General features: G+C 69.8%; 59 protein-coding genes and 3 pseudogenes (2 of these 62 running past the window's edge). 33 read left to right on the top strand and 29 right to left on the bottom strand.

The features are described from left to right. Nucleotides 1-1,486: the 5' portion of a M6 family metalloprotease domain-containing protein gene (locus tag VKK44_RS09045; RefSeq protein WP_343446400.1), read on the bottom strand. It extends 560 nt beyond the left edge of the window; 1,486 of the gene's 2,046 nt are visible here — the first part of the coding sequence; it begins with the start codon at nt 1,484-1,486; the stop codon falls past the left edge of the window. A gap of 279 nt (nt 1,487-1,765) precedes the next feature. After that, on the bottom strand, nt 1,766-2,683 hold the full coding sequence (locus VKK44_RS09040) for a dihydrodipicolinate synthase family protein (RefSeq protein ID WP_343446399.1): 918 nt from the start codon (nt 2,681-2,683) through the stop codon (nt 1,766-1,768). Nucleotides 2,684-2,902: 219 nt separating this feature from the next. On the opposite strand from VKK44_RS09040, the gene VKK44_RS09035 reads away from it, so the two are divergent. From VKK44_RS09035 to VKK44_RS09025, 3 genes are all read left to right on the top strand, one after another. Next, the gene (locus tag VKK44_RS09035; protein ID WP_343446398.1) at nt 2,903-4,135 is read left to right on the top strand and encodes a PucR family transcriptional regulator; all 1,233 of its coding nucleotides are present in this window, start codon (nt 2,903-2,905) and stop codon (nt 4,133-4,135) included. 380 nt (nt 4,136-4,515) lie between these two features. Next, the gene (locus tag VKK44_RS09030; protein WP_343446397.1) at nt 4,516-6,951 is read left to right on the top strand and encodes a M14 family metallopeptidase; all 2,436 of its coding nucleotides are present in this window, start codon (nt 4,516-4,518) and stop codon (nt 6,949-6,951) included. 293 nt (nt 6,952-7,244) lie between these two features. Next, nucleotides 7,245-8,216: an NADP-dependent oxidoreductase gene (locus VKK44_RS09025; RefSeq protein ID WP_343446396.1), complete on the top strand. Its 972-nt coding sequence runs from the start codon at nt 7,245-7,247 to the stop codon at nt 8,214-8,216. A gap of 117 nt (nt 8,217-8,333) precedes the next feature. Here VKK44_RS09025 and VKK44_RS09020 read toward each other — a convergent pair whose 3' ends face one another. The 3 genes from VKK44_RS09020 to VKK44_RS09010 all read right to left on the bottom strand — a co-directional run bounded on the left by VKK44_RS09020 (nt 8,334) and on the right by VKK44_RS09010 (nt 15,807). Then, on the bottom strand, nt 8,334-8,858 hold the full coding sequence (locus VKK44_RS09020; protein ID WP_343446395.1) for a hypothetical protein: 525 nt from the start codon (nt 8,856-8,858) through the stop codon (nt 8,334-8,336). A gap of 71 nt (nt 8,859-8,929) precedes the next feature. Beyond that, complete coding sequence (locus VKK44_RS09015; protein ID WP_343446393.1) at nt 8,930-14,749, bottom strand: ThuA domain-containing protein; 5,820 nt, start codon at nt 14,747-14,749, stop codon at nt 8,930-8,932. 551 nt (nt 14,750-15,300) lie between these two features. Beyond that, nucleotides 15,301-15,807, bottom strand: coding sequence for a PLL family lectin (locus VKK44_RS09010; protein WP_343446392.1), 507 nt, complete (start codon nt 15,805-15,807; stop codon nt 15,301-15,303). A 237-nt stretch (nt 15,808-16,044) separates the two neighbouring features. Here VKK44_RS09010 and VKK44_RS09005 point away from each other — a divergent pair, with 237 nt between their 5' ends. After that, entirely contained in the window at nt 16,045-18,885 is a 2,841-nt protein-coding gene (locus VKK44_RS09005; RefSeq protein ID WP_343446391.1) for an AfsR/SARP family transcriptional regulator, read from the top strand. 24 nt (nt 18,886-18,909) lie between these two features. Here the strand turns inward: VKK44_RS09005 and VKK44_RS09000 are convergent, their stop codons facing one another. Further along, nucleotides 18,910-19,206 carry a hypothetical protein gene (locus VKK44_RS09000; protein WP_343446390.1) on the bottom strand — a complete coding sequence of 99 codons (297 nt, stop codon included), beginning with the start codon at nt 19,204-19,206 and terminating at the stop codon, nt 18,910-18,912. A gap of 155 nt (nt 19,207-19,361) precedes the next feature. Here VKK44_RS09000 and VKK44_RS08995 point away from each other — a divergent pair, with 155 nt between their 5' ends. Beyond that, the gene (locus tag VKK44_RS08995; RefSeq protein ID WP_343446389.1) at nt 19,362-19,865 is read left to right on the top strand and encodes a hypothetical protein; all 504 of its coding nucleotides are present in this window, start codon (nt 19,362-19,364) and stop codon (nt 19,863-19,865) included. Nucleotides 19,866-19,945: 80 nt separating this feature from the next. Here the strand turns inward: VKK44_RS08995 and VKK44_RS08990 are convergent, their stop codons facing one another. The 11 genes from VKK44_RS08990 to VKK44_RS08940 all read right to left on the bottom strand — a co-directional run bounded on the left by VKK44_RS08990 (nt 19,946) and on the right by VKK44_RS08940 (nt 31,661). After that, nucleotides 19,946-20,362, bottom strand: a complete 417-nt coding sequence (locus VKK44_RS08990) for a DUF305 domain-containing protein (RefSeq protein ID WP_343446388.1) — start codon at nt 20,360-20,362, stop codon at nt 19,946-19,948. A 194-nt stretch (nt 20,363-20,556) separates the two neighbouring features. Next, a complete protein-coding gene (locus VKK44_RS08985; RefSeq protein WP_343446387.1) occupies nt 20,557-21,822 on the bottom strand; it encodes a DUF1996 domain-containing protein in 1,266 nt (421 codons plus the stop codon). A 284-nt stretch (nt 21,823-22,106) separates the two neighbouring features. Next, nucleotides 22,107-22,916 carry a DUF1996 domain-containing protein gene (locus VKK44_RS08980; RefSeq protein ID WP_343446386.1) on the bottom strand — a complete coding sequence of 270 codons (810 nt, stop codon included), beginning with the start codon at nt 22,914-22,916 and terminating at the stop codon, nt 22,107-22,109. 259 nt (nt 22,917-23,175) lie between these two features. Then, nucleotides 23,176-25,416: a discoidin domain-containing protein gene (locus VKK44_RS08975; RefSeq protein WP_343446385.1), complete on the bottom strand. Its 2,241-nt coding sequence runs from the start codon at nt 25,414-25,416 to the stop codon at nt 23,176-23,178. A 229-nt stretch (nt 25,417-25,645) separates the two neighbouring features. Then, nucleotides 25,646-26,500 carry a sugar phosphate isomerase/epimerase family protein gene (locus tag VKK44_RS08970; protein WP_343446384.1) on the bottom strand — a complete coding sequence of 285 codons (855 nt, stop codon included), beginning with the start codon at nt 26,498-26,500 and terminating at the stop codon, nt 25,646-25,648. An 8-nt stretch (nt 26,501-26,508) separates the two neighbouring features. After that, nucleotides 26,509-27,687 (bottom strand): Gfo/Idh/MocA family protein, encoded by a 1,179-nt coding sequence (locus tag VKK44_RS08965; RefSeq protein ID WP_343446383.1) that lies wholly within the window; start codon nt 27,685-27,687, stop codon nt 26,509-26,511. Next, a complete protein-coding gene (locus VKK44_RS08960) occupies nt 27,684-28,517 on the bottom strand; it encodes a sugar phosphate isomerase/epimerase family protein (protein ID WP_343446382.1) in 834 nt (277 codons plus the stop codon). Before VKK44_RS08960 ends, VKK44_RS08965 begins: the two co-directional genes overlap by 4 nt. Continuing rightward, nucleotides 28,514-28,933, bottom strand: a complete 420-nt coding sequence (locus VKK44_RS08955) for a carbohydrate ABC transporter permease (RefSeq protein ID WP_343446381.1) — start codon at nt 28,931-28,933, stop codon at nt 28,514-28,516. Before VKK44_RS08955 ends, VKK44_RS08960 begins: the two co-directional genes overlap by 4 nt. Further along, entirely contained in the window at nt 28,876-29,364 is a 489-nt protein-coding gene (locus VKK44_RS08950) for an ABC transporter permease family protein (RefSeq protein ID WP_343446380.1), read from the bottom strand. Before VKK44_RS08950 ends, VKK44_RS08955 begins: the two co-directional genes overlap by 58 nt. Beyond that, nucleotides 29,361-30,338 (bottom strand): carbohydrate ABC transporter permease, encoded by a 978-nt coding sequence (locus VKK44_RS08945; RefSeq protein ID WP_343446379.1) that lies wholly within the window; start codon nt 30,336-30,338, stop codon nt 29,361-29,363. The genes VKK44_RS08950 and VKK44_RS08945 overlap by 4 nt, the downstream gene beginning before the upstream one ends. Beyond that, on the bottom strand, nt 30,339-31,661 hold the full coding sequence (locus VKK44_RS08940; RefSeq protein ID WP_343446378.1) for an ABC transporter substrate-binding protein: 1,323 nt from the start codon (nt 31,659-31,661) through the stop codon (nt 30,339-30,341). A 222-nt stretch (nt 31,662-31,883) separates the two neighbouring features. On the opposite strand from VKK44_RS08940, the gene VKK44_RS08935 reads away from it, so the two are divergent. After that, nucleotides 31,884-32,870 carry a LacI family DNA-binding transcriptional regulator gene (locus VKK44_RS08935; protein ID WP_343446377.1) on the top strand — a complete coding sequence of 329 codons (987 nt, stop codon included), beginning with the start codon at nt 31,884-31,886 and terminating at the stop codon, nt 32,868-32,870. 94 nt (nt 32,871-32,964) lie between these two features. On the opposite strand, the gene VKK44_RS08930 is transcribed toward VKK44_RS08935, so the two are convergent. Then, nucleotides 32,965-33,201 carry a chymotrypsin family serine protease gene (locus VKK44_RS08930; protein ID WP_343446376.1) on the bottom strand — a complete coding sequence of 79 codons (237 nt, stop codon included), beginning with the start codon at nt 33,199-33,201 and terminating at the stop codon, nt 32,965-32,967. Between the two features lie 312 nt (nt 33,202-33,513). On the opposite strand from VKK44_RS08930, the gene VKK44_RS08925 reads away from it, so the two are divergent. Both VKK44_RS08925 and VKK44_RS08920 read left to right on the top strand, forming a co-directional pair. After that, nucleotides 33,514-34,491: an N-acetylmuramoyl-L-alanine amidase gene (locus VKK44_RS08925; RefSeq protein WP_343446375.1), complete on the top strand. Its 978-nt coding sequence runs from the start codon at nt 33,514-33,516 to the stop codon at nt 34,489-34,491. 204 nt (nt 34,492-34,695) lie between these two features. Beyond that, nucleotides 34,696-35,709, top strand: a complete 1,014-nt coding sequence (locus tag VKK44_RS08920; RefSeq protein ID WP_343446374.1) for an ArsR/SmtB family transcription factor — start codon at nt 34,696-34,698, stop codon at nt 35,707-35,709. A 235-nt stretch (nt 35,710-35,944) separates the two neighbouring features. On the opposite strand, the gene VKK44_RS08915 is transcribed toward VKK44_RS08920, so the two are convergent. Beyond that, a complete protein-coding gene (locus VKK44_RS08915; RefSeq protein WP_343446373.1) occupies nt 35,945-36,418 on the bottom strand; it encodes a DUF2690 domain-containing protein in 474 nt (157 codons plus the stop codon). 226 nt (nt 36,419-36,644) lie between these two features. Here VKK44_RS08915 and VKK44_RS08910 point away from each other — a divergent pair, with 226 nt between their 5' ends. After that, on the top strand, nt 36,645-41,570 hold the full coding sequence (locus VKK44_RS08910) for a golvesin C-terminal-like domain-containing protein (RefSeq protein WP_343446372.1): 4,926 nt from the start codon (nt 36,645-36,647) through the stop codon (nt 41,568-41,570). Between the two features lie 321 nt (nt 41,571-41,891). On the opposite strand, the gene VKK44_RS08905 is transcribed toward VKK44_RS08910, so the two are convergent. Further along, entirely contained in the window at nt 41,892-43,769 is a 1,878-nt protein-coding gene (locus VKK44_RS08905) for a copper resistance CopC family protein (protein WP_343446371.1), read from the bottom strand. Between the two features lie 380 nt (nt 43,770-44,149). Between VKK44_RS08905 and VKK44_RS08900 the strand changes: the two genes are divergently transcribed. Further along, complete coding sequence (locus VKK44_RS08900) at nt 44,150-44,833, top strand: HAD family hydrolase (protein ID WP_343446370.1); 684 nt, start codon at nt 44,150-44,152, stop codon at nt 44,831-44,833. A gap of 77 nt (nt 44,834-44,910) precedes the next feature. On the opposite strand, the gene VKK44_RS08895 is transcribed toward VKK44_RS08900, so the two are convergent. Further along, nucleotides 44,911-45,063 (bottom strand): Trm112 family protein, encoded by a 153-nt coding sequence (locus VKK44_RS08895; protein WP_343446369.1) that lies wholly within the window; start codon nt 45,061-45,063, stop codon nt 44,911-44,913. A 374-nt stretch (nt 45,064-45,437) separates the two neighbouring features. Here VKK44_RS08895 and VKK44_RS08890 point away from each other — a divergent pair, with 374 nt between their 5' ends. The 13 genes from VKK44_RS08890 to VKK44_RS08830 all read left to right on the top strand — a co-directional run bounded on the left by VKK44_RS08890 (nt 45,438) and on the right by VKK44_RS08830 (nt 54,913). Continuing rightward, the gene (locus VKK44_RS08890) at nt 45,438-46,331 is read left to right on the top strand and encodes an LLM class flavin-dependent oxidoreductase (RefSeq protein ID WP_343446367.1); all 894 of its coding nucleotides are present in this window, start codon (nt 45,438-45,440) and stop codon (nt 46,329-46,331) included. 69 nt (nt 46,332-46,400) lie between these two features. After that, nucleotides 46,401-46,706: a cupin domain-containing protein gene (locus VKK44_RS08885; protein WP_343446366.1), complete on the top strand. Its 306-nt coding sequence runs from the start codon at nt 46,401-46,403 to the stop codon at nt 46,704-46,706. Nucleotides 46,707-46,710: 4 nt separating this feature from the next. Further along, entirely contained in the window at nt 46,711-47,217 is a 507-nt protein-coding gene (locus VKK44_RS08880) for a thiamine pyrophosphate-binding protein (protein WP_343446365.1), read from the top strand. Then, nucleotides 47,217-47,801: a thiamine pyrophosphate-dependent enzyme gene (locus tag VKK44_RS08875; protein ID WP_343446364.1), complete on the top strand. Its 585-nt coding sequence runs from the start codon at nt 47,217-47,219 to the stop codon at nt 47,799-47,801. Before VKK44_RS08880 ends, VKK44_RS08875 begins: the two co-directional genes overlap by 1 nt. Further along, nucleotides 47,798-48,847, top strand: coding sequence for a type I phosphoribosyltransferase (locus VKK44_RS08870; RefSeq protein ID WP_343446363.1), 1,050 nt, complete (start codon nt 47,798-47,800; stop codon nt 48,845-48,847). Before VKK44_RS08875 ends, VKK44_RS08870 begins: the two co-directional genes overlap by 4 nt. Beyond that, nucleotides 48,831-49,229, top strand: coding sequence for an NUDIX hydrolase (locus tag VKK44_RS08865; protein ID WP_343446362.1), 399 nt, complete (start codon nt 48,831-48,833; stop codon nt 49,227-49,229). The genes VKK44_RS08870 and VKK44_RS08865 overlap by 17 nt, the downstream gene beginning before the upstream one ends. A gap of 54 nt (nt 49,230-49,283) precedes the next feature. Beyond that, nucleotides 49,284-49,835, top strand: a complete 552-nt coding sequence (gene folE / locus VKK44_RS08860) for a GTP cyclohydrolase I (RefSeq protein WP_343446361.1) — start codon at nt 49,284-49,286, stop codon at nt 49,833-49,835. Nucleotides 49,836-49,928: 93 nt separating this feature from the next. Continuing rightward, complete coding sequence (locus VKK44_RS08855; protein ID WP_343446360.1) at nt 49,929-51,779, top strand: adenosylcobalamin-dependent ribonucleoside-diphosphate reductase; 1,851 nt, start codon at nt 49,929-49,931, stop codon at nt 51,777-51,779. Then, on the top strand, nt 51,776-52,531 hold the full coding sequence (locus tag VKK44_RS08850) for a class I SAM-dependent methyltransferase (protein WP_343446359.1): 756 nt from the start codon (nt 51,776-51,778) through the stop codon (nt 52,529-52,531). The genes VKK44_RS08855 and VKK44_RS08850 overlap by 4 nt, the downstream gene beginning before the upstream one ends. Next, nucleotides 52,528-53,115 carry a Maf family protein gene (locus VKK44_RS08845; RefSeq protein WP_343446357.1) on the top strand — a complete coding sequence of 196 codons (588 nt, stop codon included), beginning with the start codon at nt 52,528-52,530 and terminating at the stop codon, nt 53,113-53,115. The genes VKK44_RS08850 and VKK44_RS08845 overlap by 4 nt, the downstream gene beginning before the upstream one ends. A gap of 95 nt (nt 53,116-53,210) precedes the next feature. Continuing rightward, nucleotides 53,211-54,125: a carbohydrate kinase family protein gene (locus tag VKK44_RS08840; RefSeq protein ID WP_343446356.1), complete on the top strand. Its 915-nt coding sequence runs from the start codon at nt 53,211-53,213 to the stop codon at nt 54,123-54,125. 21 nt (nt 54,126-54,146) lie between these two features. Further along, nucleotides 54,147-54,695: an AMP-binding protein gene (locus tag VKK44_RS30970; RefSeq protein ID WP_458351627.1), complete on the top strand. Its 549-nt coding sequence runs from the start codon at nt 54,147-54,149 to the stop codon at nt 54,693-54,695. Continuing rightward, on the top strand, nt 54,692-54,913 hold the full coding sequence (locus VKK44_RS08830) for a hypothetical protein (protein ID WP_343446354.1): 222 nt from the start codon (nt 54,692-54,694) through the stop codon (nt 54,911-54,913). The genes VKK44_RS30970 and VKK44_RS08830 overlap by 4 nt, the downstream gene beginning before the upstream one ends. 28 nt (nt 54,914-54,941) lie before the next feature. Here VKK44_RS08830 and VKK44_RS08825 read toward each other — a convergent pair. The 8 genes and pseudogenes from VKK44_RS08825 to VKK44_RS08790 all read right to left on the bottom strand — a co-directional run. Beyond that, a pseudogene (locus VKK44_RS08825) lies at nt 54,942-72,384 on the bottom strand (phosphopantetheine-binding protein); the annotation flags it as partial. Between the two features lie 133 nt (nt 72,385-72,517). Beyond that, the gene (locus VKK44_RS30965) at nt 72,518-72,736 is read right to left on the bottom strand and encodes a polyketide synthase docking domain-containing protein (protein ID WP_458351626.1); all 219 of its coding nucleotides are present in this window, start codon (nt 72,734-72,736) and stop codon (nt 72,518-72,520) included. Next, the gene (locus VKK44_RS08815; RefSeq protein ID WP_343446351.1) at nt 72,733-97,695 is read right to left on the bottom strand and encodes a type I polyketide synthase; all 24,963 of its coding nucleotides are present in this window, start codon (nt 97,693-97,695) and stop codon (nt 72,733-72,735) included. Before VKK44_RS08815 ends, VKK44_RS30965 begins: the two co-directional genes overlap by 4 nt. 834 nt (nt 97,696-98,529) lie before the next feature. Continuing rightward, nucleotides 98,530-99,687, bottom strand: a pseudogene (locus tag VKK44_RS08810) (IS3 family transposase). A 205-nt stretch (nt 99,688-99,892) separates the two neighbouring features. Then, a complete protein-coding gene (locus tag VKK44_RS08805) occupies nt 99,893-100,888 on the bottom strand; it encodes a hypothetical protein (protein WP_343446350.1) in 996 nt (331 codons plus the stop codon). A 299-nt stretch (nt 100,889-101,187) separates the two neighbouring features. Further along, nucleotides 101,188-101,433 carry a helix-turn-helix domain-containing protein gene (locus VKK44_RS08800; protein ID WP_343447722.1) on the bottom strand — a complete coding sequence of 82 codons (246 nt, stop codon included), beginning with the start codon at nt 101,431-101,433 and terminating at the stop codon, nt 101,188-101,190. 605 nt (nt 101,434-102,038) lie between these two features. Then, nucleotides 102,039-103,226, bottom strand: coding sequence for a GNAT family N-acetyltransferase (locus VKK44_RS08795; RefSeq protein ID WP_343446349.1), 1,188 nt, complete (start codon nt 103,224-103,226; stop codon nt 102,039-102,041). 99 nt (nt 103,227-103,325) lie between these two features. After that, on the bottom strand, nt 103,326-104,552 hold the full coding sequence (locus tag VKK44_RS08790) for an MFS transporter (RefSeq protein ID WP_343446348.1): 1,227 nt from the start codon (nt 104,550-104,552) through the stop codon (nt 103,326-103,328). Nucleotides 104,553-105,007: 455 nt separating this feature from the next. Here VKK44_RS08790 and VKK44_RS08785 point away from each other — a divergent pair, with 455 nt between their 5' ends. From VKK44_RS08785 to VKK44_RS08745, 10 genes and pseudogenes are all read left to right on the top strand, one after another. Continuing rightward, nucleotides 105,008-106,396, top strand: coding sequence for a SidA/IucD/PvdA family monooxygenase (locus tag VKK44_RS08785; RefSeq protein WP_343446347.1), 1,389 nt, complete (start codon nt 105,008-105,010; stop codon nt 106,394-106,396). Then, nucleotides 106,393-106,764, top strand: a complete 372-nt coding sequence (locus tag VKK44_RS08780) for a cupin domain-containing protein (RefSeq protein ID WP_343446346.1) — start codon at nt 106,393-106,395, stop codon at nt 106,762-106,764. The genes VKK44_RS08785 and VKK44_RS08780 overlap by 4 nt, the downstream gene beginning before the upstream one ends. Then, entirely contained in the window at nt 106,761-108,314 is a 1,554-nt protein-coding gene (locus VKK44_RS08775) for a class I tRNA ligase family protein (protein ID WP_343446345.1), read from the top strand. Before VKK44_RS08780 ends, VKK44_RS08775 begins: the two co-directional genes overlap by 4 nt. Continuing rightward, complete coding sequence (locus tag VKK44_RS08770) at nt 108,311-109,453, top strand: FAD-dependent oxidoreductase (RefSeq protein ID WP_343446344.1); 1,143 nt, start codon at nt 108,311-108,313, stop codon at nt 109,451-109,453. The genes VKK44_RS08775 and VKK44_RS08770 overlap by 4 nt, the downstream gene beginning before the upstream one ends. After that, nucleotides 109,450-110,751, top strand: coding sequence for an ATP-grasp domain-containing protein (locus VKK44_RS08765; RefSeq protein WP_343446343.1), 1,302 nt, complete (start codon nt 109,450-109,452; stop codon nt 110,749-110,751). The genes VKK44_RS08770 and VKK44_RS08765 overlap by 4 nt, the downstream gene beginning before the upstream one ends. After that, the gene (locus VKK44_RS08760) at nt 110,748-111,083 is read left to right on the top strand and encodes a hypothetical protein (RefSeq protein WP_343446342.1); all 336 of its coding nucleotides are present in this window, start codon (nt 110,748-110,750) and stop codon (nt 111,081-111,083) included. Before VKK44_RS08765 ends, VKK44_RS08760 begins: the two co-directional genes overlap by 4 nt. Next, the gene (locus tag VKK44_RS08755; RefSeq protein ID WP_343446341.1) at nt 111,080-112,435 is read left to right on the top strand and encodes an FAD-binding oxidoreductase; all 1,356 of its coding nucleotides are present in this window, start codon (nt 111,080-111,082) and stop codon (nt 112,433-112,435) included. The genes VKK44_RS08760 and VKK44_RS08755 overlap by 4 nt, the downstream gene beginning before the upstream one ends. A 608-nt stretch (nt 112,436-113,043) precedes the next feature. Continuing rightward, nucleotides 113,044-114,438 (top strand): NB-ARC domain-containing protein, encoded by a 1,395-nt coding sequence (locus VKK44_RS08750; protein ID WP_343446340.1) that lies wholly within the window; start codon nt 113,044-113,046, stop codon nt 114,436-114,438. A 23-nt stretch (nt 114,439-114,461) separates the two neighbouring features. After that, nucleotides 114,462-114,575 (top strand): annotated as a pseudogene (locus VKK44_RS30960) (IS5/IS1182 family transposase); the annotation flags it as partial. Between the two features lie 672 nt (nt 114,576-115,247). Beyond that, nucleotides 115,248-115,343: the beginning of an AfsR/SARP family transcriptional regulator gene (locus VKK44_RS08745; RefSeq protein ID WP_343446339.1), read on the top strand. The gene runs 1,704 nt beyond the window's last position; 96 of the gene's 1,800 nt are visible here — the first part of the coding sequence; its start codon is at nt 115,248-115,250; its stop codon lies off the right edge, out of view.

Below are 115,343 nucleotides of genomic sequence, written 5' to 3'. Positions count from 1 at the left end.
TGATTTTCTGCGGGGTGCCGTCCGGCCGGTAGAAGTCGATCATGTCGATGTCCTGCGGGTTGGCGTCCACCACCCACTGGAACGGCGCGCTGTCGGCGTTCTTGGTCTTGCTCAGCAGCACGCCCCGGTCCGGGGTGAACGAGTCCGCCCCCATCCGGTCGACGACCTCGACCGTGTAGTTGTTGAAGTTCCCGCCGTCGCACAACGGGTTCGTGGCGACCGTGCAGGCCGGCGAGAGGTCCTTGTTCAGGGCGATGTTCACGCCGGTCAGCCCCTTCGGGCCGGCGTCGACCACACGGGCGGTCACCTGGACGACGGCCAGGCCCGAGGAGGCCAGCGCCTCCCGGGACAGCCGCAGCACGTGCTCCTCACCGAGCAGGCCGATCTTGAGCTTGTCCCGCACCGTGTGCAGCGACCCCATCGAACCGCCGTTGGTCGGTGGGATCTGCCAGCGGGTGTGCGGGCCACCGGGTCCGTTGAACGAACCGCGCGACATCATGCTCCAGATGCCGGTGTACGCCCTTCGTAACGGCTCGCCGTACGGGTTGTTGTAGTTGTCGCCGATACCGAGCAGGTGGGTCAGCTCGTGGGCGTACACCCCCATGCCGGAGCTCTCCCCCTGGGTGGAGGAGCCGCCACCGGCGTTGGGCCACAACGTCGCCGCCGCCTTCCAGGAGGTCCACTCCACGTAGCGGGTCTTGGCCCAGTTCGGCAGGTTCGGGTCCGGCGGGCCCCAGGCGTCCGGCACGTCCTCCTTGTTCTGGAAGATCATCTGCCCGAACTCCTGCCAGGTGGACGACTCGTCCTGCCCGGCGCTGAGGATGAAGACCAGCTCGTACTGGTTGGCGACCTCGTCACCGACCGCTGCCCGCCAGGCGCCCAGCCCGTCGGTGCGGATGTTCTTGCTGCAGGTCTCCCCGCTCGGGCAGGCGCCGGGGTTGAAGCCGTTGTCCAGCCCGTACTGGTAGGACTTCGCCGGGAGCTGGTAGGGCCCGAACCCGGCCAGGTCCACGCCGTAGCGCCCGTTGGAGTCCTGCATCCAGTACTCGTGCAGGGTGTGCCCCTTGTTCAGGGTGTTCGGGGTGTTGAGGAAGTCCTGGTAGAACTTCGGCACGTCGGTGCGGGGGATGTTGGTCGCGACCGACTGGGGGTTGCCGAAGACCGTGGAGCGGGCCCGCTGGGAGACCGCGAACGTCTCATCGGGATAGTCGAGCGCGACCAGGGCGATCTTGAAGTTGCGGATCGAGCCCCGCACACTCGGATCGGCCCAGTTCTTGCCGGGAACCGCCTGGTAGTCGTCCCAGGTCATGGTGTCGGGGTTCTGCCAGGCCTGCGGATCGAGGACCTGGAACGGCGCGGTGCCGCCGGCCGGATTGGCCGGGGCCGCGGCGGCCTGCGTCGCGGCGGTCGCCACGAGCGTGCCGGCCAGGACCGCGGCCAGCACGCGACGCCGCAGTCGGGGGATGGTGCGGGAAGCACGGTGCACGGGTTCGCCTCTCGTCGGGAGGGACGCGGCCGCCGGTGACCGGTGTCCCGAGGGGTGGCTGCCGGGACAGCCGTGCACCGGGCCGCGCAGCGAATCTAGGAGGACAGGCCGGGGCTGGTCACCGTGCAGATGTCGGCAGGCGGACCGGCGGCTTCCGACACCTGAAGGACCGGCATCCGGTCGCGACCGGCCGGGGCCCCGGCCCGGACCGACCGGCCCGGCCCGAACGGCCCGGCCCACCGGTGCGCCCCGGGCACCGCCCGGAGCGGGCCGGACGGTTCAGCGGAGACGGCCCTCGGCAACCGGATCGGCGGTGACCGACAGGGCCCGGACCAGGTCCCGGCACAGCCGGGCGGCGACCGGCGGCGGCAGCGGGCCGCGCGGCGGGCGGCACCGTCCACCGAACCGCCCGGCAGAGTCCATCGCCAGTTTGATCGCCTGCACCGCCTCCGGCCGGGAGCCCCAGCCGAACGCCGGGTGCAACTCGGCATAGAGCGGCAACGCGCGGGCCAGGTCACCGGCGGCACAGAGGTCGTACAGGCGCAGGGCCTGCCGGGGCAGCGCGTTGGCCAGGCCGGCTACCCAGCCCCGGGCCCCGCACAACACGAGTTCCAGCAGCATGTCGTCCGCGCCGGCCAGCACGTCCACGTGCGGGCAGAGGTCCCTGATCTGGTGCATCCGTCGGACGTCACCGGAGAACTCCTCGACCGCGACGATCCCGTCGGTCTCGGCGACCCGGGCGAGCAGCTCCGGCGTGAGGTCCACCCGGGTGTCGTACGGGTCGTTGTGTGCCACCACCGGCAGGCCGACGGCGGTCACCTCCCGGTAGTGGGCGACCACGTCGGCGTCGCCGGCAGGGTAGCCGTCCGGGGGTGGGGCGAGCACCCCGTGGGCCCCGGCGGCGGCGGCCTGCTCCGCCCAACGGCGGGACTGCCGGCTGCCGTACCCGCCGACGCCGGGAAGCACCGCGCAGCCGGGCGGCGCGGCCTGCACCGTCGCCCGCACCACGTCGGCCCGCTCGTCGTCGGACAGGGCCCGGTACTCCCCCACCGACGCGCACGGGGTCACCCCGTGGCACCCCGCCTCGGCCAGCCAGCGCACGTGCTCCTGGAGCCGGTCGAAGTCGACACCGAGGTCGTCGCGGAACGGCGTGGTGATGGCGACCAGCACCCCCCGCCAGGGCCTACCAGCTGTCACTCGGGCGTTCCCTCCTGCGCGCCGGCGGCCCGCTGCCCACCGCACCGGAACCTTACGATCGTCGATCACGGCGGTGCTTCGGACAATTGCCGGAACAGTCGCCATGGGGGCCATCCGTTTGTCGGTAGATCTTCGGTGGACCTTGCGCACAGGGCCACCGGCCGCAGAGGGTAGGGCACCGGCTGTCGCCCCTGTCGCGCGGCCAACCAGGGGAGATCCATGCACGGTGAGCTTCAGCGCATAGTCGATGCCGTCGCCGCCCGGGTGGGGCGTCCCGCCCTCATCGAGGACCGGCGGCAGCGGGTGGTCGTCTACAGCGAACACGACGGGCCGATGGACGAGGTGCGCCGGATGTCGATCCTGCGCCGACAGACCACCCCTGAGGTGATCGCCTGGTTCCGCCGGATGGGTGTGCTCACCGCCCGTGAGCCGGTGCGTACCCCGGCCGACGTCGACCTCGACCTGCTCCCCCGGGTCTGCGTGCCGATCTGGCACGACGACCTGCTGCTCGGGTTCGTCTGGTTCATCGACGACGACGGGTCGATGACCGACGCCGACATCGCCACCGCGACCAGCGCCTTCACCCACCTGTCGCTGGCCCTCTACCGGGAGAACCTGCTCGGCGAGCTGGCCTCGCAGCGGGAGTCGGAGGCCACCCGGACACTGCTGGTGGAGAGCCCGCAGGCCCGCGCGCACGCCGTCCGGGCGCTGCTGGAGGAGGGCGTCGTCGCCGGTGACGGCCCCACCACCGCCGTGGTGGCCCAGCTCGCCCCCGCCGCCGGGCGGCACCCCGACGAGGTGGCCCGGATCGCGCTGGAGCAGGCGCTGGTGGCGACCCGGCGGTGGCTCGGCGTGCGGGAGTCGCTGCACATGGTCTGGCCCGACCACGGGGTGCTGCTGATCTGCGGCGGCCGGATCGCCGGCCGGCCCACCCCGGAGGCCGCCGCCGAGCATCTCGACGAGGCGTTGGGCCAGGCGACCCGGGGGCTGTCCTCGGTGGAACGGACGGTGACCGGGATCGGCCAGTCCCGCCCGGGGCTGGCCGAGGCGGTGCAGTCCTACCGGGAGGCGGTGCAGGCGGCCCGGGTCGGGGTGCAGCTGCCGGCGCTCGGCCGGGTGGTCTCCTGGGCCGGCCTGGGCATCTACCGGGTGCTGTCCCAGCTCGACGACCGGCACCTCGACGTCGCCGGGGTGCACCCCGGGTTGGATCGGCTACTGCGCGACGACGCCCACCAGGTGCTGCTGGAGACCCTGGAGGCGTACCTCGACCTGGCCGGCAACGCCCACGCGACCGCCGAGAAGCTGCGACTGCACCGGACCACCCTCTACTACCGGCTGCAACGGGTCGAGCAGCTCGCCGACACCGACCTCAAGGACGGCAACGAACGGTTGTGCCTGCACCTGGCGATGAAGCTGGGTCGGCTCACCGGCCACTACCGGTCGGCGTCCTGACGGTCGCCGCCGGACCGACCATCGGGAGAGGACACCCGCACCGCCCACTGTGACAGCCCGTGTCCGGCCGGACAGATCATTGACAGATCCGAGCGGGTACGGCCAGGATGGGCGCACCGCTCGGCAATGCCTCCACGACCTACCGTAACCGGGTACGCCCCCGCCCGTTACACAGACCGGATCGGCACCGGTCCGTCGCCTCCGCGCGTCCGAGGAGACGCCCCCCGGGTCCCCCGTCGTCGGCGGGCGGACGTCGTGTTCGGTCGCCACCGTCGCCCGACTGCCGGCGTCCGACCTCCCCGTTTTCGCACACCCGCCCGACGGCGGGCGCTGCCGCGCGCCGTCGGCCCGTCTCGCACCCCCAGGAAAGGCGGCCCGAAATGTCCCGTTCCGCGTTCCCCCGCCGCTGGCGGCGGCTACCCGCCGCCACGGCCGCAGGCGTGGCGTTGCTGCTGCTCGCCGGTCCGGCGACCGCCGGCGCCGCCGCCCCGCCCGATCGGACGGCCGACGCCCCGGTCGTGCTCGAACGTTCCGCCGACGAGCAGGCCGACGTGGTGGAGGTGACGGTCGACGGCACCGCCCAGTTGGACGCGCTGGTCGCCACCGGCGTCGACCTCGACCACCACGTCACCCCCACCGAGGCGGGCATCGTGGTGCACGCCGTGGTCACCCCGACCGAGGTCGCCGCGCTGAAGCGGATGGGCTACCGGGTCGGTGCCGTGCTGCACGACGCCGCCGACTCCGCGCAGCGGATCAGCGAGCGCGAGGCGACGATCGCCGCTCACCAGGCCGAGAACCGGACCTGGACGGCGACCCTGGAGCGCAGTGCCGCGACCTCCGACGTCAAGATCATCCGGGCCGACTACTACACCTCCGGCACCGACCAGGTGCTCTCGGTCGAGGCGAAGTGGGCCCAGGGGCAGACCTCCACCAGCGCGCTGACCGTGGCCCGGGACAGCGGCCCCGGCACCGAGATCGGCTCCGGCGGCACCCAGAACATCTCCCGGTTCTTCGATGCCGGGGTCTACCTCTACCACCGGGGCGCCGCCGCCGTCACCGCCCGGCCGCAGCGTATCCAGATCACCAGCCCCTCCGGGGACGTGGCGGTCGCCGAGGTCAAGGAGTGGCTGCCGATCCCGGCCGACAGCCCGGAGGGCCCCGGCTACCAGAAGGACTTCGTCACCAGCTACCTCACCCCGACCGAGTTGTACGACCGGATCAAGCGGCTGGCCGACGCCTACCCGCAACTCGCCGAGGTGGTGAAGCTGCCGTACCAGACCAACGGCTACCGGCGTAAGGCGCAGGTCGTGCTCGGTGGGACCAACGCCACCCGGGTCGCCGTGGACTCGCTCGCCTGGGGTCACGAGGGCGGCAACGACATCACCGTCGAGCTGGCCGACCCGGGCGCGGCCGACCGGCCGCTCTCGGTCACGGTGACCGGCAGGGCCATCCGGGTCAGCCTGGCCACCGACGCCGCCGGGGCGGTGACCAGTACCGCCGCCCAGGTCGCCGCGGCGCTGACCGCCGAGGCGGGCGCGCTGGTCAAGGCGTACACCTATCGGGGGGACGCCGGCGCCGGGGTGGTCGCGCCGGTCGCGCCGACGCCGCTGTCGGACAACCTGAAGGCGCCGGCCGGGGTCTCCCGCGACCCGCACCCGGTGTACGCCATCCGGATCGGCAAGTACCGCGACGGCTCCCGCACCGGGGTGCTCGCGTACGCGCAGGAACACGCGCGGGAGTGGGTGCCGCCGCTGGTGACCATCGAGACCGCGGAGCGGCTGCTGCGCAACCACGCCACCGACGAGAACACCAAGCAGTTGCTGCGCACCCTGGACATCTGGATCGTCCCGTCGATCAACCCGGACGGCGGGCACTACTCGTTCTACGACTACGCCTCACAGCGCCGCAACATGACCAACCACTGTGCGCCGGGCGGTGCCACCGACGCGCTGGCCCGTAACTCGTGGGGCGTGGACAACAACCGCAACTACACCGAGTACAGCCTCTTCGACGGCTACTCGGGGGCGTCGGCGAGCTGCACCAGCGACACCTACGCCGGGCCGAGCGAGCTGTCCGAGCCGGAGAACCGCAACGTCGACTGGCTGGCCCAGCGGCCGAACATGAAGTTCTCGATGAACCTGCACTCCTCCGGCAACTACTTCATGTGGTCGCCGGGCGCGTACGCCACCCCGGGGCGGATCTCCGCACCCCGGCCGACGCTGGCCGAGGAGTCGTTCTTCTGGGGCGCGTCGTCGCGCATCCTCACCGCGATCAAGCGGCACCGCAACATGGCGGTCACCCCGGCCCGGACCGGCCCGATCTCCGACGTGCTGTACTCGGCGGCCGGCAACTCCGGCGACATGCTCTGGTACAAGTACGGCGTCTACGCCTGGAACTTCGAGGTCGGCACCAGCTTCCAGCCCACCTGGGAGGAGGCGCACCAGGAGACCATGGAGTTCAGCAACGGCCTGGTCGAGCTGCTGCGGGTGGCCCGGGACTTCGACAAGGACAAGAAGCGCCCGACCAGCACCCTGTCGGTCACGCCGAGCGGCACCGAGGGCACGGTCAGCGTCCGGTTCGACGTCAGCGAGCCGGCGGCGGTGTTCTACACCCTCGACGGCAGCCGACCGACGTTCGGGTCCACCCTGTACGCCTCGGCGGGTCTCCGGGAGGGGGCCGAGACGCTGACCGTCCCGACCGGCACCAGGATCCACTGGTTCTCGGTGGACGCGGCCGGCAACATCGAACGCAACTACCGACCGGACGAGGACAGCAAGACCTTCAACCGGGGCTGGGCGACGCTGCCCACCGGCTGAGGCTCCGAGCGCGCCAGCGGGGGGCCGCGCCGCCGGGCCCCCGCTGGTCGACCCCGCCCAGTCCGTGGCCGCCAGCGGTGCGCCGGCTGGTCGCCGGTGACATCGCCGCGCCGCCGGAGCTGTCGCCCGGCGAGAGTTGGCGCGTCACCGTGCCCGTCGACGGCGTGGCGCCGACCGTCGCGCTCGCAGAGTGGACGGTCGCCCTTGTGGGTGAACGGCACCCGGCCCCGGGCCACGCTTGTCGCCCAGCCGGCATGCTGCGACGGTGACGCCGGCACGGAGAGGGAATCCACATGGTTGACGGGAATCTGCCAGAGCGGATGCAGGCCGCGGCCTTCGACGAGTTCGGCGGGCCGGAGGTGATCACCCTGCGGAAGCTGCCGATCCCGGAGGTCGCCGACGACGAGCTGCTGATCAAGGTGTGGAGCGCCGGCGTCGGCGTGTGGGACGCGTACGAGCGGCAGGGTGTGCTGGTCCCGGAGGGCTCGTCCCTGCCGATCGTGCCCGGCTCCGACGGTGCCGGAACGGTCGTGGTGGCCGGCCGCGCGGTTACCGACCTCGCGGCGGGTGACCCGGTCTACGTCGCCGCCACCACCCGTCCGAAGGGCGGCCTCTACGCCGAGTACGCGGTGGTCAAGGCGGAGTACGCGGCGAGGGTGCCCGAAGGAGTGCCCACCGAGCACGCCGGCGCGATGCCCACCGACGCGCTGACCGCGCTGGCCGGGCTCGACGCGCTCAGCCTGGCCGCCGGGGCCTGGTTGCTGATCTTCGGGGCCAGCGGCGGTCAGGGCCACCTGGCCGTCCAACTGGCCAAACGGCAGGGGCTGCACGTCGTCGCCGTGGCCTCCGGAGCGGAGGGCGTCACGCTGGTGACCCGCCTCGGCGCCGACGTGTCTCTCGACGGGCACGGCGACCTCACCGACGTGCTCGGCCGGATCCGCGAGGCGGCACCGAACGGGGTGGACGCCATCCTGGCGATGGCCGGCGGCGAGACCCTGGACCGGCTCACCGAGGCGCTCGTCGACGGCGGCGTTGTCGCGTACGCCCACGGGGTCCGGCCGGAGCCGCGCGAGCGTCCCGGCGTCGTGGTCCGCGCGTACGACGGCGAGTCCAACCCCCGACAACTGCGACGGCTCAACGACCTCATCGAGGCGGGGCCGTTCGTGGTGCACGTCGCGGAGACGTTCCCGTTGGGCAAGGTGCGTGAGGCGCACCAGCGCCTGGAGACGTCCTACGCCGGCAAACTCCTGCTCACGGTGGCCTGAGGACCGCAGCCGGCGCGCGGTTGCGGCACGCGTACCGATGCCGTGCCGGCCGCGGTCGCGGCCGGGCGGGCCGGGCCGCTTCGTCGCGGCCCGGCCCGGTCGTGCGCCGCTGGTTGGTCAGCCGGTGCGGCGGCGGCCGGACAGCAGGGCCACGCCCATCGCCGTGGCGGCGAGCACGAGGCCGGCCGCCGCGAACGGCCACCAGCCGGCGCCCGCCGCGCGGTCTCCGTCCGGCCTGGTCACCGCGACCGGCGCGGGCGCCGGTGGTGACTGGGCCGCCCGGGCCTGGACCGTGGCGGTGGCCTCGCTCCGCAGCGGGGCGGGGGCGTTCACCGTCACCTTCCAGGTGCCGGCGGACAGCACCGGACCGCTGCTGTAGAAACCCTGCCCCTCGGGCTGCGGCTCCAGTTGCAGCGGACCGACCCGCTGCCCGTCCGGGCCGGTGGCGGTGAGGACCAACCGCACCACCTGCTCCAGCCGGCGGCCGTCGGCGTGGATGGCCTGGATGGTGACCCCCTCGGCCCCGTCGCCGGCCACGGTGAGCTTGAGTTCGTCGGCCTTCGCGGCCGCCGGGGCGGCGGCGAACAGGGTCAGGACCAGTCCGGCGAACACGGCCGCCAACACCTTGTGGATACCCGTCACGGACATCTCCTCGCTACCGATGAGGGAGGCCCCTCCCCGACCCCGGAGCGTCGGGAAGGGGCCTCGTCGGATCAGAGCTGGCGACCGGGTGCCAGCCGGGTGGCGTCGCCACCGAGCCGTCCGGTGCCCTTGACCGTTTCACCGTCGTTCGCCTTGACGCCGGCCTTGCTGGCCGCGCCGCCCAGCCGAACGATCATGGCGTCGGCGTCCCGGATCAGGACGTCCCGGATCTCCGCCTCGCCCACCAGGGCGGTGTCGGAGGCGAGCGTCCGGAACGCGGTCAACTGCCGCACCGCCACCTTGTCGTCGCCGGCCGCCTCGGACGCACGGACAGCGTCGAGCTTGTTCGACAGCTGCCTGTGCGCCTTGGCCGAGAGCCGCCCCGTCGCCTTGAACCGGTCCAGCAGACCCTGCATGTCCCGGAACGAGGTGGTGACGAAGAACCGGACCGTCGAGGTGGTCTTGTTGCCCGCCTTGTCGGTCGCGGTCACGGTCAGCTCGTGCAGGCCGAGCGACAGCTCGTACATGGCCTGCAGGGTGCCGCCGGCGTACGCCTGACCGTCCAACTGGCCGACCACGGACGCGATGCCCGAGGTCGGGTCGACGGCCTGCCAGGACACCCGGACGTCCTGGCTGTCGCCGTAGAGCTGGCCGTCGGCGATCCCGGAGACCAGCAGCGTCGGCTTGGTGCCGTCGATGCGCAGCACCGCAGACTTGAGCGTCTCGGCGTTGCCCGCCTTGTCCGTCGAGCGGAACAGCAGCTCGTGCTGCCCGTCACCGGTCACCTCGACCGGCTCCGTGTAGGGCGTCCACGAGCCGCCGTCCAACGACCACTCCACCGTCTTCACGCCGGAACCGGCGTCGGTCGAGGTCAGCACGACCGGGATGGTCCCGTTGTGCCAGCCGGCGTCGTTCGCCGGAGCGAACGTCGCCGAGGTCACCGGCGCGGTTGCGTCGATCTTGACCGAGACGGTCTTCGTCGCCTCCGCGTTCCCGGCCTTGTCCGTCGAGCGGAACCGCAGCTCGTGCTCGCCGTCCCCGCTGACGGCCACCGGGTCGGTGTAGGCCGTCCAGGTGGTGGCAGCGTCCAGCTGGTACTCCGTGCTGCCGAGCCCGCTACCGCCGGCCTCGTCGGCACCGGTGAGCGTGATCGTCACCGGCCCGGTGTACCACCCCTCGGTCGGGGTGCCGGAAACCGTCGCCTTGGTCACCGGTGCGGTCTCGTCGGCCACCTCCGTGCTGAGCCGGAAGTAGTCGAACGCGGCGGTCTTCGACGCCGTCTGGCTGGCGCCGAGGGTGAACAACCCGACCTTCGGGGTGGCACCCACCGCGCTGTTGGTCAGCGCCGTCAACGCGGTCCAGGTCGTCCCGTCGGCCGAGTAGGACGCGGTGAACGTGTTGCCGGTGCGGGCCAGCCGCAGGTGCCACACGGCAGCGGTCAGGTTGCCGGCCTCCGGCTGCGGGTTCTGGACCACCCCGGCGATCTCACTGCGGAACTCGATCCGCCGCGTCACCGCCTGGCCGGCCTGGTTGTCCGCGATGAAGTCGAACTTCAGGTAGTTGTCGTCGTCGGCCTGCACGAGCAGACCGGCCTGCTGGTACTGCTCGTTCAGCAGACTGCCGTCGACCTTCGTCTCCAGGGTCCAGTCGCCCGACGGCGCGGTCTGGAGGATGAAGTTCTTCGGCCCGGTGTTGTCGGTGCCGTAGATGTCACCGTTGGGCACGTCGATGCGCAACGCGCCACCGGTGACCCGGTAACCGCTCGGGTCCTCCCGCGTGATGGCGTTCCACCGGCACTTGTCCAACGTGGTGCCGGTGAACTCGTCCGACGGGTCGACCGGCCCGGCCGGGGCGTCCGGCGTCACCTGGAACGAGTCGAAGGCCGCGTCGACGACCGGCGCCTCGGTGCCGCCGTTGAGCGCGAACACCCCGATCCGCGGGTTGGTGATGCCGGCCAGCGCGGCCGAACGGCCGACCGGGGTGAACGTCTGACCGTCGCCCGAGGCGGACGCGGTCAGGTTCGTGCCGTCGCTGGTGATCCGCAGGTACACGGTGTCACCCGCCGGTGCGGCGGCGCTGTCGGCGGCCTCGTTGCGAGGCGTGGCCGCCGTCTCCCGGATGAACTCCACCCGCCGGCTGCCGTTGTACAGCAGGTCCACCTTGGCGTAGTTGTCGTCGTCGCCGTACAGCAGCAGACCCGCCTGCTGGTAGTTGGCCGTCACCGGCAGAGTGACCTTGGTGGTTATCTCCCAGGCGCCGGTCGGGGCCGGCTGGAGCACCAGGTTGGTGGCGTCGTTGCGGGCGCCGTAGAGGTCACCCACCGAGGTGGGCAGCCGCAGCGATCCGCCGCTGACCGAGTAGAGCTGGTTCTCCCGGATGACGCTGGTCCAGCGCTCCTTGTCGAGGCTGTTGCCGTTGAAGCCGTCCGAACGCGCCCCGAAGCAGGACGTGTCCGGCGCGTCGACCTTCACCGGCACCGTGGCGTACGACTTGGCGCCCTTGCTGTCGGTCACCGTGAGGGTGGCCGTGAAGGTGCCCGGGTTGGCGTAGGTGTGGCTGGCGTCCAGGGTGGTCGCCGTGCCTCCGTCCCCGAAGTCCCAGGCGTACGTCAGCGGGGTGTCGCCCTCGGCGTCGGTGGCCGTGCCGTCGAACACGACGGCGACCGGTGCGGTGCCGGTGGCCGGGGTGGCCGTGGCGCTGACCACCGGCGGCGCGTTCTCGGTGACACCGCGGCCGACGAAGTCCATCCAGTTGACGTTGAACAGCGAACCCGTTCCGCCGTTCGGGTCGCGGGCCAGGAAGTACAGCGAGCCGCTCGCGGCACCGGTGACCGGTGCGCTCACGTCCGTGTACGTCTGCCACGCGCCGGTCGCCGGGACGGTGGCCGTGGCGACCACCGGTCCGTCGACGGCACCCGCGCGGACCTCGATCCGACCGCCGGCGGCGGCCGAGGCCGCCCGGAACCGGATCTCGGCGATGTTGGTCAGGTCCGCCGGGGCCACCGACCACCAGTCGCCGTCCTCGATGAACCCGATGTTCTGGCCCCCGCCGGCGGTGTCGGCGCTGGTCTCCCGCTGCACGCCGGCGTCGCCGCCGCCGGTGCTCACCGGTGCGCGCCCAGTGGCGGTGAAGAACTCGGCCTGCTTCTGCTTCGGCTGGAGGACCTCGATCTGCCGGCCGGTCAGGGCACCGGAGCCGCCGGCGCCACCCTTGTCGGTGTAGGTCGCCTCGAAGACCGCGAAGACGTTCGCCTCGGCGCCGTGCCCGGAGGCGAGCGACGTCTGGACGGTGCCGGTGCAGCCGGTGTGCTGCTCCAGCGGGTGGGCGTGCTCGTCGTGACCGAGCAGCACCTGCAACTGCACCTTGTCACAGTCGATCTGCCCGTCCTCCGGGTCGGTCACCTTGATCGAGTAGCGGACCTGGTCGCCCCAGTTGAAGAAGCCGCCGTCCGGTGGGAACTCGATGCTCACCGTCGGCGCGGTGTTGCCCACGGTGACCGGCACATTGGCCACCGCGGTCCGGCCCTTGGGGTTGGTCACGGTGAGCTGGGCGGTGTAGTTGCCCGCCGTCGCGTAGGTGTGGGTCGGGTTGGCCTCGGTGGAGGTCTGCCCGTCGCCGAACGTCCAGGCGTAGGTGAGCGCGCCACCGTCCGGGTCCCGGGAACCGGCGCTGGAGAACGCGACTGTCAACGGCGCCGGACCCGAGGTCGGGTCGGCGGACGCCGCCGCGATCGGGGCGCGGTCACCGGCGGTGTAGTCGATCCGGTAGACGCCGGAGTTGTCGTTGTTGCCGCCGAAGCCGCTGCCCCACTCGATCAGGTACAGCGCGCCGTCCGGGCCGAACTCGAAGTCCATCGGCCGGATCATGCTCATACCGGTGAGCAGCTGGTTGATGTCCACGAGCGACTTGCCGTCGGCGGTCACCTGCATGGTGTACATCTTGTTCTGGTTCCACTCACCGAGCAGAGCCTTGCCGTCGTAGTACGCCGGCCACTTGCGGTTCGAGTTGAGATCCGCGTCGTACCGGTAGACCGGGCCGCCCATCGGGGCACCGCCGCCGCCGATCTCCGGGTAGCGCGCGTCACCGGCGTACCCGTAGTCGACGGTCGCCGGAACCACCGGCGGGAGATTGGTCAGACCGGTGTTGTTGGGCGAGTTGTTCACCGGCGCGGCGCAGTCGAACTTCGGGCCACTCGGGCCGGACGGGAACGTGTAGTCGTTGTACGCCTCGTTCGTGCCCGTGCAGTACGGCCAGCCGTAGTTGCCCGGCGTGACGATGTTCCACTCGACCAGACCGCGGGGGCCCCGGTTCGGGTTGTCCGCGTTGGCGTCCGGTCCGTAGTCCGCGACGTACAGCGTGTCGGTCTTCGGGTCGGTGCCGATCCGGAACGGGTTGCGGAAGCCCATCGCGTAGACCTCGGGACGGGTCTTCTCGGTGCCCGGCGCGAAGAGGTTCCCCGCCGGGACCGTGTACGTCCCGTCGTCCTCCGGGTGGATCCGGATCACCTTGCCGCGCAGGTCGTTCGTGTTGGCGGAGGTGCGCTGCGCGTCGTAGTCCTGGCGGCCCGCCCGCTCGTCGAGCGGCGAGTACGAGTTCGACTCGAACGGGTTGGTGTTGTCACCGGTGGCCAGGTAGAGGTTGCCGGCGCTGTCGAAGGCCATGCTGCCGCCGGCGTGGCAGCAGGTGTTGCGCTGGGTGTCGACGCGCAGCACCTGCTTCTCGCTGGCCGGGTTGATCGTGTCGCCGGTCACCGTGAACCGGGACAGCAGGTTGCGGGTGACCCCGTCGTTCGGGGCGTAGTAGAGGTACACCCACTTGTTGCTGGCGAAGTCCGGGTCGAGCCGGATGCCGATCAGGCCGTCCTCGTTGCCGGTGAAGACGTCCAGGTCGACGGCGGTGACGGTGTTGCCGGTGTCCGGCTTCACGATCTGCACGCGACCGTCGCGCTCGATGTAGAAGACCCGCCCGTCGGGGGCGATGTCCAACTCCATCGGGTTGCTGGTGTTGCTGTCCAGCGTGACCTTCTCGAAGTTGGCGGTCTTCGAGGCGCCACAGTCGGCGTTCTCGACACCTGCCGCGGTGCGGATGCCGCCGAGCAGGTGGGACAGGAACGTCGGCTCGGCGTACGACTCACGGGTATGCCCGCCGCCGGTGTACCAGGAGCGGCCACCGTCGAAGTCCTGGCACCAGGCGATCGGGTGGTCGGCACCCATCGCGCCCGCGCCCGCGGTGTAGCTCTTCTCGTCCAGGCTGGCCAGCACGTGCACGTCCGGCCGGGGGTTGGTCCGGTAGTTGTACCACTCGTCGAACCGGGACCAGCGGTCCGGCAGCCCGGCCGTGGACGGGTGCGCGTGGTCCTCCACCTTGACCGTTGCCTGCTGGTTCTGTGGGTGGTTGGCGAAGTACGTGCCGACCAGGTCGCCGTACCAGGCCCAGCTGTACTCGGTGTCCGAGGCGGCGTGGATGCCGACGTAGCCGCCACCGGCCTTGACGTAGCGCTCGAACGCCGCCTGCTGCTCGGCGTCGAGCACGTCACCGGTGGTGGAGAGCCAGATCACGGCCTTGTACTTCGCCAGGTTGGCGTCGTTGAATGCCGCGCCGTCCTCGGTGCTGTCAGCGGTGAATCCGTTGGCCGCACCGAGTTGCTGGATGGCGGCGATGCCGGTGGGGATGGAGTCGTGCCGGAAGCCGGCGGTCTTGGAGAAGATCAGGACGGAGTAGGGATCGTCGGCGGCCTTCGCCGCCTTCGGCGCGACCTGGGCTACCGGCGCTGCCGTCGGCGCCGCCTGCGCGGCTGCCTGGGCGGGTGCGCCGAACAGGGTGGTCGAGGCCATGGCCAGAGAGATCAGTGCTGCGGTGATGGGTACGCGGGCACGACGAGAACGGGACACGCCGCCTCCTGTGTCGCAGTGACAGGGCTCGCGGGAGTCGGCTCCCCGAAGGCCGCCCCTGGTGGAGTCGGTGGTCAGACCGCGCCAAGGCGGTCCCACCGACATTTTGTCGAATCGCTGAACAAATTAATTCGGCTGACTCGATGTCGGGCAAGATGCGAGCGGGTAACGGTTCTGCAACGGCAGGCGACATTCCGAACAGGACCGCACGAAGTGCCCATAGATCTTGGTCGTATCGACCCGCAGCCGGCCGCCGGGGCCGTCGCCGACCGCGCCGCGGCAGGCCGGCGGAGCGGTCGCAGTCGCACGCGCTCTGCCTCGGTGACCCGCAACTCCGGCACGGCGCCAGGTCGTGCTCGCCGCGTCACGGGCGGAGGCGGGTCGCATCGGCCCTGCCCCGACCGGGCTCCCGTGCGCGCAGATCAGCCGAGGAATGCCGTCAGCTGCTGGACGAATGCCGCCGCCGGTTCGGGCGAGGCTGAGTAGCCGGATGGGGCGGGCACCGCACGGCGCCCGCCCCACCCGACCTTCCGGCCCGCCACCGGGCAGGCCTACTGCCAGTAGTCCCGCCAGCAGCAGTTCGGCTTGTCCTGCCACTTGTAGTGCAGGAGGTTGTCGACGCCGGTCACCTTCACCCGCAGCGTGCCGCCGTTGGTGGAGAAGTAGTCCGCGTACACCCCCGTGTACGCCTTCAGTTGGCCGCCCAGCGACGCCCAGCCACTCCAGTCGCCGCCCGGCGTGAGCTGCCACTTGTGGTTCAGGTCGCCACCGGCCGCCCGGCCGAAGATCTCCAGGCGGCCGTCCTGGTTGTGGCTGACCCCGACACCACTGGAGAGCACACCGCCGAGGCTCCAGTCCCCGCTGTTGTACCCCGAGCCGGGGCTCGACTCCCAGCGGTGCCAGACAGCACCGTCGCCGCCGACCCAGAACTGTTCCTTCCGATTGTCCTTGTTCGTTTCCGTCACCACCGCTCCCCAGTCACCCGCGTAGGCGGGGTGCGGTGCCACGACGAGCCCGGCCACCATCATCGCGACCGCCATCAGGGCCGCGCCCGCCATGCTCCGCAGATTGACGACCCTCCCCTGTCGGTCCGGACCGGACCCGGCCCGTTCCCCTCGCACCATCTGCATCCGTCCCCGTCCTCTCGATCGACCCAGGCCACGACGTCCGCGGTCCTGGGATGGATCCTGGGCGGGACCGGCTGTCGAATTGCTGCCGAAACCTTGCCGTGCCGCGGCCGACACCCGTATCCCTGAACAGATCGAAGAATCGCCATTCGAGACGTCGGGGCAGACATGGTCACCTTTCGCCTGCTGGGGCCGGTGGCGGCCTGGGATCACGACCAACAAATCGATCTTGGTCGGCCGAAACAGCGCACGGTGCTCGCCGCCCTGCTCGTCAGCGCCGGCGTCGCCGTCAGCACCGAGACCCTGGTGGACCGGGTCTGGGACGACAGCCCACCGGCGCAGTCCCGAAAAGCGCTTCACGCCCACGTCTCCCGCCTGCGCGGCCTGCTCGGCAGGGTCGGCGGCCCGGACGGGAACCGGCCCCGGCTGGTCCGGCGATCCGGTGGCTACGCGATCGACGTGGACCCGGCCAGCGTCGACCTGCATCACGCCGCGCGGCTGGTCCAACAGGCCCGTGACCCCCGTACCGACGACCGGCACCGGGTGTCGTTGCTGCGGACGGCGGTCGACCTGTGGCGAGACGAGCCACTGGCCGGCATCTCCGGCCGGTGGGTCGAGCAGACCCGGCACGTCCTGCGCCAACAGCACATCGACACGGTCGTGGCATGGGCGCAGACCGAGCTGCGGCTGGGCAACGGTACGGCCCTCGTCACGCCACTCACCCACCTCACCGGCGAGTACCCGCTGACCGAACCGCTCGTCGCGGCTCTGATGCGAGCGCTGCACACGGCCGGCCGAAGCGCCCAGGCCATCGACGTCTACACCGCTGCCCGACTCCGGCTCGCCGAGGAGTTGGGGGCCGACCCGGGCCGGGAGCTCCAGGACCTGCACCTGGCGATCCTCCGCGGCGACCCGGCGGCGACCCCCGACGCCGAGCCAGCGGGCGTACCGGTCGACCCGCACCTGGTCGTTCCGGCCCAACTGCCCGCGGACGTGCCGGGCTTCACCGGACGAGACGACGCACTGGCCGCGCTGGACGACACCGGCGCCCGGGTTGTCACCATCACCGGAGCTCCCGGCATCGGCAAGACCGCACTCGCTGTCCACTGGGCACACCGGGTGGCGGGCCGGTTCCGGGACGGCGTCCTCTTCCTGAACCTGCGCGGCTTCGACCCGACCGGCAACGCCGTCGACCCGATCGAGGCACTCGGCACCCTGCTGGCGGGGCTCGGGGTGCCGGCCAGACGGATGCCCGACGGGCTCGCCGCCCGGTCGGCGCTGTACCGCTCCACGACCAGCGACAGACACCTGCTCGTCGTGCTGGACAACGCGCGCAACGCGGAGCAGGTCCGCCCGCTGCTGCCGGCCGCACCGGGCTGCCGAACGGTGGTGAACAGCCGCGACGATCTCGCCGGACTGGTCGTCGCGGACGGCGCCCATCCGGTCACGCTGGCACCGCTCGATGCGTCCGCCGCCGAGAGCCTGCTGGCCGGCAAGGTCGGCCGGGACCGGCTCGAACGCGAAAGCGACGCGGCCAGCCGCATTCTCGATCACTGCGCCGGCCTGCCGCTGGCGCTGGCCATCGCCGCCGCTCGGACCGCCATCACGCCGACCTGGAGCCTGACCGACCTGGCGGGCCAGTTGGTCGCTGGTGACGCCGGACTTGACGGGTTCGCCGGCCGCGACCCCCGCACCGACCTGCGATCCGTGTTCTCCTGGTCCTACCTGGCGTTGGAGCCTTTCACCCGGACGATGTTCCGGTTGTCCGCCGTGCACCACGGGCCGGACCTCACCGTGCCGGTCGCGGCCAGCCTCACCGGAGCCGCGCCCGACGCCGCCCGCCGGGCCCTCGGCGAACTGTGCGCGGCCCGGCTCGCCGACGAACACCGGCCCGGTCGGTACCACACTCACGACCTGCTCCGCGCCTACGCCGCCGAACTCCTCCGCGTGCACGACTCAGTCGAGGCGCATTCCGCGGCGGTCGGCCGGTTGCTCAACCACTACCTCAGCACCGCGCACACCGCCACGGGCATCCTCGACCCGCTCCCTGCCCTGCTGCCGACGCCGCCCCCGGCACCGGACGTGGCACGGGTCGCCATCGGCGACCGAAAACAGGCCCTCTCCTGGTTCCGCGACGAACACGCGGCGTTGGCCGCCACCGCCCGGCAAGCCGCCGCACTCGACCTGCCCGTCGAGGCATGGCAGCTCAGCTGGCATGTCGCCGGCTACTACGAAGCCCAGGGGTGGCGGGGCCAGTGGCTCGACCTCCAGCATGACGCGCTGCGGCTCACCGAACGCATCGGCGATCCCACCGTCACCGCACACACCCACCAGAACCTCGCCGCCGCCTACGCGGCCCAACGCCGAATCGCCGAAGCCGACCGGCACTTCGCCCGCGCCCTCGACCTGTTCACCCGAACCGGTGACCGGCACGGCCAGGCCCGCGTCCACAGCGGCCTGGGGGTACTGGCCAGCCACCGCGGCCTGCTTGAGCGAGCCGTCGAGCACACCGACCAGGCCCACCGGCTCTACACCGACGTCGGTGACCGGGTCGGCCTCGCCCGTACCCACAACAACCTCGCTGCCCTGCACATCGAGCTGCGGCAGTACCACACCGCGCTGCGGCACTGCCGCCTCGCGCTCCGACTGCACCAGGGGCTCGGTGATCGCGCCGGCCAGGCGTACCTGTTCGACAGCCTCGGCACCCTGTTTCACCGGCTCGGCCGGTACCGCGCCGCCGTCACCTGCCTCGAAGCCGCTGTCGAGGCCAGTGAGGAGAACGGCGTCCTGCTGTCCCTGGCGTACGCCCTCGACCATCTCGGTGACGTGCACCGGGCCCTCGCCGACCACCCTCGCGCTCGCCTGCACTGGCAGAAGGCCCGCGACCTCTTCGAGACGTTCGCCGGGCATGACACCGGTGCCATTAGGGACAAGCTCGATCGGCTGGACAACTGGGCGGTCGAACCGAGCGGTGTCTGGCGATCCGGCGCGAGCACCGACACGGCATAACTGGACGTTCGACCTCTATTCGTGTCAATAGCCAAACATGAGGATCACCCGGCTGGAACGGGACACGCTCACACCGGTGCTGCTCAGGCTCGCCTCACCGGCCTTCGCGCCACAGGTCGCCAAAGGTTCTCGCACCGCAACCGTGGCTGACCGTGGACCGCAGATGACATCGCCGCCGCCGGACACGAGCACGACGTCCGGCTGGTAGACCACGGACCTGCCCGGCTTCGGGGCGTAGCCGTAGCGGTTGCCGGCCGCGCCAGGGCCCGCGGAGCCGCCGGAGCCGACCAGGCCGCAGCCGGCGGTCAGTACGACGCACATCAGGGCCGCGACGCCGCCGAGTCCTCCCTATGCCGGCGCTGTGACCCGGGAAGAAGCGCAGCTTTCTAGTCAAGAGCATCAATGCGTGGTAAAAATTGCCAGGGCCGGCCCTCCGCCTCGCAAATATCTACCTCCGCTGCGATCCAGGAGACGCCATGTCAACGACCCGTCGTACCGTGCGCCGCCGCATGCTCACCTTGCTTCTCGCGGGCATCGCGGCGATCATCACCACCTTCGGCTTCAGCAGCCCCGCCTTCGCTGTCAGCCACAGCAGCGCCAGCTCTCAACTGCGCGCCGCCGGCATCGGCTGGGTTTCCAGCGGCAACTGCAGCGACCGCAACACCCCGACATGCACCTCGTTCGAGGGCATCCGGCAGTCCACGATCGACGGCATCATCACCTTCAAACGTGCCAGCGGCTGCGGCATCACCATCACCGCCGGCACCGAGACCGGGCACGCCGGTGGCACATATTCCCACTGGAACGGCTACAAGTTGGACATCGGCAAGTCGACCTGCATCAACAACTACATCTCCCAGGCCTACACCTACATGGGTTACATTTCGGGCTGGGGCTACCAGTGGCGGGCCCCATCGGGCAACCTCTACACCGACGAGGGCAACCACTGGGACATTCTCTACTACACCTGTGGCTGCTGACGGCTGAACCACCCGCGGTCGCCGCCGGCTCCCCGGCGGCGACCGCTCGGTCCCACCGGCGTCCGACGTGGCGGACAGGGTCACGGCGTGGCGGTCGTCCGCCTGAGCCAGCCGCGTTCGGTGGCCCGGGTCTGCCGCATCCGCTCCGCGAGCCGCCGGGTCTCCGGATCGCCCCCGTTGGTCTGTTCGGCGTCCGCGAGCCGCGCGCCCTGCTCCACGTGCTCACGCAGGGTCTCCCGCACGGCGCGGTCGAACGCCGCGTCGCGCAGTGAGCGCAGCACGACGAGGTCGGCCGGGACCACCATGCCGGGCAGGTCATGCCCCTCGTGCTGGTTGACCGCCGAGAGCCCCGCGCTGCCCCGCAGCCGCCTCAGGTCGTCGAGTTCCGCGCGTCGGCCCGCCGCGATCCGCCCGGCCAGGTCCCGGATCCGCTCGTCGGTGGTCTGCCCGGGTACGAGGTCGAGCGCCTTGAGCACCTGTTCATTCATCGGGATCATCAACTGGATCCAGGCCGCGTCGGTGCCGCCGAGCCTCGCCGTGGCCGGGGTTGACACGACGGGGGCCGGCGCGGTCCTTTCCGTGGCCGACCCGGTGGCGCAGCCGGCCGCCGGCACGAGGGCGAGCAGCAGCCCGGCAAGCAGAGCGGACAGCCTCGCCGGCCCGGTGCCGGGCCGGCGAGGAGGTACGACCGTCACGGCGTCCCGCTGACGCCGCACTTGATGATCGGGCGGATGCAGTCCCGTACCCGGCGCTCCATCTCCGCCACCGGCCAGGCGTTGAAGAAGTCGCCGTGCATCGTGTAGCCGGCACCGGAGGCGAGCCGGAAGCGGGCGGGGTCCCCGTTGACCGGGTACCGGATCACCTGGCGCAGCTTGGGCACGGGCACAGGGTGGCTGGCCGGGCAGTCGTTGTTCACCGGGTACGCCATGTGGCTCTGGTGGTTGGCCGAGTCCAGGTTCACCCCGTCCCAGCACTGCGGGAAGTCCAGGTACGACTCGATCATGCTGCCGGCCGGACAACTGACGAAGTTCTTCGACGGGGGTACCTCGCCATGGTGCAGGCAGGACCACCGGGCGATGCTCTGCTCCGGCGCGGTCGCCTTGGCGTTCCCGGCGACGATGCGCAGACCCAGCGGCAGCGGCTGGATCCGCGCTGTCACGTCCGGGCGGACGCCCTCGCCGAGATAGTAGAACGTGGCGATCGACGGCTCGACCGGCTGGTTGTCGACATAGAAGGTCGGGATCCAGTAGGACGAGGTGTCCACCGAGGGATTGCAGTTGCTGTTGGCGTTGAGCAGGTCGTTCACGGTGGTGTAGGCGTTCGTCACCCTGCTGCCGAAGAAGCTGTGCATGTGCGAGGCGCCGGGCAGGCCCGGAAAGACGATCGGGTCGTCCGGCAGCCGGTGGCTGAACGGACAGTCGGCGAGGAACTCGGCGACCCGGACGACGTCGCCGGGCGGCCTGGTCGACGGCGGAGCGCCACCCGTGCCGTAGACCTGAAACTCCCACAGCGACACGCCGTACTGGGTGGCCCGCTGGGTCGCGTTGACCCGGACGTACCGGCCGCTGCCGGAGACGGCGAGATCCTGTACGCCGCCGGGGCCGGTCGTGGTGCTGTAGACGGTCGTCCAGGCGGTGCCGTCGGCCGAGGTCTGCACCGTGAAGGCCCGCGCGAAGGCGGCCTCCCAGCGCAGCACCACCCGGCTGACGGTCGCGGTGGCGCCGAGGTCGACCCGCAGCCACTGCGGATCGCTGAACGCGCTGCCCCAGCGGGTGCCGTTGTCGCCGTCGACGGCGTTGGCGGCCGGCGTGCCGCCGTTCTCGGTGGTGGACGCCGTCGCCGGTCTGCCCTGGGACAGCAGGGGGTCGGCGGCGTCGGCCCGGATGCCGGTGGCGACCAGGTAGCCGCCGAGCATGGCGACGAGCGCCACGGCGAGCACGGTGGTACGCAGCCGCACGCGAGCCGGTGTCGGAGATGTTGGCAGGGACATGAGGAATCCTTCCGGGCCGGGCTACTGGTAGACGCGGACGGGACCAACTCGCGAGAGAGCGCTCTCCGACGTAACTCATTCTCAACTCGCCAACCACGGATGTCAATGGCTTCCATTGATCAGCATGAATGTCTGACGGGCGGCGGATGGTCGGGGCGCCAGGGCGGGCCCCGCTACCGGACGCGGCCGATCGTGGCCGGGCGACTCCCGCTCGACACCGAGCAACGGCCACGATCGACGCCACCTGACCGCTACGGCTTATTAGGGTCCTCACCGTAACCGTTGCACTGCCGACCCCCATTGATGCAGTAGGCCACGACATAGGCCTGGCGGGCCGCATTCCACCCGTTCATGAAGTCGTAGTGGAATGAGTAGCTGGCCCCCGAGGAATATGCCAGGCCGGCGGTGCTGGTGCCCGCCAGCTTGTACGGGAGCTTGATCTCCAGCATCGGCAGCGGGACGGGGTGGTCGGCCGGGCAGACCCCGCTCACCGGCCAGGCCATGTGCGACCTGTGGTCGGGCACGTCCAGGTGCACGCCGTCCCAGCAACTCGGTGCCTTGAGGCGCACGACCAGGGACGACCCGGAGGGGCAGGAGGCCGGCCAGTCGTTGCCCTTGTAGCCGGTGCACGACCAACTGCCCCCGAAGTGCGCCGCGTCCGGCGTCTTCACGTCCCCCACGAGCAGCTTGAACCCGGCCGGGAACGGCTTGACCGTGCGGTAGTCCTTCACCCCGGCCTTGTAGTACACGGTGACGATGCTGTTCGGCACCGGCGTGCCGTTCTGCGACAGCGTCGGGAACCAGTAACCGGACGCGTCGAGGGTGTCCTGACAGGATGTGGCACCACCGACCAGCGACTGCGGGGTGGAGTTGGCGCTGGTGGTGGGGTTGCCGATGAACGTGTGGTTGTGCGACGCGCCGGGCAGACCGGGGAAGACGATCGGGTCGTCGCTGAGCCGGTGGTTGACGTCGCAGTTGGCGTGCGCCTCCTGATACTGCGCGAAGGGCGGTTCGTCCGCCGCGAACGCCGTGCCGTTTCCACCGACCGCGGCGCTTACCACGACACTCAGGAAAACCGCGGCGAGTGGCCTGGTGACAACTCTCCGACGCCCTCCCGAAACGGCTCTGGACAAGAGCGACCTGATGCTCATCGGATCTCCTTTGGACGTAGGAACGAGCACCTATTTCCAAAAAGCTAACAATGGCCAGAGATTGAAACAATTGGTTGCCACCAGTTTGCCAAAGGGCTGGCCGACGGTGCCGCGCAACAACCCGCACAGGGGTGTCCGGCCGACCCGGGTCGGCCGGACACCCGATGATTCACGGGTAGCTGATCACGTTGTGCGGGGTCACGGAGGACGGCAGGGCCGCGTCACCGGTGTCGTTGATGACGTGGGTGATCGAACCCTTGCCCAGGGACACCGTCAGCACGTCGTGGAACCTGACGTTGGGATTGACCGGAACCTCGAAGGAGTGGTATGCGGCGATGGACGGGTCGGCGGTGAACACGCAGTAACTACCGAGCCCCCAGGCCTCGTGACTGGTCACCGAGTTTGCCACCTGGTAGGCGGCGTAGCCGGTGATGCCGTCGTGCGACCAGGCTGCCGCGCTCGGAGGGTCGTAGGGCAGCTCGTTCTGGAAGAAGATGGTCCGGCCGCCATTGCCGTTCCAGACCACGTTGTACTTCTGGAAGTGCTCGACGAACAGGCCGAGCGCGGTGACGTCGGTGCCGTTGACGACCAGGCCGGTGTCCGACGGGTTCGTGGTCCACCCGGCCCCGGCGCCGTGGTCGGCACGCCAGGCCCAGATGTGGTCGATGATCGTGTTGTTGCTGTTCACCACCAGGGCGTTGGTGACGGCGGCCGGGCCGGCGCCGCCGACGCGCAGGAACACGTCCTGGAGCGAGATCGGATTGGCGGCGTGGTCCGCGTTCGCGCCGCTCTGGCCGACCTGGAGCAGCGACGGCGACCGGGTGGTGCCGGCGTCGAAGAGCAGCCCGGCCACCTTGACCCCGTTGACGTCGGCCACGTTCATCGCGGTGACCCCGTTGTCGGCGATGAGGGTGGCGAAGCCCAGGCCGAGGACGACGGTGTCCGGCCGGGTCACGTTGATCGTCTGGCCGACGTGGTAGACCCCCGGGGTGAAGAGCAGGTTCAGGCCCTGCGCGAGCGCGCTGTTGATGGTGGCCGCCGAATCGCCCGGGTGCGCGACGTAGAACTGGGTCAGCGGCAGCGACGAGCCGGCGGTGTTGCCGGCTGCCCAGGTGACGCCGGAGCTGTTGGTACGCAGGGACGGGACGAACACCCGGTAGGCGCCCGACGAGTCCGTGTACAGGTAGGGCTTCTCGCGGCTGACCGGGGTCTTCGGCAGGACGGTGTAGGGCGGCGTCGGGAACGTGTTGGCGGGCGCCCCGGCCACACCGGAGAAGACCACGTTCCAGACGCCGCCGTTCCAGGCGCCGACCTGACTGTCCCGGGTGTACCACTGCTGCTGCGAGCACGGGCTGACCGTGCCGCTGATCCGACTGTCGGCGATGTACCCGCCGCTGGCCCACCCGCAGTTGGGCGAGGCGAGGGTCATTCCGCCGTGCACGTCCATCCGCCGGAACGGCGCCGCCTGGGCCACCGCCCACCGGTCACGGCCCGACACCGGAGTGATCGACATGTTCTCCGCCGAGCGCCAGAAGTTCTGCGTCGCGTTGCCGGCCATCCAGCCCGCGTCGACGGTGACGTCACCGTTGATCTGCACGTCGGCCGGGTTCTGCCCGAGGCCGGCGATCGAGGTGTAGAAGCCCAACTGGGCGTTGAGGCCGGTGTACGAGCCGGGCTTGAACAGCAGCGCGTACCGCTGCGTGCCGAACTGATTCGTCTCCTGCGTGGCGAACACCTGGTCCAGCTTCGACTGGATGCTGGACGACGACATCGACGGGTCGAACACGATGACGTTGGAGCCGAGGTCGCCCCCACCGGGAATGGGCGGGCCGGTCGTGGGCGGCGCGGTGGTGGGCGTCGACCCGCTGTGCACCACCAGCTCGAAGATCGAGTATCCGTAGCCGGTAGCCCGGGTGGTGCCGAACACCCGCAGGAAGCGGCCGGTACCGCTGACCGGGATGGTCTGCGTGCCGCCGCTGCCGGTGGCGGTGGAGTAGAGCGACGACCAGTTGCCGACCCCGTCGGGCGAGACCTGGATCTGGAACGCCTTCGCGTACGACGTCTGCCAGGTGAGGACGACCTCGCAGACATCGGTGCTGGCGCCGAAATCCACCTGGAGCCACTGCGGGTCGCTGAACGCGCTGGACCAGCGGGTCGTGGCACTGCCGTCCACGGCGTTGGCCGCCGACAGCCGGCTGTTCTCCACCGACGACGCGGTGGCCGGCCGGTTCAGGGCGACATTGGCGGTGCCGCAGCCGGCTGCGGCGGCGGTGGCGGTGGCGGTGGCGGTGGCGGACGGGGTGGTCACGGCGAGGGCGTAGGTGACGAACACGGCCAGCCCAGACACGGCCGCGGCGAGCGCGGACCGGCGTCTGCCGGTCCGGCTCGCCCTGCTGACGGAGCGTTGCATGACATCTCCCTGATGGGGTCAGGATGGAAGCCACCGCCGACGGCCAGGCGGCGGTGGCTCCGTGGGGACGGGTACCGAGGGGCCTTGGACGATGGCCCACGGATCGCGCACCAGTGGCGGTTGTCTGGACACTATGGGCGCCACCAGGGCCCGACAATCGGTTGCCAACATTTGCCACACTCGATCGATACCGGAACCGCAGACCCTGAATTCCCGTCTATTCAGGGAATCAGCGTCCCGCTTTCTCCGCGCGTACCCGAAGGTCCAACTCCCGAAGGTAGGCCAGGTTGTCCCGGGTCCGCTGAGCCAGCGGCACGGCGGTGGAGAAGTCCTCGACCGTCACCCACCCGTCGTAGCCGACCCGGCGCAGCGCGCCGAGATAGGCCGCCAGGTCGGCCTGCCCCTCCCGCAACGGCGCCCACTCGGCCGACCAGCGCGGTCCCCCGTCGTCCCGGGTGCCGGTCACCCGCCACGCGACGTTCTTCACGTGCACGTGCGCCAGGTACGGGCCGAGCAGCTGGAAACCGGCCAGCGGATCCTCGAACCCCTCGATGGTCAGGTTGCCGATGTCATGGATGACCCCGGCATGCTCCGGCGGCAGGCCGTCGAGCAGCCGCATCGCCGCCGACGCCGAGGCGACGATGGTGCCGTGGTGCAGCTCGACCAGCGCGGTCACCCCGTGCTCCGCCGCCCGCCCGGCGATCCACGCCAGGTCCCGGCGGGTACCGGCCATCAGCTCCCGATAGTCGCCGCTGCCCAGTAGCGGCATGGTCACCCGGACCCGTTCCGCGCCCAGCGCGGCGGCCGCGGCCAACACCCGCTCGACGTTGCCGTGGTCGGCCGCCGGCACGTACGCCCCGAGCCCGGACAGCGCCAGCCCGGCCTCGCGGGTGATCGTGGCGATCCGGGTCAACTCACCCTCCAGCCCGGTCAACGGGACGGTCGCCAGGTTGCCGGCCCAGAACCCGGGCGGCCGGGCCGGATCCTGGTCGGTGACCCGCCACTCGACACCGTCCCAGCCCTGCGCGGCCAACTGCCCGACCGTCTCCTCCGGCGTCCAGTCCGGCGTGGACGCTGTGAACACCGACCACCTCATCGCGCCACCCCCGCCCGCAGGACGGACGACACCGTGGCCGCGGAGCCCTCGACGGCGGCGAGCACGTCGTCGAAGTCGCCGGCCAGCACGGCCGGCACCGACACCGGCCGACGCAGGTGCGCCGAGAGGTAGACCGCCTTGACCACGGCGACGTCGAGCAGCGCATCGACCGCCGTGACCCCCGGTCGCCGGCCGCCGAGGATCGCCTCGACCGTGTCGTGGTACTGCCGCAGGTGCCCGGTCACGAAGGCGTCGTCGGGCTTGGTCGCCCCCCGCAGCTGCGACGGTGGCACGGCGTCGCCGGACCGGTCGGGCCCGTCGGCGTACGCGGACGGGTCCGGGCCGTCAGCGGTGTGCAGGTATTCCAGCTGGTCGTCGTGGATCACCGCGGACCCCTGCGAGCCGTGCACCTGCAATCGCACGCCCAGGCCCGGGTACGCCGCCGTGGTGGCGTGCAGCACGGCGAGCGCTCCGTCGGCGAACCGGATCGCCGCCACGGCGACGTCCTCCACCTCGATCCGCTCGTGGGCGAGGACGCCGGTGTAGGCGAACACCTCCTCGGGCCGGCCGAACAGCCACAGCAGCAGGTCCACGGTGTGCACGCCCTGGTTCATGGCGGCGCCGCCGCCGTCCTGTTCCCGGGTGCCGCGCCAGCCCGCCGAGTCGTAGTACCGCTGGCCCCGCCACCACGGCACGCTGGCCACCGCCGAGGTGAGCCGCCCCAGGTCGCCGGCGCGCACCCGGGCGGCGACCGCGACGCTCGCCGGGTCGAACCGGTGCTGGCAGACCACCGCGCAGACCTGACCGGCCGCCTCGGCGTCCGTGGCGACCCGGGCGATGCGGCGGGCCGCCGGCAGGGAGGCATCGAGGGGCTTCTCGACGAGCACGTGCACGCCGGCCGCGAGGGCCTCCTCGGCGAGGTCGGCGTGCGTACCGCTGGGCGTGCAGACCACCACCAGGTCCGCCGCGCCGGCCGCGAGGGCCTCGCCCAGCGAGGCGTACCGGGCGGGCGGCGGGCCGCCCTGCTCGCCGATCCACCCGGCGAGCCGGTCGTTGGCCTGCGGGTCCGGGTCGGCGAGCGCGGTGAGGCGCAGTCCGGGGTGCCGCAGGATCGCCCCGGCGTGGGTGCGGGCGATGACCCCGCTGCCCGTGATCACGACGTTGAGGACGGTCATCGAAGATGCACTCCTATCGAGGCGGTGAGGTTCACGAACGCGCGCGCCGCCCGGCCGAACTCGGCGGGGCCGGAGAATCCGCCGAGTTCGTGCTGGCTGGCGAGGTGCGGTTCGAGGGAGGCGAAGCCGGCATAGCCGTCGTCGCGCAGCGCGGTCAGCGTCCGCAGCAGCTGGCCGTCGCCGTGGCCGGCGGGCACGACCTCGGCGGTGGCCGCGATCGCGTCCTTGACCTGCAGATACTCCAGGTGCGGGCGCAGCAGCGCGTATCCGTCGTCGTAGGGACGCACCCCGACCTGCACGAAGTTCGCGTTGTCCCAGGCGACGCGCAGCGCGGGCGAGTCGACCGACTCGACGAGGTCGGCGACCCGCCGCGGCACATCGCCGTAGATGCCCTTCTCGTTCTCGTGCAGCAGCACGACGCCGGAGTCCTCGGCGAGGGCCGCGAAGGCCCGCATCCGCGCCAGCACCGCCGCGCGGATCTCGGCGGGGGCGACCCCGGCCGGGCGGTAGAACGAGAAGATCCGCACGTACCGGCTGCCCAGCCGGTGCGCGGCCGCCACGGCGGCGCGCAGCCGGTCGAGCTCACCGCCGTCCTCGGTGGTCACGTCGACCTTCCCGACGGGCGACGCGACCGCCGAAACCGCCATGTCACGCGCGTCGACCGCTTCCGCCAGGGCGTCCAGTTGGGCGTCGCCAAGCTCCACCACGTTGGTGCCCCACGCGCTGCGCACCTCGATGTGCCGGGCACCGAGGGCACTGAGCACCGCGAGCTGCACCGCCGGGTCGGAATCGATCTCGTCGCCGAAGCCGGACAGCGTCCACGCCGTCACTTCACACCTCCCGCGGTCAGCCCACCGACGATGTACCGCTGGAAGGCGAGGTAGAGGGCGACCACCGGGGCCGCACAGACGAGGGCGGCGGCCATCATCTGCCCGTACGGCGGGATCGCCCCGCCCTCCTGCGCCGCGCCGAAGACCTGCAGCACGACCGCCGCGGTGCGGGTGTCCACGTCGGTCATGACCGAGGCGAACAGCACGTCGTTCCAGCCGAGCAGGAAGGCGAAGATCGCCGCGACGACCAGGCCCGGCCAGCTCAGCGGGATGACGACACGCAGCAGGATCTGCCAGCTCCCGGCACCGTCCACGCGGGCGGCCTCGATCAGCTCGCCGGGCAGCTCACGCAGGTAGGTCACCATGATCCAGGTGGAGAACGGCAGCCCGAACGTGAGGTAGGTGACGACCACCACCGGGTGCCGATCGTCGGCACGCCGAGGCTGCTGCCGATCGTCGCGAAGAGCACGAAGACCGGCAGGAGGAGCAGCGTGCCGGGGATCGACTGCATGCCCAGCAGCGCGCGCAGCACGGTGCGCCGGCCTCGGAACCGGTGCCGGACCAGGACGTACGCCGAGAAGACCGCGACCGCCGCGCAGGTCACCGCCACCGTGCCGGCGACGAGCAGGCTGTTCGCGAGCCCCCGGCCGAGTGGAACGGTCGACCAGATCCGGACGTAGTTGCCGACGCTGACCCGCTCCGGCCAGAACTCACCCGCGGCCACGGCCAGGTCGGTGTTGACCGAGGCGAGGAAGACGTAGCCGACCGGCGCGCCGACGATGGTCAGCAGGAACACCGTCAGGCCGATCTGCAGTGGTCGCGGCAGCAGGCGAAGCACGGAGTTCATGCGCCGGCCTCCGGCGCGTCGAGTCTGACGGTGCGCAGATAGACCAGCAGCGGGACCAGGATCAGCGCCAGCGAGATCACGGCCATTGCCGCGCTCAGCCCGAACCGCAGGTTCTGGAAGCTCTCCACGTACGTCAGCACCGGCAGCACCTCCACGTCGTGCGGGCTCGGGACGCCGAACAGCACGAACGGCAGGGTGAAGCTGTTCACCATGTGCAGCAGCGAGATGATCGCGGCGAGCGCGACCGGGGGGCGCAGCAGCGGGAGGATGACGTGGCGCAGCTTCTCCCCCCACTGCGCGCCGTCGAGCGCGGCGGCCTCGTGCAGGCTGTCGTCGATGCCCTGCAGGCCGGCCAGGACGAGCAGGTAGACCAGCGGCCAGCCCGACCAGGCCTGCACGACGATCAGCGCAAGGTAGCTCTTCGGCCCGTTCAGCCACAGGCCGCCGGCGATGCCCAGGGTCGCGAGGCCCTGGTTGGCGACCCCGTCGGGTTGCAGGATGATCCGCCAGATGGTGCCGACGACGAAGGCGGGCAGCACGTACGGGATGAGGTAGAGGGATCGGATCAGCGACCGCCCGCGGAACGGTAGGTGGGTGGTCAGCGCGGCGGCGACCCCCAGCGGCAACGCGAGCAGCGTCGCGACCACCGCCGCGGACCCGCTGACCCAGATGGCGTGCGGCAGGCTGGTGCGGCCCACCGCCTCGACGTAGTTGCCGGCGCCGACGAACGGCGCCGACAGCCACTGCCGGAAGGTGTACTGGTCGAGGTCGAGCAGCGACATCACCAGCGCGACGACGAACGGCACGACGATGACGGTCAGGGTGAGCAGGCCGCCGGGCGCGAGCAGCCACACCGCGGCACCGCCGGCGGTCGCGGCGCGACGGCGGCGCGGCGGGGACGGGCGGGCCATCCCGGCCCGGCGCGCGTCGCCGGTGCCCGGAGCGTCTGCCGTAGCTGGGTCGGTGACCGTCATCTACTTCGCCTTGTCCAGCGCGGCCTGCGCCTCGGACTGGGCCTGGGTGAGCAGGGCGTTGACGGACGTGTCGTCGACCTTGCCGGCGGCGAGGTTCGGCACCGACTGGACGACCACGTTGACCAGCGCGAGCTGCACCTTGCTCCACCCACCGTGGAACGGGGTGCCGTGCGCCTTCGACGCGGAGTCCACGATGGCCGCGAGCGCCGGGTCGGCGACCAGCCGGTTTGCCAGCTCCGCGTTCGTCGGCAACTCGCCGAAGGTCCGGTAGTAGGCCTCCTGCGACTCGGCGGTGGTCAGCATGTTCACCAGGCGCAGCGCCAGGTTCTGGTTCTTGCTGTACTTGGCGATCACCAGGTTGTCACCGGAGAGGATGCTGGTGGCGCCGACGCCGCCCGACGGCAGGCTGGTGGCGCCCGGCGGAACGGTCGGCATGACGGCGTAGCCGTACTTCCCGGCGACCGCGGACTTGTCCAGCGTGACCTTCGAGGTCGCCGAGACCATCGGCAGGAAGGCGGCCTTGCCGGCACCGAACGCGGCGATGGCCTGGGCGTTCTTCCAGCCGGTCGCCGCCGGGTCGACGACCTTGTCGGTGGCGAGCCAGCCGAGGTACGTCTGGTAGGCCTTGACCGTGACCGGATCGGTCAGCCGCGCCTTGCCGTCGGAGACCAGCGGGTTGCCGGCCTGGATGCTCATCGCCCAGATGAACTTCCACGGGTCGAAGCCGTCGCCGTAGGCCACAGCCAGGCCGTACCTGCCGGCCCCGGTCAGCTGTCTGGCCTGTTGCCGCAGGCCGTCCCAGGTGGTGGCCGGCTTGTCGATGCCCGCCGCGGCCAGCAGTTCCTTGTTGTACGCCATGACGAACGGGCGGCTGGTGAAGGGAATGCCGACCTCGTGCGTGGCGTCCGGGCCGGAGATTCCGAGGGTGGCCGGCAGGAACCGGTCCCGGCCGCCGATCTTCGTCCACTGGTCGGCGGTGAGGTCGACGAAGGCGCCGGTGGAGTATGCCGTCGGGGTGAAGGTGGTGCCGAGGGCATAGATGTCCGGCCCCTGCCCGGAGAGCATCGATGTCTGGATCTTGGTGAGTTCGTCGGTGGGGCTGGCGAAGGTCTCGAACGTGACCTTCGCCCCGACCTGCTGCTGGAACTTCGCCGAGACGTCGGCGAACCACTGCTTCTGCTCCGTGGGATAGATCGAGTTCGCTCCGATGAGCACGTTGAGCGTCCTGCCGTTCTCGGCGGAGCTACTGGAGTCGCAGGCGGTGACGGGTATGGCGACCGTGACGGCCAGGGCCGCCGCGAGAAGTGCACGGGTGGCGTTCATCTCTGCTCCTTGGGTGGTGGCTGTCCGGAGAGGAGTGGTGTGGAAGACACATAGCCAGACGCCCGGGAATTCCCCCGGTTCGATAAACCGTGCGAGGGACCGTAACAACCATGGAAACCGAGTGGCAATCGGTTGCCATTAATTGCCATCGATGCTCTGCTGATGTGCATGAACCCCGAAGACGGGTCCTCTCCCCGTGCGGCGGTACGCCGGGAGGGCCGCGTGACCATCAACGACATCGCTGCCCTCACCGGCGTCGCCGCCTCCACCGTGTCCCGGGCGCTGAGCCGGCCCGACCGGGTCAACCGGGTCACCCGGGAACGCATCCAGGCCGCCGCCCGCGAGCTGAACTACGTACCCAACACCCAGGCGCGGGCGCTGTCGTCGGGGCGTACCGAAACGGTCGCCCTGCTCGTCTCGGACGCGACGAATCCGTTCTACTTCGGACTGATCCGCGGCGCGCAGCAACAACTGCGCGCCGCCGGCCACGCCCTGCTGCTGATCGACACCGAGGACTCGGCCGAGCTGGAGAACCATCTGCTGCACAAGGTGCGCCGGTCGGTCGACGGGGTGATCCTCGCCGCCTCCCGGCTGCCCGAGCAGACCCTCTCCGTCATCGCCGCCGAGCTGCCGGTCGTCACCGTCAACCGCAACGTCCCCCGGGTGCGCAGCGTCGTCATCGACAGCCCGGACGGGGTGATGCAGGCCGTCGAGCACCTGGTCTCGCTGGGCCACCTGGCGATCGCGTACGTCGCCGGACCGCCGTCCTCCTGGGCCAACGAGGCCCGGTGGCGGGCGATGCGGACCGCGATGGCCCGACACGGCCTCACGGCGGCCCGCGTCGGACCGTTCGGCGTGTCCCGCAGCTCCGGGTCGGTCGCCGCGGACGCGCTGCTGAACACCGGCGCCACCGCCGGCGTCACCTTCAACGACCTGCTGGCGATCGGCATCCTGCGGCGGCTGGCCGAACGCGGCGTCGACGTGCCCGGCGAGATCAGCGTGGTGGGCTGCGACGACATCTTCGGCGCCGACTTCTGCAGCCCTCCGCTGACCACCCTCACCGCGCCGATCGAACAGGCCGGCCGGGTGGCGGTGTCGATGCTGCTGGACCACCTTGAGCACCTGGGGGAAACGGCGTCCCGTCAGACCGTGCTGCTGCCCACGCACCTGACCATCCGGCAGTCCAGCGGGCCGGCCCCGCGCCGGTGACCACTCGCCGGGCCGCCTCTCCCGGACGACCGGCCCTCGTGCTGGACGGCCCCGCCGCCGTCGGCGCAGAGCGGGCCCGCCCACCGGAGCTACGTCAGGTCGAGTGGTCAGGACGTGATGAGTGCGAGGCCGTACGCGGCCAACGCCCTGTTACCGGTTGGAGATACGTCGACCCGCCGATGGTGCAGTTGTTGGAGCTGACCACGGCGATGCCCTGGGTCTGGTCGCCGGCGAGGACCGGCGCGCCGATCTCGCCGGGATTCGAGCAGGCGGAGGTCTTGGTGAGGCCGTAGAGGATGTAGGTGAGCAGCCCGACGACGCCGTCCGCCACGCAGCCTGCGCGTACCCCAGGCACCAATTCGGGCGGCGCTGGCCCGATCCTTGAAGGCTGCGCTGAAAAGAATTGCCGCGGCGCGTCGACGGAATTCACGATGCCTGTCGTACGCACGTGCACTGCGGGCGAAGGGAAGGAATCGTGCATACCGATCGTCCTGACGTCGAGACGCCAGCAGTCGGTGGCCTCGACCGGCGAACCCTCCTCGGCGCGCTCGGCGCCGGTGTCGGGGCGGCAACCGTCCTGGCCACGCCACGATCCGCACGGGCTGGCACCCCGACGCCCGACCGCCCCCCGGCTCCACGGACGTTGGCGACAGGGCCGCTGCGCAGCGGGACCGTACGGCCCGGATTCGACGCCCAGGTCGTCGCCCTGCGGTCGCCGGCCGGCGCGGCCCCGGCACGGTGGCGCTCCGCCGACCGGTCGGGGGCGTGGAGCCGGTGGGCCCTGGCACCCGGCGGCTGCCCGGCCGGCGCGGGCGACGCCGCGCCCGCGACCGGGCAACTGGCGTTCGTCACCGTACCCAACGCTCCGGCCGTCGACCTCGACCTGCCGACCGGCAGCCGGGCGGTCGTCCTCAACGGCACCGACGGTCCGGCACTGCGGTCCGCGTCCGCCGAGGTGTCCGAGCGCACCCGGCTGGCGGGGCTGCCCTTCCTGAGCCGTGCCGCCTGGGGCGCCGACGAGTCCCTGCGGTTCGACGCCGCCGGCGTGGAGAAGTACCCACCCACGTTCTGGCCGGTGCAGACGTTCACCGTTCACCACACCGCCACCGGCAACGACGATCCCGATCCGGCCGCCCGGATGCGCGCCATCTACCGCTACCAGGCGGTCGACCTCGGCTACGGCGACTTCGGCTACCACTTCCTCATCGACGAGGCAGGCCGGGTCTACGAGGGCCGGCGTTCCGGCGGGGACGTGCTGCCCGGTTTCGACCCGGCCGGTTGGATGGTGAACGGCTCGCACGTGGGCGGTTACAACGCGGGGAACGTGGGTGTCGTCCTGCTCGGGACCTTCGTGGCGCGCGAACCGACGGCGGCGGCGCGGCGCAGCCTCACCCTGCTGCTCGCCGCCCTGACCGGTTGGTGCCACGTCGACCCGCTGGCCAGCGTGACCTACGTCAATCCGATAAGCGGCCTCCGCCGCGGCGTGCCCGCGATCGCGGGGCATCAGGACTGGGGGCCGACGGAGTGCCCGGGTGGGGTGCTCAGCGGGATACTGGGCGACCTGCGCCAGGAGATCGCGGCCGTGCTGGCCGACCCGCGTCGCTCCGCGTTCGTCGGCTGACGCCGGTGGCGGTGACCGCCGTGCGGCAACGCCGACGAACCGGAGACGCGCCCGAGGTAACGTTTCGTGGCACGGGACCGACACAATCGCCTCGAAGGTAACGAAGCTCGTGTCGCACCCTGCGCACGAGGGTGGTGCGCTCCGATATGCCAAGGCTAGACTGCCGCGAGCTCACGGCATTCACATGCGTCATCGGGAGCCTCGTTGCGCATCTACTTCACGGCGGAGGATCTCGGGCGGGTCCGCGTGGCCGCGGCACCCGATCCGATGTGGGAGACGGTCTTCAGCGTGTTCCGCCTCGACCGCCCGGGGCCGGCGGCGGTCTTCGGGCGCTGGCGCCGGCGGGCCGTGCCCGCCATGCGACCCGCCGATCTGGAAATGCTCCGGCCCCTGGTGAACGGTGCCTACTATCCGGATTTCCTCACCCCGGCCGAGGGCGGGCTCGGTCTGCCGCACGCGATCGAGGCCCTGCTGCGCACCCCGACGGCCCGGCTCCGCGCCGAAATGGAGCAGCTCGCCCGCCTCGGTGGGCCACTGCCGTCCTGGATGCGGGGCCTCGCCGACGGCGACGGCGAGGTGCTCGGCCGCCTGGCCGGGGCGATGCGGTCACAGTTCGCGGTCGCGGTCGCCCCGTTCTGGGCGGAGGCACGGGCGCACGTGGACGCCGACCGGGCGCGGCGGGCGCGGGTGCTGCTGGAGCACGGTGGTGAGGGGTTGCTGAAGAGCTTCCGGCCGATGATGCGCTGGGAGCCGCCGGCGCTCGTGGTCGATGTGCCGTCCACCCAGTCGATCCACCTCGACGGCCGCGGGCTGCTGCTGGTGCCGTCCTACCTGTCCTGGAAGACTCCCGACACGCTGCGGGACCCGAACCTCACGCCGGTGCTGGTGTATCCGGTCGAACACGACCTGACCCGGCACCTGGACGCGGCGCGGCCCTCCGGGCCGAGCGCCCTCGCCGCCCTCATCGGGCCGACCCGCGCGGACGTGCTGGAGGCCATCGGCGATGGTCAGACCACCTCGGAGCTGGCCGGACGCGTCGGAGTGAGCGCGGCGTCGATCAGCCAGCACACCGCCGTGCTGCGCGACGCCCGGCTGATCAAAACCACCCGCATCGGTAAGGCGGTGCTGCACACGATCACCCCACTCGGCGCGGCGATGCTCGACGACACCCCGCGTCGACGCGCGCCGATCGACGTCGCCGCGGGTCCCGCGGCGTAGGCTCCGCCCCCGCCGGTCACCGGGGCGCGACCTCCGTCGCCGGGCGGTGCCGGTCCGCGCATGCTGCCCCCCGCAACTGTGCGGCCGGGATGGCTGGCGGCTACGCCACCTGGCACGGCCGGCGGACGCTCGCCATGTTCGTCGGTCTGACCGGGGTCGCCCACGCCACCGTGGCAACCGACGCGGCCCGCACCCGGTGGTCGGTGTGCGGGCCGCCGCTGTTGTCCGGTGGATCTCAGTACCGGCTGGTGCAGTACTCCTCGTACTCGTTGTTGTCGCCCCAGGCGGTGCAGGCTCTGGCCAGCAGGCCGGCGTCGTCGAGCATCACGGTCCAGTGCACGGCGGTGGAGGGCGCACCGGGATTGCGGCCCGCGTCGGCGTGTGTGCGGTACTGCCCGTTGGCGTAGAAGCCGTCGACCCGGACGTCGTAGTTCGCTTTGCCGCGGGCCCACGCCGTGCGGCAGCGCGGGCTGTAGCGCAACTCCGCGATCAGTGGCCCGCCGCCCGGCAGGTACGCCTCCCGGGCCGTCAGTGCGTCGTCGGTGCACCGGTACCTGATCCCGTTGTTGCCGGTGAAGTACTCCTCGGGCGAGTGCCCCTCGTAGAACGTGATGGCCTGGGCCGGTGCGGTGGTGGTCGCCACCAGCCCGGTGGTCGCGGTGATGGCAGCGGCCACGAGGCCGATCCAGCGGCGGGTCGTGTCGTGCATGAACTGACTCCCTTTCGTAGTACGTGGAATGCCATTCGCAGGTGCGCAAACGTTCCAGGTGGGGAAAAGAAAAGTGCCTTCACCGGTCGGCACGTGGCGATCCTCGGTACTGGCATATGGCAGCGGCAAGAGGTTTCAGCCAAGGCTTAAACGAGCGGTGAGGGCAGCCGGGGTCATTGCGTCCCGACTAGCTGCGAGTTACGGCAGTGGATTTTCCACGCCACAAGTGACGCACCCGAGACTCGCCGGGCACACCTTTCGCGCTCGGGTTAAAGGTGTGGTCCGCCGTCGGCGTGCGGCCAGAACATGGCCCTCCATTGTTTTCACTGCGCACTGCGCTCGTAATGGAGGGAGACCCGTGAAGACAGGAACGTTATTGACGGCCGGCAAGGCGGTGGTGGCCGCCGTGGCCGCCGTTGCGCTGCTTTCCGGCCCGGCACTGTCGGCAGTGGCCCGGGCCGAACCGGCGGCGGCCCCGCCATCCGCGCCGGCGGCAGCGGCGGCCCCGGCGGCGGCCGGGCAGGCCGATCGCGTCGCGCCCGGCGACCGGGACCGGGTTCTGCCGAAGGGGTGGCGCGGCTCCGCGGACCGGATCTGGACGACCTCCGGCGACGCCAACGGCTTCCACATTCTCACCGCCACGGCGGCCACCGGCTACACCTGGGAGACCGCGGCCAGCCTCGCCGAGCCGGGCTTCGACGTCGACCTGTGGATCGGCAACGCCTGCGTGACCGGCTCGGGTCGCCGGCTGGTCGTGGTGTACGCACCCCGCACCTTCACCAACAAGGCGGAGCTGTTCGACCGCGGCGGGTTCACCGCGGTCGTCGACCTGAAGACGCGCCAGGTCACCAAGCTGCCGGTGCAGTCGTCGCTCGCCTACTTCAACCCCGGTTGTGGCGCGGGCGAGCAGGCGGTGCTCTCCCAGCTCGGCGGCGAGAACCGCGAGGACCCGAAGTCCACCGCGCCGCGGAGCCGGCTGTTCACCGTGGACGCGGCGGCGCGCACGCTGTCCAAGCCGATCCTGCTGAACACCGAGTTGAGCTCCCCCGTCCCGGTCAAGGACGGCATCGTCGCGGCGGCTGCCGGCGGGCTGGTCTCGGTGGCGAGGACCGGCAGGGTGACCCGGTCCGTCGCGGCGACCGGGGTGCCGTTCCGGCTGGCGCCCGACGCCGCCGGCGGCGTCATCTTCATGGACTCCGACGGCCAGCAGACCCGGGTGAAGCGGGCCGTCGGCCGGTCCGTGCGGGAGCTCGCGCGCGGCCGCGCGGCCGATGTCGGCCTGGCCCGCGGCGACGGCGGCCGGACCTTCATCACCGGCCGGCCGGCGCACGTGTCCGCGCTGCCCGCCGCCGTGCGCCGGATCGCCGTCCCCCGCGACAGTGAGCTGTCCACCCGCGGCGACCTGGCGCTCACCCAGGTCAAGGCGGCCGGCGCGGGCGACCCGCGAACCCAGGGCGGCGACCCGAGCGTGGCCCGCAACGTCGCCGTCACAGCGACGGTGACCAGGACCGGCACGTCGCTCACCTTCGAGGTGAGCCCCGAGGTGGTCGGACCCGAGGCGATCGCCGGCCGAGCCACCCATCCGACGCTCGGCGCCGCGGCCACGGCCACCGCGCCCCGCTCCCGGATCGCGGCCGACGCCTCGACCGAACCGGTCGAGGCGGACCGCTACTGCTCGGTGCCGCGCAACGACCTGGCGAACCAGACCGTGCAGCCGAAGCCGCGCAATGTGGAGTGGGCGGTCGACCAGGCGGTCTTCGGCCGGCTCAATGACGCGGCCTCACGCCCGGCAAACTGGAAGGGCTACGGCATGCCGGCGTACGAGCCGCAGACGCTGTTCCCGGCGCCACCGCTGGCGAACGGTGGCCGGGTGCCGGCGCAGATCATGCTGGGCATCATCACGCAGGAATCCAACATGTGGCAGGCGTCGAAGTTCGCGCTGCCCGGTGTGCCGGCGAACCCGTTGATGGGCAACTACTACGGGCGCGACATCTACAACGCCACCTCGCTGGACGACTGGGACATCGACTGGACGAAGGCCGACTGCGGCTACGGGCTCACCCAGGCGACCGACGGCATGCGCCTGGCGGGCCACGAGAAGACCGACGCCAACGGCAACAAGGTCGAGGTCTCGCTGCCGTTCCAGACCCAGCGGGCGGTCGCGCTCGACTTCGCTGCGAACATCGCGTACGGGTTGAAGATCTTGCAGGAGAAGTGGAACCAGACGTACGCGGCGGGGCTGCGGGTGCACAACGCCGATCCGTCCGCGCTCGAGAACTGGTTCTACGCGGTGTGGGCGTACAACTCGGGCTTCTACCCGAAGAAGAACGAAACCGACCCGTGGGGCGTCGGGTGGCTCAACAATCCGATCAACCCCAGGTACGACCCGCTCCGGCACCCGTTCATGACCACGTACGACGACGCTCGCACGCCGCAGAACTGGCCGTACCCGGAGAAGGTGCTCGGCTGGGCCGGCAATCCGATCTCCGCGACCGAGTCGCCGGGCGTCGAGCGGCCCGGCTTCAACTACGCCTGGTGGAACCTGAGCGAGGACAAGCCCAAGGTCAAGCCCCCGCTGAAGACCTTCTGCGACACCACCAACCAATGCGATCCGTACGCCTCCGTGCAGCCGAACGATCCGGACGTCAGCAGCGAGAAGCCCGGTCCGTGTCTGCACAAGAACACCGCTGGCCTGTACGACCTAAGGTGCTGGGCCCACTCCGCGGTCGGGTGGAAGGCGCCGCCGGGAGTCGTCTGCGACACCTGCGGCCACGAGCAGATCCGGTTCGACCCGGGCTACCCGTGGTGCACGACGGCCGGCCAGACGGCCTGCGAGAGCGACGGCATCAGCTACCCGCCGCACTGCCAGGACAGCGGCGGCGACCTCGCCGCCGGCGCCAAGGTGGTCGACAACGTTCCGCTCGGCTCGCCCTCGCCGCGGTCGTGCGGCAGACAGCTGCAGAACCAGGGTACGTTCCAGCTCTCCTTCACGGGGGTGGCCAACGGCACCTACCCGTCGAAGATCGATTTCCACCAGGTCGGCGGCGGTTACGGCGGCCACTACTGGCGGGCCAGCACCCGGACCCAGGCGGCCCAGGGCGGAAACCTCAAGGTCACCGGCACCTGGCGGCTGAACGAGACCGGCACCGGCTGGCGGCGGGTCCAGGTGTTCGTGCCCGAGTTCGGCGCCTGGACGCAACAGGCGAAGTACACAATCGATCTGGGCAACGGCGAAACCCGGTACCGGGTGATCAACCAGACCTGGCAGCAGAACAAGTGGGTCGACCTGGGCACCTTCAACTTCCGGGGCCAGCCCTCGGTCTCGCTGACCACGGTGGCCAAGGACGGCACCGGCGACGACAGCATCATCTTCGACGCGGTGGCGTTCAGCTGGCCCAGCCCGTCGCCGCCCGGCGTGCCCGAGGAGGTCGGCGGCATGCCCCGGTACGTCGCGCTGGGCGACTCCTACTCGTCGGGCGAGGGCGTGGCGCCGTACGACCGCAACAGCGACCTCAAGCGGACCAACGGCACGAAGGGCTCCAGCGTCGACGCCTGCCACCGGTCGACGGCCGGCGCGTACCCCCGTCTGGTGCATGATCCCGGCCGCGACTCCGTCCGGGACTTCCCGAACGACCACTACACAATCGAACAGATGTCGACGAAGTACAGCTGGGGCAGCTTCGGCTTCCTCGCCTGTTCGGGCGCGACCACCACGGCCGTCACCCGCGACGCGGTCAACGTTCCGCCGGCCGCCTCCGACACGGCGGGACACACCGACTGGGGACAGGCGGTCGACCGCTGGGGCGAGCTGACCCAGGTGGAGCAGGGCTGGCTGGACCCGGAGACCACGCACGTGTCGATCTCGATCGGCGGCAACGACGCCCGGTTCTCCGACGTGCTCACCGGGTGCATCGCCACGCTGAACGACTGCTCGGGGCCGAACTACCGGCTGACCCGGTCGAACGGCGTCGTCGACCCCGAACCCCTGCGCGACTACCAAACGAAGGTCATTCGGGACTGGCTGCCGGCAAAGCTGAAGGCCACCTACCGGGCGATCCACACCGCCGCCCCGAACGCCCAGATCTTCGTCGTGGGCTACCCACAGATGTTCGCCAACGAGGAAGGCAACAACGCCTGCTACAACATCGGCTCGCAGGCCCGGCTGTTCCTCAACGCGATGGCCGGTCGCATCTCCATCGCCATCGCGCGGGTCGTCGGCGACCTGCGCGCCGAGGGGGTGGACATCCGCTACGTCCACACCACGGCGGCGATCAGCGTCGGCAACAGCGGGCAGAAGAAGTGGGCGTGCGGTGGCGACGACGGCTACCGGTGGCTGAACGCGGTCACCTCGACGTCCACCGACGGCAGCGGGGAGAAGACGCCGGGCACCGGCACCTTCCACCCGACCGCCCGCGGCCAGCAGGGCTTCGCCGACCTGCTCACCGCGGCGTTCGCGGACGCCCGGCGCCCGCGGGCGGAGGACGTGGCGGCGATCAAGAAACGCATCCTCGACTATTCGGCGAAGCGCGCGCCGACCGACACCAAGGGCAGGTGGATCGTCACCGACCACCAGGCGGAACTCGCCGCCGAACGCTGCCTCGACCTGACCCGGCGCGGCGGGATCGTCGGCAACCCCTGCCTGTCCAAACCGATCTTGTTTCCCACCGCCTTCGACGCCCGCGGAGCCGCCCGCAACGACGACGCCGCGATCGACGCCAACCCGCCCTGGGTGCAGCTACGCTACGTCAACGGCACGACGGAGAAGTTCAAGGTGCTCTCCCGTAGCTGGTTCATGAACGCACCGTACGGCCAGACCTCCTGCCCGACGACGCGGCCCGAAGACCAGTGCGACGAATATCCGTTCTACACCTCCGAGGAGGGCGGCGCCTGGGACTTCTTCACCGGTGGGGAGAATTCTCCGCTGAGCACCCGGCTGCTGATGATCCCCGCGACCGAGAACAGGGCGGAGGGCAGCATGGTCGGCGCGATGTACGCCCACCAGGACTGCCGGATGCAGACCGGCACCTACGAAAACATCATCGGCAGCCCCGGCTATCAGAACCAGTTGCTGACCAGCGGCACGGAGTATCTGACCGTACCGCTGACCGACGAAGCGGCGTCCGTGGGCCAGAAGACCATGTACGTCTGTTGAACCGGGGCCCCGGCCGCCGTCAGGTGGCCGGGGCCCCCCGACCGGCTTGTCCGCCGCGGGCCTGCGCGACCGGGTGCTGCTCCTTGATCAGGAGTTGCACCGTCCGTCCTACAGTCCCGCGCCGGGCAATTATCCCGGTGACGTCGCCACACAGCGCACCAGGCTGGATCGGCAATGCCGGGATTCGACAAGCGCGTCGAGCCTGGTCCCACCGGTGTGCGCGACCATCGCTGTCGAACCGGGTCGTCGAGGATCGCCGCGATCTGGGGCCAGCTCGACGGTCTTGCTGTCGTTGACCGCCGGCGCGCCGGACATGAGGCTTCAGTCCACGTCGATCGTGTACCCGGCGGTGTGGACCGTGCCGTCGACCTGGAAGTCGAGGAACGCGGCGTAGCGGCCCGCGCCGGGCGCGGTGAGCCAGAACGAGATCGCGCCGTTGACCAGTTCCGGTTCGGGATGGACGTGCACGTAGCCGAGGTCGCCCTCCCGGATGACGACCAGGTGCCCGTACGCGCCGAGGTAGCGCTGCACCGCCACCGGACCGGTACTGGCGGCGCGGCCGACGACGAACGCCATCGGCACGGTGGTGCCGACCTTTGGGGTGCCGGCCAAGGTCACCGTGAACGGGCCGGCCGTCGCCTGCGGTCGCGGTGGCGGCGGGGTGGCCGGGGCGTACGTGCCCGGGACGTGGTGGTCGACGCCGAGCACCAGCGGTGTCGCGGCGCCGCCCGGGCCGAGGAGGGAGAAGTCCGCGTAGACGCGGTAGGTGCCGGCGCGGGGAAGCGTCAGCGGCACGCTCCAGGTGCCGTCGGGCGCCATGCTGGGATGCAGGTGCTGGTAGCCGGTGAGGTCGCGGCCCACCACCACGAGGTGCAGGGGCTTGTCGTGGACGACGGCGAAGCGTGTCACCGGCCGCCCGTCGGTGCCCACGACGCGGAAGCGGTAGTCCTCGGTCCGGCCGGCGGACTGGGAGCGCCGCTCGGGCCGCAGGGTGTACCCGCCCGCGCTGACCGTGGTGCCGGTCGCCTGCGTGCGGTCCGTGCCGCCGTCGCCCGGGTGGGTGTGCGCTCCCGCGCCGGCCGCGTGTCGATGCCCGTCCCCGGCCGCCTCGGCCGTGCCGGTCACGGCGGGTGCGGTGACGGCGGCCGGCCGTGCGGTGCCGGCGGTCTCCACGCCGGTGTCGATGCGTCCCAGCCCGAACCCGGCCAGCAGGCTCACCACCAGCGCGCCGACGAGCAGCGCGAACCGCGTGCTGCTCGCCCCGAGGTCGGGCAGCACAGCAGCGGGGTGCTGCGGTGAGCCGTCCACGGGCACCGCGACGGGCGGCAGGTTCCGGCCCTTCGGCGAGGACCGGACCCGCCGGTCGGTGCGACCGCGAGCGGGCGTACGCGCACCGCCGGCGGGGCTGCCGCCGGGCCGCCGTTGCCTTGTCCCTACCCGCTGACGCGCAGGCGTTCCACCCGGCCGGTTCAGCAGGCGTCGCCACAGCACCAGACCGACGATGACCGCGACCACCGCCACCCCGGCGCCCAGCCAGCCGATCGGGACGGCAGCACCCTCGTCGGTCGAAGTGGCGGTAGCGGCGGGCGACGGCGGGGCGGCGACCGGGGCGGGTGCCGAGGAGGTCGCCGCCCCCGATCCGTGCCCGGAGCTCTCGTGCTGCGCCACCGCCGCCAGCAGTGCCGGGTCGGGTTGGTCGGTCGGCGGACGCCAGCCGCTGGGGGCCGCCGTCACCGGGCCCGTGTACCGGAAGGTCAGCGTGCCGCGCACCGGTTCGCCGTCGGAGGCGACCGACAGGTACGTGGCGGTGTACTCCCCCACCGCCGGCAGGTGCGCGACCGTCACCACGGCCGGGAACCCGGTGGCGTACTCGCGTGGCTGGAACAACCCGTTGACGAGCACGTACTCGGTGACCGGTTTGGGCAGCGGTTGGGGCTCGCCGTGACTCCAGCCGCCATCGACCCGTCCACCGCCGGGAACGGTGATGGTGAAGTGGGCGTTGGAGGCGACCTTCTCGGTGAAGTAGAGCCGCACCTCTGTCAACGGCTTCGACGCCGTGGCGCCCGCCGCAGGGACGGACATCGCCAGCGTCCCGTGCGCCGCCGCCGGCCGCGCCGGCACGAGGAGCAGGACCGCCACGAACAGCAGAGCCAAGAGGCCGGCGAGCAGCCGGACAAGTGAAGCGATGAGACGACGCATCCGACCATCGTCGCGACGACCAGCACTTCCGTCGATACATCGTTACCTTTTTGTTCTCATGGCAAAAGTTCCGGCCGGTCCGGGCGAATCACGTGATCTTCAATCCCGGATCGACGCATGCCTCCGGACCGCCCTGGAGGGCCGCGCTCGGATCAGGGCGAAGGAGGGCGGGTCGGCCACGAGGTGAGATGCGCCGCACCAGGTCATCGAGAGACTCGCCGGTCTGGCACGTACCTCATCGACGTGACGCTCCTCCGGCACAGCGGCATCGCGTCTGCGGGTAGCTGCCGCCGGAGCCCCCGTCCTGACGCGGCAGACGGACCGTGAAACTCCGCTTCTCGATCAGTGTGGGCAACCGCCGGGGCCGTTAGGCTGGGCTCGTGATTCGCGCTGTGATTGTGGACGTCGACGACACCCTGTGCCTCACTCAGGCCGCCTCGTTCGCATTGGAGAATGAAGTCCTGGCGGAGATGGGCCGGCCCCCCATGCAACGGGAGGTGCATCTGTCCACCTGGGGCGAGCCGCTCCTGGACGCCATGCCCCGACGCTCACCCGGTTTGGACCTGGCCCAGTTCTCGGCGCTCTATCAGAGCGCGCTGGAGGGGTACCTCGCCGACGGTCGTCTGGATCTGATTCCCCCGGAGAACCTGCGTGCGTTGGACGAATTCGTGATGGCCGGCCGGTCGGTCTTCCTGTTGACGTCGCGGACCGAGGACGAGGTTCGGCACATGCTGGAGCCGGATCATGTCCTGGCCGAGCGGGTCAGTGGCATCTACCACGCCGGCAACACGCGTTTTCGCAAGCCGGATCCGCGCGCCTTCGACGAACTGCTGGCAGCGACCGTCATTCCACCGGACCAGTGCGTTTACGTCGGGGATTCACCGGGTGACGCACTAGCCGCCGGCGGCGCCGGCATGCACTTCGTCGGCTGCCTGCAGAGCGGGGTACGGAGACCGGCGGACTTCGATTCCCGCTACGTCGATGCCTTCATTGACGCTTTTCCCGACATCGTCGACGCGGTCAAGCAGCTCGACCAGCATCCACTGCCGACGTCTGCTGGCTAGCGCGCCGTCGCGCGCCCGGCCCTCCGCCAACGGGCGGTCAGGCGACCGATGTCGCCCGGATCGCCAGCGGGGTCGGATCACTCCAGGAGCAGCGCCGGGATGCCATCACGGACCGGGAAGCCCAGCCCACAGCGGTCGCAGCGCAGTTCCTCGCTCTCCGCTGAGTAGCTGAGGTCACCGCGGTCCGCCGGACAGCACAGGATTTCGAGAAGCTCCTGATCGACGTTCACGATTCCTCCCAGGGTCGCGTACACGTCGCGATGGCATGCCGGACGGGACGACACGCTTCCGGACAGGGGCCCGCCATTGCTCGGCAGTCGTCAGCCCCGTCGGGGGCCAAGGGTAGCGCGAGCTGAATGAATTGCCTAGTCGTCGCGCTCCCCCGGAACTGCCGATCTCCAATGGCCGGACGAAGCGATTTCCGCCTTTGCGATAAACCAAAGTTTCAAGTGTGGGAATCCCATCTTGCGCCCTCGGTATTGGCATTGGCGTTGACCGGCATCGATACCGGAGCTAGGGTTGGCCGCATTGCGACTTCCACAACGGGTTCGCCTCAAGGCGCACGCTTCGCATCCAGGATGCACGACGATGATCGGGGAACCGTATGCCGGAAAGCCGATTGAACCGTCCGCTGAAGTACGCGGTTTCTGTTCCTCCGCACGGTGACTACGGTGATCCGCGATTCCTGGCAACACTCGCCAAAGAAGCCGAGGACGCCGGCTGGGACGGCTTTTTCCTGTGGGACCATCTCGCTTTCATGCGCGGTTTCGACGGCCCTATCGTGGATCCCTGGATCAGCCTCGCCGCGATTGCCGCGTCGACCACCCGCATACGGCTCGGGCCCATGGTGACACCTCTGGCGCGACGACGGCCGTGGAAGGTCGCCCGGGAGACCGTCACCCTCGACCACCTGTCGCAGGGACGACTCATCCTCGGTGTCGGGCTCGGTTATCCGGCCGATTCGGAGTTCGAGGACTTTGGCGAGGACGGGGACGAACGCGTTCGCGCCGAGAAACTCGACGAGGCTTTGGACGTCATCGAGGGGTTGTGGTCGGGGAAACCGTTCAGCTACGCGGGTCGCCACTTCCAGGTCCGGGACTGCACCTTCCTGCCCCGGCCCGTGCAGGAGCCCCGCATCCCCATCTGGGTGGGCGGCTACTGGCCGAACCGCCCGCCGTTCCGTCGGGCCGCCCGGTGGGACGGCGTGCTGCCCGGCCGGCTCTCTCTCGAACGCCGGCGCGCCTGGACCCCCACCATGATCCCCGTCGACCAGTACCGAGAAATGGCCTCCTTCGTCTCCGATCGGCGAACGAGCGACGCGCATTTCGACTTCGCCATCGGCGGGTACAGCGACGGCGACGGTGGGCCCGCCGACCGCGACCGGGTGAAGACGTACGCAGACGCCGGCCTGACCTGGTGGGTCGAGAACCTGCACGGTTTCCGTGGCGACCTGTCGCAGATGCGCGGCCGGATCGCCCTTGGGCCTCCCCGGCTCTGACCGGGTCCGGAGCTCAGGCCGCTTCTCGTTGATCTCCACCAGCCGTCGACGCTTCCACGGAGGACACGCATGCAGTCGGACATCGTTCAGGTGGGCACCAAACTGGTGTACCAGGACGACCGGGTCCGGATCTGGACGCTGGATCTCGCCCCCGGGCAGGAAACCGACATCCATCAGCACCCCTGCGACTACGTGTACGTCGTGCTGAGCCCCGGCCAGACGGAGACGGTGTGCACCGACGGCACGGTCCTGCCGGGCGACGACAAGGTCGGCGACGCCGTCTACCACGAGGCCGGGCTACCTCACCTGCTCCGCAACGTGGGTGCCACACCGTATGCGAACGTCATCGTCGAGCTCGTCTCCACCGGGCGGTGATGGCATGGCTGCGTCGAGCGTTTACCAGACGTTGGTCGACAGTGGGGTCGACCTGATCACTGCCGTCCCCGACTCGTTGCTGGCTCCCCTGCACCGGTACGCCGCCGAGCGCGACGACATCACGTACATCCAGGTTTGCGACGAGGCGACCGCGGTGGGCATCGCCGCCGGCGCCCGCCTCGCCGGCAGTCGAAGTCTGGTGCTGATGGAGAACTCCGGGTTGCGGCGGGCCTGCGAGACCCTGGCCCGATTCGCTCTCAGCCACCGTCTGCACACGGTGCTGCTGCTGGCCCGACGCGGCGCTTTCGGGGAGGCCAACTGGTGGGGCCTCCCGCACGAGGAGACCATGCACCCACATCTGCGGATGCTATCAGCAGCAACAGCGGAGGTCGGCTCGGTTCACGCGTTGCCCGATCTGCTCAGGCAGGCATACGACACACTCGACACCGGCCAACGCACCGTCGCGCTGATCGCCAACCCGTCGTTCGTCGAAGAACTGCGGAGCCGGTAGTGCGGACGTCCGAATTCATCGCCGCCCTGCTCGACCGGCTGCCGCCGGACAGCCTGCTCGTCTCCGCACTCGGCCGCACCAGCGAGGAGTTGTACCGGCTCGCGGCACATCGCACGCTGGTCACGGACACCATGGGCGATGTCGCCGCGCTCTCGACCGGTCTGGCGATCGGCGCTCGGCCGCTGCCCGTTGCGGGAGTCGACACCGACGGCAGCTTCCTGATGAACCTCTCGGTGCTGACCGCGCTGGGTGCGCGACTACCCGGCCTCGACAACCACACGCTGGTGATTGTCGACAACGCGCGCTACGAGTCGGCCGGTGGTATGCCGAGCCGCCTCGTCCAGCTCGACTGGCACAAGCTCTTCGGCGCGGTGGGTCTCACGGTGGCGAGCGTCCACGCGCCGAGCGACCTACCCGAGCGGCTACCGACACCCGGCGTTGTCGTCGTGGGTCACGTCACCAATGACGACCCGGCCCCGTCCGCGACCAAGCCGGTCGACGGCGTGGAGTCCGCGTACCTGATCGAGAAGTACATCGCTCACCGGCGCGGGGTGGCCTACCGGCGGCCGGCGGTCAAGACATGAGACTCATCGCCACCGGCGACGCCACGGCTCTTTACGAGCACCCGCACCCAGGCCCTGCCCGCGTACTGCTCTGCTCGACCGCGCCGTCCCGACGCCTGCTGACGGACCCGGTGGTCACCGGCAGCGCGTACCGGCACCTGGTGCGTAGCGCGGTGGCGGAGGCCCTCATGATTCTCCGCACCGACACGGCCGGCGGCGAGGTGTTGTCCACCGACCGGATGTCGGTGGTCACCATTCTCCGCGGCGGCCTCAGCTTCGGCGTCGAGGAGGCGGTCAGCACCGCGTGCGGCGCCGAGGCCGACGTCAGCTTCGTCGGTACCGAACGGTCCACGACCGCGCCGCTCAAGGTCGTGTACGAGCGCTGGGAACTCGGCGCCGACCCGGTCCTCGCCGGTGACATCATGGCCAGCGGCGGAACCATGACCGCGGTGCTGTCGCGCCTCCTGGCGGCCACGACCGCTCGACGGCGTCGCCCCGGGGCGATCGTGCTGGTGTTGATCGGCTCGGCCGCGGGCGTCGACGCGGTCCAGCGCTGTGTCGCCGCCGTGGATCCATCCGAGAGGCCGCAGGTCACCCTCGTCCTCTTGGAGGCCCTGTTCGCGTTGCCGACACCCGACACAGTGCCCTTTCCGCGGTTCTCCTTCGACCTGCTCCGGTCGGCGGCCGGCTCGACGCCGGAGTACGAGGCAGCCCGCCTGGCCTCGGTCGGAAGCCTCTTCGAACGATGCGTCATCTACGACGGCGGCGTACGGGCCTTCACTCCGTCCGCCCATGTCAACGATCGCTCCTCCTGGTGGTCGACCGTTGTGGACCGAGGCGTACCGCTGGCGGCCCTCGGTAAGCACGCCGCAGGACTGTCCTCCTACGCGCTTCCACCACCCCGATGGCGTCGACACCTACCCTGGGCGTCGCAATCCGGCGTTGACCTGGACCTCATCCACGACCTTGGCAGCCGCGCACTGCGCTATGCCGAGAGCACAGCCACCGCCGACTACGTGCACGAACGGCTCACCAAAGGACTCCACGACAATGACGCACGAGATTGACAAGATCGCCTGGATCCACCTCGCCGACGGACGGGTGCTCTCCACCAGGTCACACGGCCGCGAACGCTACTACCTCCCCGGCGGCAAGCGGGAGGCCGGCGAAAGCGATCTCGACACGCTGGTACGCGAAGCAAAGGAGGAACTCACGATCGACATCGACCCCCTCACCGCCACCTTCCTCGGCGAGTTCCGCGCTCAGGCCGACGCGCACCCGGAAGGAGTCGTGGTGCGCATGCGCTGCTACGAGTCCGCCTACCAGGGCCGCATCGAGGCGTCGGCGGAGATCGCCGAGGTGGCGTGGCTGACCTACGCGGACCGGCACCTGACCTCACCTGTCGATCAGATCATCTTCGACCACCTGCGCGAACAGGGACGCCTTTAGACCACAACCGCCGCGCACCGTCGGGGCGCAGACCCCCACCTCCAAGGAGGAGACGTGACCATCGCCGAATGGCTCGAGCAGAACATCACCACGGACAAGCGGGCGCTCGACTGGTACACCGGGCCCGAGTGCGAGCCGCGCATCGTCCGTGCCTACAAGGAACTGCTCGGCGGCTACGACATCGACACCTCGAAGGTCCTCAAGACGACCTGTCTGGTCGAGGACGAGCACACCGGCGTCGTCGACATCCACGACATCAACTACTTCTCGATCTGCGCGCACCACTTCCTGCCCTTCTTCGGCAAGGTGGACATCACCTACGTTCCCGGCCAACGGATCCTCGGTCTGGGCAAATTCCCCCGGCTGGTGCAGGCGTTCAGCAAGCGGTTCCAGATCCAGGAGTACCTGGTCAAGGACATCGCCATGGAGATCATGAACAGCGGTGGCGCGCGGGCTGTTCGGGTCTCCTCGACGGGTCGGCACATGTGCATGTGCAGTCGCGGCCCATCGGACCAGACGGCGATCACCGACACCTCGTTCGTCGCCGGCGACACCGCCCTGCTGACCGAGTTCGGTGCGCCGCGGTCGGTCGTCCGGCGCGGTTGATCAGCTCCGCTCCCCCTGTCACCGGCTCCGTCACCCATGCGCGTCCCGCAGTCACGGTCGCCATGTGCCGCCGCTCCCGGGAAGGCCAGATTCATGCCCGTCGAGACGTCCAAGCTCTTCGAATCAGTCCTGCACGACCTTCTCTCCACCCGGACCCCACAGGCCGCGTTCGCGCAGAACGCCCAGCTGCTGTTGCAGGAGCGGTACCTGGCGCGGGATGCCGTCGGCCAGGTAGTGGAAACCCCGGAAGCGATGCTGCAGCGGGTGGCCCGGGCTCTCGCCCGGGCCGAACAGCCGGACGCCGCCGGGCCGTGGGCGACAGCGTTCTACGAGGTGATGGCCCGCCTGGAGTTCCACCCGGGCAGTCGCACCCTCGCCAACGCCGGCACGCACCGGCCCCAGATGGCCAACTGTTTCGTCTTCCCCATCGAAGACTCTCAGGAAAGCGTGTTGCGGACCTTTTCCGAGTCGTCGATCGTCAAGAGTTATGGCGGCGGGTGCGGCTTCAACTACTCGAATGTCCGACCCCGCGGCGACGACGTTCGCGGCAGTTCCGGGCTCGCCGTCGGCCCGGTGGCACTGCTCAAGCTCTTCGACGACGCGACAAAACTGTTCCGGCAGCGCGGCCGGTACGAAAGCGGCAACATGGCCATCCTCGACGTCGACCACCCTGATGTGCTGGAGTTCGTTGCGGCCAAGCGGCAGGACGGCTGGCTGAGCATGACGAACATTTCACTCGGAGTGAGCGACGCCTTCATGCGGGCGGTCGAGGCGGACACCGACTGGACGTTGGTCAACCGCCGCATCGACGCAGCGGTCCGGACCCTGCCCGCGCGGGAGCTCTTCGCCGCGGCCTGCGACCTGGCCTGCGACACGGGTGACCCCGGGCTGATCTTCCTGGACGCGATGAACCGGAACAACCCGATGCGCCACTCCATGGGCGACATTGCCGCCACCAACCCCTGTGGTGAGATCGGGCTCTATCCCTACGAGGCCTGCAACCTCGGTTATGTGAACCTTCCCCGACTGCTCCTTCCGGCGGACCGCCGAGACGCCGTCCACCTGTTCGACCTCGACCGGCTACGTACGATCATGGCAGCCGGCGTGCGGATGATCGACAACGCCATCTCCGAGTCATGGTTCCCGGTGGCGGAAATCCGGGAGGCGGTGCGCGGCAACCGACGTATCGGCATCGGGGTCACCGGCTGGGCAGAGAGCCTGGCGCTGGCCGGCATCCCGTACGACTCGGACGAAGCACTCGCGGCCGCGACAATGCTGGCCCGGTCCATGCGCGAGTTCGCCTATGACGCCTCGGTCGCGCTGGCGAGAGAGCGGGGCCCCTTCCCCAACGTCCACCGTTCGGTATGGAAGGACGCCGACGAGCCGCCACGCAATGTGGCCCTACTCGCCATGCCGCCGAGCGGCAACAACGCTGTCATCTTCGACACGAGTTTCAGCATTGAGCCGTTCTTCGCGATGTCCTACACCCAGCGGGTGTTCGGCGGCCGGGAGATTCGCTCCGTCAACCGGCTACTGCTGCGGGAACTCGCCGAGCACGGCGTGCAGGAGGCGGACCTCCTCCAGGAAATCGCCGGCAACGGTGGCGGCGTGCAGGGACTGTCTCTGGTACCGGAGCGGATCCAGCGCGTCTACAAGACCGCACACGACATCAGCCCCGAATGGCACGTCCGCATGCAGGCAGCCTTTCAGGAACACGTGGACAACGCCGTCACCAAGACGGTCAACCTCCCGCGTACCGCAACACCTGGGCAGGTGGCCGAGCTGTACCAGCAGGCGTGGCGGTTGGGTTGCAAGGGAATCACCGTGTACCGGGACACGTCCCGGGCCGACCAAGCGATCGAGGCGACCCGGCCGGCGGAGACCGCCGCGACCCCGCAAGTGAGCTGCGACCCGACGGACGGCACATGCGCTGTCTGTGAGTGACCACGGCGATTCTGCGCGGCGCGGTCCCGCCTGACCTTCACGAATGGAGTTTCCAATTGAGCCGCGATCTCTGGGAACGCGAGTATGTCAGCCATTCCATCTCGTCGTCGACTAACAACAGGCCGTCGCATGGTGCCGACTTCCTCCGCCGGCAACTGCCGAGGATCACGCGAGTAGCCGGTCCTCCGCGCCTGCTCGACCTGGGTTGCGGCGGCGGCCGGAACGCCACCGTACTCGCCGAGACCGGGCTTGCCTTCTTCGGTATGGATTTCGCCCACCGGCCGTTGCGGGCGGCCCGTTCCCGTCCGGGTGTGGGGCCCTCGCGGCTGGTGCAGGCGTCGATGAAGGCGCTGCTGCCATTCCGGGACGGCACGTTCAGCCTCGTGACTGCCTTCACCAGCCTCGAGAATGTGATCGAGGACGAGCGACTCGAAGGGCTCGCGCGGGAGGTGCGTCGTGTCCTGTGTCCTCGCGGTTTGTTCTTCGCGTACTTCCTCACCCCTGAGGATGGCTACTACCTGCCGCTGATCAACCGGGACGGCGCGGGGCGGAACCTTACCTACGATCCGGTCACCGACTTGCGCCAACGGGTGTACCAGGTCGAGGAGCTCGCGACGCTGATCGAGCCGTCCTTCTTGCTGCTGGAGTCCGAGACGTTCTCCTTCCCGGACGTCCGCTCGGGAGCCGTGCACCAGCGACGGTTGGCCGGCGCGATCTGGCAGCGCCGAACCGGGGCCGGAGAGCCGGTATGACGAAAATTGTGCTCGGTTCCGGTTCTCCGTCGCGGCTCGACCTGCTGCGCCGCGCAGGCCTTGATCCGGTCGTCCAAACCAGCGGTGTGGACGAGACACCCCGACCGGGCGAGACACCCCGGCAGCTGACCGAGCGGCTGGCCCACGCGAAGGCCACAGCAGTCGCTGCCACCGTTGACGACGCGCTCGTCATCGGTTGTGACTCGGTGCTGGAGTTCGACGGCGTGACGTACGGCAAGCCACACGAGCCGGACGTGGCGCTCGACATGTGGCGGCGTATCTCGGGCCAGGCGGCCGTCTTTCACACGGGGCACTGCGTTGTCGACACCCGCACGGGGCACACCGCCGCCGAGGTGTGCTCCACTGACGTCCGCTTCGGGGAGGTCACTGACGACGAGATGGCTGCCTACGTCGCCACCTCGGAGCCGCTGCGAGTGGCTGGCGCCTTCAAGATCAATGGACGGGGCGGGTGGTTCGTGGACCACGTCGCGGGCCATCCGTCGAACTTGGAAGGATTGTCACTGCCCGTCCTGCGACGCCTCCTGCGCCAACTGGACGTCCACACCGTCCAGCTTTGGATGTGAGCATGCGAACCGGACGCGGCATCCCGAGCGCCCCCACGCCCCCGTCTGCCACCGGCCGCCCGTCGAGACCACCGCGGGTTGTCGTCGTCGGCGACGTGACCACCGATGTCGTCGCCCTGTTGGAGGCTCCGCTGGCTTTCGGCTCGGACACACCAGGCACGGTGCGGACGCTGCCCGGCGGGCAGGGCGCCAACACCGCCGCCTGGATGGCCTGGCTCGGCCGCCGGGTCACCCTCGTCGGCGTCGTCGGCACCGACGAGGCAGGTCAGGCGCGGGTACGTGAGCTCACCGCGGCGGGGGTGCGGTGCGCCGTGCGCCGCTGCCCCGGCGCCCCCACCGGAATGGTGCTGGTGCTGTCCCACACCCACGACCGGACGATGGTGTCCCAGCGTGGTGCCAACCTTCACCTGGATGGCCACGACATCACCGAGGCCCTCACCGCGGCCACCGACGCGCGCCACCTTCACCTGTCCGCATACCCGCTCCTTGACGCGCCGTCGCGGACGGGCGGGCTGAGGGCGCTCGCCGAGGCCCGCCGACGGGGTATGACGATCAGCGTGGACGCCGCCTCCGCTGAACCACTGCGCCAGGCCGGGCCGGACCGCTTCCTCAAATGGGTGGCCGACGTCGACATTCTGCTCGCCAACGCCGACGAGGCGACGGTCCTCACCGGCAAGGCGGATCCCCGCGAGGCAGCGCGGCACCTGGCCCGTTTCGTCCGCAATCCGGTGGTGAAGCTGGGCAGGGACGGCGCGCTCTGGTGCGAGGGCGGCAACGTGGTGCACAGCGTCGAAGCCCCGACGGCCGCGGTTGCGGACAGCACCGGAGCCGGCGACGCCTTCGCGGCCGGCCTCGTCGCCGCGTGGGTCGATGGATCGGCGCCGGCGGCGGCCCTGCGCCGAGGCTGTGAACTTGGCTCCCTGTGCGTCACCCTGGTGGGCGGCCGGCCGGGCCCCGCCCCTCGGCGAGCCGGAAGTGCGCCAGAGACGCTTGCCCAGCAGCAGGGTTGAGGCAGAACGGGGAGAGTCAGCGTGCCGGCGAGGCCTGCTCCAGCGGGCACCGCTCCGCGGTTCGTCGCCCGCGTGGGCCGAACTGCCCGATCCGGGGCCGGGGCACGGCTGTCGCCCGCTTCCGGTCGTGGGCCGAGGAGCAACCCGGCGCGCCCGCGGTCTGCTTTGCCGACGACATCCCCAGCTACCGGAACTGGACGAGCGGCCACCGAACCCGCCGTTCGCCTGCGCCGCCGTGCGGGCGGCGCTGAGTCGCCGGTCACCGTCCTGGTGGAACGCGGGCCGGCGCTGACCGTGGCGATCCCCGCGGTCCTGAAGGCCGGCGGGTGCTACGTCCCGGTCCCGCCCGGCTTTTCGTCTGCCACGCTCGCCGGGCTGGTGACTCGGCTCCAACCGCCGGTGATCCTGGTGGATGAGCCGGCGCGCGGCACCATCCTCCCGCACGGCGCCCACCTCGTCACCGGCGGCACCGTGAACGACGATCCCGTGCCCGGCACGGCCGCCGTAGCGCCCGCCCCGCCACGGCTGTTTCGAGCGGTTGGCCTGTGTGCTCTTCACGAGCCGGGGTGATCGGCAATCCGAACGGTGTCGCGGTCACAGACGGCGACATCGTCGCGCTTGCCGCGGACTCGTCGTGGCGGCCGGCAGCGCTGCGCCGGGTGCTGGTGCTCACCACCATCATCTCTGCCACCCACGGATCCTCGACCCACCAGGCGACCTGCCGGGTCAATTCCGAGCAGGTTGGTGGTCCCCACCCGAGTCAAGATTCGGTGGCTCAGCAAAGCTAAGCCCATGAGCTCGGGAGGGCTACGTCTACTTTGATCCCCGGTAGTCTACGAACGCTGGGCGCTCCTCGGGCGAGTGCGAGAACCAGTCATTGACCGCCAACGCGCTCACCGAAGCGTATTGGTCGGTTATTTCCAGGTGATTCCCTGGCACATCTGCCAACGTGACTGTGCTGGCGTAGTTCCAGGTGAACATCCAGTCGTTGTTGTCTTTCGGTCCGCTGATCCGTTCGGATGCCCGGACCTGGAGCGTCGGTATCTCGATGTGCTCGGCGGGCCACCACGGGAAGGAGAGGTAATGGACCATCGCGAAGACCCAACTGTCGTCGCCGTCGTCGCCAGTCCGCCGGAGTCCCTCAAAGATCTGCTTCTGCCACAGCGTTCCGTCCTCCGACACGGTGGGATGGTCCTCCTGCGAGGGTGCGTCGAGGAGAATGACGCCGGCCGGCGCCATGCCCATCCGCGCCAGTTTGGCAGCAACCCGGTGGGCGATCAGCCCACCGCTGGAGGTGCCGCCCAGTGCGAATTCTTCGCCGTTCGCGTTGTCCCGGATGATTGCCTCGACGTACGCAAGCGTCATCGCCTCGATGTCCTCCGGCAGCTTCTCACCGGCATGGAAGCCGGGCGAGTGCAACACCGACACGTCACGGGTGCCTTGGAAGGCCAATGCCAGCCGCGCATAGGAGAAACTGTCCGGGGCTACGTATGGGTTGAAGAGGTACAACTTGGGCTTGGCGTCGCCGGTGGCGATCCGGGTGGGAGGCCGGACCGCCTCGTCGGCCGTGTCCACACCGAACGTCTGGCGGAGCTTCGCCAACCGGCCGATCACGTCGAAGAACTCGTCGTGTCTGCCGTCGACCTCGGCCTGCATGTACATCTCCGCGAGGTTCGACACCCGAACGGCTCCCGAGCCGGCGGATTCGGCGCCGCTACCGCGGTCACTGCCGGCACTCACGGCGGCGGCCAGCTTGTTCACCAGATGATCGGTCAAGGCTCCGGTGCTGGAATGGTCGAAGACCAGCGTGGCCGGCAACGACAGCCCGGTCGCGGCGGCCAACCGGTTACGCAGCTCCACCGCGGTCAACGAGTCGAAGCCGAGCTCGCGGAACGCGCTGTCCGAATCGATCGTCGTGGAGTCGGGATGGCCGAGCACGACCGCGGCCTGTGTCCGTACCAGTTCCAGGACTGTCCGCTGGCGTTCCTCGACGCCCATAGCCGCCAGCCTGGCGGCCAGATCCACCGGCGTGTCGGCGGTGGACGCCGTGCGGCGGGTCGAACCGCCGGCCAATGTCTGCCACAACGGCGGCACACCACCGGCGCCAGCGCCAGCGCGACGCAGCGCGGGCAGGTCCACCCGGATCGGCACGAGTTGCGGCTCGTTGGTGCGTATTGCCGTGTCGAACAGCGCCAGGCCCTGCTCGGAGGAGATGGGGAGGATGCCGCTGCGTCGCATCCGGTCCAGGTCGGCCTCGTCGAGATGCCCGGTCATCGCCGACTGCTGGGCCCACAGCCCCCACGCCAACGACTGCCCCACCAGACCCTCGGTCTGCCGCCGCAGCGCCAAGGCATCCAAGACGGCGTTGGCCGCGGCGTAGTTGCCCTGCCCCGGTGACCCGAACGTGGCCGCCGCCGACGAATACACCACGAACAACGCCAGATCCATGTCCCGGGTCAGTTCGTGCAGCCACCACGCCGCATCGGCCTTGGCCCGCAGTACCCTCTCCAGCCGCTGCGGCGTCAACGCCTCGACCACCCCGTCATCAAGCACCCCCGCGGTGTGCACCACCCCGACCACCGGATGCCCGGCCGGTACCGCCGCCAGCACCTCGGCCAGGGCTTTGCGGTCAGCGACGTCACACGCCACCACCTGCACCCGCGCACCCAGCTCCGTCAGGTCACCGACCAGTTCCGCCGCCCCCGCCGCGGCCGGGCCCCGCCGGGACAACAACAACAGGTGCCTGACCCCGTGTGTGGTGACCAGATGCCGGGCCACCAATCCACCCAGCACCCCGGTCCCACCAGTGATCACCACCGTGCCACCCGCATCCAACCCCACCGGCAACCCGTCAGAGCCGGGCAGGGGCAGCCGGCCGCTACCACCGGCCCGGGCCAGCCGCCGGGTATACAGGTCGCCGCGTACCGCGATCTCGGGTTCGCCGCTGGCGAGCACCGCCGCCAGGATCCTGCCCAGTTCGCTGCCGTGGTCGGTGCCGTGGTCAGTGTGATCGTCGAGGTCGAGCAGGATGAATCGGTGGGGGTGTTCGGACTGCGCGGAACGGACCAGACCCCACACCGCAGCCGCGGCCAGGTCACTGCCATCGGTAGCGCCACGGGTGAGCACCACCAGGCGGGAACCGTCCGTGGCCACATCGGCCAGCCAGTCCTGCACCCAACCCAACACCAACGCGCTCGCCGCATGCGTGGCCTCAACAACACCGACACCATCGCCCGCAGCCGATAGCTCGCCCGCCGCTGGTAGCTCGGCGACCACGACGGTGGGCAGCTCACCATCAACCTGCCCGTGCCATGCCCAGACCGGTTCGGCAGCCATCGTGGTGTCGGGTTCCGCGTCGGGCAGCGGTACCCATTCCACGGCGAACAGTGACTGCGCCGCGTCCAGTACCCCGGCGCCCAGTTGGTCGGTGGTCACCGGCCGTAGCACCAGCGAGTCCGCGGTCAGCACCGGCTGGCCGGCGGCGTCGAACACCGCCACCGCGATACCACCCTCGCCGGCCGGTGTCAGCCGGACCCGCACCGTGCTCGCCCCGGTCGCATGCAGCCGCACCCCGCTCCACACGAACGGCAACACCGCCCCGCCATCGTCGTCGCCGAGCAGCCCGGTCAACCCGATCGGATGCAACGCCGCGTCCAACACCGCCGGATGCAACCCGAACCCGCCGGTCTCGACGTGCTCGGGCAGCGTCACCTCGGCATACACATCCCGCTCGCCACGCCACACCGCCCGAAGGCCTTGGAACACCGGCCCGTACACGTACCCGCCGTCGGCCAACCGTTCATACAGACCATCAACAGCCACCGGCCGCGCGTCGGCCGGCGGCCACTGCCCCAACCCCGCCGCAACCCGACCGGCCTGCGGGCTCAACACACCCGTGGCATGCCGAACCCACGAACCCCCCACACCCTCCGCGCCCTCCGGTCGGGAGTACACGTTGACCGGCCGTCGACCATCCTGGCCGGGATCACCGACCCACACCTGCACCTGCACCCCACCCTGCTCCGGCAACACCAACGGGGTCTGCAGCGTCAACTCCCGCACCAAGCCACAACCGACCTGGTCCCCGGCGTACATCACCAACTCCACATACGCCGTGCCCGCCAACAACACCGAACCCAACACCACATGCTCAGCCAGCCACGGCTGCGCCGACAGCGACAACCGACCGGTCAACACCACCCCGTCCCCATCAGCCAACGACACCGTCGCACGCAACAACGGATGATCAACCGAACCCAGCCCCAACACCCGAACATCCCCCACACCGCCGGCCACGGTCTGCGGCCAGAACCGCTGATGCTGAAACGGGTAGGTCGGCAGTTCCAGAGCCCGCCCACCGGCACTCGTGCCGAGCAGTGTCGGCCAGTCCACCGTCCCGCCGTGTACGTGAACACCGGCGACTGCGGTCAGTAACGTCTGCGGCTCGTCCCGCTCAGCACGCAACGCCGGTAGCCACACACCTGCATCGGGGGTGTCGGCCATCGAGGTCAGCGTGCCGTCCGGGCCCAGTTCGAGGAAGACACCCACGCCTCGCTCCCGCAGCGCCGTCACCGCGTCGTAGTACCGCACCGCCTGGCGGACGTGCGCCAACCAATATCCGGGATCAGTCACGTCCGCGTCGGGGGCGCCAGAGATCACCGGGATGGCCGGCTCCCGCCAGACCACCTCGGCCAACACCTGGGCGAACTCGGCCAACATCGGCTCCATCAACGGCGAATGGAACGCGTGACTGACCTTCAACTGCCGGGCCTTGCCACCGGCGTCTCGCCACTGCCGCGCCAGGTCCAGGACCAGATCCTGGTCACCGGAAATCACCGCCGAGCGAGGGCCGTTGACCGCCGCCACCCCTACCAGGTCCGTGTGCCCGGCGATCAACTCATGGGCTTCAGCGTCGGTGGCGGTCAACGCGACCATGGCGCCACCAGCGGGTAGCGCCTGCATCAGGCGGCCCCGGGCGGCCACCACCGCCACCGCATCAGGCAGATCCCACACCCCGGCCACATACGCCGCGCTCAACTCACCAATCGAGTGTCCGGCCAGACACTGCGGGGCCACCCCCCACGAGCCGACCAACCGGAACAACGCCACCTGCACCGCGAACAGCCCCGCCTGGGCATACAACGTCTGGTCCAGCAGCCGCGGCTCGCCCGCGACCACGTCCTGCAACGACCGATCGAGATGCTGGTCAAAGGACGCGCAGACCTGATCGAACGCCTCCGCGAACACCGGATACGCCTCATACAAGCCCAGGCCCATCCCAACCCGCTGACTCCCCTGCCCGGAAAACACCACCGCCAGTCCGCCGGACCCAGCGACGCCGGTCACCACCCCCGACACCTGAGCACCCGCAGCCAACGCCTGCAGCCCGTCCGACAACGCTGGCTGATGCCGGCCAAGCACCACCGCCCGATGCGTGAACACCGACCGGGCCGCCAACGCCCGCCCCACCACCACCGGCTCCACCTCGGGCCGGTCAGCCACGAACCCGGCCAACCGCTGCGCCTGCGCCCGCAACGCCACCTCGGACTTAGCCGACAACAGCCACGGCACCACCCCACCGCCCGGCAGCGGGACCGCCGGCGACTCCTGACCCGAGCCCGCCGGGTCAGCCGGTGCGACCTGCAGCAGTTCGAACGGTTCGGCTTCTTCGAGGATGAGGTGGGCGTTGGTGCCGCTGATCCCGAACGAGGACACCCCAGCCCGCCGCGGCCGGCCGCTGGCCGGCCATGGCGTGGCCTCGGTCAGCAACCGCACCGACCCCGCCGACCAGTCCACGTGGGTGGACGGGGTGTCCACGTGCAGTGTCCTGGGCATCAGCCCGTGCCGCATCGCCAACACCATCTTGATGATCCCAGCGACGCCCGCGGCTGCCATGGTGTGGCCGATGTTCGACTTCACCGACCCCAACCGCAACGGCTGTTCCGCGGGCCGGTCCTGGCCGTACGCGGCGATCAGCGCCTGCGCTTCGATCGGGTCACCCAGGGTGGTGCCCGTGCCGTGTGCTTCCACCACGTCGACGTCGCCGGGCGTCAACCGCGCATTCGCCAAAGCCTGACGGAGCACCCGCTGCTGCGACGGACCGTTCGGGGCACTCAACCCGTTGGAGGCACCATCCTGATTGACCGCGCTGCCCCGCACCACCGCCAACACCTGATGCCCCCGCCGACGGGCATCCGACAACCGCTCCAACACCAGGATTCCGACGCCCTCACCCCAGCCTGTGCCGTCAGCGGCGTCCGCGAACGATTTACACCGCCCGTCAGCGGCCAACCCACCCTGCCGGGAAAACTCCACGAACGCTCCCGGCGTGGCCATCACCGTCACACCACCGGCCAGGGCCATCGAACACTCACCCGACCGCAACGCCTGCGCCGCCAAATGCACCGCCACCAACGACGACGAACACGCCGTATCCACCGACACCGCCGGACCCTCCAGACCCAGGGTGTACGCCACCCGCCCCGACATGACACTCGCCGCATTCCCGGTAAGAAGATGTCCCTCGCTGCCGGCCTGCGCGTCGCCGATCACCGAGACGTAGTCCTGCCCGGTAGTACCCACATACACGCCGGTGTCCGAGCCGCGTAGCCCGGACGGGTCGATCCCGGCCCGCTCCAGCGCTTCCCAGGAGACCTCCAAGAGCAGCCGCTGCTGCGGATCCATCGCCACGGCCTCTCGCGGACTGATCCCGAAGAACCCCGCGTCGAACAACGCCGCACCAGCCAGGAATCCACCCTTGCGGGCATAACTGGTCCCCGACCGCGCCGGATCCGAGTCATCCAACGACCCGACATCCCAACCCCGATCCGCGGGGAATCCATCTACCGCGTCAACGCCCTCGAGCAGCAACTGCCAGAACCCGTCCGGGTCAACAACCCCACCCGGATACCGACACCCCATCCCCACAATCGCCACCGGCTCATCAACACCCACACCCACCGCCACCGGCGTGAGGACATCGCTCTGCTCACCGAGCAGTTCCGTCAACAGATACCCGGCCAACACCACCGGTGTCGGATAGTCGAAGACCAGCGTGGCCGGCAACGACAACCCAGTCACGGCGGCCAACCGGTTGCGTAGTTCTACGGCGGTCAGGGAGTCGAAGCCGAGTTCGCGGAATGCCCGGTCGGGTGGGATGGCTTGGGCGTTGTCGTGGCCGAGGGCTGTGGCGGCGTGGGTGCGTACCAGTTCGAGGATCTTCTGCTGGCGTTGCGGGCCGGTCAACGCCCGCAACTCGGCGGCCAGTGTCGAGTCGTCGGATGGCCTGGGTTCAGCGTCGGCGATCGTGGCTTGTGCCTCGGGCAGGCCGGCCAGTAGCGCACTCGGGCGTGCGGAGGTGAACGCCTGGGTGAACTGGGCCCAGTCCACGTCAGCGACGGCGAGGAAGCCTTCGCCCTGACCGACCGCCTCGGCCAGGGCCTGCACCGCCCGCTGCGGATCCATGCCGCGCACCCCGCGCCGGTGCAACTGCCCGGTGTCGGCCTGCCCGGCCATTCCCTCTCCGGCCCACAAGCCCCACGCCACGCTGGTCACCGGTTGTCCTGCGGCACGCTGCTGGGCGGCGTAGGCGTCCAGGAACGCGTTCGCGGCCGCGTACACCCCCTGCCCGCCACCACCCCACACACCGGCGTTCGAGGAAAACAACACCATCGCGTCCAACGGACGCTCAGACCCCTCGACCAACAACTCGTGCAAGTTACGGGTACCCGCAACCTTCGCCGCCAAAATGTGCTCCGCCGCCTCCGCATCGGTGTCGTCGATGGACGCGAGCTGACCCACCCCGGCCGCGTGCACCACCGCATCAACCGGCCCCACCCCGGACAGGACCGCGGCCAACCCGTCACGATCCGCCACATCACAACCCCGCACACTCACCCGGACCCGGCCATCAGCGCCCAACTCACCGACCAGCTCGGCCACACCCGGCCCGTCCATACCCCGACGAGACACCAACACCACATGCTCCGCACCATGCCCGGCCACCCAACGAGCCACATGCGCACCCAACCCACCGGTACCACCAGTGATCAACACCGTGCCCCGCGGCTGCCACACCCGCGGCGACTCCACCGCCCCGGCACGCACCAACCTGCGCCCATACACACCACTCGCACGCACCGCGACCTGATCCTGACCACCCCACCCGGCCAACACCGCGACACACCGACGCGCCACCGCCGCCGCGTCCCGCGACGCCTCAGGCCAGAGCGCAGGCAGATCCACCAGACCACCCCACAGGCGCGGATACTCCAACGCCGCGACCACACCCAAACCCCACGCTAGAGCCTGCACCGGAACAACAGGAGCATCGAACCGACCCGTACCCACCGCGCCACGAGTCAGCACCCACACCCGCCCCGCGTCGCTACCCGTGTCGGTGTCGTGCAGACCCTGCAACAGCGCCAATAGCTCCTGCACCGGCGCCCCGCCGGGTAGGAACACCACCCCACCCCACCCGGCCCCGTCCAGCCCGGCCACCACCGCCCGCAACGCCGTAGCCGCCCCCACCCGGGTACCGTCAACAACTACCCGCACCACCCGCGCACCATGCCCGACCAGGATCTGCTCAACCCGCCCGACCCACCCCGACCCGACCTCATCAGCCACCAGATCCGCGCCATACACCACAAGCCAGCTACCATTCAGCGCCGCTTCAGGACCACCGGTCAACGGCTCCCACACAACCCGATACCGCCACGCGTCAATCAGCCGCCGGTCCTCACGAGCCCGCTGCCACGCCACCAACCCCGGCAAAACCCTCGCCACACCCTGCTCATCCACCCCCCACGCAGAAGCCAAAGCCCCCACATCACCACGCTGCACCACCCGCCAAAACTCCGCATCAAACCCACCATCCCCACCCCGCACCGACACATCCCGCACCGCCGGCCAGAACCGCTGATGCTCAAACGGATAAGTCGGCAGGGCAACCGGCGGGATCGGGCCGGTACCCAGCGCCGGAGTCCAGTCGATGGCGACACCGGCAACATGCAGCGCGGCCATCGACCGTAGCCAACGCTCCCGCCCACCGTCGTCACGACGCAGCGTGCCCGTCACCACCAGGCCCTCACCGGCCTGCTCCACCGCCATCGCCAACACCGGATGCGGACTAACCTCCACGAACGTCCGATGACCAGCCTCAGTCAGCGTCCGGATCACCTCACCGAACCGAACCTGGTGCCGCAGATTCCGATACCAGTAACCACCATCAAGACCAGCAGTGTCGACCCGCCCCGCCTCCAGCGTCGAATAGAACGCCACCTGCCCGCTACGAGGCCGCAGACCAGCCAAATCCGTGCGCAACCGATCCTCGATCGCCTGCACCTGCGGCGAATGCGAGGCGTAATCCACCGCGATCCGCCGAACCCCCAACCCCGCATGCGCCCGCACGAACTCCTCACACGCGGCCGTGGTACCAGAGATCACCACCTGCGCCGGACCGTTGACCGCCGCGACCGACAGGTCCCCACCCCACCCGGCAATCAACTGCTGCACCTCGGACAACGGTGCGGGCACCGACACCATGCCCCCCGACCCCGACAACGCCACAATCGCCCGACTCCGCAACACCACCACCCTGGCCCCATCAGCCAAAGACAGGCCACCAGCCACACACGCCGCAGCGATCTCACCCTGACTGTGCCCCACCACCGCCGCCGGAACCACACCCACCGAACGCCACAACTGCGCCAGCGACACCATCACCGCCCACGACACCGGCTGCACCACATCCACCCGACCCAACAACACCGGATCAGCCAACACCTCCCGCAACGACCAACCCACCAACGGCGCCAACACCTCCCCACACCGCACCATCGCCTCCGCGAACACCGGCTCGGCATCCCACAACGCCAACCCCATACCCACCCACTGCGCCCCCTGCCCCGGAAACACAAACACCGCACCCGCCGCGCTACCCCCACCAGCCGCCACACCACGCACCACCGCAGGCGAAACATCCACATCCCGCAACCCGGCCAAGAACCCGTCGGCATCCCCAGCCACCACCACCGCCCGATGCGCGAACACGGCTCGAGCCGCCAACGCCCGCCCCACCACCACCGGCCCCACCTCAGGCCGATCCGCCACGAACCCGGCCAACCGCTGCGCCTGCGCCCGCAACGCCACCTCAGACTTGGCCGACAACAACCACGGCACCACCCCACCGCCCGGCGGGGCCGATTCATGACCCAACGCCGGGTCCGGTGCGGATTCGGGCCCTTTCAGGATCTGGAGCGGTTCGGGCTCTTCGAGGATGAGGTGGGCGTTGGTGCCGCTGATCCCGAACGACGACACCCCAGCCCGTCGCGGTCGACCGTTACCCGGCCATGGCGTGGCCTCGGTCAGCAGCCGCACCGACCCCGCCGACCAGTCCACATGTGACGACGGGGCGTCCACGTGCAGTGTCCTGGGCATCAAGCCGTGCCGCATGGCGAGGACCATCTTGATGATCCCGGCGACGCCCGCGGCTGCCTGGGTGTGGCCGATGTTCGACTTCACCGACCCCAACCGCAACGGCTGCTCCGCCGGCCGGTCCTGGCCGTAGGCGGCGATGAGTGCTTGTGCTTCGATCGGGTCACCCAGCGTGGTGCCCGTGCCGTGCGCTTCCACCACGTCGACGTCGCCGGGCGTCAGCCGCGCGTTGGCCAGGGCCTGACGGATCACGCGCTGCTGCGACGGACCGTTCGGCGCACTCAACCCGTTGGACGCGCCGTCCTGGTTGACCGCGCTGCCCCGCACCACCGCCAACACCTGATGCCCCCGCCGGCGAGCATCCGACAACCGCTCCAACACCAGGACTCCGACGCCCTCACCCCAGCCCGTGCCGTCAGCCGCGTCCGCGAACGGCTTACACCGCCCGTCAGCGGCCAACCCACCCTGCCGGGAAAACTCCACAAACGCTCCCGGGGTAGCCATCACCGTCACACCACCGGCCAGGGCCATCGAACACTCACCCGACCGCAACGCCTGCGCCGCCAAATGCACCGCCACCAACGACGACGAACACGCCGTATCCACCGACACCGCCGGACCCTCCAAGCCCAAGGCGTACGCCACCCGCCCCGACATGACACTCGCCGCATTGCCGGTAAGCAGGTGTCCCTCGCTGCCGGCCTGCGCGTCGCCGATCACCGAGATGTAGTCCTGCCCTGTGGTGCCGACATACACGCCGGTGTCCGAGCCGCGCAGCCCGGACGGGTCGATCCCGGCCCGCTCCAGCGCCTCCCAGGAAACCTCCAGCAGCAGGCGCTGCTGCGGATCCATCGCCACGGCCTCCCGCGGACTGATCCCGAAAAACCCCGCATCGAACAACGCCGCGTCAGTCAGGAACCCACCCTGCCGGGCATAACTGGTCCCCGACCGCTGCCGAGCGGGGTCGTACAGCGCCGTCAGATCCCAACCCCGGTCCGCGGGGAATCCCTCCACCGCGTCAACGCCCTCGACCAGCAACTGCCAGAACCCGTCCGGGTCATCAACCCCACCCGGATACCGACACCCCATCCCCACAATCGCCACCGGCTCATCGACACCCGCACCGACCACCACCGGCACGAGGACGTCGGTCTGCTCACCGAGAAATTCGGTCAACAGATACCCGGCCAACACCTGCGGTGTCGGATGGTCGAAGACCAGCGTGGCCGGCAACGACAGCCCGGTCGTAGTGGCCAGCCGGTTACGCAACTCCACCGCGGTCAGTGAGTCGAACCCGAGCTCACGGAACGCGCTGCCCGAATCAATCACCGCGGGGTCGGGATGGCCGAGCACGACGGCGGCTTGTGTCCGTACCAGTTCCAGGACCGTCCGTTCGCGTTCCTCGACTCCCATAGCGGCCAGCCTGGCGGCCAGATCCACCCGCGCATCGGCGGTGGTCGCCGCCCGACGGGTCGAGCCGCCGGCCAACACCCGCCACAACGGCGGCACACCACCGGCGCCACCGCGACGCAGCGCGGGCAGGTCCACCCGGATCGGCACGAGTTGCGGCTGGTCAGTGCGTATTGCCGTGTCGAACAGTGCCAGGCCCTGCTCGGAGGACAGGGGAAGGATGCCGGCGCGTCGCATCCGGTCCAGGTCGGCCTCGTCGAGATGCCCGGTCATCGCCGACTGCTGGGCCCACAGCCCCCACGCCAGCGACTGCCCGACCAGGCCGGCGGCCTGTCGTCGTAGTGCCAGGGCGTCCAGGACGGCGTTGGCCGCGGCGTAGTTGCCCTGCCCCGGTGACCCGAGCGTGGCCGCCGCCGAGGAATACACCACGAACAACCCGAGATCCATGTCCCGGGTCAGCTCATGCAGCCACCACGCCGCATCCGCCTTCGCCCGCAACACCGTCTCCAGCCGCTGCGGCGTCAACGCCTCGACCACCCCGTCATCGAGGACTCCGGCGGTGTGCACCACCCCGACCACCGGATGCCCGGCCGGCACCGCCGCCAGTACCTCGGCCAGGGCGTTGCGGTCAGCGACGTCACACGCCACCACCTGCACCCGTGCGCCCAGCTCAGTCAGGTCACCGGCCAGTTCCGCCGCCCCCGCCGCGGCCGAGCCGCGTCGGGACAACAGCAACAGGTGCCTGACCCCGTGTGTGGTGACCAGATGCCGGGCCACCAAACCACCCAACACCCCGGTCCCGCCGGTGATCACCACCGTGCCACGCGGGTCCAGCCCGGCCGGTAGCCGCAGCACGACCTTGCCCACGTGGCGGGCCGCCTGCAGGTAACGCAGGGCCTGCACGGCGTGGGCTGCTTCGAATACGTTCACGGGTAGTGGTTGGAGGATCTCCGCGGTGAACATGTCCAGGATCTCGGCCAGCATCTGCCCGATCCGGTCACCACCGGCCTCGGACAGGTCGAACGCCTGATACACCACCCCGGGACGGTCCGCGGCAACCCGCACCGAATCCCGCACATCGGTCTTACCCATCTCCACGAACCGACCACCACGGGGCAGCAGGTCCAACGACGCGTCCACGAACTCCCCGGCCAGCGCGTTGAGGACCACATCCACACCCTCCCCACCGGTCACGGTCAGGAAGCTGTCGCGGAAGCCCAGATCACGGGAAGAGGCCAGGTGCGCATCGTCCACACCCATCCCCCGCAGGATGTCCCACTTACCGGCGCTCGCGGTGCCGTACACCTGCAATCCCCAGGCATGGGCCAGTTGCACCGCGGCCATACCCACCCCACCGGCCGCAGCATGGATCAAAATCCGCTGCCCCGCCCGCACACCCGCCAGATCCCGCAACGCGTAAAACGCGGTCAGGAACACGATCGGCGTCGACGCCGCCCGAGTGAACGACCACCCCTGCGGGACCCGGGCCAGGAGACGATGATCGGTGACCGCCACCGGCCCCAACGCCCCGTTGAACATCCCGAACACCCGATCCCCGACCACCATCCCCGTCACGTCCGGGGCGGTCTCGAGCACCACACCGGCCGCCTCACTACCCATCACCGCAGCCGGATCCGGATACATACCCAACCCGACCAACACATCCCGGAAGTTCAACCCCGCCGCCCGCACCGCTACCCGCACCTGACCAGCCGCCAACGGCGCGACCGCCTCCGGACAGTCCACCACCGCCAGATTGTCCAAACTGCCCGGCTCCGACACATCCAGACGCCACGACAACCGACCAGGACCAGGCAGAGACAGCCGGCCACTACCACCGGCTCGGGTCAACCGCCGGGCATACAGGCCACCAGCCCGAACCGCGACCTCCGGCTCGCCGCTGGCGAGCACCGCCGTCAGGATCCTGCCCAGGTCGGTGCCGTGGTCAGTGCCATGGTCAGTGCCGCGGTCGGTGCCGCGGTCGGTGTTATCGTCGAGGTCGAGCAGGATGAATCGGTTCGGGTGTTCGGACTGCGCGGAACGGACCAGACCCCACACCGCAGCCGCGGCCAGGTCACTGCCATCGATAGCGCCGCGGGTGAGCACCACCAGGCGGGAACCGTCCGTGGCCACATCGGCCAGCCACTCCTGCACCCAACCCAACACCAACGCGCTCGCTACGTGCGTGGCCTCAACAACACCGACACCATCGCCCGCAGCCGATAGCTCGCCCGCCGCTGGTAGCTCGGCGACCACGGCGGTGGGCAGCTCACCATCAACCTGCCCGTGCCATGCCCAGACCGGTTCGGCAGCCATCGTGGTGTCGGGTTCCGCGTCGGGCAGCGGTACCCATTCCACGGCGAACAGTGACTGCGCCGCGTCCAGTACCCCGGCGCCCAGTTGGTCGGTGGTCACCGGCCGTAGCACCAGCGAGTCCGCGGTCAGCACCGGCTGGCCGGCGGCGTCGAACACCGCCACCGCGATACCACCCTGGCCGGCCGGTGTCAGCCGGACCCGTACCGTGCTCGCCCCGGTCGCATGCAGCCGCACCCCGCTCCACACGAACGGCAACACCGCCCCGCCATCGTCGTCGCCGAGCCCGGTCAACCCGATCGGATGCAACGCCGCGTCCAACACCGCCGGATGCAACCCGAACCCGCCGGTCTCGACGTGCTCAGGCAGTGTCACCTCCGCGTATACATCCCGCTCGGAACGCCACACCGCCCGAAGGCCTTGGAACACCGGCCCGTACACGTACCCGCCGTCGGCCAACCGTTCATACACGCCATCAACAGCCACCGGCCGCGCGTCGGCCGGCGGCCACTGCTCCAGCCTCGCCGCAACCCGGCCGGCTTGCGGGCTCAACACACCCGAGGCATGCCGAACCCACGAACCCTGCCCACCCTGCCCATCCTCTGCCCGGGAGTACACGTTGACCGGCCGTCGGCCATCCTGGCCGGGATCACCGACCCACACCTGCACCTGCACCCCACCCTGCTCCGGCAACACCAACGGGGTCTGCAGCGTCAACTCCTCGACCAGGGCACAGCCCACCTGGTCCCCGGCGTACATCACCAACTCCACATACGCCGTGCCCGCCAACAACACCGAACCCAACACCACATGATCAGCCAGCCACGGCTGCGCCGACAGCGACAACCGGCCGGTCAACACCACCCCGTCCCCATCAGCCAACGACACCGCCGCACGCAACAACGGATGATCAACCGAACCCAGCCCCAACACCCGAACATCCCCCACACCAGCCGCCACCGCCTGCGGCCAGAACCGCTGATGCTGAAACGGGTAGGTAGGCAACTCAGCCCGCAGCGCGATGGCCCCGCCCACCGCCCTGCCCACGCCGGTGGCCTCGGCCGGGCCGGTACTCGTGCCGAGCAGCGTCGACCAGTCCACCGCTCCGCCGTGTACATGGACACCAGCGACTGCGGTCAGTAACGTCTGCGGCTCGTCCCGCTCAGCACGCAACGCCGGTAGCCACACACCTGCATCGGGGGTGTCGGCCATCGAGGTCAGCGTGCCGTCCGGGCCCAGTTCGAGGAAGACACCCACGCCTCGCTCCCGCAGCGCCGTCACCGCGTCGTGGTACCGCACCGTCTGGCGGACGTGCGCCAACCAATATCCGGGATCAGTCACGTCCGCGTCGGGGGTGCCGGAGATTACCGGGATGGTCGGCTCTCGCCAGACCACCTCGGCCAACACCTGGGCGAACTCGGCCAACATCGGCTCCATCAACGGCGAATGGAACGCGTGACTGACCCGCAGCCGCCGCGCCTTGCCACCGGCGTCTCGCCACTGCCGCCCCAGGCCCAACACCAGATCCTGGTCACCGGAAATCACCGTCGAGCGGGGCCCGTTGACCGCCGCCACCCCGACCAGGTCCGTGTGCCCGGCAATCAACTCCTGGGCCTCGGCGTCGCTGGCGGTCAACGCGACCATGGCGCCACCAGCAGGTAGCGCCTGCATCAGGCGGCCCCGCGCGGCCACCACCGCCACCGCATCAACCAGATCCCACACCCCAGCCACACACGCCGCACTCAACTCACCAATCGAATGCCCCGCCAGACACTCCGGAACCACCCCCCACGAGCCGACCAACCGATACAACGCCACCTGCACCGCGAACAACCCCGCCTGGGCATACAACGTCTGATCCAACAACCGCGGCCCGCCCGCCACCACCTCCCGCAACGACCGATCGAGATGCTGGTCAAAGGACGCGCAGACCTGATCGAACGCCTCCGCGAACACCGGATACGCCTCATACAAGCCCTGACCCATCCCGACCCGCTGACTCCCCTGCCCGGAAAACACCACCGCCAGTCCGCCGGACCCAGCGACCCCGGTCACCAGCCCCGACGCCTGACCACCGGAGGCCAACGCTTGCAGCCCGTCCACCAACACCGACCGGTGCTGGCCGAGCACCACACCCCGGTAGGGGAACCCGGTCGCCCGGCTATCCACCAACGCCCGCCCCACCACCACCGGCTGCACCTCGGGCCGATCCGCCACGAACCCGGCCAACCGCTGCGCCTGCGCCCGCAACGCCACCTCGGACTTAGCCGACAACAACCACGGCACCACCCCACCCGGCGGCGGCGGGACCGGTTCGTGACCCAACGCCGTGTCCGGTGCCGGTTCGGCCTCCTCCAGGATGAGGTGGGCGTTGGTGCCGCTGATCCCGAACGAGGACACCCCAGCCCGTCGTGGCCGGCCGTTACCCGGCCATGGTGTGGCCTCGGTCAGCAGCCGCACCGACCCCGCCGACCAGTCCACATGCGTGGACGGGGCGTCCACGTGCAGCGTCTTGGGCATCAGCCCGTGCCGCATCGCCAACACCATCTTGATGATTCCGGCGACGCCGGCGGCTGCCATGGTGTGGCCGATGTTCGACTTCACCGACCCCAGGCGCAGCGGCTGCTCCGCGGGCCGGTCCTGGCCGTAAACGGCGATCAGTGCCTGCGCTTCGATCGGATCGCCCAGCGTGGTGCCCGTGCCGTGCGCTTCCACCACGTCCACGTCGCCCGGCGTCAGCCGCGCGTTGGCCAGCGCCTGACGGATCACCCGCTGCTGCGACGGCCCGTTCGGCGCACTCAACCCGTTCGACGCACCATCCTGATTAACCGCGCTGCCCCGCACCACCGCCAACACCTGATGCCCCCGCCGGCGAGCATCCGACAACCGCTCCAACACCAGGACTCCGACGCCCTCACCCCAGCCCGTGCCGTCAGCCGCGTCCGCGAACGGCTTACACCGCCCGTCGGCGGCCAACCCGCCCTGCCGGGAAAACTCCACGAACGCTCCCGCAGTGGCCATCACCGCTGCACCGCCGGCCAGGGCCATCGAACACTCACCCGACCGCAACGCCTGCGCCGCCAAATGCACCGCGACCAACGACGACGAACACGCCGTATCCACCGACACCGCCGGACCCTCCAAGCCCAAGGCGTACGCCACCCGCCCCGACATGACACTCGCCGCGTTCCCGGTAAGGAGATGTCCCTCGCTGCGGGTCTGCGCGTCGCCGATCATGGAGACGTAGTCCTGCCCGGTGGTGCCGACATACACGCCGGTGTCCGAGCCGCGCAGCCCGGACGGATCGATCCCGGCCCGCTCCAACGCCTCCCAGGAAACCTCCAACAACAACCGCTGCCGCGGATCCATCGCCACAGCCTCCCGCGGACTGATCCCGAAGAACCCCGCATCGAACAACGCCGCACCAGCCAGAAACCCACCCTTGCGGGCAAAGTCGGTCCCCGACCCCGCCGGATCCGGGTCATCCAACGACCCCGCATCCCAACCCCGATCCACGGGGAACCCACCCACCGCGTCAACACCCTCGACCAACAACCGCCAAAACCCGTCCGGGTCACCCACCCCACCCGGATACCGACACCCCATCCCCACAATCGCCACCGGCTCGGCGCCGGCGGCCTCCAGAGCCTGTACCCGTCGGTTGGCCTGGCGCAGCTCGGCTACGGTCCGCTTGAGGTACTCGCGCAGCTTGTCGTCGTTGGTCACGGGTGTCCCTCCGGAGCGGATACGGCGTTCAGGCCGAGCCGAGCTCGTTGTCGACAAGTTCGAACAGCTCGTCGTCAGTGACCTCGTCCAGGTCGGTGTCGGGCCCGGCGGTTGAGTCTGCGGGCGGCGGCGTGGTGAGCCGGGCGAGCTGGGCCCGCGTGTACGCGTCCACGGCCGGTTCGGCGAGCGCACGTTCCAACCGGTCGAGCTCGGCGACGGCCGGTGCCTCGGCCGCCTCGGCCGGCCACAGCTGGGCCCGGAGATGGTCGGCCAGGGCGGCCGGTGTCGGATGGTCGAAGACCACCGTGGCCGGCAACGACAGGCCGGTCGTAGTGGCCAGCCGGTTACGTAGTTCCACCGCGGTCAGCGAGTCGAAGCCGAGCTTGCGGAACGCCCGATCAGGTGTGACTGCCTGAGCACTGTCGTGGCCACGGGCTGTGGCCGCGTGGGTACGCACCAGCTCGAGCATCCTCTGCTGGCGCTGCGGACCGGTCAACGCCCGCAACTCAGTGGCCAGTCCTGAACCGTCGAATAGGCCGGGCCCGCGGCAATAAGATCCCAGAGCTGTACCGGGTTTCTATGCCGGCCGAGAACCGGCAGGCCATCGATACCACGGCGATGGGTTCAGTCGCCCGATCCTGAATCTCCTGCAGGCGTCGCCGGGTCTCCAGCAGGTTGTCCGTAGCCTGTCGCAGATATGTCCGCAGCTTCTCATCGTTGCTCATGCCGTTCGCCCTCCCTCGGAGCTTGCGATCTTGTCGAGAACGTCGAACAGCTCGTCATCTGAGGCCGCATAGGTGTCGATCACCGGGGTTGCCCCGTGGCCGCCCGTCTGGGCCTCGAGCCTGCGCGCCAGCTCACGCAGGCGGTCCGCCAGCTTCGTCGGATCTCTGCCATCGCCCGGGGCAAACCTGCGTATAGCCTGCTCGATCCGGTCCAAGTCGGACTCCAGAGCATTTGCGGGCGCCTTCTCCTCTGGCACAACTCGCGTCCACAGCTCGCGGCTGAGTTCGGCGGGGGTGGGGTAGTCGAAGACCAGCGTGGCCGGCAGCGACAGGCCGGTCGCGGTGGTCAGTCGGTTACGTAGTTCCACCGCGGTCAACGAGTCGAAGCCGAGTTCGCGGAATGCGCTTTCCGGGTTGATCATCGTTGGGTCGGGATGGCCGAGTACGACGGCGGCTTGTATTCGTACCAGTTCCAGGACTGTTCGCTGGCGTTCCTCGACGCCCATAGCGGCCAGCCTGGTGGTCAGGTCCATCTGGGTGTCGGTTGTAGTTGCCGTCCGGCGGGCGAAGCCGCCGGCCAATGTCCGCCACAACGGTGGCAGGCCACCGGCCCCGGTACGACGTAGCGCGGGCAGGTCCACCCGGATCGGCACGAGTTGCGGCTGGTTGGTGCGTATTGCCGTGTCGAACAGTGCCAGGCCCTGCTCGGAGGAGAGGGGAAGGATGCCGCTGCGTCGCATCCGGTCCAGGTCGGCCTCGTCGAGATGCCCGGTCATCGCTGACTGCTGGGCCCACAGCCCCCACGCCAGCGACTGCCCCACCAGGCCGGCGGTCTGTCGTCGTAGTGCCAGGGCGTCCAGGACGGCGTTGGCCGCGGCATAGTTGCCCTGCCCCGGTGACCCGAGCGTGGCTGCTGCCGACGAATACACCACGAACAACCCGAGATCCGAATCCCGGGTCAGCTCATGCAGCCACCACGCCGCATCCGCCTTGGCCCGCAACACCGTCTCCAGCCGCCGCGGCGTCAACGCCTCGACCACCCCGTCATCGAGCACTCCCGCGGTGTGCACCACCCCGACCACCGGATGCCCAGCCGGCACCGCCGCCAGCACCTCGGCCAGAGCGTTGCGGTCAGCGACGTCACACGCCACCACCTGCACCCGTGCGCCCAGCTCCGTCAGGTCACCGACCAGCTCGGTCGCTCCGGCCGCGGCCGGGCCGCGCCGGGACACCAGCAACAGGTGCTTGACCCCGTGTGTGGTGACCAGATGCCGGGCCACCAATCCACCCAACACCCCGGTCCCGCCGGTGATCACCACCGTGCCACGCTGGTCCAGCCCGGCCGGTAGCCGCAGCACGACCTTGCCCACGTGGCGGGCCGCCTGCAGGTAACGCAGGGCCTGCACGGCGTGGGCTGCTTCGAATACGCTCACGGGTAGTGGCTGGAGGATGTCCGCGGCGAACATGTCCATGATCTCGGCCAGCATCTGCCCGATCCGGTCAGCACCGACGTCGGGCAGGTTGAACGCCTGGTACGCCACCCCGGGGTGGTCCGCGGCGACCCGGGCCGCATCCCGTACGTCGGTCTTACCCATCTCCACGAACCGGCCACCACGGGGCAGCAGGTCCAGCGACGCGTCCACGAACTCACCGGTCAGGGCGTTGAGCACCATGTCCACACCCTGTCCCCGGGTCGCGGTCAGGAAGCTACGGCGGAAGTCCAGATTGCGGGACGAGGCCAGGTGCGTATCGTCCACACCCATCCCGCGCAGGGTGTCCCACTTACCGGCGCTCGCGGTGGCGTACACCTGCAATCCCCAGGCCTGGGCCAGTTGCACCGCGGCCATACCCACCCCACCGGCCGCGGCATGGATCAGGATCCGCTGCCCCGCCCGCACATCGGCCAGATCCCGCAACGCGTAATACGCGGTCAGGAACACGATCGGCGTCGACGCCGCCCGAGTGAACGACCAGCCCTGCGGGACCCGGGCCAGGAGACGATGATCGGTGACCGCCACCGGCCCCAACGCCCCGTTGAACATCCCGAACACCCGATCCCCGACCACCATCCCCGTCACGTCCGGGCCGGTCTCGAGCACCACTCCGGCCGCTTCGCTGCCCATCACCGCGGTCGGATCCGGGGACATACCCAGCCCGAGCCACACGTCCCGGAAGTTGAGCCCCGCTGCTCGCACCGCAACCCGTACCTGCCCAGCCGCCAACGGCGCCACCGCCTCCGGACAATCCAGCACCGTCAGGTTGTCCAAACTGCCCGGCTCCGACACATCCAGACGCCACGACAACCGGTCAGGACCAGGCAGGAGCAAACGGCCACTACCACCGGCTCGGGTCAGGCGCCGGGTATACAGGTCACCGCCGCGTACCGCGATCTCGGGTTCGCCGCTGGCGAGCACCGCCGTCAGGATCCTGCCCAGTTCGCTGCCGTGGTCGGTGCCGTGGTCAGTGTGATCGTCGAGGTCGAGCAGGATGAATCGGTTCGGGTGTTCGGACTGCGCGGAACGGACCAGACCCCACACCGCAGCCGCGGCCAGGTCACTGCCATCGGTAGCGCCACGAGTGAGCACCACCAGCCGGGAACCCTCCGTGCCCGGATCAGCCAACCAGTCCTGGACCCAACCCAACACCAACGCGCTCACCGCGTGCGTGGCCTCAACAACACCGACAGCTTCGCCCGCCGCTGGTAGCTCGGCGACCACAACGGTGGGCAGTTCACCATCAACCTGCCCGTGCCATGCCCAGACCGGTTCGGCAGCCGCCGACGTGGTGTCAGGTTCCGCGTCCGGTAGCGGTACCCACTCCACCGCGAACAGCGACTGCGCCGCATCCGGCATCCTGGCGCCCAACTGGTCGGTGGTCACCGGCCGTAGCACCAGCGAGTCCGCGGTCAGGACCGGCTGGCCGGCGGTGTCGAACACCGCCACCGCGATAGCACCGCCGTCGGTGGGTGTGAGCCGGACCCGCAGCGTGCTCGCCCCGGTCGCATGCAGCCGCACCCCGCTCCACGCGAACGGCAACACCGCCCCGCCATCGTCGTCGCCGAGCAGCCCGGTCAACCCGATCGGGTGCAACGCCGCGTCCAACACCGCCGGATGCAACCCGAACCCGCCGGTCTCGACGTGCTCAGGCAGCGTCACCTCGGCATACACATCCCGCTCGGAACGCCACACCGCCCGCAAACCTTGGAACACCGGCCCGTACACGTACCCGCCGTCGGCCAACCGTTCATACAACCCGTCCACAGCCACCGGTCGCGCGTCGGCCGGCGGCCACTGCCCCAACCCCGCCGCAACCCGACCCGTCTGCGGGCTCAACACACCCGTGGCATGCCGAACCCACGAACCCCCCACACCCTCCGCGCCCTCCGGCCGGGAGTACACGTTGACCGGCCGTCGGCCATCCTGGCCGGGATCACCGACCCACACCTGCACCTGCACCCCGCCCTGCTCCGGCAGCACCAACGGGGTCTGCAGCGTCAACTCCTGCACCAAGCCACAACCGACCTGGTCGCCGGCGTACATCACCAACTCCACATAAGCCGTGCCCGCCAACAACACCGAACCCAACACCGCATGATCGGCCAACCACGGCTGCGCCGACAACGACAACCGGCCGGTCAACACCACCCCGTCCCCATCAGCCAACGACACCGCCGCACGCAACAACGGATGATCAACCGAACCCAGCCCCAACACCCGAACATCCCCCACACCAGCCGCCACCGACTGCGGCCAGAACCGCTGATGCTGGAACGGGTAGGTCGGCAGGGCAACCTGCGGAGTCGGGCCGGTACCCAGCGCCGGAGTCCAGTCGATGGCGACACCGGCAACATGCAGCGCGGCCATCGACCGTAGCCAACGCTCCCGCCCACCGTCGTCACGACGCAGCGTGCCCGTCACCACCAGGCCCTCACCGGCCTGCTCCACCGCCATCGCCAACACCGGATGCGGACTAACCTCCACGAACGTCCGATGACCAGCCTCAGTCAGCGTCCGGATCACCTCACCGAACCGAACCTGGTGCCGCAGATTCCGATACCAGTAACCACCATCAAGACCAGCAGTGTCGACCCGCGCCGCCTCCAGCGTCGAATAGAACGCCACCTGCCCGCTACGAGGCCGCAGACCAGCCAAATCCGTGCGCAACCGATCCTCGATCGCCTGCACCTGCGGCGAATGCGAGGCGTAATCCACCGCGATCCGCCGAACCCCCAACCCCGCATGCGCCCGCACGAACTCCTCACACGCGGCCGTGGTACCAGAGATCACCACCTGCGCCGGACCGTTGACCGCCGCGACCGACAGGTCCCCACCCCACCCGGCAATCAACTGCTGCACCTCGGACAACGGTGCGGGCACCGACACCATGCCCCCCGACCCCGACAACGCCACAATCGCCCGACTCCGCAACACCACCACCCTGGCCCCATCAGCCAAAGACAGGCCACCAGCCACACACGCCGCAGCGATCTCACCCTGACTGTGCCCCACCACCGCCGCCGGAACCACACCCACCGAACGCCACAACTGCGCCAGCGACACCATCACCGCCCACGACACCGGCTGCACCACATCCACCCGACCCAACAACACCGGATCAGCCAACACCTCCCGCAACGACCAACCCACCAACGGCGCCAACACCTCCCCACACCGCACCATCGCCTCCGCGAACACCGGCTCGGCATCCCACAACGCCAACCCCATACCCACCCACTGCGCCCCCTGCCCCGGAAACACAAACACCGAACCCGCACCACCCACACCCGCCGCAACACCACGCACCACCACCGGCGAAACATCCACATCCCGCAACCCAGCCAAGAACCCGTCGGCATCCCCAGCCACCACCACCGCCCGATGCGCAAACACCGACCGGCCCGCCAACGCCCGCCCCACCACCACCGGCCCCACCTCAGGCCGATCCGCCACGAACCCCGCCAACCGCTGCGCCTGCGCCCGCAACGCCACCTCAGACTTGGCCGACAACAACCACGGCACCACCCCACCGCCCGGCGGGGCCGGCGAATCCTGGCCAGAGCCCGCCGGGTCAGCCGGTATGCCCTGCGGCAGCTCGAACGGTTCGGTCTCTTCCAGGATCTGGAGCGGTTCGGCTTCTTCGAGGATGAGGTGGGCGTTGGTGCCGCTGATCCCGAACGACGACACCCCGGCCCGTCGTGGCCGGCCGTTGGCCGGCCATGGTGTGGCCTCGGTCAGTAGTTGCACCGACCCGGTCGACCAGTCCACATGTGATGAGGGCTCGTCCACGTGCAGCGTCTTGGGCATCAACCGGTGCCGCATCGCGAGGACCATCTTGATGATCCCGGCGACGCCGGCGGCTGCCTGGGTGTGGCCGATGTTCGACTTCACCGACCCCAACCGCAACGGCTGCCCCGCCGGCCGGTCCTGGCCGTAAGCGGCGATCAGTGCCTGCGCTTCGATCGGGTCACCCAGCGTGGTGCCCGTGCCGTGCGCTTCCACCACGTCCACGTCGCCCGGCGACAACCGCGCATTCGCCAAGGCCTGACGGATCACCCGCTGCTGCGACGGACCGTTCGGCGCACTCAACCCGTTCGACGCACCATCCTGATTGACCGCGCTGCCCCGCACCACCGCCAACACCTGATGCCCCCGCCGACGAGCATCCGACAACCGCTCCAACACCACAATTCCGACACCCTCACCCCAACCCGTGCCGTCAGCCGCGTCCGCGAACGGCTTACACCGCCCGTCGGCGGCCAACCCGCCCTGCCGGGAAAACTCCACGAACGCTCCCGGCGTGGCCATCACCGTCACACCGCCGGCCAGGGCCATTGAGCACTCACCCGACCGCAACGCCTGCGCCGCCAGATGCACCGCGACCGCTGATGACGAACACGCCGTGTCCACCGACACGGCCGGGCCTTCCAGGCCCAGGGTGTACGCCACCCGCCCGGACATGACACTGGCAGCGTTGCCGGTCAGGAGGTGCCCCTCGCTGCCGGTCTGCGCGTCGCCGATCATCGAGATGTAGTCCTGGCCGCTGGTGCCGACATACACGCCGGTGTCCGAGCCGCGTAGCCCGGACGGGTCGATCCCGGCCCGCTCCAGCGCCTCCCAGGAAACCTCCAGCAGCAGTCGCTGCTGCGGATCCATCGCCACGGCCTCCCGCGGACTGATCCCGAAAAACCCCGCATCGAACATGCCGGCCCCGGAAAGGAAGGTTCCGTACCGGGTCTCCGACCGCTGCCGAGCGGGGTCGTACAACGCCGTCAGATCCCAACCCCGGTCCTCGGGGAATCCCTCCACCGCGTCAACGCCCTCGACCAACAACCGCCAGAACCCGTCCGGGTCACCAACCCCACCCGGATACCGACACCCCATCCCCACAATCGCCACCGGCTCATCAACACCCGCACCGACCACCACCGGCACGACGACGTCGGTCTGCTCACCGAGCAGTTCCGTCAGCAGGTAACCGGCCAACACCTGCGGTGTCGGATGGTCGAAGACCAGCGTGGCCGGCAACGACAACCCAGTCGCGGCAGCCAACCGGTTACGCAACTCCACCGCAGTCAACGAGTCGAACCCGAGCTCACGGAACGCGCTGGCCGGATCAACCGCCGCGGGGTCGGCATGGCCGAGCACAACCGCAGCCTGTGCCCGCACCAGCTCCAGAACCGTCCGCTGGCGCCCCTCAACCCCCATAGCCGCCAACCTGGCCGCCAGATCCACCCGCGCATCGGCGGTGGACGCGGCCCTGCGGGTCGAGCCGCCGGCCAACACCCGCCACAACGGCGGCACACCACCGGCGCCAGCGCGACGCAGCGCGGCCAGGTCCACCCGGATCGGCACGAGCTGCGGCTGGTCAGTACGTATCGCCGCGTCGAACAGTGCCAGGCCCTGCTCGGAGGACAGGGGAAGGATGCCGGCGCGTCGCATCCGGTCCAGGTCGGCCTCGTCGAGATGCCCGGTCATCGCCGACTGCTGGGCCCACAACCCCCACGCCAACGACTGCCCCACCAGACCCTCGGCCTGCCGCCGCAGCGCCAAGGCATCCAGAACGGCGTTGGCCGCGGCGTAGTTGCCCTGCCCCGGTGACCCGAACGTGGCCGCCGCCGACGAATACACCACGAACAACCCGAGATCCATGTCCCGGGTCAGCTCATGCAGCCACCACGCCGCATCCGCCTTCGCCCGCAACACCGTCTCCAGCCGCTGCGGCGTCAACGCCTCGACCACCCCGTCATCGAGGACTCCGGCGGTGTGCACCACCCCCACCACCGGATGCCCGGCCGGCACCGCCGCCAACACCTCAGCCAGCGCGTTCCGGTCAGCGACGTCACACGCCACCACCTGCACCCGCACGCCCAGCTCCGTCAGGTCACCGACCAACTCGGTCGCCCCGGCCGCGGCCGGACCCCGCCGGGACAACAGCAACAGATGCCTGACCCCATGCGCGGTGACCAGATGCCGGGCCACCAAACCACCCAACACACCGGTCCCACCAGTGACCACCACCGTGCCACGCGGGTCCAGCCCGGCCGGTAGCCGCAGCACCACCTTGCCCACATGACGGGCCGCCTGCAGATAACGCAAGGCCTGCACAGCCTGGGCTGCCTCGAACACACTCACCGGCAGCGGCTGAAGAACCTCCGCGGCGAACATGTCCAGGATCTCGGCCAGCATCTGCCCGATCCGGTCACCACCGGCCTCGGACAGGTCGAACGCCTGATACGCCACCCCGGGATGATCCGCGGCGATCCGAGCCGGGTCCCGCACGTCGGTCTTACCCATCTCCACGAACCGGCCACCACGGGGCAGCAGGTCCAGCGACGCGTCCACGAACTCCCCGGCCAGCGCGTTGAGGACCACATCCACACCCTCCCCACCGGTCACGGTCAGGAAGCTGCGGCGGAAGTCCTGATCGCGGGAAGAGGCGAGGTGCGCATCGTCCACACCCATCCCGCGCAGGGTGTCCCACTTACCGGCGCTCGCGGTGGCGTACACCTGCAATCCCCAGGCCTGGGCCAGTTGCACCGCGGCCATACCCACCCCACCGGCCGCGGCATGGATCAGGATCCGCTGCCCTGACCGCACATCGGCCAGATCCCGCAACGCGTAATACGCGGTCAGGAACACGATCGGCGTCGACGCCGCCCGAGTGAACGACCAGCCCTGCGGGACCCGGGCCAGGAGACGATGATCGGTGACCGCCACCGGCCCCAACGCCCCGTTGAACATCCCGAACACCCGATCCCCGACCACCACCCCGCTCACACCCGGGCCGGTCTCGAGCACCACACCGGCCGCCTCACTACCCATCACCGCAGCCGGATCCGGATACATACCCAACCCCACCAACACATCCCGGAAGTTCAACCCCGCCGCCCGCACCGCAACCCGCACCTGACCAACCGCCAACGGCGCCACCACCTCCGGACAATCCACCACCGCCAGATTGTCCAAACTGCCCGGCTCCGACACATCCAGACGCCACGACAACCGACCAGGACCAGGCAGAGACAGCCGGCCACTACCACCGGCTCGGGTCAACCGCCGGGCATACAGGCCACCAGCCCGAACCGCGACCTCCGGCTCACCGCTGGCGAGCACCGCCGTCAGGATCCTGCCCAGGTCAGTGCCGTGGCCGGTGCCGTGGTCAGTGCCGTGGTCAGTGTCATCGTCGAGGTCGAGCAGGATGAATCGGTTCGGGTGTTCGGACTGCGCGGAACGGACCAGACCCCACACCGCAGCCGCGGCAAGGTCACTACCATCGATAGCGCCACGGGTGAGCACCACCAGGCGGGAACCCTCCGTGGCCACATCGGCCAGCCACTCCTGCACCCAACCCAACACCAACGCGCTCGCCACGTGCGTGGCCTCAACAACACCGACGCCATCGCCCGCAGCCGATAGCTCGCCCACAGCGGGTAGCTCGGCGACCACGACCGTGGGCAGTTCACCACCAACCTGGCCTGGCGGGTGGGGCACCGGTAGAGGTTGCGGCCGCTGTCCGTGCCATGCCCAGAACGGTTCGGCAGCCGCCGTCGTGGTGTCAGGCTCCTCGTCGGGCAGCGGTACCCATTCCACGGCGAACAGTGACTGCGCCGCGTCCGGTACCCCGGCGCCCAGTTGGTCGGTGGTCACTGGCCGTAGCACCAGCGAGTCCGCGGTCAGGACCGGCTGGCCGGCGGTGTCGAACACCGCCACCGCGATAGCACCGTCGTCGGCCGGTGTCAGCCGGACCCGCAACGTGCTCGCCCCGGTCGCGTGCAGCCGCACCCCGCTCCACGCGAACGGCAACACTGCCTCATCGCCATCGACTAACCCGGCCAACCCGATCGGGTGCAACGCCGCGTCCAACACCGCCGGATGCAACCCGAACCCGCCGGTCTCGACGTGCTCAGGCAGCGTCACCTCGGCATACACATCCCGCTCGCCACGCCACACCGCCCGCAAACCCTGAAACACCGGCCCGTACACATACCCGCCACCGGCCAACCGTTCATACACGCCATCAACAGCCACCGGCCGCGCGTCGGCCGGCGGCCACTGCTCCAGCCTCGCCGCAACCCGGCCGGCTTGCGGGCTCAACACACCCGAGGCATGCCGAACCCACGAACCCTGCCCACCCTGCCCATCCTCTGCCCGGGAGTACACGTTGACCGGCCGTCGGCCATCCTGGCCGGGATCACCGACCCACACCTGCACCTGCACCCCACCCTGCTCCGGCAACACCAACGGGGTCTGCAGCGTCAACTCCTCGACCAGGGCACAGCCCACCTGGTCCCCGGCGTACATCACCAACTCCACATACGCCGTGCCCGCCAACAACACCGAACCCAACACCACATGATCAGCCAGCCACGGCTGCGCCGACAGCGACAACCGGCCGGTCAACACCACCCCGTCCCCATCAGCCAACGACACCGCCGCACGCAACAACGGATGATCAACCGAACCCAGCCCCAACACCCGAACATCCCCCACACCAGCCGCCACCGCCTGCGGCCAGAACCGCTGATGCTGAAACGGGTAGGTCGGCAGTTCCAGAGCCTGCCCACCGGCACTCGTGCCGAGCAGTGTCGGCCAGTCCACCGTCCCGCCGTGTACGTGAACACCGGCGACTGCGGTCAGTAACGTCTGCGGCTCGTCCCGCTCAGCACGCAACGCCGGTAGCCACACACCTGCATCGGGGGTGTCGGCCATCGAGGTCAGCGTGCCGTCCGGGCCCAGTTCGAGGAAGACACCCACGCCTCGCTCCCGCAGCGCCGTCACCGCGTCGTGGTACCGCACCGTCTGGCGGACGTGCGCCAACCAATATCCGGGATCAGTCACGTCGACGTCGGGGGTGCCGGAGATTACCGGGATGGTCGGCTCTCGCCAGACCACCTCGGCCAACACGTGGGCGAACTCGGCCAACATCGGCTCCATCAACGGCGAATGGAACGCGTGACTGACCTTCAACTGCCGGGCCTTGCCACCGGCGTCTCGCCACTGCCGCCCCAGGCCCAACACCAGATCCTGGTCACCGGAAATCACCGTCGAGCGGGGCCCGTTGACCGCCGCCACCCCGACCAGGTCGGTGTGCCCGGCGATCAACTCCTGGGCCTCGGCGTCGGTGGCGGTCAACGCGACCATGGCGCCACCAGCAGGTAGCGCCTGCATCAGGCGGCCCCGCGCGGCCACCACCGCCACCGCATCAGCCAGATCCCACACCCCAGCCACACACGCCGCGCTCAACTCACCAATCGAATGCCCCGCCAGACACTGCGGAACCACCCCCCACGAGCCGACCAGCCGGTACAACGCCACCTGCACCGCGAACAGCCCCGCCTGGGCATACAACGTCTGCTCCAGCAGCTGCGGCTCGCCCGCCACCACCTCCCGCAACGACCGCTCCAGATGCTGGTCGAAATACGCGCAGACCTGATCGAACGCCTCCGCGAACACCGGATACGCCTCATACAGGCCCAGACCCATCCCAACCCGCTGGCTCCCCTGCCCGGAAAACACCACCGCCAACCGACCCGACCCAACGATCCCGGCAACCACCCCCGACGCCTCGACACCGGAGGCCAGCGCCTGCAACCCGTCCACCAACGCCGACCGGTGCTGGCCGAGCACCACACCCCGATGGGTGAACCCGGTCGCCCGGCTATCCACCAACGCCCGCCCCACCACCACCGGCTCCACCTCGGGCCGGTCAGCCACGAACCCGGCCAACCGCTGCGCCTGCGCCCGCAACGCCACCTCAGACTTAGCCGACAACAGCCACGGCACCACCCCACCCGGCAGCGGGGCCACCGGCGACTCCTGACCCGAGCCCGCCGGGTCAGCCAGTGTGCCCTGCGGCGACTCGAACGAATCGGCCTCTTCGAGGATGAGGTGGGCGTTGGTGCCGCTGATCCCGAACGACGACACCCCAGCCCGCCGCGGCCGACCGTTACCCGGCCACGGTGCGGCCTCGGTCAGCAACCGCACCGACCCCGCCGACCAGTCCACATGCGTGGACGGGGTGCCCACGTGCAGCGTCCTGGGCATCAGCCCGTGCCGCATCGCGAGGACCATCTTGATAATCCCGGCGACACCCGCGGCTGCCTGGGTGTGGCCGATGTTCGACTTCACCGACCCCAACCGCAACGGCTGCTCCGCGGGCCGGTCCTGGCCATACGCGGCGATCAGCGCCTGCGCCTCAATCGGGTCACCCAACGTGGTACCCGTGCCGTGCGCTTCCACCACATCCACGTCGCCCGGCGACAACCGCGCATTCGCCAAAGCCTGACGAATCACCCGCTGCTGCGACGGACCGTTCGGCGCACTCAACCCGTTCGACGCACCGTCCTGATTGACCGCGCTGCCCCGCACCACCGCCAACACCTGATGCCCCCGCCGGCGAGCATCCGACAACCGCTCCAACACCAGGATTCCGACGCCCTCACCCCAACCTGTGCCGTCGGCGACGTCCGCGAACGGCTTACACCGCCCGTCAGCGGCCAACCCACCCTGCCGGGAAAACTCCACGAACGCTCCCGGCGTGGCCATCACCGTCACACCACCGGCCAGGGCCATCGAACACTCACCCGAGCGCAACGCCTGCGCCGCCAAATGCACCGCCACCAACGACGACGAACACGCCGTATCCACCGACACCGCCGGGCCCTCCAGACCCAGGGTGTACGCCACCCGCCCCGACATGACACTCGCCGCATTCCCGGTAAGAAGATGTCCCTCGCTACCGGTCTGCGCGTCGCCGATCATCGAGATGTAGTCCTGGCCGTTCGTGCCCACATACACACCGGTGTCCGACCCGCGTAGCCCGGACGGGTCGATCCCGGCCCGCTCCAACGCCTCCCAGGAAACCTCCAAGAGCAGGCGCTGCTGCGGATCCATCGCCACAGCCTCCCGCGGACTGATCCCGAAAAACCCCGCATCGAACAACGCCGCACCAGCCAGAAACCCACCCTTGCGGGCAAATTCGGTCCCCAACCCCGCCGGATCCGAGTCATCCAACGACCCGACATCCCAACCCCGATCCACGGGGAACCCACCCACCGCGTCAACACCCTCGACCAACAACTGCCAGAACCCGTCCGGGTCACCCACCCCACCCGGATACCGGCAACCGATCCCCACAATCGCCACCGGCTCATCGACACCCGCGCCGACCGCCACCGGCATGAGGACGTCGGTCTGCCCACCGAGCAGTTCCGTCAGCAGATACCCGGCCAACACCTGCGGTGTCGGATGGTCGAAGACCAGCGTGGCCGGCAACGACAGCCCGGTCGTAGCGGCCAGCCGGTTACGCAGCTCCACCGCGGTCAGTGAGTCGAAGCCGAGTTCTTGGAATACTTGGTCGGAGGGTATCTGCGCAGTCCCGGTGTGGCCGAGGACCACTGCGGCCTGCTCGCGGACCAGGGTTAGTGCCATCGATTCCCGCTGTCCGGTCGGAGTTTGCCGCAACCGCGTCAGCCATGCCGACGGCTCATCACTACTTGGCAGGTCAGCGACCACCGCCCGTGCCTCGGGCAGATCCGTCAGCCACGATCCGAGGCGCCCAGCGCTGGCCTCAATCAGCCGGCGCCAGTCCACGTCGGCCACTGCCAGGTACCCCTGGCCAACGGCGTGTTCCAGGGCGGTGACCGCCACTGCGGGGTCCATTCCCGTCAACCCGCCTCGGCGGGTCCGTGCCTCGGCCAGATCGGTGCTCGCCAACCCACCACCAGCCCAGGTCCCCCAGGCCACCGACACCATCGGTGCGCCCTGTGCTCGCCGCTGCTGGGTGTACACATCCAAAAACGCGTTCGCGGCCGCGTAGTTGCCCTGTCCTGGCGAGCCGAACAGCGCCGCTACCGACGAGAACACCACAAACGCCTGCAGGTCCATATCGGCGGTCAGCTCATCAAGAGCGAGCACCGCGTCGATCTTTGGCCGGGCCACCGTGGCCAACCGTTCGGCGGTCAACGACCCGATCACCCCGTCGTCGAGCAGCCCTGCGGTGTGCACCACTGCGGTCAACGGATGCTCGGCCGGGATCGCCGCGAGTACCTCAGCCATAGCGTCGCGGTCGGCCACGTCACAGGCTGCCACCTGCACCCCCACCCCTACCGCGGCCAGCTCCGCCATCAACTCCCGCGCGCCCGCGGCGGCCAGACCACGACGGCTGACCAGCACCAGATGCCTTGCGCCCTGCTCGGCCAGCCAGCGGGTCACCCGCGTACCCAACGCTCCGGTCCCGCCGGTGACCAGCACCGTGCCTGATGGCTGCCACACCTGTCCCAGCGCAGCCGGGGCTCGCCGCAGCCGCATCCCGTACACCCCGTCGGCGCGCACGGCCACTTGGTTGTCTTCACCCCAACCGGCCAAGACCGCGCAGCAAGACCGCCAGGTTGTCTCGTCCAACACTCCAGCGGGCAGGTCGATCAACCCGCCCCACCGGTCGGGCTGCTCGGCACCGATCACCCGGCCCAGACCCCACACCTGGCCCTGCCACACATTCTTGATCGGGTCGCTGTCACCCACACTCACCGCGCCTCGGGTAAACACCCACAACGGCACGGGACCCCATGCCTGCGCCACCGCCAACAGCTGCGCCGCGCATTCCCGACCCGCACCGGCCAATACCACCCCACCAGCCAGCGTCCCGGCCTCGGCCAACGCCCGCACCTCGGCCAGCCCGGTCTCCAGATCGTCAAGGTCAACCCGCACCACCCGGGTACCCCCCGCCGACAACACATCCGAGAGTTCATCGCCAGCCCCGCTCACAGCCAGCAGCGCCCACACCCCCGACAGCGCCCCATCCGGCTGGTCAGCCAACACCGACCATTCGACCCGGTACCGCCACCGGTCCAACGCCGCCCGGGCCTGCCGCTGTCGCAGCGATGCCAGCACCGGCAATACCATGGCCGCGTCCTGCCGCTGCACCGCCTGCCAAAAATCCGCACCCAGCGTGTCCATGACGCTGCGGGCCGCCTGGTGCGTCGCCTGTGGCCAGTATCGCTGGTGCTGGAACGGGTAGGTAGGCAGTTCCAGAGCCCGCCCACCGGCACTCGTGCCGAGCAGTGTCGGCCAGTCCACCGCTCCGCCGTGTACGTGAACACCCGCGACCGCGGTCAGTAACGTCTGCGGCTCGTCCCGCTCAGCACGCAACGCCGGTAGCCACACACCTGCATCGGGGGGGTCGGCCATTGAGGTCAGCGTGCCGTCCGGGCCGAGTTCGAGGAAGACATCCACGCCTTGCTCGCGCAGGGCGTTCACCGCGTCGTGGTACCGCACCGTCTGGCGGGTGTGTGTCAGCCAGTACTCGGGTTGGGTCACGTCTGCGTCGGGGGTGCCGGAGACCACCGGGATGGTCGGCTCTCGCCAGGCCACCTCGGCCAGCACGTGGGCGAAGTCGGCCAGCATCGGCTCCATCAACGGCGAGTGGAACGCGTGACTGACCTTCAGCCGCCGCGCCTTGCCACCGGCGTCTCGCCACTGCTGCGCCAGGTCCAACACGACGTCTTGGTCACCGGAGATCACCGTCGAGCGAGGGCCGTTGACCGCCGCCACGCCCACCAGATCGGTGTGCCCGGCAATCAACTCCTGCGCTTCAGCATCACTGGCGGTCAACGCGACCATGGCGCCACCAGCGGGTAGCGCCTGCATCAGGCGGCCCCGGGCGGCTACCACCGCTACCGCATCGGTCAGATCCCACACCCCGGCCACATACGCCGCGCTCAACTCACCGATCGAGTGCCCCGCCAGACACTGCGGGGCCACCCCCCACGAGCCGATCAGCCGGTACAAGGCCACCTGTACCGCGAACAGCCCTGCCTGGGTGTACATCGTCTGGTCCAGTAGCTGCGGCTCGCCCGCGATCACGTCCCGCAACGACCGATCGAGATGCTGGTCGAAGGACGCGCAGACCTGGTCGAACGCCTCCGCGAAGACCGGATACGCCTCGTACAGGCCCAGGCCCATCCCGAGCCGCTGGCTCCCTTGCCCGGAAAACACCACCGCCAGCCGACCAGACCCCGCAACCCCGGTCACCACCCCCGACGCCTGACCACCGGAGGCCAGCGCCCGCAGCCCGTCCACCAACACCGACCGCTGCTGGCCGAGGACCACCGCCCGGTGCGTGAACACCGACCGGGCCGCCAACCCACGCCCCACCGCGACCGGCTCGGCCTCGGGCCGGTCGGTCAGGAACCCGGCCAGCCGCTGCGCCTGCGCCCGCAACGCCACCTCGGACTTAGCCGACAACAACCACGGCACCACCCCACCGGGCAACGGGACCGCTTCATGACCCGATTCCTGGTCCGAGGCCACCGGGTCAGCCGATGTGACCTGAAGCGACTCGAACGGTTCGGTCTCTTCCGGGATCTGGAGCGGTGCGGGTTCTTCGAGGATGAGGTGGGCGTTGGTGCCGCTGATCCCGAACGAGGACACCCCAGCCCGTCGCGGCCGACCATTACCCGGCCACGATGTGGCCTCGGTCAGTAGTTGCACCGAGCCGGTCGACCAGTCCACATGCGTTGAGGGGGTGTCCACGTGCAGTGTCTTGGGCATCAGGCCGTGTCGCATGGCGAGGACCATCTTGATGATCCCGGCGACGCCGGCGGCTGCCTGGGTGTGGCCGATGTTCGACTTCACCGACCCCAACCGCAACGGTTGCCCCGCGGGCCGGTCCTGTCCGTAAGCGGCGATGAGTGCTTGTGCTTCGATCGGGTCACCCAGGGTGGTGCCGGTGCCGTGGGCTTCCACCACGTCCACCTCGCCGGGCGTCAGCCGCGCATTCGCCAGGGCCTGACGGATCACGCGCTGCTGCGACGGACCGTTCGGCGCACTCAACCCGTTCGACGCGCCGTCCTGGTTCACCGCGCTGCCCCGCACCACCGCCAACACCTGATGCCCCCGCCGACGGGCATCCGACAACCGCTCCAACACCACAATTCCGACACCCTCACCCCAACCTGTGCCGTCGGCGACGTCCGCGAACGGCTTACACCGCCCGTCGGCGGCCAACCCGCCCTGCCGGGAAAACTCCACGAACGCTCCCGGCGTGGCCATCACCGTCACACCACCGGCCAGGGCCATCGAACACTCACCCGAGCGCAACGCCTGCGCCGCCAAATGCACCGCCACCAACGACGACGAACACGCCGTATCCACCGACACCGCCGGGCCCTCCAGACCCAGGGTGTACGCCACCCGCCCCGACATGACACTCGCCGCATTCCCGGTAAGAAGATGTCCCTCGCTACCGGTCTGCGCGTCGCCGATCATCGAGATGTAGTCCTGGCCGTTCGTGCCCACATACACACCGGTGTCCGACCCGCGTAGCCCGGACGGGTCGATCCCGGCCCGCTCCAACGCCTCCCAGGAAACCTCCAGCAGCAGTCGCTGCTGCGGATCCATCGCCACGGCCTCCCGCGGACTGATCCCGAAGAACCCCGCGTCGAACAACGCGGCCCCGGAAAGGAAGGTTCCGTACCGGGTTTCCGACCGCTGCCGGCCGGGGTCGTACAGCGCCGTCAGGTCCCAACCCCGGTCCTCGGGGAAACCGTTCACCGCGTCAGCGCCCTCGACCAGTAGCTGCCAGAACCCGTCCGGGTCACCCACCCCACCCGGATACCGGCACCCCATTCCGACGATCGCTACCGGCTCGTCGACATCCGCGCCGGCCGGCACCGGCGCGACGGCCACGGCAGCGTTCTTGCCAAGCAGCAGGTCCGTCAGATGGTTGGTCAACCCCTGCGGGGTGGGGTAGTCGAGGACCAGCGTGGCCGGCAACGACAGTCCGGTGGCGGTGGCCAGTCGGTTACGGAGTTCCACCGCGGTCAGTGAGTCGAAGCCGAGGTCGCGGAATGCCCGATCAGGTGGGATGGCTTGGGCGTTGTCGTGGCCGAGGGCTGTAGCGGCGTGGGTGCGTACCAGTTCGAGGATCTTCTGCTGGCGTTGCGGGCCGGCCAACGCCCGCAACTCGGCGGCCAGTGTCGAGTCGTCGGATGGCCCGGGCTCGGCGTCGGCGATCGTGGCTTGTGCCTCGGGCAGGCCAGCCAGTAGCGCACTCGGGCGGGCGGAAGTGAACGCCTGGGCGAACTGGGCCCAGTCCACGTCAGCGACCGCGAGAAAGCCTTCGCCCTGACCGACCGCCTCCACCAAGGCCTGCACCGCCCGCTGCGGATCCATGCCGCGCACCCCACGCCGGTGCAACTGCCCGGTGTCGGCCTGCTCGGCCATTCCCTCACCGGCCCACAAACCCCACGCCACACTGGTCACCGACCGCCCTGCGGCACGCTGCTGGGCGGCGTACGCGTCCAGGAACGCGTTAGCCGCCGCGTACACCCCCTGCCCACCGCTGCCCCACACACCGGCGTTGGAGGAGAACAACACCATCGCGTCCAGCGGGTGCTCAGACCCCTCGACCAACAACTCGTGCAGGTTACGGGTACCCGCAACCTTCGCCGCCAAGATGTGCTCCGCCACCTGCGCATCGGTGTCGTCGATGGACGCGAGCTGACCCACCCCAGCCGCGTGGACCACCGCATCCACGGGCCCCACTCCGGTCAGAGCCGCGGCCAACCCGTCACGATCCGCCACATCACAGCCCCGCACACTGACCCGGACCCGGCCATCAGCGGTCAACTCACCGACCAGCTCGGCCACACCCGGCCCGTCCATACCCCGACGAGACACCAACACCACATGCTCCGCACCGTGCCCGGCCACCCAACGGGCCACATGTGCACCCAACCCACCGGTACCACCAGTGACCAGCACCGTGCCCCGCGGCTGCCACACCCGCGGCGACTCCACCGCCCGGGCACGCACCAACCTGCGCCCATACACACCACTCGCACGCACCGCGACCTGATCCTGACCATCCCACCCGGCCAACACCGCGACACACCGACGCGCCACCGCCGCCGCGTCCCGCGACGCCTCAGGCCAGAGCGCGGGCAGATCCACCAGACCACCCCACCGGCGCGGATACTCCAACGCCGCGACCACACCCAAACCCCACGCTAGAGCCTGCACCGGATCAGCAGGAGCATCGAACCGACCCGTACCAACCGCGCCACGAGTCAGCACCCACACCCGCCCCGACAAGCCCCCATCGCCACCCATGTCGACGTCGTGCAGTCCCTGCAACAGCGCCAACAACTCAGGCACCGGCGCCCGACCAGGCAGGAACACCACCCCACCCAACCCAGACACGTCCAACCCCGCCCGCAACGCCGTAGCCGCCCCCACCCGGGTACCGTCAACAGCCACCAGCAACACCCGCGCACCATGACCGACCAGGATCTGCTCGACCCGCCCAACCCACTCGGCGTGACCAACCGCCAAATCCGCGCCATACACCAGAAGCCACGTACCGTTCAGCGCCGCTTCAGGACCACCGGTCAACGGCTCCCACACAACCCGATACCGCCACCCGTCAATGAACCGCCGATCCTCACGAGCCCGCCGCCACGCCACCAACGCCGGCAGAACCACAGCCACACCCTGCTCATCCACCCGCAACGCAGCAGCCAACGCCGCCGCATCACCCCGCTGCACCACCCGCCAAAACTCCGCATCGAACCCACCATCCCCACCCCGCACCGACACATCCCGCACCGCCGGCCAGAACCGCTGGTGCTGGAACGGGTAGGTAGGCAACTCAGCCCGCAGCGCGATGGCCCCGCCCACCGCCCTGCCCACGCCGGTGGCCTCGGCCTCGGCCCGGCCGGTACTCGTGCCGAGCAGTGTCGGCCAGTCCACCGCCCCGCCGTGTACGTGGACACCCGCGACCGCGGTCAGTAACGTCTGCGGCTCGTCCCGCTCAGCACGCAACGCCGGTAGCCACACACCTGCATCGGGGGGGTCGGCCATCGAGGTCAGCGTGCCGTCCGGGCCCAGTTCGAGGAAGACACCCACGCCCTGCTCGCGCAGCGCCGTCACCGCGTCGTGGTACCGCACCGTCTGGCGGACGTGCGTCAGCCAGTATCCGGGTTGGGTCACGTCGGCGTCGGGGGTGCCGGAGATTACCGGGATGGTCGGCTCTCGCCAGGTCACCTCGGTCAACACGTGGGCGAAGTCGGCGAGCATCGGCTCCATCAACGGGGAGTGGAACGCGTGACTGACCTTCAACTGCCGGGCTTTGCCGCCGGCGTCTCGCCACTGCCGCCCCAGGTCCAGGACCAGATCCTGGTCACCGGAGATCACCGTCGAGTGGGGCCCGTTGACCGCCGCCACCCCGACCAGGTCGGTGTGCCCGGCGATCAACTCCTGCGCTTCAGCATCACTGGCGGTCAACGCGACCATGGCGCCACCAGCGGGTAGCGCCTGCATCAGGCGGCCCCGGGCGGCTACCACCGCTACCGCATCGGTCAGATCCCACACCCCGGCCACATACGCCGCGCTCAACTCACCGATCGAGTGCCCCGCCAGACACTGCGGGGCCACACCCCACGAGCCGATCAGCCGGTACAAGGCCACCTGCACCGCGAACAGCCCCGCCTGGGTGTACATCGTCTGGTCCAGTAGCTGCGGCTCGCCCGCCACCACGTCCCGCAACGACCGCTCGAGATGCTGGTCGAAGGACGCGCAGACCTGATCGAACGCCTCCGCGAAGACCGGATACGCCTCATACAAGCCCAGGCCCATCCCGAGCCGCTGACTCCCCTGCCCGGAAAACACCACCGCCAGCCGACCAGACCCCGCAACCCCGGTCACCACCCCCGACGCCTGACCACCGGAGGCCAGCGCCCGCAGCCCGTCCACCAACACCGACCGCTGCTGGCCGAGGACCACCGCCCGGTGCGTGAACACCGACCGGGCCGCCAACCCACGCCCCACCGCGACCGGCTCGGCCTCGGGCCGGTCGGTCAGGAACCCGGCCAGCCGCTGCGCCTGCGCCCGCAACGCCACCTCGGACTTAGCCGACAACAACCACGGCACCACCCCACCGCCCGGCAGCGGGACCGCCGGCGACTCCTGACCCGAGCCCGCCGGGTCAGCCGGTGCGTCCTGCAGCAGTTCGAACGGTTCGGTCTCTTCCGGGATCTGGAGCGGTTCGGGTTCTTCCAGGATGACGTGGGCGTTGGTGCCGCTGATCCCGAACGACGACACCCCAGCCCGTCGCGGCCGGCCGTTACCTGGCCACGATGTGGCCTCGGTCAGTAGTTGCACCGACCCGGCCGACCAGTCCACATGTGTGGAGGGGGTGTCCACGTGCAGCGTCCTGGGCATCAGGCCGTGCCGCATCGCGAGGACCATCTTGATGATCCCGGCGACGCCGGCGGCTGCCTGGGTGTGGCCGATGTTCGACTTCACCGACCCCAACCGCAACGGCTGCCCCGCCGGCCGGTCCTGCCCGTAAGCGGCGATCAGCGCCTGCGCTTCGATCGGGTCACCCAGCGTGGTGCCCGTGCCGTGCGCTTCCACCACGTCCACGTCGCCCGGCGACAACCGCGCATTCGCCAAGGCCTGACGGATCACCCGCTGCTGCGACGGACCGTTCGGCGCACTCAACCCGTTGGAGGCGCCGTCCTGGTTGACCGCGCTGCCCCGCACCACCGCCAACACCTGATGCCCCCGCCGACGGGCATCCGACAACCGCTCCAACACCAGGATTCCGACACCTTCACCCCAGCCCGTGCCGTCAGCCGCGTCCGCGAACGGTTTGCACCGCCCGTCGGCGGCCAACCCGCCCTGCCGGGAAAACTCCACGAACGCTCCCGGGGTGGCCATCACCGTCACACCACCGGCCAGGGCCATCGAACACTCACCCGACCGCAACGCCTGCGCCGCCAAATGCACCGCCACCAACGACGACGAACACGCCGTATCCACCGACACCGCCGGGCCCTCCAGACCCAGGGTGTACGCCACCCGCCCTGATGCCACGCTTGCGCTGGTCCCGGTCAGCGTGTATCCCTCGGTCTCGGCCGGGCTTGCCGCCAACTGCATGGCGTAGTCGTGATACATGAGGCCGACGTACACGCCGGTGTCCGAACCGCGTAGCCCGGACGGGTCGATCCCGGCCCGCTCCAACGCCTCCCAGGAAACCTCCAGCAGCAGTCGCTGCTGCGGGTCCATCGCCATGGCCTCCCGCGGACTGATCCCGAAGAATCCCGCGTCGAACATGCCGGCCTCGGGAAGGAATGTTCCGTACCGGGTCTCCGACCGCTGCCGGCCGGGGCCGTCCAGCGCCGTCAGATCCCAACCCCGATCCGTGGGGAACTCGCCCACCGCGTCAACACCCTCGACCAGCAACTGCCAAAACCCGTCCGGGTCGTCAGCCCCGCCCGGGTACCGGCATCCCATTCCCACGATCGCTACCGGCTCGTCGAGTGCGGCGTCCGCGGCAACCGGTTCAGTTGCTGGTTCAGACACCCCGTCCAACCGGCGCTGTAGGTATTCCCGCAGTTTCACGGGCGTGGGGTAGTTGAACAGCAGGGTGGTCGGCAGCCGCAGTCCCGTCGCCGCGGCGAGTCGGTCACACATCTTGATGGTGGCGTACGAGTCGAAGCCCTGTTCCCTGAAGCTCCGGTCAGCGTCGACGTCCTGCGGCCCGGCATGACCAAGCACCGCGGCCGCATGGGTACGGATCAGGTCCAGCAGGTGCCACCCGCCGCCGGCTGCCGGCTCACTTCTCACACCGGCTTCACCAGGGCCGTCCCGCTTCGCGGAACGTTCGGTCTCGGGAAGGCCAAACGCGGCCGCGCTGATGTCATGGCGCTCGACCGTGTCCTGGGACTGGTCGATCGGGGCGACACCGCGACCAGCGGGCTCAGTCAGCGTGTCCGGGAGCCAGTGGCGCTGACGCTGGAACGGGTACGTGGGCAGCGGCACGCGTTGAGGAACGTCACCGGCAAAGGTCGGCGTCCAGTCGATGGCGACACCGGCAACATGCAGGGCGGCCATCGACCGTAGCCAACGCTCCCGCCCACCGTCGTCACGACGCAGCGTGCCCGTCACCACCAGGCCCTCACCGGCCTGCTCCACCGCCATCGCCAACACCGGATGCGGACTAACCTCCACGAACGTCCGATGACCAGCCTCAGTCAGCGTCCGGATCACCTCACCGAACCGAACCTGGTGCCGCAGATTCCGATACCAGTAACCACCATCAAGACCAGCAGTGTCGACCCGCGCCGCCTCCAGCGTCGAATAGAACGCCACCTGCCCGCTACGAGGCCGCAGACCAGCCAAATCCGTGCGCAACCGATCCTCGATCGCCTGCACCTGCGGCGAATGCGAGGCGTAATCCACCGCGATCCGCCGAACCCCCAACCCCGCATGCGCCCGCACGAACTCCTCACACGCGACCGTGGTACCAGACACCACCACCTGCGCCGGACCATTGACCGCCGCGACCGACAGGTCCCCACCCCACCCGCCGATCAACTCCCGCACCTCGTCCAACGGTGCGGGCACCGACACCATGCCCCCCGACCCCGACAACGCCACAATCGCCCGACTCCGCAACACCACCACCCTGGCCCCATCAGCCAAAGACAGACCACCAGCCACACACGCCGCAGCGATCTCACCCTGACTGTGCCCCACCACCGCCGCCGGAACCACACCCACCGAACGCCACAACTGCGCCAGCGACACCATCACCGCCCACGACACCGGCTGCACCACATCCACCCGACCCAACAACACCGGATCAGCCAACACCTCCCGCAACGACCAATCCACCAACGGCGCCAACACCTCCCCACACCGCACCATCGCCTCCGCGAACACCGGCTCGGCATCCCACAACGCCAACCCCATACCCACCCACTGCGCCCCCTGCCCCGGGAACACAAACACCGGACCCGCCGCGCTACCCCCACCAGCCGCCACACCACGCACCACCGGTGAGGCGTCCACATCCCGCAACCCGGCCGGATCCTGCAAGCCGGCCGGGTCCTGCAACCCGGCCAGGTTCTGTAACCCGGTCAGGAGCCCGTCCACGTCCCCGGCCACCACCACCGCCCGGTGCGCGAACACCGACCGGGCGGTGGCCAGAGTCCAAGCCACATCCCGGACCGGGATCTCCGGCTGCTCGGTCACGAACGCCCGTAACCTGACCGCCTGCTCACCCAACGCACGGGCCGTTTTCGCCGACAGCGACAGTGCCCACGGCGCCGACCCCGTCGGCCCGTCGAGCCTGACACTCTCCACAGCCTCCACGTCGGCGACCTCGCTGACGACGACGTGGCAGTTGGCGCCGCCCATGCCGAACGAGCTCACGCCCGCGACCAGCGGCCGGCTGGGATCAGGCCATCCCGCGGTCCGCGTCTGCACCTGGAGGTTCTGTTCCTCCAGCCGAACCCCCGGACCCGCCTGCCGGAAGTTCAAGCTGGCCGGAATCCGACGATGATAAATCGCCAAGATCACCTTCAGGAGTCCGGCGATACCCGCCGCGCACTCAAGATGACCGATGTTCGTCTTGACCGAGCCCACCCGCAGCGGACCATACGCACGGCGGGGCCTGCCAACGGCCGCGCCCAACGCGGCCGCCTCGATCGGATCACCAACCCTCGTGCCAGTACCGTGCAACTCGACATACTGAATGTCTGCCGCCCGCACGCCTGCGCGTTCCTGCGCGAACCGGATGACCTCCTCCTGCGCGGAGGCACTAGGAACCGTCAGACCCTCACTTACCCCATCGTGGTTGACAGCGCTACCGCGAATGACGCAATACACGTGGTCACCGTCGGCCAACGCCTGCCGTAACGGCTTCAGGACAACGACCGCACCACCCTCACCGCGCACGAACCCGTTCGCCCGGGCATCAAACGTGAAACAGCGGCCATCCGGCGACAGCGCCCCGAACCTCGACAACTCAACAGCAGCCTCTGCGCTGAGATTAAGAATAACCCCGCCGACAATCGCGCTGGAACACTCGCCGCGACGCAAACTCTCACACGCCAGATGAACAGCGACCAGCGACGACGACTGAGCGGTATCAACCGTGATGCTCGGCCCCGTCAACCCGAACGCATACGACACCCGGTTAGCGATCATGCCACGCTGCAAACCAGTAGTGCTGTGCTCAGTGATCGCCTCCACCCCATACCGACGCAACACGGTGGCGTAGTCATCCTTATTCGCACCGATGAACACCCCGACACGGGCGCCCCTCATCCGCTCCGGCACCACGCCGGCGTCCTCAAGCGCCTCCCAACCCAACTCAAGCGCCAGCCGCTGCTGCGGATCAACAGCGGCAGCCTCCCGGGGCGAAATACCGAAAAACCCAGCATCGAACTGATCAACCCCGTCAAGGAAGCCCCCATACCCCGCACCCAGGGCCGGACCACCCGAGCCGAACGCAGCGACGCCCCAGCGATCAGCAGGAGTGGACGAGATCGCACTCAGTCCATCACGCAACAGAGTCCAGAACGCCGCCGGACCAGCCGCGCGTGGCAGACGGCACGACACACCAACAACAGCAATCGCACTATCCTGGCCCCGGAAGATCTCAGACATCGCTGAAGGTCTCAGACATCGCTAACCCCAGATATTCTCATCCACACAGCGGAAAGCACGAACCAGCGGACCCGGACGTGCACCTGCCGGCGACACCCCGACTGGACTCACACAGACACCCGACCCACACGTGATCTTCGATCACGGACCAACAGGTCACCGCCACCCGGCCGGAGTCTCGACAATGAAACGTTCGACAAAAGTCAAGAACAATGAGCCGACAGACCGGGCACGTGAACGCCCTTCGGCGCATGCCCTTGAAAATCCGCCAGCAGACCCAATCGCAGAGAAACAGCGCAACGACGCGACGGTTCGACCGACGCCCACCGGCGAACACCAACCAGCCACGCCTTGAAACGAGTTGAACGAAAACGTCGTACGCGACGCCCTGATCGTGGAAAATTCCGTCGCCACAACCTCGACCGGATTCGAGCACATCCGACAGGCAGCAAAAGCCGCCACGATGCTCGCACTATTGGGACGGCGAACGCGGACGAGGCATCGATGATCCTTCCGTAGAAGTTTTCTTCACCGGAACGACTCCTACATACACGATCTCCAATCTCTGCCCACCATGTCAAGGGTGAGCTTGTCGAGACCTGCGTCGGTGCAGCTCAAGCGGCATGGTGCATTCGTTGAGGTGCCACCGATGCCGTTGCAGCCTTGGGATGCCGAGCCTAGATACGGATCTTGTCTGAGCCGGCGCGCGGTGAGGCAACCGGGTTAACAGGTCATGCCTTCGCGGTGCCGTGGTGCAGACGGTGGTCGTCGTTTGCCCACGAGGTCTCACTGCCCTACGCCGGGGTCTGCTGCACCAATAGGCGACAGTTTCAGTCACGCGGCCTGACTGGCCGGTCGGGTCGTGATGGTTTCGTACTCGACCGGGGTCAGCCGGGACAGGGACCGTTGGCGTCGGCGGCGGTGGTAGGCCCGCTCGATCCAGGTCACACTCGCGGTCCTCAACTGCTGCCGGGTCGTCCAGGTCCGGCGGTCAAGGACGTTGTTCTGCAGCAGGCCGAAGAACGATTCCATGGCGGCGCTGTCGCCGGCGGCGCCGACTCTGCCCATCGACCCGGTCACGTGGTGCTGGTTGAGGGCACGGACGAACTTCCGGCTTCGAAATTGCGACCCGCGGTCGGTGTGCAGCACGTAGCCGACCACGTCACCGCGGCGGGCTGCGGCGTTGGGCAAGGCGTCGACTTCATCTGGAGTCGACGGCTTAGCCGGCGATCCGGTTGGACCACACGCCCTTGATCGCACACAGGTACAGCTTGCCCTCACCGGTGCGGTGTTCAGTGATGTTGGCCAGCCACAACCGACTCGGGCCGTCCGTAGTGAAGAAGTCGCGGCACACCAGAACGTCGTGCACCCGGCAGACCGACCTTGCCGCCCTTGCCCCGACGCTCATCCTTGCTGAACGTGCTCCACTAGCCCTTGCCGGAGCAGATTTTCCAGGCGGTGCGCTCGACCATCGGCTGGCCGGCAGCGCGGGCCTCATCGGCCAGGCTCCGTAGCCGAACTCCGGGTCGTCGCGATGGGCGTCGAACAACGCGTCCGCCCGACACGCCGCAGCCAGTTCGGCGTCGGTGACACTGCGGGCAAGCCACCGGTAGTAGGGCTGACCAGCGATGTTCAACACCCGGCACGTCACCGCCACGGGGATGCCGTCGGCGGCCAGCTCGCTCACGAGCGGGCAGAGCCGTTTCCCGGCAGATGCGCCTGCGACAAGTAGGCAGCGGCCCGGTGCGGGACTTCGTTCTCCTGCCTCAGCAGCTTGATCCTCTTACGGGCCTCGCGCAGCTCGGCCGAGTCGCTGCCGCTGACGCCCGGTCTGGTTCCGGCGTCAACGTCAGCCTGGCGCAGCCACTTGAACAACGTCATCGGGTGGACTCCGAAGTCCTTCGCGATCTGCTCGACGGTAACGCCCGGGTCACGGTCCCGGGCCACCCGCAGGTGTTCGGCGAGGTTGAGGGTGATCGGTTGCCACCGCACGGTGGCACCTTTCTCAGTCAGGCGGACGAGTCCGTTGGTGGTGTCCAGGTCGACCAGGCGCAGAGCCAGGGCACCGCCGCATCGGCAGGCGAATTCGGTGTACAGGCGCAGGAGCAGCGCGTCGAGGATGACATCGATGCCGTTGATCCGGACCTCGGCATTGATATTTTTCCACTCATGCGCGGTCAGCGCCCGGCACGGCGGGTCAGCAGAACGGGGTCCCGAGTTCGAAGTGGCCCGGGTTCCGCACATCGTCGATTGCTCCCGAGGCGCCGCTCCGCGCCAGGATCTTCTGGTAGCTGGCGTGTCCCTGAGAGATCAGCGCTCCATCGGCGTCCAACGTGCTGCGGTCGACACACCTCATCGGACTGACCGAAAACGGATGACCGCCGTCGTCTATGACGATGTGCCTGGCCTCGTCCCCGATGTGGTAGTCGATCTGGATCTCGAAGGACACCGCCGATCGGGTGGTCATCGACCGGATGACCACGATGTCCTGGGCGGCGTCTCTGATCGTGAGGGTCTTCTTCAGGAAGTAGGGCTCGCCCGGCTTGTAGTCTCCGTTGTCGTCGTCGAGCGCGATCCGTGCCTGCGGTTCGACGTCGTCAAAGTTGAACACCATCTCGGCGGTGTTGCCGCCTTCCTGCGGGGGGACCAGCAGCAGCGTGCCGTCGTACGGCTTCTGGTGGTGGATGTTGACGGGCTTGATGCTGTCCACTCGAATTGGCTGGTTGCGGCGGCCTTCGACGGCCAGCCGCAACGTCTGCTTCGGAACCTCGGCGCCGCCGACCGCCCGCAGTTCGCCGGCGAGCCGGTCCAGGGTGTACCCGTCGACCTCCGGAACGGTGTACGACGACTTCGCCAGGAAGCTCCTCTGCGCGGGGGTCAGGGCGACTCCTTCGGGCAGTGCGATGATCCAGCCGTCATTCTCATGGGTGATGGTGTAGCGGACATCGTCCTTCGCCCGCGTGACCTCACGGATCCGGTCCTTGGCGGCCGGGCCGTCGACAACCTCGCGCACCACCCACACCAGGAGCGTGCCGAGGACGCCGGTGACCACCACCGTTGCCACGCCGGCGACCCAGGCGGCCGGCTTGCTGAGGCGCCGCCACCACCGCACGGAAGGCTGCTTTTCCGGTTGCCTGTTCGGCGGGACCGCCTTCGTCGTACGCGTCGTTGCCTTGCGCCTCTTCCGCGACATCCTGGCTCTCCTCGGAACCCGCATCCCGCCCCACGCCGGGGCGCACCCAACTGCCGGGCAACATCCCGACAGCGCAGAGTACAGAGGCGATCACACCGATCGAAGCAGGGCGGCTCTTGTCTGCTATGAGCGTTTCGCGCGGCAGTCGTTCAGCGGCGAGCCGCTCCTGCTTCGCGGCCGGCACCGAGCTGTGCCCGCCACCGCTCCCGGCGACGGCCGGGCCAGCCGCAACTCCCGGGCGGCGGCGCTGACGCTGCCACGCTCGCGGATCGCCCGCAATACCCCCAGGTCCGACCAGGTTACCGAGTCGGGAGCTGCCGGCGCTGTCGGTACGCCGCCCGCGACGGCCCGCGCCCGGCGTACGGTGGCGCGCCAGAAACCGTCGGCCCGCTCCGCGGCGTCGACGAAGATCCGGCCCCGTCGGTCGGTACGCAGCGGCGCGGGGTGCGCAGGAGCAGCGGTGTGCCGAGGTGTCGTTCCAGCCGACTGATCCGCCGTGACAGCGCGGGCCGGGTCCGGCCGAGGGCGTCGGCCGCCGCCGTCACCGAATAGTGCCGCACCACGGCCCGTAACGTACGCAGATCCTGCCAGCCGATGCACCAGAGGCAACAACTTCGGTGTCTTGTCAGCGATGCGGACGCGGTCCGGGCCGGCGGTGGGCACGGTGCCGAGGCTGCCCCGCCGGCAATGACGCGGGTTGTCCCCGGGCACGAGCAGCGGCGGACCCCGGGGCCGCTTGAGGCCGTCCGTCGAGCGGGCACCTCGCCAACCGGGTGCGTCGCCGCGTCGCCACACGCGTTCGCCGATCGGATGCGCACCCAGCGAGGCTGGGACGTCTCCACCTCCTCCGGGTGGAGCGGCAGCGGCGACCGCTTCACGATGCGGGTACGCCGCCGGCCCGGCACCAAGTCGGCTACGGCGGCCGATCAGTCACAAGCACCCGGACGAGGTTGCTCTCTGCCAGACTGGTGTGAATCAGCCGCAGGTACGCCAGTTCGGGCGCGACTGGCGCGGCGAGCATCGACGGAAGCCGGTCCTCTGCCGCGGTCGACGCCGCGACGGCCGGCCCCACGGCCCTCGTCCCCAGCCGACGGTGGGCCACCGTCGGGCCCGCTCTCCCTACCGACAGCCGTGCGGGCGAGGCGGTGCGTCAGCCCTTACCGAAGGCGTGCGGCGTGCGGCGAGGCAGCAGTGCGCGTAGCTCGGCCGCCACGTCGTCGGAGATGTCACCCAGGCCGCGCGCGACGACGTCGGCCGGGTCCAGCACACCGTAGGCCAGTCCGGACAGTCCAGCGGCGGTGAGTGTGGCCGTCTCCCCGGCCTGTCCAGCGACGGTGACGTCGATCGTCCCGCGGGTTCCGTCGAGCAGATACCGCCCGGCGAGGAGCTCGTCCTCGACGATCTCTATCTGGGTCCGTCCGGAGCCACAGGGCACGTCGCGGAGCGCTTCCATCGACAGGAGCCGTCCCATGAGGGGCGGTGACGTGGGGAAGGCCGCCCTCGCCTCGGTCCGGACGGCAAGGGAGCCCGCCCAGGTCTCGGGGTGCTCGTCCGGCGCGACGGTGACCACGATCTGGGCGACCTGGTGGGCGTGCTGGGCGAGGAACTGGAGCAACAACGCCCGCCCGTGCCCACTGGTGTACAGCAACTCGTCACCGTGCAGCCGGCCGCCGTAGCCGTCGATGCGGTAGGTGAGCACACCGGCCACCTCCCCGTCGACCGAGGCGACGGCGAGCCAACGGTCGGCGGGGGCGAGGACGCGGACAGCTCGGTAGTCGGGGGTGAACATGAAACCGTGCCGTTGCGCCAGCAGGCGTCGCTGGAAGGTGCGGTAGACCTCGAAGCCATCCTGTATTCCCTGCCAGGACACGTCGCCGGGGAGGTCGACGCCCAGCAGCGGCGCCAACCCCTCGGGCTCGAACGTCGCCGTACGGTTGAGTGGCAGCCCGACGTAGCCCAGTTGTTCGTAGAACGACGGATGGAAGGGATAGAGCGTGGCCAGCAGGTGTCCCGTGTCGAGCATGTCGCGGTGAAGCTGGTGCATCAGTCGACGACAGTGGCCCTGTCGGCGGGCCGCGGGATGGGTGGCCACCCAGGCGATGCCCGCCATGCGCATGACGGTGCCGCGCAGGTTCTGGTGCGTCGGGATGGCCGCCGCCGTGGCGAGCGTCCGGCCACCGTCCTCGGCGATCAGCGTGTGGTTGCCCTCGTGAAAGGGGAGAATGCTCGCCAGGTCCTCCGCCGCGTCCGGGGACGGCGATCCGTCGAAGGCGTACGGATAGAGGGTGAAGGCGGTGCGCAGGCGTTCGTTGCCGGAGACCTGGCGGATGTCGCTCATCGGGATCAACCTTTCATGCACGGCATGCTCGATCGGGACAATCCGGCCCGTCCTCGGACGGGCCCGTCATCTGGCGTGCGACGTCGCGCGGCGGTCGCACTACGGTGTCTGGCGCGGCGGTTTCATCCCGAGCAGGGCACACCATGCCGCCACCAGGCCGAGTCCGCCGCACAGCCACCAGACCCCGTTGCCCAGCCCCACCCACGCCGCGACCCCGATCAGCGGACCGGTGGCCATACCCAGGCCGAAAGTCGCCTGGTGCGCGCTGATGTAGCGGGCGTTCACCGGTGCGGGAAACGTGGCGGGGTAGGCGAACATGATGGGCCCGTTGATCATGGTGCCGAACACGAACACGACGGTGCACGCGACGAGCGCCACGGCTGAGCCGCCGCTGACTCCGAAACTGGCCGCACCGACTGCCATGAGCACGGTGCCCGCCGTCGCCGCGACGTGACCAGGCCAACGTGTGACATAGGCGGTGATCTTCAGTTCGCAGAGGATGAGCACGATCGACGCGGTGACCAGTACGCCGCTGTACAGACCGGTGGAGTGCCCCTCGGAGCTGATCTTGAGCGGGAGGACGACGTTGAACTGGACGTAGATGACCGCACCGATCATCGTCGAGGCGAGGAAGAACCAGAAGCGCCTGTCGCGCAACAGGATCCCGTACACAATGCGGGTACCGGACCCCCGCTGGACGACTGCGCCGGGTGCCCCTCGTCCGGTCCGTAGATCGGGCAGCAGCCAGCGGGCGAGGATCGCGTAGACCAGAGCGGTGGCAGCGTCGAACCACAGCAACAGGTTCCAGTCCAGCAGGATCAGCCCGGCGGCGATCAGCGGGCTCAGCGCGGCGCCGATATTCAGTGCGATGCGCATCATCGAAAAGCCCATGACGCGCATGTCGTCCGGCATCAGGTCGCTCAACAGCACGGCCGCGGCGGGACGGTAGCTCTGGGTCGCGAGCCCGGCCAACAGCAGGGCGATCATCAGCACGCCGAACGTCGAAGGTCGGCTGAGCAGAGGCAGGACGGCGAGGATCGCGGCGGAACCGAGCATCGCGACGGTGATGGTGCCGCGCGGGCCGATGCGGTGGATCAGCTCGCCGCCGACGAGCACGCCCACCACCGAACCGACGCTGTAGGCGGCGATCGCGGTGCCGGCCTGTCCGGCGGATAACCCGCGGAAGACCAGGTAGAGCACCATGAACGTCTGGACGAACGCGCCTAGCTGGTTGACCAGCACGCCCCCGAGCAGATAACGCACCGGTGTCGGAGTCCGACGTAGGACGGTGAGCACACCGGCGGGTCTGTCGATGGTGGCGGTCACGGCGATGTCTCCAGGTGGCTCGTCGTCAGGTGGCGCGCGGGCACGGCATCGAAGGTCGTCTTTCCTGCCCTGGCTGCCATTGCAGCGCGCCGAAGAGTTGGTCGGAAGTTTTGACCACACAGAAGAACCAATCCACCACCTCCCGTGGGAATAGCTGCCAGCGGAATTGGCAGCGGCAGCGGATGGCAGCGGATGACAGCCGCTGGTCGACGGTCGGATCCTGCCGCGGTCCGGCCGGAGTCGCGAAAGGACTGCTCGTGCGTCACACATCCGGGCCTCTTTCATTCGGCCGACAAAGGGCGCATCCGCCGCACCCATAAACTCATTGACCGCGCGGTCACAGTCACTTGATTGTCTTTCACTCCCAATGCTTTCTATCAATGCGTGCCTCGGCTTGAGTGAATGCACGACAGCCGGAAAACGCTGTTGTCGACGGTGCGCCGCACCCCTGTGGCGTGCCGTCGCGGCACATCACACCCGTCCCGAAAGGAATACACGTGTCTGTCCACGACGTGGATGTTCTGATGATCGGCGCAGGTCCGTCGAACCTCGCGCTGGCTGTGGCTCTCGAGGAGTGCGACTCACCCGAGGTCGCCGACAGGGCCATGGTCCTTGAGCAGTACGGGGATGTGAAGTGGCAGCGGAATCTGCTTCTGCCCTGGACCCGCAGCCAGGTGTCGTACCTCAAGGATCTGGTGACCCTGCGGAACCCGCGCAGCCGCTTCTCGTTCCTGAACTTCCTGCACGAGAACGGGGAACTTGACGAGTTCGTCAACCTCGGCACGTTCAACCCGTTCCGGTGGCAGCTGTCGGCCTACCAGCAGTGGGTGGCCGACACGTTGGAGCACGTCCGGGTGCGGTACCAGGTCCGCGCCGAGCGGATCCAGCCGATCCGGGCCGACGACGCCGCGGTACTCGGCTTTGTGGTGCACCTGTCCGACGGCGATACGGTCGTCTGCCGCGACCTGGTCTTCGGTGGCGGCCGGGACGCCTTCGTGCCCGAGGTGTTCCGCGCCCTGCCCACCGAGCGGGTCATCCACAGCACCGAGTACGGCAGCCGGGTCGGCGCCGCCACGAGCCTGGCCCGCCCGGGCGGGCCACTGCGGCCGGTCGTCATCGGTGGTGCTCAGAGCGCGGCCGAGATGTTCATGGCGCTGCACCAGGACGCCCCCGGCTCGTCGCCCATGATGCTGCTGCGCTCGATCGCCCTCAAGAACTACCAGACCAGCAAGTTCGTCAACGAGCTGTTCTACCCGTCCTTCGTGGACACCTTTTTCGGCATGTCCGACCAGGTCCGCCACAAGGTGCTTGACGAGATGCACCTGACGAACTACGCGGGCCTGGCCCCGCCGTTTCTCGACGAGCTGTACTCGATGATCTACCAGCAGAGGATGCTCGGCCAGCCCGTCTCCAGCGTCCGCGGGCTCACCGAGGTCGTCGGGGCAACGGTCGAGCCCGTGCCCGGAGGTGGTGAGGAGGTGGTGCTCGAGGTTCGCGACCTCCGTTACGACAGCGTGGAGCAGGTCCGCTGCGACGCGCTTTTCCTGGGCACCGGTTTCGACTCACGGATGCCTGCGATGGTGCGCCAACTGACCGACACCATCGGCCTGCCCAAGGTCACCGTCAACCGGCACTACCGCGTCGATCTGGGCGCGGATGCCAGGGGCGCCCTGTACGTCCAGGGCGTCAACGAAGCCACGCACGGCATCTCCGACTCGCTCATCAGCGTGCTCGCGCAACGCTCGGCCGACATCGTCGGCGACATCGTCGACCGCCGTGTCGCCGACCGGGGCACCGGCGTCGACCAGGTATCGGCCGACCGGGCGCTGGCGGTGCGGGCATGATCGACATTCGCCGCCTCGACCGTGATCGTCTGGAACACGCCTACGGCCTCGCCGGCCAGCGCCTGCTGCCCTGGCCGGCGCTCAACGCGCCGTTCGAGGGTGCCTGGTGCGTCCTGCGTGCCGGGACGGAGTCGACTCCGCACTCCCACCACGAATACGAGATCTTCATCGCCGTCTCCGGCACCGCCGCGGTGGTCGTCGACGAGGCGCGGCATCCGTTCGCCGCGGGCGACATCGTCCGGTTGCCGCCGGGGTCCACCCACCGGGTGGTCAACGACGGCCCCGACGACTTCGAGTACTACGGACTCTGGTGGGACCACGAGATGTCGGCGACGTTCCTGGCCCGGCACGAAGCGGATCGACGATGAGCACCCGGACGGTGATCATCTCGCCGGCACCGACGGCGAACGGGGATCTGCACCTCGGGCACATCGCGGGCCCGTTCCTGGCTGCCGACGTGCACACCCGCTACGCGCGGGCCCAGGGGCGGGAGGTGCTCCTGGGCACCGGCTTCCAGGACACCTCGACGTTCGTGGCGACGACCGCCCACCGCCGCGGCGTCCACCCGGACGAGCTGGTGGCCACCTCGGCCGCGCAGATCGAGTCGACCCTGCGGACGATGGGAATCGGTGTCGACAGCTACACCGGCGACAACGACCGATTCACCGGGTGGGTCGTCGACTTCATCGGCCGGCTGCGCGCGGCAGGCCGGCTGGAGCTGAGGACGATGCCGTTCCCGTACTCCGAGCGGACCGGGCAGTTCCTGGTGGACGGCTTCGTGTCCGGCAACTGCCCGGAGTGCCTGGCCGAGGGGTGCGCCGGGCTGTGCGAGAGCTGCGGGCACCTGGTGCCGCCGGGCGAGCTGCTCAACGTCCGGTCCACCCTGGACCCGGACGAGCCGGTACCGCTGCGGAACGCCCGGGTGCTCGTACTTCCGGTCGAGCGCTATCGCGACCGGCTCCGCACGCACTTCGAAAGGCACGCCGACGGCATGCGGCCGCACATGGTGCAGGCGATGGTGCGGTTGCTGTCTCGACCACTGCCTGACTTCCCGGTGACCTATCCGGTGCCGTGGGGCATCCAGGTGCCGTTTCCGGAGGTCGCGGGGCAGGTGGTCAACCCCAACGCCGAAGCGATGGCGTGGAGCATGCACTGCTCGGCGCTGGCGGCGGAGAGCCGGGGGCACCCCCCGGCCGGCGAGGACGGGCTGTGGCTGGCCGGCAGCGAATCGGAGATCGTCTACTTCCTCGGATTCGACAACATCTACCCGTTCGCGATCACCGGTCCGGCGATGCTGCTGGCCTGCGACCGCCGTTACGAGCTGCCCACCCGCTACCTGACCAACGAGTTCTACGAGCTGGACCACCAGAAGTTCTCCACCAGCCGCGGACATGTGGTGCGGGGCCGGGACCTGGCTGCCGAGGTGCCACGCGACCTGATCCGGTTCTACCTGGCCGCGACCAGCCCGGAACACCAGCGGACCAGCTTCAGCCGGGACGCGCTCTCGAGAGTCACCGAGTCCCGGCTGACCGGGCCGTGGAGCCGGATCGCTGAGCGGGTGAACCGCTGGGTCGGACGCGGCCCACTGCCGGTGTCGGCGCGCTCGCGCCACGCCGCAGCTCGCATGTCCGACCGGTTCGCGGCGTCCTACGAGCTGGCCGGGTTCAGCCTCAACCGCGCGGCGGAGGCGATCAGCGACCACCTGAGCAGGCTGGACCGCTGGCCGGCAGCAGACGACGACGCCGGAGACTTCTGCTTCGAGGTCGGCTGGCTGCTCCGGGCGGCCGCGCCGATCCTGGTCGATCTGGCGGCCCAGGCCCTGGATGGCGAGGCGAACGCCAGCACGAATCCCGCCGAGGTCACCTCCGTCGTTCCGGTGCCGCTGCCGCAGCTGGCCGCGGCGAGGGGCGGGCGATGACCGAGGCCACCTGCCGGGCGGACCGGAACCGGGCGCGGGTCGTGGTGGTCGGTGCCGGCGTCACCGGGCTGCTCTGCGCGATCCGGTGCGTACTGGCCGGGCACCGCGTGGTGCTGCTGGAGCACGGCCCGATCCCGCATCCGGAGTCGACGTCCTTCGACCAGCACCGTGTCCTGCGCGCCCTTGCCACCGGCGACGTGGCCGGCACCGAACGGGCGGCACGACTGCACCGCCGCTGGCGTGAGCTGGACTCCCTGATCAGCGGCGGTCTGTCGGGCGCCCGCCTCTATCGGCGCGTCGGGGTGCTGACGGCGCTCCCTCCCGACGGGGTGGCTTCGGCCGTCGCCACGGCCGAAGCCACCGGGCTGCCGATCCGGGTGACCGATCCGGCGGACCGTCCGCACATCGGCTTTCCGGCCGGCGCCGCGGTCGTGTTCGAGCCGCACGCGGGCGTCCTGCTCGCCGACCGCATCCTGCGGGCAGCGGTCCGGTGGTTGCGGCGTCACCGGCTGGCGGACCTGCGGCCCGGCCGGGAGGTCGTCGGCGTAGGACCGGACACCGGCCGGGTGCTGCTGGCCGACGGCTCGGTCGAGTCCGGTGACGCGGTGCTCGTCACGGCCGGGCCCTGGTCGGCGGCCCTGATCGACCTGCCGGTGACGCTGCACCGGCAGACCATGGTCTATCTGCGGCCACCGGCTGAGCTGGTCCACAGCTGGGCGGCGGCACCCGCTGCGGGCGGGATCGGCACCGACGGCCGAGCATGGCTGCTGCCCCCGGTGGCGGGCACCCTGCTCAAGATCAGCACCGATGCCGTCCGGCGTGGGGTGACCACGCTGTCCGATCCGGGCGACGGAGCGGGCTGGGCCGCCCGGGTGCTCTCGGCCGGCATCGTGGCCGACGTTCACCGGTACGACGTCGTACGCGTGCGGCACTGCCACTACGCCACCGCGGCCGACGCGGACACCGGCTTCGTCCGGATCGGGCTCCGGGCCTGGGCCCGCCCGGCCAGCGGCGGCGACGGATTCCGCACCGCTCCTCAGGCCGTCGACGCGGTCGTCGACGAGCTTCCGGGGTCGAGCCGCCGGTGCCGCGGCGTCGACCCCATGACACCCACCGCACCCTGGAGGACACTCTCATGACCGCACCCGCACCCGGCGCGCTGCTCGTTGTCGGCAGCGGCCTCAGGCTCTACCGCGAGTACATCGTCCGTGCTGTCGCCGAACGTGCCCGCAAGGCCGGGCTGCGACTGGTGCTGATCAACAATCTCCGGCCGACCTGGCAGCACGAGTACTTCGACGACATCGTCGTGGTCAACGTGTTCGATCACAGGTTGCTCGCCGAAACCGCCCGCGAGCTGGCCGGCAGGTACAACGTCACCGGGTTGATGTGCTGGGACGAGCCGCTGGTGATGCCCGCGGCCGAACTGGCCGCCGAGTTCGGCGTGCCCGGCCTGGGCATACCAGGAGTGCACGGTTGCCGGGACAAGTACAGCTGCCGTACCCGGTTGACCGCGGCCGGCGCACCGCAACCCGGGTTCGCGCTGACCGCCGATCTCGACCAGGCCCGCACGGCCGCCGCCCGGATCGGGTACCCGGTGATCGTCAAGCCGCGTGCGCTCGGCGCCAGCATGGGGGTCTCGCTCGCTTCCGACGAGCGGGAACTCGAGTTCGCGTACCGGGTCGCGCACGAGGCCAGCCTGATCGGCGACAAGCCCTACCAAGGTGGAGCGATCGTCGAGGGCTTCGTCGACGGTCCGGAGATCAGCGTCGACGGCGCCGTGCACAAAGGCGAGTACCTGCCGATGTTCGTCGCCAGGAAGACCACCGGCCTGCCACCGTTCTTCGAGGAGACGGGGCACGTCGTGGACTCCGCCGACCCGCTGCGGTCCGACGACACGCTGCGGGACGCGCTGGTCGCGGCGCATCAGATTCTGGGCATCGAGAACGGCATCACGCACACCGAGGTTCGGCTGACCCCGGACGGCCCGGTGATCATCGAGGTCAACGGCCGCCTCGGCGGTGACCTGATCCCGTATCTGGGTCAGACCGCCACCGGCATCGAACCGGGCAGCGTGCTGTTCGACGTCGCCACCGGCCAGCGGCCCGACCTCACCCATGCCCGCGCCGGCGTCGCCGGCATCCGGTTCGGCTACCCCGACCACGACTGCGTCGTACACTCGGTCGCCGTACCCGAGCAGGCGCCCGGCCTGGTTCTCGCGTCCCGCATGGTCGAGCCGGGCACCACACTGCGGCTGCCACCGGGCGGCTACATCGCCCGCCACTCGTTCGTCGTCTGCTCCGCCCCGGACCCGGAAACCTGCGCCCGACAGCTCGACGACGCGGTGGCACTGGTCGAACTGGATGCCGAACCGGTCGCTCCCCCGCCGCCGGGCACCACCCTGACGATGCCCGCCGGGCTGCTGGACGTGGACGCGTGAGCATCGACTACGACGGCCGTCGGTTTCGCGCGCTGGGCGGCGGCGACGGCACCTGTGCCGTGTACCACCAGCGCGGGAACCTGGTCTGGGCGGTATTCGAGGGTGGACGAGTTCGGCGCGGCACGATCACCGGCACCTGCGACGAGCGCGGCGTGCTCAGCCTGGCCTACACCATGGTGCTGGCCAGCGGCGAGGTGATCGCCGGGCACAGCACCAACACGCCGCAGTGGCTCGGCGACACCCTGGTGCTGCGTGAGGTCTGGCAGCGCTACGGCGAGCACACCGCCGCCGGCGTGTCGTACCTCGAGGAGATCCCGGGAGCGGCGCGATGACCGGATGGCGGATGCTGCGCGGCCTCGTCGACGGCGAGCTCCGGCTCCCCGGCGACCCCGGCTTCCCGGAAGCATGCTCGCCGGCGAATCGGCGGTTCGCCGGCATCCGACCGGCCGCCGTCCTCACGGTCGCCCACGCCGGGGATGTCAGCCGAGCCATCGACTGGGCCCGCGCCGAGTCGGTGCCGCTGGTCGCCCGCGGCGGCGGTCACAGCTACGCCGGCTATTCCGTGTCCTCCGGGCTGGTGCTGGACCTGCGGAAGCTCGCGGGTATCCGGTTCGACCCGGACAACGGACAGGCCGTGGTGGCGGGCGGCACCCCGATGAAGGCCATCTACGCGGCCCTGCGGCCGTACGACGTCACGTTCCCGCTGGGCAACTCCGACACGGTGGGCATCGGGGGCCTGACCCTCGGCGGGGGTGTCACCACGATCTCTCGCGCGCACGGCCTCACCTGCGACGCGCTGGTCTCGACCGACGTGGTACTGGCTGACGGGACCAGGGTCACCGCCTCGGCGCGGGAACATCCGGACCTGTTCTGGGCGTGCCGGGGTGGCGGAGGCGGCAACTTCGGTGTCAACACGAGCTTCACCTTCCAGGTCCGCCCCGCTCCGGCCGGGTCGACCTGCCTGGTGCTGTGGTCGTGGTCGTACGCGGTCGAGGTGCTCGCCACGATGCAGGAGATCATGCGGACGGCGCCGGACGGCTTCTCCGCGCGCATCGGCATCGCCCGCTCGTCCGGCGGCGCGGGTGTCGTGTCCGTGGTGGGCCACCACCTCGGCCCGGCGGCGGAGCTACGCGAGTTGCTGGCGCCCGCCCACGCCGTCGCCCGGCCCCACCGGGCCGAGGTCGAGGACCGGGACTTCTGGGCCGCCGCCACCTACCTGCACCACAGCAGCGCCGGCGGCGCCTTCGCGGTACGGAACCGCTGCGTGCCGCACCCGATCGACGACGCCGGGCTGGTCGCACTGGTACGGGCCGTGGACACGTGGCCCGGCAGCGGGAACGCGGACGGGGCCGGGGCCGCGCTGTTCGCGTGGGGCGGGGCGATCAGCCGCGTACCGGTGGCGGACACGGCGTTCCCGCATCGCGACACGCGGTTCCTGCTCAGCCTCGACACCTCATGGGCCGAAACCGACTCGCCGGAGGTCGTTCGCGCCAACCTGGAATGGCTGCATGCCCTCTACGCCGAGTCGGGCCGGTTCGCCCCTGACGCGTCCTACGTCAACTTCACCGACCCCGACCTCGAAGACTGGCAGCGGGCCTACTACGGGCCGAATGCCGATCGGCTCGTGCAGGTCAAACGCCGGTACGACCCGGACCGTTTCTTCGCCTTCCCACAGGCGGTGTGACCGCGTTCCGGCGAAGTTCGACGCTCCTCAGCGATCCCGCTCGCGAGCGAGCGATCCCGCTCGCGAGCGGCGGCTGGGCGATCCCGATCCCTGCGGCCGGTGGGCGGGAGTATCGCCGGCCCGGTGGTGAGCCGACCACCGCCCGCACGGTGCACCCCGTCCGAGCCCGGCCACCGGGGCGGGGCTCGGACGGGTGCACGACCGGCGAGTTCGCCCGCGATCGGACCGCGACGAGCGCTCGAACGACGAATCCCGGCGCCGTTTCACCAATGCGCGGAACATCCCGCCGAACCCGGGCGGAGCGACCATCGACAGGTCGGCTGGTGATGGACGTCGAAATCAGCCAGCGAAAAGCAATCCACCCCACCCGGCCGATACTGCCGCGAAGAGGCGAAAGCCCACATTGAGCGAATGGTAGAACCAATCACCTCACCTCATGAACATGCGTACGCGGCGTCCGCATGAATTCGGGCATGAGACGTGGCTGAGGATCACCTGTCGCGGATCGGGCAGCGGAGACACCGACTCAACAGTTCGGCGAGCATCAAGGCTTGGTTCCCGCAAGGAGAGCCGATTGCGCCGTGTTGAACAACGTGTGGGGAGAAATCATGGGCAGACCCGAGAAGCCGGTCAATAAAGCCAGAGAACGCGTCGCCCAGTTTGCCGACGAATTGCGGCAGCTGCGTGCGCTGGCGGGGAATCCGACATATCGCCAGATGGCGGAATGCGCGCTGTTCTCGCCGTCTGTGCTCTCCAGCGCCGCGAGCGGCAACCGGATGCCGTCCCTGCCGGTGACGCTCGCATTCGTCGCCGCCTGCGGTGGCGACGAGGACATCTGGCGGCAGCGCTGGCTCGCCGCCACGGGCGGGGAGGTACGGCTCTCCACGCGGGTACGGCCGGCGGGCCGGCGCGCCGGCGGGCTCCCGTACCCGATGCAGCTGCCACAGCGACCACGCGGATTCATCGGCCGGGAGGCGGAACTGGAGTGGTTGCGGATCCCCGGCGACACCCCGATCGTGATCAGCGGTCCGGCCGGGGTCGGCAAATCGGGCCTGGCTCTGCACCACGCCCACACGCAAGCAGCCGAGGCGACCGACGGGCAGCTGTATGCCGACCTCGGCGCGCACCAGGCCCGCAGCGTGTCCAGCCCCTACGACATCCTGGACGGGTTCCTCCGGGCACTCGGGGTGTCAGGCGACCAACTGTCCGGCACCCTCGACCACCGCGTGGGCCTGTACCGCACGTTGGCGGCCGAACGCCGCCTGTTGATACTCCTCGACAACGTGTGGGACGAGCAGCAGGTGCGCCCGCTGCTGGTGGACAGTGACACGAGCACGATAATGCTGGTCAGCCGCAAACGGCTGCTGGGACTGCGCGACGTTCGCCGGCTACAGATCAGACCACTGGCGCGCACCGACTCCCTCGCCATGATCGAATCGGCCCTGCCCCTCACCGTCACGGCCGAGCCCGACGACCTCGACCGTCTCGCCGCGGCCTGTGGCGACCTGCCGCTGGCCCTGGACATCGCGCTCCGGAGGATCGCCCTGCGTCCACACACGGTCCTTCGGCAGGTGGTGGACGGTTGGCACCGTGGTGGAGACGTTCTGAGCTGGCTCCGCATCGGCGACCTGTCGATGCGGGAGTACCTTCGGTCGGCCTATCTGGCGCTGAGCCAGCCGGCCCAGATACTGCTGCACTGGTTGGCCCCGGTCGCCGCGGATGCGGTGAGCCCGCTGCCGCCGGAGGACGACGAGCTGGTGGACGAACTCGTTGATGCGGGCATGCTCAGCAACACGCCCAGCGGATGCGCCGAACTGCGTCTGTCGCCGCTTGTGCGTGCGTTCGTTTCCGATACCGCCAGATCGGTGGCTCGCGGCCTGCCAGCCGTCGTCGGTCCGCTCCGCGCCGGCTATACCATGCCGCCTCGTAGCGAGACATCACTGACAACTCCTAACTTAATGATGGTGGGCGTGTCTTCGGGACGTGGAGATCGCTCTGTCTGATCGTGAGGAGGGGTGAGCAGCCGCTGTGGATCCTCTCGGACGATCTCTGGGCCGAGATCGCGCCGCTGCTGCCACCCCGACCACCACGCCGGCAGCGGTTCCCGGGCCGCAAGCCCCTGGATGACCGCAAGGTGCTGTGCTCTACACCGCGAGGTCATGCATCGTGCGGCGAGCAGTTCGCGGCCGTACCACTGGTCGATCTCGCCATCAGGTGTCCGGGCGCTGACCGATTCATGCGGTCCGGGCACTCGCGTCACGGCGATGCCGTCGGCTGCGACAGCCAGCCACGGGGATGGTCGACACGAGGTCGCGGGCCGTAGTCGCGCCGCCCGGAACTTCGAACCTGTGACACACGGTCTTCGTCCCGTACTGAGATTGAGTGGACCGGAAGATGGTGGGCAACGGCAGCGAGGGAACGAACTCGTGCAGAGCGGCCGGCGGTCGAGCACGCGGGGCCGGCCGGCGACTGCCCGACGACAGAGTCCCACAACCCCAGGCCCGCCGGGCCGGACCGAGGACCCCACCGGCACTCGCTGAGCGAAACGTCGCTCCGACCCGTCGCGACGGGGGCCGGGACCGACCGCTCGGTACGGCAGGCGCGCGGCGGGCCGCGCCGACCGTGGCCGAATTCACGACCGACACCCGTTAGAACGCATGTTCTAATGTGAACGCGTCCACCAGGCGGGATGTTCACGGCCGTTTCATCGATGGGAATCCCTGTCTAGAGATTTTCTTAGTAAAGTCTCTTTCCAGTCGGGAGCGGAAGGCACTTCCCGGGTTCCGGGCGCGACACGACCGGGGGGAGTCACGTGTTCATCAACGTGCTGGGGCCGATGGAGCTGACCGTGGGGGATGCGGCGGTGCCGATCGGCGGAGTCCGACAACGCACCGTGCTCGCCACCCTG

It is taken from the genome of Micromonospora sp. DSM 45708, assembly GCF_039566955.1.
In the GTDB taxonomy this organism is placed as follows: domain Bacteria; phylum Actinomycetota; class Actinomycetes; order Mycobacteriales; family Micromonosporaceae; genus Micromonospora.
The sequence above is the reverse complement of the archived record's forward strand: the minus strand, read 5'-3'. Positions and strand labels throughout refer to the sequence as shown.

Excerpts from the sequence above, each read along its gene's own strand:
- VKK44_RS09030 (WP_343446397.1), top strand. The coding sequence starts at position 4,516 with ATGTCCCGTTCCGCGTTCCCCCGCCGCTGGCGGCGGCTACCCGCCGCC.
- VKK44_RS08995 (WP_343446389.1), top strand. The coding sequence starts at position 19,362 with ATGTCAACGACCCGTCGTACCGTGCGCCGCCGCATGCTCACCTTGCTT.
- VKK44_RS08990 (WP_343446388.1), bottom strand. The coding sequence starts at position 20,362 with ATGATCCCGATGAATGAACAGGTGCTCAAGGCGCTCGACCTCGTACCC.
- VKK44_RS08890 (WP_343446367.1), top strand. The coding sequence starts at position 45,438 with ATGCCGGAAAGCCGATTGAACCGTCCGCTGAAGTACGCGGTTTCTGTT.
- VKK44_RS08865 (WP_343446362.1), top strand. The coding sequence starts at position 48,831 with ATGACGCACGAGATTGACAAGATCGCCTGGATCCACCTCGCCGACGGA.
- VKK44_RS08915 (WP_343446373.1), bottom strand. The coding sequence starts at position 36,418 with ATGCACGACACGACCCGCCGCTGGATCGGCCTCGTGGCCGCTGCCATC.
- VKK44_RS08780 (WP_343446346.1), top strand. The coding sequence starts at position 106,393 with ATGATCGACATTCGCCGCCTCGACCGTGATCGTCTGGAACACGCCTAC.
- VKK44_RS09035 (WP_343446398.1), top strand. The coding sequence starts at position 2,903 with ATGCACGGTGAGCTTCAGCGCATAGTCGATGCCGTCGCCGCCCGGGTG.
- VKK44_RS08855 (WP_343446360.1), top strand. The coding sequence starts at position 49,929 with ATGCCCGTCGAGACGTCCAAGCTCTTCGAATCAGTCCTGCACGACCTT.
- VKK44_RS08775 (WP_343446345.1), top strand. The coding sequence starts at position 106,761 with ATGAGCACCCGGACGGTGATCATCTCGCCGGCACCGACGGCGAACGGG.
- VKK44_RS08770 (WP_343446344.1), top strand. The coding sequence starts at position 108,311 with ATGACCGAGGCCACCTGCCGGGCGGACCGGAACCGGGCGCGGGTCGTG.
- VKK44_RS30965 (WP_458351626.1), bottom strand. The coding sequence starts at position 72,736 with ATGAGCAACGATGAGAAGCTGCGGACATATCTGCGACAGGCTACGGAC.
- VKK44_RS08815 (WP_343446351.1), bottom strand. The coding sequence starts at position 97,695 with ATGTCTGAGATCTTCCGGGGCCAGGATAGTGCGATTGCTGTTGTTGGT.
- VKK44_RS08945 (WP_343446379.1), bottom strand. The coding sequence starts at position 30,338 with ATGACGGTCACCGACCCAGCTACGGCAGACGCTCCGGGCACCGGCGAC.
- VKK44_RS08885 (WP_343446366.1), top strand. The coding sequence starts at position 46,401 with ATGCAGTCGGACATCGTTCAGGTGGGCACCAAACTGGTGTACCAGGAC.
- VKK44_RS08940 (WP_343446378.1), bottom strand. The coding sequence starts at position 31,661 with ATGAACGCCACCCGTGCACTTCTCGCGGCGGCCCTGGCCGTCACGGTC.
- VKK44_RS08795 (WP_343446349.1), bottom strand. The coding sequence starts at position 103,226 with ATGAGCGACATCCGCCAGGTCTCCGGCAACGAACGCCTGCGCACCGCC.
- VKK44_RS09010 (WP_343446392.1), bottom strand. The coding sequence starts at position 15,807 with ATGGCGGGCGCGGCCCTGATGGCGGTCGCGATGATGGTGGCCGGGCTC.
- VKK44_RS09005 (WP_343446391.1), top strand. The coding sequence starts at position 16,045 with ATGGTCACCTTTCGCCTGCTGGGGCCGGTGGCGGCCTGGGATCACGAC.
- VKK44_RS08755 (WP_343446341.1), top strand. The coding sequence starts at position 111,080 with ATGACCGGATGGCGGATGCTGCGCGGCCTCGTCGACGGCGAGCTCCGG.
- VKK44_RS08905 (WP_343446371.1), bottom strand. The coding sequence starts at position 43,769 with ATGCGTCGTCTCATCGCTTCACTTGTCCGGCTGCTCGCCGGCCTCTTG.
- VKK44_RS08950 (WP_343446380.1), bottom strand. The coding sequence starts at position 29,364 with ATGAACTCCGTGCTTCGCCTGCTGCCGCGACCACTGCAGATCGGCCTG.
- VKK44_RS08805 (WP_343446350.1), bottom strand. The coding sequence starts at position 100,888 with ATGTCGCGGAAGAGGCGCAAGGCAACGACGCGTACGACGAAGGCGGTC.
- VKK44_RS09000 (WP_343446390.1), bottom strand. The coding sequence starts at position 19,206 with ATGTGCGTCGTACTGACCGCCGGCTGCGGCCTGGTCGGCTCCGGCGGC.
- VKK44_RS08965 (WP_343446383.1), bottom strand. The coding sequence starts at position 27,687 with ATGACCGTCCTCAACGTCGTGATCACGGGCAGCGGGGTCATCGCCCGC.
- VKK44_RS08975 (WP_343446385.1), bottom strand. The coding sequence starts at position 25,416 with ATGCAACGCTCCGTCAGCAGGGCGAGCCGGACCGGCAGACGCCGGTCC.
- VKK44_RS08765 (WP_343446343.1), top strand. The coding sequence starts at position 109,450 with ATGACCGCACCCGCACCCGGCGCGCTGCTCGTTGTCGGCAGCGGCCTC.
- VKK44_RS08750 (WP_343446340.1), top strand. The coding sequence starts at position 113,044 with ATGGGCAGACCCGAGAAGCCGGTCAATAAAGCCAGAGAACGCGTCGCC.
- VKK44_RS08845 (WP_343446357.1), top strand. The coding sequence starts at position 52,528 with ATGACGAAAATTGTGCTCGGTTCCGGTTCTCCGTCGCGGCTCGACCTG.
- VKK44_RS08880 (WP_343446365.1), top strand. The coding sequence starts at position 46,711 with ATGGCTGCGTCGAGCGTTTACCAGACGTTGGTCGACAGTGGGGTCGAC.
- VKK44_RS09025 (WP_343446396.1), top strand. The coding sequence starts at position 7,245 with ATGGTTGACGGGAATCTGCCAGAGCGGATGCAGGCCGCGGCCTTCGAC.
- VKK44_RS08870 (WP_343446363.1), top strand. The coding sequence starts at position 47,798 with ATGAGACTCATCGCCACCGGCGACGCCACGGCTCTTTACGAGCACCCG.